The organism is Nostoc sp., assembly GCF_036917415.1.
GTDB lineage: Bacteria > Cyanobacteriota > Cyanobacteriia > Cyanobacteriales > Nostocaceae > Nostoc.
Map to the genome: position 1 here is coordinate 1 of NZ_JBALDJ010000025.1, position 115,343 is coordinate 115,343.

101 protein-coding genes, 4 pseudogenes and 1 riboswitch (1 of these 106 running past the window's edge) are annotated in these 115,343 nt (G+C 41.9%); of the genes and pseudogenes, 56 read left to right on the plus strand and 49 right to left on the minus strand.

The annotated features are described in order from the left end of the window. Together V7K41_RS03265 and V7K41_RS03270 are read right to left on the minus strand one after the other, a co-directional pair. The coding region (locus V7K41_RS03265; RefSeq protein WP_334845707.1) for an integrin alpha at positions 1–1,163 on the minus strand (1,163 nt) is incomplete at its 3' end. Positions 1,164–1,262: 99 nt separating this feature from the next. Further along, positions 1,263–1,511 carry a hypothetical protein gene (locus tag V7K41_RS03270; protein ID WP_334845708.1) on the minus strand — a complete coding sequence of 83 codons (249 nt, stop codon included), beginning with the start codon at positions 1,509–1,511 and terminating at the stop codon, positions 1,263–1,265. Between the two features lie 214 nt (positions 1,512–1,725). On the opposite strand from V7K41_RS03270, the gene V7K41_RS03275 reads away from it, so the two are divergent. Further along, positions 1,726–2,301, plus strand: coding sequence for a Uma2 family endonuclease (locus tag V7K41_RS03275; protein ID WP_334845709.1), 576 nt, complete (start codon positions 1,726–1,728; stop codon positions 2,299–2,301). A 116-nt stretch (positions 2,302–2,417) separates the two neighbouring features. Here the strand turns inward: V7K41_RS03275 and V7K41_RS03280 are convergent, their stop codons facing one another. From V7K41_RS03280 to V7K41_RS03290, 3 genes are all read right to left on the minus strand, one after another. Further along, positions 2,418–3,653: a DUF445 domain-containing protein gene (locus tag V7K41_RS03280; RefSeq protein ID WP_334845710.1), complete on the minus strand. Its 1,236-nt coding sequence runs from the start codon at positions 3,651–3,653 to the stop codon at positions 2,418–2,420. 197 nt (positions 3,654–3,850) lie between these two features. Continuing rightward, positions 3,851–4,555, minus strand: a complete 705-nt coding sequence (gene ubiE / locus V7K41_RS03285) for a bifunctional demethylmenaquinone methyltransferase/2-methoxy-6-polyprenyl-1,4-benzoquinol methylase UbiE (RefSeq protein ID WP_334845711.1) — start codon at positions 4,553–4,555, stop codon at positions 3,851–3,853. A gap of 139 nt (positions 4,556–4,694) precedes the next feature. Further along, positions 4,695–5,651 carry a response regulator gene (locus V7K41_RS03290; RefSeq protein ID WP_334845712.1) on the minus strand — a complete coding sequence of 319 codons (957 nt, stop codon included), beginning with the start codon at positions 5,649–5,651 and terminating at the stop codon, positions 4,695–4,697. 476 nt (positions 5,652–6,127) lie between these two features. On the opposite strand from V7K41_RS03290, the gene V7K41_RS03295 reads away from it, so the two are divergent. From V7K41_RS03295 to V7K41_RS03340, 10 genes are all read left to right on the plus strand, one after another. Continuing rightward, the gene (locus V7K41_RS03295) at positions 6,128–7,216 is read left to right on the plus strand and encodes a RuBisCO accumulation factor 1 (protein ID WP_334845713.1); all 1,089 of its coding nucleotides are present in this window, start codon (positions 6,128–6,130) and stop codon (positions 7,214–7,216) included. A gap of 108 nt (positions 7,217–7,324) precedes the next feature. Next, a complete protein-coding gene (locus V7K41_RS03300; RefSeq protein WP_334845714.1) occupies positions 7,325–7,525 on the plus strand; it encodes a hypothetical protein in 201 nt (66 codons plus the stop codon). Positions 7,526–7,598: 73 nt separating this feature from the next. Next, positions 7,599–10,082 carry an ATP-dependent helicase gene (locus V7K41_RS03305; RefSeq protein ID WP_334845715.1) on the plus strand — a complete coding sequence of 828 codons (2,484 nt, stop codon included), beginning with the start codon at positions 7,599–7,601 and terminating at the stop codon, positions 10,080–10,082. A 406-nt stretch (positions 10,083–10,488) separates the two neighbouring features. Then, the gene (locus V7K41_RS03310) at positions 10,489–11,214 is read left to right on the plus strand and encodes a hypothetical protein (RefSeq protein WP_334845716.1); all 726 of its coding nucleotides are present in this window, start codon (positions 10,489–10,491) and stop codon (positions 11,212–11,214) included. A gap of 303 nt (positions 11,215–11,517) precedes the next feature. Next, complete coding sequence (gene rpmI / locus V7K41_RS03315) at positions 11,518–11,715, plus strand: 50S ribosomal protein L35 (protein WP_334845717.1); 198 nt, start codon at positions 11,518–11,520, stop codon at positions 11,713–11,715. A gap of 19 nt (positions 11,716–11,734) precedes the next feature. Further along, positions 11,735–12,091, plus strand: a complete 357-nt coding sequence (rplT, locus tag V7K41_RS03320; protein ID WP_289795542.1) for a 50S ribosomal protein L20 — start codon at positions 11,735–11,737, stop codon at positions 12,089–12,091. A 12-nt stretch (positions 12,092–12,103) separates the two neighbouring features. After that, the gene (locus tag V7K41_RS03325) at positions 12,104–12,919 is read left to right on the plus strand and encodes a transporter substrate-binding domain-containing protein (protein ID WP_334845718.1); all 816 of its coding nucleotides are present in this window, start codon (positions 12,104–12,106) and stop codon (positions 12,917–12,919) included. An 83-nt stretch (positions 12,920–13,002) separates the two neighbouring features. After that, positions 13,003–13,527, plus strand: a complete 525-nt coding sequence (locus tag V7K41_RS03330; protein WP_334845957.1) for a tetratricopeptide repeat protein — start codon at positions 13,003–13,005, stop codon at positions 13,525–13,527. Between the two features lie 146 nt (positions 13,528–13,673). Then, a complete protein-coding gene (locus tag V7K41_RS03335) occupies positions 13,674–15,656 on the plus strand; it encodes a primary-amine oxidase (protein WP_334845719.1) in 1,983 nt (660 codons plus the stop codon). A 119-nt stretch (positions 15,657–15,775) separates the two neighbouring features. Beyond that, a complete protein-coding gene (locus V7K41_RS03340; RefSeq protein ID WP_334845720.1) occupies positions 15,776–16,345 on the plus strand; it encodes a peptidylprolyl isomerase in 570 nt (189 codons plus the stop codon). A gap of 72 nt (positions 16,346–16,417) precedes the next feature. Here the strand turns inward: V7K41_RS03340 and mutS are convergent, their stop codons facing one another. Further along, complete coding sequence (mutS, locus tag V7K41_RS03345; RefSeq protein WP_334845721.1) at positions 16,418–19,033, minus strand: DNA mismatch repair protein MutS; 2,616 nt, start codon at positions 19,031–19,033, stop codon at positions 16,418–16,420. A 2,135-nt stretch (positions 19,034–21,168) separates the two neighbouring features. Here mutS and V7K41_RS03350 point away from each other — a divergent pair. Continuing rightward, the gene (locus V7K41_RS03350) at positions 21,169–22,329 is read left to right on the plus strand and encodes a PAS domain-containing protein (RefSeq protein WP_334845722.1); all 1,161 of its coding nucleotides are present in this window, start codon (positions 21,169–21,171) and stop codon (positions 22,327–22,329) included. Positions 22,330–22,359: 30 nt separating this feature from the next. Here the strand turns inward: V7K41_RS03350 and V7K41_RS03355 are convergent, their stop codons facing one another. Beyond that, positions 22,360–23,049, minus strand: a complete 690-nt coding sequence (locus V7K41_RS03355; protein ID WP_334845723.1) for a CPBP family intramembrane glutamic endopeptidase — start codon at positions 23,047–23,049, stop codon at positions 22,360–22,362. A gap of 732 nt (positions 23,050–23,781) precedes the next feature. On the opposite strand from V7K41_RS03355, the gene glpK reads away from it, so the two are divergent. The 3 genes from glpK (at position 23,782) to argC (ending at position 27,168) form a co-directional block, all read left to right on the plus strand. Continuing rightward, complete coding sequence (gene glpK / locus V7K41_RS03360; RefSeq protein ID WP_334845959.1) at positions 23,782–25,296, plus strand: glycerol kinase GlpK; 1,515 nt, start codon at positions 23,782–23,784, stop codon at positions 25,294–25,296. A 103-nt stretch (positions 25,297–25,399) separates the two neighbouring features. Next, positions 25,400–26,002, plus strand: coding sequence for a hypothetical protein (locus V7K41_RS03365; protein ID WP_334845724.1), 603 nt, complete (start codon positions 25,400–25,402; stop codon positions 26,000–26,002). A gap of 170 nt (positions 26,003–26,172) precedes the next feature. Beyond that, complete coding sequence (gene argC, locus V7K41_RS03370; RefSeq protein ID WP_334845725.1) at positions 26,173–27,168, plus strand: N-acetyl-gamma-glutamyl-phosphate reductase; 996 nt, start codon at positions 26,173–26,175, stop codon at positions 27,166–27,168. 76 nt (positions 27,169–27,244) lie between these two features. Here the strand turns inward: argC and V7K41_RS03375 are convergent, their stop codons facing one another. Continuing rightward, the gene (locus V7K41_RS03375) at positions 27,245–28,234 is read right to left on the minus strand and encodes a DUF1350 family protein (RefSeq protein WP_442943125.1); all 990 of its coding nucleotides are present in this window, start codon (positions 28,232–28,234) and stop codon (positions 27,245–27,247) included. A gap of 26 nt (positions 28,235–28,260) precedes the next feature. Here V7K41_RS03375 and V7K41_RS03380 point away from each other — a divergent pair, with 26 nt between their 5' ends. Further along, positions 28,261–28,407, plus strand: a complete 147-nt coding sequence (locus V7K41_RS03380; RefSeq protein WP_334845727.1) for a hypothetical protein — start codon at positions 28,261–28,263, stop codon at positions 28,405–28,407. 13 nt (positions 28,408–28,420) lie between these two features. Here V7K41_RS03380 and V7K41_RS03385 read toward each other — a convergent pair whose 3' ends face one another. From V7K41_RS03385 to V7K41_RS03405, 5 genes are all read right to left on the minus strand, one after another. After that, a complete protein-coding gene (locus V7K41_RS03385) occupies positions 28,421–31,297 on the minus strand; it encodes an isopeptide-forming domain-containing fimbrial protein (RefSeq protein WP_334845728.1) in 2,877 nt (958 codons plus the stop codon). A 197-nt stretch (positions 31,298–31,494) separates the two neighbouring features. After that, on the minus strand, positions 31,495–35,424 hold the full coding sequence (locus V7K41_RS03390) for a TonB-dependent receptor (RefSeq protein ID WP_334845729.1): 3,930 nt from the start codon (positions 35,422–35,424) through the stop codon (positions 31,495–31,497). Then, the gene (locus V7K41_RS03395; protein WP_334845730.1) at positions 35,421–36,971 is read right to left on the minus strand and encodes a hypothetical protein; all 1,551 of its coding nucleotides are present in this window, start codon (positions 36,969–36,971) and stop codon (positions 35,421–35,423) included. Before V7K41_RS03395 ends, V7K41_RS03390 begins: the two co-directional genes overlap by 4 nt. Positions 36,972–37,121: 150 nt before the next feature. Further along, on the minus strand, positions 37,122–37,685 hold the full coding sequence (locus tag V7K41_RS03400; protein ID WP_334845731.1) for a hypothetical protein: 564 nt from the start codon (positions 37,683–37,685) through the stop codon (positions 37,122–37,124). 112 nt (positions 37,686–37,797) lie between these two features. Continuing rightward, positions 37,798–40,362: a beta strand repeat-containing protein gene (locus tag V7K41_RS03405; protein WP_334845732.1), complete on the minus strand. Its 2,565-nt coding sequence runs from the start codon at positions 40,360–40,362 to the stop codon at positions 37,798–37,800. A gap of 824 nt (positions 40,363–41,186) precedes the next feature. On the opposite strand from V7K41_RS03405, the gene thrC (V7K41_RS03410) reads away from it, so the two are divergent. Together thrC (V7K41_RS03410) and V7K41_RS03415 are read left to right on the plus strand one after the other, a co-directional pair. Then, a complete protein-coding gene (gene thrC / locus V7K41_RS03410; RefSeq protein WP_334845733.1) occupies positions 41,187–42,497 on the plus strand; it encodes a threonine synthase in 1,311 nt (436 codons plus the stop codon). Between the two features lie 88 nt (positions 42,498–42,585). Beyond that, entirely contained in the window at positions 42,586–42,861 is a 276-nt protein-coding gene (locus V7K41_RS03415; RefSeq protein ID WP_094342283.1) for a ubiquitin-like small modifier protein 1, read from the plus strand. 438 nt (positions 42,862–43,299) lie between these two features. On the opposite strand, the gene V7K41_RS03420 is transcribed toward V7K41_RS03415, so the two are convergent. Then, a complete protein-coding gene (locus V7K41_RS03420) occupies positions 43,300–44,967 on the minus strand; it encodes an iron uptake porin (protein WP_334845734.1) in 1,668 nt (555 codons plus the stop codon). A 255-nt stretch (positions 44,968–45,222) separates the two neighbouring features. On the opposite strand from V7K41_RS03420, the gene V7K41_RS03425 reads away from it, so the two are divergent. Beyond that, positions 45,223–47,598: a hypothetical protein gene (locus V7K41_RS03425; protein ID WP_334845735.1), complete on the plus strand. Its 2,376-nt coding sequence runs from the start codon at positions 45,223–45,225 to the stop codon at positions 47,596–47,598. 79 nt (positions 47,599–47,677) lie between these two features. Here V7K41_RS03425 and V7K41_RS03430 read toward each other — a convergent pair whose 3' ends face one another. Continuing rightward, positions 47,678–47,872, minus strand: coding sequence for a hypothetical protein (locus V7K41_RS03430; protein WP_292778303.1), 195 nt, complete (start codon positions 47,870–47,872; stop codon positions 47,678–47,680). Between the two features lie 1,036 nt (positions 47,873–48,908). Here V7K41_RS03430 and thrC (V7K41_RS03435) point away from each other — a divergent pair. Continuing rightward, a complete protein-coding gene (gene thrC / locus V7K41_RS03435) occupies positions 48,909–50,000 on the plus strand; it encodes a threonine synthase (protein WP_334845736.1) in 1,092 nt (363 codons plus the stop codon). A gap of 22 nt (positions 50,001–50,022) precedes the next feature. Here the strand turns inward: thrC (V7K41_RS03435) and V7K41_RS03440 are convergent, their stop codons facing one another. Then, positions 50,023–50,496 carry a hypothetical protein gene (locus V7K41_RS03440; RefSeq protein ID WP_334845737.1) on the minus strand — a complete coding sequence of 158 codons (474 nt, stop codon included), beginning with the start codon at positions 50,494–50,496 and terminating at the stop codon, positions 50,023–50,025. Positions 50,497–50,628: 132 nt separating this feature from the next. On the opposite strand from V7K41_RS03440, the gene V7K41_RS03445 reads away from it, so the two are divergent. From V7K41_RS03445 to V7K41_RS03455, 3 genes are all read left to right on the plus strand, one after another. After that, a complete protein-coding gene (locus V7K41_RS03445) occupies positions 50,629–51,528 on the plus strand; it encodes a YihY/virulence factor BrkB family protein (protein WP_334845738.1) in 900 nt (299 codons plus the stop codon). Positions 51,529–51,615: 87 nt separating this feature from the next. Then, entirely contained in the window at positions 51,616–52,122 is a 507-nt protein-coding gene (locus V7K41_RS03450; protein ID WP_334845739.1) for a DUF4112 domain-containing protein, read from the plus strand. Between the two features lie 19 nt (positions 52,123–52,141). Next, a complete protein-coding gene (locus V7K41_RS03455) occupies positions 52,142–53,074 on the plus strand; it encodes an alpha/beta fold hydrolase (RefSeq protein WP_334845740.1) in 933 nt (310 codons plus the stop codon). A gap of 743 nt (positions 53,075–53,817) precedes the next feature. On the opposite strand, the gene V7K41_RS03460 is transcribed toward V7K41_RS03455, so the two are convergent. Beyond that, positions 53,818–54,468 (minus strand): hypothetical protein, encoded by a 651-nt coding sequence (locus V7K41_RS03460; protein ID WP_334845741.1) that lies wholly within the window; start codon positions 54,466–54,468, stop codon positions 53,818–53,820. 200 nt (positions 54,469–54,668) lie between these two features. After that, entirely contained in the window at positions 54,669–55,769 is a 1,101-nt protein-coding gene (locus tag V7K41_RS03465) for a D-alanine--D-alanine ligase family protein (protein ID WP_334845742.1), read from the minus strand. Between the two features lie 239 nt (positions 55,770–56,008). On the opposite strand from V7K41_RS03465, the gene V7K41_RS03470 reads away from it, so the two are divergent. Continuing rightward, positions 56,009–57,700 carry an NAD-binding protein gene (locus tag V7K41_RS03470; RefSeq protein WP_334845743.1) on the plus strand — a complete coding sequence of 564 codons (1,692 nt, stop codon included), beginning with the start codon at positions 56,009–56,011 and terminating at the stop codon, positions 57,698–57,700. A 110-nt stretch (positions 57,701–57,810) separates the two neighbouring features. Here V7K41_RS03470 and def read toward each other — a convergent pair whose 3' ends face one another. Continuing rightward, positions 57,811–58,341: a peptide deformylase gene (def, locus tag V7K41_RS03475; RefSeq protein WP_334845744.1), complete on the minus strand. Its 531-nt coding sequence runs from the start codon at positions 58,339–58,341 to the stop codon at positions 57,811–57,813. Positions 58,342–58,496: 155 nt separating this feature from the next. Further along, positions 58,497–59,738 (minus strand): HhoA/HhoB/HtrA family serine endopeptidase, encoded by a 1,242-nt coding sequence (locus tag V7K41_RS03480; RefSeq protein WP_334845745.1) that lies wholly within the window; start codon positions 59,736–59,738, stop codon positions 58,497–58,499. Between the two features lie 285 nt (positions 59,739–60,023). Between V7K41_RS03480 and dnaA the strand changes: the two genes are divergently transcribed. The 4 genes and pseudogenes from dnaA (at position 60,024) to V7K41_RS03500 (ending at position 63,344) form a co-directional block, all read left to right on the plus strand. Beyond that, positions 60,024–61,406, plus strand: coding sequence for a chromosomal replication initiator protein DnaA (dnaA, locus tag V7K41_RS03485; protein WP_334845746.1), 1,383 nt, complete (start codon positions 60,024–60,026; stop codon positions 61,404–61,406). Between the two features lie 532 nt (positions 61,407–61,938). After that, positions 61,939–62,211, plus strand: a pseudogene (locus V7K41_RS32795) (histidine kinase); the annotation flags it as partial. A gap of 1 nt (position 62,212) precedes the next feature. Then, positions 62,213–62,434: pseudogene (locus V7K41_RS03495) on the plus strand (DsbA family protein); the annotation flags it as partial. Positions 62,435–62,474: 40 nt separating this feature from the next. Beyond that, positions 62,475–63,344, plus strand: a complete 870-nt coding sequence (locus V7K41_RS03500; protein WP_334845747.1) for an aldo/keto reductase family oxidoreductase — start codon at positions 62,475–62,477, stop codon at positions 63,342–63,344. 94 nt (positions 63,345–63,438) lie between these two features. Here V7K41_RS03500 and V7K41_RS03505 read toward each other — a convergent pair whose 3' ends face one another. After that, entirely contained in the window at positions 63,439–63,696 is a 258-nt protein-coding gene (locus V7K41_RS03505; RefSeq protein ID WP_334845748.1) for an AMIN domain-containing protein, read from the minus strand. A gap of 225 nt (positions 63,697–63,921) precedes the next feature. Here V7K41_RS03505 and dnaN point away from each other — a divergent pair, with 225 nt between their 5' ends. From dnaN to V7K41_RS03520, 3 genes are all read left to right on the plus strand, one after another. Then, positions 63,922–65,085 carry a DNA polymerase III subunit beta gene (gene dnaN / locus V7K41_RS03510; protein WP_334845749.1) on the plus strand — a complete coding sequence of 388 codons (1,164 nt, stop codon included), beginning with the start codon at positions 63,922–63,924 and terminating at the stop codon, positions 65,083–65,085. A gap of 210 nt (positions 65,086–65,295) precedes the next feature. Further along, entirely contained in the window at positions 65,296–65,958 is a 663-nt protein-coding gene (locus V7K41_RS03515) for a restriction endonuclease (RefSeq protein WP_334845750.1), read from the plus strand. Next, positions 65,955–67,397: an SAM-dependent methyltransferase gene (locus V7K41_RS03520; protein ID WP_334845961.1), complete on the plus strand. Its 1,443-nt coding sequence runs from the start codon at positions 65,955–65,957 to the stop codon at positions 67,395–67,397. The genes V7K41_RS03515 and V7K41_RS03520 overlap by 4 nt, the downstream gene beginning before the upstream one ends. A gap of 180 nt (positions 67,398–67,577) precedes the next feature. Here V7K41_RS03520 and V7K41_RS03525 read toward each other — a convergent pair whose 3' ends face one another. The 4 genes from V7K41_RS03525 to V7K41_RS03540 form a co-directional block, all read right to left on the minus strand. Next, positions 67,578–70,886: a GAF domain-containing protein gene (locus V7K41_RS03525; protein WP_334845751.1), complete on the minus strand. Its 3,309-nt coding sequence runs from the start codon at positions 70,884–70,886 to the stop codon at positions 67,578–67,580. Between the two features lie 255 nt (positions 70,887–71,141). Continuing rightward, the gene (locus tag V7K41_RS03530; RefSeq protein WP_334845752.1) at positions 71,142–72,329 is read right to left on the minus strand and encodes a TRC40/GET3/ArsA family transport-energizing ATPase; all 1,188 of its coding nucleotides are present in this window, start codon (positions 72,327–72,329) and stop codon (positions 71,142–71,144) included. Between the two features lie 104 nt (positions 72,330–72,433). Further along, a complete protein-coding gene (locus tag V7K41_RS03535; RefSeq protein ID WP_104904624.1) occupies positions 72,434–72,715 on the minus strand; it encodes a hypothetical protein in 282 nt (93 codons plus the stop codon). A gap of 136 nt (positions 72,716–72,851) precedes the next feature. Continuing rightward, positions 72,852–73,229, minus strand: a complete 378-nt coding sequence (locus V7K41_RS03540) for a hypothetical protein (RefSeq protein WP_334845753.1) — start codon at positions 73,227–73,229, stop codon at positions 72,852–72,854. Positions 73,230–73,359: 130 nt separating this feature from the next. Here V7K41_RS03540 and V7K41_RS03545 point away from each other — a divergent pair, with 130 nt between their 5' ends. After that, positions 73,360–73,548 carry a hypothetical protein gene (locus tag V7K41_RS03545; RefSeq protein ID WP_292809150.1) on the plus strand — a complete coding sequence of 63 codons (189 nt, stop codon included), beginning with the start codon at positions 73,360–73,362 and terminating at the stop codon, positions 73,546–73,548. A gap of 12 nt (positions 73,549–73,560) precedes the next feature. Here the strand turns inward: V7K41_RS03545 and V7K41_RS03550 are convergent, their stop codons facing one another. The 4 genes from V7K41_RS03550 to V7K41_RS03565 all read right to left on the minus strand — a co-directional run bounded on the left by V7K41_RS03550 (position 73,561) and on the right by V7K41_RS03565 (position 76,529). Then, a complete protein-coding gene (locus V7K41_RS03550; protein ID WP_334845754.1) occupies positions 73,561–74,280 on the minus strand; it encodes a Uma2 family endonuclease in 720 nt (239 codons plus the stop codon). Positions 74,281–74,679: 399 nt separating this feature from the next. Continuing rightward, entirely contained in the window at positions 74,680–75,057 is a 378-nt protein-coding gene (locus V7K41_RS03555) for a DUF2358 domain-containing protein (RefSeq protein WP_334845755.1), read from the minus strand. A gap of 53 nt (positions 75,058–75,110) precedes the next feature. After that, positions 75,111–75,674: a hypothetical protein gene (locus V7K41_RS03560; RefSeq protein ID WP_334845756.1), complete on the minus strand. Its 564-nt coding sequence runs from the start codon at positions 75,672–75,674 to the stop codon at positions 75,111–75,113. A gap of 156 nt (positions 75,675–75,830) precedes the next feature. Then, complete coding sequence (locus tag V7K41_RS03565) at positions 75,831–76,529, minus strand: HupE/UreJ family protein (protein ID WP_334845757.1); 699 nt, start codon at positions 76,527–76,529, stop codon at positions 75,831–75,833. Between the two features lie 232 nt (positions 76,530–76,761). Between V7K41_RS03565 and V7K41_RS03570 the strand changes: the two genes are divergently transcribed. Both V7K41_RS03570 and V7K41_RS03575 read left to right on the plus strand, forming a co-directional pair. After that, positions 76,762–76,884, plus strand: a complete 123-nt coding sequence (locus V7K41_RS03570) for a hypothetical protein (protein ID WP_334845758.1) — start codon at positions 76,762–76,764, stop codon at positions 76,882–76,884. Continuing rightward, complete coding sequence (locus V7K41_RS03575) at positions 76,877–77,194, plus strand: hypothetical protein (protein WP_334845759.1); 318 nt, start codon at positions 76,877–76,879, stop codon at positions 77,192–77,194. Before V7K41_RS03570 ends, V7K41_RS03575 begins: the two co-directional genes overlap by 8 nt. Positions 77,195–77,328: 134 nt before the next feature. Here V7K41_RS03575 and V7K41_RS03580 read toward each other — a convergent pair whose 3' ends face one another. Both V7K41_RS03580 and V7K41_RS03585 read right to left on the minus strand, forming a co-directional pair. Next, positions 77,329–78,090 carry an SGNH/GDSL hydrolase family protein gene (locus V7K41_RS03580; protein WP_334845760.1) on the minus strand — a complete coding sequence of 254 codons (762 nt, stop codon included), beginning with the start codon at positions 78,088–78,090 and terminating at the stop codon, positions 77,329–77,331. Between the two features lie 396 nt (positions 78,091–78,486). Next, positions 78,487–78,606: pseudogene (locus V7K41_RS03585) on the minus strand (IS630 family transposase); the annotation flags it as partial. Positions 78,607–78,924: 318 nt separating this feature from the next. On the opposite strand from V7K41_RS03585, the gene V7K41_RS03590 reads away from it, so the two are divergent. The 4 genes from V7K41_RS03590 (at position 78,925) to V7K41_RS03605 (ending at position 80,571) form a co-directional block, all read left to right on the plus strand. Then, complete coding sequence (locus V7K41_RS03590; RefSeq protein WP_334845761.1) at positions 78,925–79,386, plus strand: pyridoxamine 5'-phosphate oxidase family protein; 462 nt, start codon at positions 78,925–78,927, stop codon at positions 79,384–79,386. A 58-nt stretch (positions 79,387–79,444) separates the two neighbouring features. Beyond that, positions 79,445–79,654 (plus strand): hypothetical protein, encoded by a 210-nt coding sequence (locus tag V7K41_RS03595; protein ID WP_334845762.1) that lies wholly within the window; start codon positions 79,445–79,447, stop codon positions 79,652–79,654. Beyond that, positions 79,651–79,776, plus strand: a complete 126-nt coding sequence (locus tag V7K41_RS03600) for a hypothetical protein (protein WP_334845763.1) — start codon at positions 79,651–79,653, stop codon at positions 79,774–79,776. The genes V7K41_RS03595 and V7K41_RS03600 overlap by 4 nt, the downstream gene beginning before the upstream one ends. Positions 79,777–79,959: 183 nt before the next feature. Next, on the plus strand, positions 79,960–80,571 hold the full coding sequence (locus tag V7K41_RS03605; RefSeq protein ID WP_334845764.1) for a DUF411 domain-containing protein: 612 nt from the start codon (positions 79,960–79,962) through the stop codon (positions 80,569–80,571). Positions 80,572–80,611: 40 nt separating this feature from the next. Here the strand turns inward: V7K41_RS03605 and V7K41_RS03610 are convergent, their stop codons facing one another. Next, entirely contained in the window at positions 80,612–81,556 is a 945-nt protein-coding gene (locus V7K41_RS03610; RefSeq protein WP_334845765.1) for a tetratricopeptide repeat protein, read from the minus strand. Between the two features lie 231 nt (positions 81,557–81,787). Further along, a complete protein-coding gene (locus V7K41_RS03615) occupies positions 81,788–82,180 on the minus strand; it encodes a hypothetical protein (RefSeq protein WP_334845766.1) in 393 nt (130 codons plus the stop codon). A gap of 503 nt (positions 82,181–82,683) precedes the next feature. Here V7K41_RS03615 and V7K41_RS03620 point away from each other — a divergent pair. Both V7K41_RS03620 and V7K41_RS03625 read left to right on the plus strand, forming a co-directional pair. Then, positions 82,684–83,100, plus strand: a complete 417-nt coding sequence (locus V7K41_RS03620) for a KTSC domain-containing protein (protein ID WP_334845767.1) — start codon at positions 82,684–82,686, stop codon at positions 83,098–83,100. 84 nt (positions 83,101–83,184) lie between these two features. Further along, entirely contained in the window at positions 83,185–83,670 is a 486-nt protein-coding gene (locus V7K41_RS03625) for a molybdenum cofactor biosynthesis protein MoaE (RefSeq protein ID WP_334845768.1), read from the plus strand. 213 nt (positions 83,671–83,883) lie between these two features. Here V7K41_RS03625 and V7K41_RS03630 read toward each other — a convergent pair whose 3' ends face one another. Together V7K41_RS03630 and V7K41_RS03635 are read right to left on the minus strand one after the other, a co-directional pair. Further along, entirely contained in the window at positions 83,884–84,270 is a 387-nt protein-coding gene (locus V7K41_RS03630) for a VOC family protein (RefSeq protein WP_334845769.1), read from the minus strand. A gap of 438 nt (positions 84,271–84,708) precedes the next feature. Continuing rightward, positions 84,709–85,122 (minus strand): GNAT family acetyltransferase, encoded by a 414-nt coding sequence (locus V7K41_RS03635; protein ID WP_334845770.1) that lies wholly within the window; start codon positions 85,120–85,122, stop codon positions 84,709–84,711. A 13-nt stretch (positions 85,123–85,135) separates the two neighbouring features. On the opposite strand from V7K41_RS03635, the pseudogene V7K41_RS03640 reads away from it, so the two are divergent. The 7 genes and pseudogenes from V7K41_RS03640 to arsC form a co-directional block, all read left to right on the plus strand. Further along, positions 85,136–85,912 (plus strand): annotated as a pseudogene (locus V7K41_RS03640) (LLM class flavin-dependent oxidoreductase); the annotation flags it as partial. 269 nt (positions 85,913–86,181) lie between these two features. After that, positions 86,182–86,265: riboswitch (adenosylcobalamin-variant (AdoCbl-variant) riboswitch) on the plus strand. Between the two features lies 1 nt (position 86,266). After that, complete coding sequence (locus tag V7K41_RS03645) at positions 86,267–87,871, plus strand: NirA family protein (protein ID WP_334845771.1); 1,605 nt, start codon at positions 86,267–86,269, stop codon at positions 87,869–87,871. A gap of 193 nt (positions 87,872–88,064) precedes the next feature. Continuing rightward, entirely contained in the window at positions 88,065–88,691 is a 627-nt protein-coding gene (locus V7K41_RS03650; RefSeq protein ID WP_334845772.1) for a precorrin-8X methylmutase, read from the plus strand. 2 nt (positions 88,692–88,693) lie between these two features. Continuing rightward, positions 88,694–89,398 (plus strand): precorrin-2 C(20)-methyltransferase, encoded by a 705-nt coding sequence (locus tag V7K41_RS03655; RefSeq protein WP_334822650.1) that lies wholly within the window; start codon positions 88,694–88,696, stop codon positions 89,396–89,398. Positions 89,399–89,478: 80 nt separating this feature from the next. Continuing rightward, positions 89,479–89,805 carry an ArsR/SmtB family transcription factor gene (locus tag V7K41_RS03660; RefSeq protein ID WP_334845773.1) on the plus strand — a complete coding sequence of 109 codons (327 nt, stop codon included), beginning with the start codon at positions 89,479–89,481 and terminating at the stop codon, positions 89,803–89,805. 196 nt (positions 89,806–90,001) lie between these two features. After that, complete coding sequence (gene arsB / locus V7K41_RS03665; protein WP_334845774.1) at positions 90,002–91,066, plus strand: ACR3 family arsenite efflux transporter; 1,065 nt, start codon at positions 90,002–90,004, stop codon at positions 91,064–91,066. A gap of 31 nt (positions 91,067–91,097) precedes the next feature. Continuing rightward, entirely contained in the window at positions 91,098–91,499 is a 402-nt protein-coding gene (gene arsC / locus V7K41_RS03670; protein WP_334845775.1) for an arsenate reductase, glutathione/glutaredoxin type, read from the plus strand. A gap of 52 nt (positions 91,500–91,551) precedes the next feature. On the opposite strand, the gene V7K41_RS03675 is transcribed toward arsC, so the two are convergent. The 6 genes from V7K41_RS03675 to V7K41_RS03700 all read right to left on the minus strand — a co-directional run bounded on the left by V7K41_RS03675 (position 91,552) and on the right by V7K41_RS03700 (position 98,400). Beyond that, entirely contained in the window at positions 91,552–92,238 is a 687-nt protein-coding gene (locus tag V7K41_RS03675) for a PHP domain-containing protein (protein ID WP_334845776.1), read from the minus strand. Between the two features lie 439 nt (positions 92,239–92,677). Then, complete coding sequence (locus V7K41_RS03680; RefSeq protein WP_334845777.1) at positions 92,678–93,814, minus strand: AIR synthase related protein; 1,137 nt, start codon at positions 93,812–93,814, stop codon at positions 92,678–92,680. A gap of 69 nt (positions 93,815–93,883) precedes the next feature. Further along, positions 93,884–94,090: a hypothetical protein gene (locus V7K41_RS03685; RefSeq protein ID WP_099099470.1), complete on the minus strand. Its 207-nt coding sequence runs from the start codon at positions 94,088–94,090 to the stop codon at positions 93,884–93,886. A gap of 261 nt (positions 94,091–94,351) precedes the next feature. After that, positions 94,352–94,954: a superoxide dismutase gene (locus tag V7K41_RS03690; RefSeq protein ID WP_334845778.1), complete on the minus strand. Its 603-nt coding sequence runs from the start codon at positions 94,952–94,954 to the stop codon at positions 94,352–94,354. Positions 94,955–95,460: 506 nt separating this feature from the next. After that, the gene (locus V7K41_RS03695; protein WP_334845779.1) at positions 95,461–97,068 is read right to left on the minus strand and encodes a bifunctional pantoate--beta-alanine ligase/(d)CMP kinase; all 1,608 of its coding nucleotides are present in this window, start codon (positions 97,066–97,068) and stop codon (positions 95,461–95,463) included. A 228-nt stretch (positions 97,069–97,296) separates the two neighbouring features. After that, positions 97,297–98,400, minus strand: coding sequence for a septal ring lytic transglycosylase RlpA family protein (locus tag V7K41_RS03700; RefSeq protein WP_334845780.1), 1,104 nt, complete (start codon positions 98,398–98,400; stop codon positions 97,297–97,299). Between the two features lie 890 nt (positions 98,401–99,290). Here V7K41_RS03700 and glsA point away from each other — a divergent pair. Next, on the plus strand, positions 99,291–100,262 hold the full coding sequence (glsA, locus tag V7K41_RS03705; RefSeq protein ID WP_334845963.1) for a glutaminase A: 972 nt from the start codon (positions 99,291–99,293) through the stop codon (positions 100,260–100,262). A 119-nt stretch (positions 100,263–100,381) separates the two neighbouring features. Here glsA and V7K41_RS03710 read toward each other — a convergent pair whose 3' ends face one another. After that, entirely contained in the window at positions 100,382–101,197 is an 816-nt protein-coding gene (locus tag V7K41_RS03710; protein ID WP_334845781.1) for a DUF1838 domain-containing protein, read from the minus strand. Positions 101,198–101,433: 236 nt separating this feature from the next. Further along, positions 101,434–102,618, minus strand: coding sequence for an AbrB family transcriptional regulator (locus tag V7K41_RS03715; protein ID WP_334845782.1), 1,185 nt, complete (start codon positions 102,616–102,618; stop codon positions 101,434–101,436). Between the two features lie 42 nt (positions 102,619–102,660). Here V7K41_RS03715 and V7K41_RS03720 point away from each other — a divergent pair, with 42 nt between their 5' ends. The 3 genes from V7K41_RS03720 (at position 102,661) to V7K41_RS03730 (ending at position 103,480) form a co-directional block, all read left to right on the plus strand. Next, entirely contained in the window at positions 102,661–102,783 is a 123-nt protein-coding gene (locus tag V7K41_RS03720) for a hypothetical protein (protein ID WP_334845783.1), read from the plus strand. Positions 102,784–102,852: 69 nt separating this feature from the next. Next, positions 102,853–103,116: a DUF5678 domain-containing protein gene (locus V7K41_RS03725; RefSeq protein WP_334845784.1), complete on the plus strand. Its 264-nt coding sequence runs from the start codon at positions 102,853–102,855 to the stop codon at positions 103,114–103,116. 58 nt (positions 103,117–103,174) lie between these two features. Continuing rightward, entirely contained in the window at positions 103,175–103,480 is a 306-nt protein-coding gene (locus tag V7K41_RS03730; protein ID WP_334845785.1) for a retropepsin-like aspartic protease, read from the plus strand. Positions 103,481–103,513: 33 nt separating this feature from the next. Here V7K41_RS03730 and V7K41_RS03735 read toward each other — a convergent pair whose 3' ends face one another. The 5 genes from V7K41_RS03735 to V7K41_RS03755 all read right to left on the minus strand — a co-directional run bounded on the left by V7K41_RS03735 (position 103,514) and on the right by V7K41_RS03755 (position 107,776). Beyond that, positions 103,514–104,110 (minus strand): hypothetical protein, encoded by a 597-nt coding sequence (locus tag V7K41_RS03735; RefSeq protein ID WP_334845786.1) that lies wholly within the window; start codon positions 104,108–104,110, stop codon positions 103,514–103,516. A gap of 193 nt (positions 104,111–104,303) precedes the next feature. After that, positions 104,304–104,654, minus strand: a complete 351-nt coding sequence (locus tag V7K41_RS03740) for a DUF1257 domain-containing protein (RefSeq protein WP_094350625.1) — start codon at positions 104,652–104,654, stop codon at positions 104,304–104,306. Between the two features lie 141 nt (positions 104,655–104,795). Further along, the gene (gene ycf46, locus V7K41_RS03745; protein ID WP_322729046.1) at positions 104,796–106,307 is read right to left on the minus strand and encodes a stress-responsive protein Ycf46; all 1,512 of its coding nucleotides are present in this window, start codon (positions 106,305–106,307) and stop codon (positions 104,796–104,798) included. Between the two features lie 78 nt (positions 106,308–106,385). Beyond that, complete coding sequence (locus tag V7K41_RS03750; RefSeq protein ID WP_334845787.1) at positions 106,386–106,739, minus strand: hypothetical protein; 354 nt, start codon at positions 106,737–106,739, stop codon at positions 106,386–106,388. A 248-nt stretch (positions 106,740–106,987) separates the two neighbouring features. Further along, the gene (locus tag V7K41_RS03755; RefSeq protein ID WP_334845788.1) at positions 106,988–107,776 is read right to left on the minus strand and encodes an FHA domain-containing protein; all 789 of its coding nucleotides are present in this window, start codon (positions 107,774–107,776) and stop codon (positions 106,988–106,990) included. Between the two features lie 174 nt (positions 107,777–107,950). Here V7K41_RS03755 and V7K41_RS03760 point away from each other — a divergent pair, with 174 nt between their 5' ends. The 4 genes from V7K41_RS03760 (at position 107,951) to V7K41_RS03775 (ending at position 114,074) form a co-directional block, all read left to right on the plus strand. Further along, positions 107,951–108,469 (plus strand): hypothetical protein, encoded by a 519-nt coding sequence (locus V7K41_RS03760; protein WP_334845789.1) that lies wholly within the window; start codon positions 107,951–107,953, stop codon positions 108,467–108,469. Between the two features lie 173 nt (positions 108,470–108,642). Further along, positions 108,643–109,797: an NAD-dependent epimerase/dehydratase family protein gene (locus V7K41_RS03765; protein ID WP_334845965.1), complete on the plus strand. Its 1,155-nt coding sequence runs from the start codon at positions 108,643–108,645 to the stop codon at positions 109,795–109,797. A gap of 233 nt (positions 109,798–110,030) precedes the next feature. Then, positions 110,031–111,161, plus strand: coding sequence for a glycosyltransferase family 4 protein (locus V7K41_RS03770; RefSeq protein WP_334845790.1), 1,131 nt, complete (start codon positions 110,031–110,033; stop codon positions 111,159–111,161). Between the two features lie 312 nt (positions 111,162–111,473). Continuing rightward, a complete protein-coding gene (locus V7K41_RS03775) occupies positions 111,474–114,074 on the plus strand; it encodes a GAF domain-containing protein (protein WP_334845791.1) in 2,601 nt (866 codons plus the stop codon). 61 nt (positions 114,075–114,135) lie between these two features. On the opposite strand, the gene V7K41_RS03780 is transcribed toward V7K41_RS03775, so the two are convergent. Continuing rightward, a complete protein-coding gene (locus V7K41_RS03780; RefSeq protein WP_104906616.1) occupies positions 114,136–114,411 on the minus strand; it encodes a DUF7219 family protein in 276 nt (91 codons plus the stop codon). Between the two features lie 633 nt (positions 114,412–115,044). Between V7K41_RS03780 and purC the strand changes: the two genes are divergently transcribed. Next, on the plus strand, positions 115,045–115,343 hold the start of the coding sequence (gene purC / locus V7K41_RS03785) for a phosphoribosylaminoimidazolesuccinocarboxamide synthase (protein WP_334845792.1). It continues 442 nt past the right edge of the window; only the first 299 of its 741 coding nucleotides appear in the window; the start codon lies at positions 115,045–115,047; its stop codon lies beyond the right edge, outside the window.

Consider the following 115,343-nt stretch of genomic DNA (forward strand, 5'->3'; position numbering starts at 1 on the left):
GAGTAGCCTGAACGGTCATCTGGATTGATGCCGTTGATGGCAAAGCCATTTGTACCGTTGAGGCTGGAGAGGTTAAATTGGTCACCAAAACTTTTCTTGCTGCCAAACACCACGTAGCTTTGCCCTGAGGAGTCGCCGTTGGGGTCGGCATATTCTGCCCCGATAATCAGGTCGTCAAGACCGTCACCGTTGATGTCTCCGGCACTGCCAACAGAGTAGCCTGAACGGTCATCTGGATTGATGCCGTTGATGGCAAAGCCATTTGTACCGTTGAGGCTGGAGAGGTTAAATTGGTCACCAAAACTTTTTTTGCTGCCAAACACCACGTAGCTCTGCCCTGAGGGGTCACCGTCGCCATTGGGGTTGGCACTATCTGCCCCGATAATCAGGTCGTCAATACCATCGCCGTTGATGTCTCCGGCACTGCTAACAGAGATGCCTAAGGAGTCATCTGGATTGATGCCGTTGATGGCAAAGCCCGACGTGCCGTTGAGGGTGGAGAGGTCGAATTGGGCACCAAAACTTTTCTTGCTGCCAAACACCACGTAGCTTTGCCCTGATCTGATGTCGTTGGGGTCGGCAAAGGGTGCCCCGATAATCAGGTCGTCAATGCCGTCGCCGTTGATGTCTCCCGCACTGCTAACAGAGTTGCCTAAGGAGTCATATATATTGATGCCATTGATGGTGAAACCATTAGTGCCGTTGACAGTGGAGAGGTCGAATTGGGTAGCAAAACTTTTCTTGCTGCCAAACACCACGTAGCTTTGCCCTGAGGTGATGCCGTTGGGGGAGGCACTACCTGCCCCGATAATCAGGTCGTCTAAACCGTCGCCGTTGATGTCTCCGGCACTGCTAACAGAGTTGCTTGATAAATCATCTGGATTGATGCCGTTGATGGCAAAGCCCGACGTGCCGTTGAGGGTGGAGAGGTAGAATTGGGCACCAAAACTTTCCTTGCTGCCAAACACCACGTAGCTTTGCCCTGAGGAGTCGCCGTTGGGGTCGGCACCGTCTGCCCCGATAATCAGGTCGTCTAGACCGTCGCCGTTGATGTCTCCGGCACTGCTAACAGAGTTGCCTGAACGGTCATCTGGATTGATGCCGTTGATGGCAAAGCCATTTGTGCCGTTAAGGTTAGATAAGTTGAAAACTGAATTTACCATGAGTGCGTCCTTTTATTTCTACAACTAAAAATTGAAACAATTGAAAAAGTCACAATGACTGTTGAGTGTGAACGGTCTAGACGATGAAATATACAATTTTTATGTGTAACAGCTAATGAACGGGGGTTGCCACAATGGTACAAATCCGAACTCGAAGTTTGCTGTTCTCTTCTCGAAGTTTAATGTTCCGAACTCGAAGTTTGATGTTTTGAACTCGTAATTTGGTGTTCTCAACTTGAAGTTTGCAGCTTCATAGGCGATCGCTTTTTTGACTAGTAGTTTCAAAGCTTCCTCTGGTGGGAACTGATCCAGATTTAGCTGCCTCAACCCTTCGTCTATCTCCACCACCGGACGTTGTAGAACAACTTGATACAGTCCACTCTGCTAGCAGAAGCTGAGAGAAAAAACATCAACTCTCATTTGCTGTTATCTGTCTAATAACAGTGAAACAAATTTCTACATAATTGGAAATAGCTTTCTAATAAGCATGGCAATTATTAGATGGTTAACCTGGTATGTCAACCCAATGCTACGCTACAGTTAGCAAGCTTGAAAGGCTATTATGACTGCCCTGATTCTGAACCTCAGCCCCGCCATTGAACTAACAGATGAGCAGTTCTTCCAACTGTGTCAAAATAATCGAGATTTGCGACTTGAGCGCACGGCAGAGGGAGAATTAATTATCATGCCACCAACTGGATGGGAAAGCGGAAATCGAAATAGTAGACTTACACAGCGCTTAGGTAATTGGGCTGACGTTGATGGCACAGGTTTGGCTTTTGATTCTTCAACGGGTTTTAAATTCCCCAATGGTGCAAACCGTTCTCCCGATGCATCTTGGGTGAGCCGAGAGCGCTTAGAAGCCCTGAATTCAGACCCCGACAAATTTCTACCGATCGCTCCAGATTTTGCGGTAGAATTACGCTCTGCTTCAGACAGCTTAAAGACTGTGCAACAAAAAATGCAGGAGTATATTGACAACGGTGTGCGTTTAGGATGGCTGATTGATCCGCAAAACCAACAGGTAGAAATTTACCGCCCAAGGCAGGATGTTGAGGTTTTGCAATCGCCTACTAACTTATCAGGAGAGGATGTATTACCTGGGTTTGTGCTGGATTTAGCACAGATTTTGAGTTAGCGATCGCTTTTTACTCACATCTCTTCTCAAAACGCGATCGCTCAATTCCTCTCATTTCATAGTTTCAGGAAATTGCAACTATAATTTGATCAAATTTTACAAATAAAAACAAAAAATTAATATTGACTTAATATTAAAAACACTGTCTGGAATAACCCCACAACAAAACCTAAAACACCGCCTAAAGTCACAATCGCCTGTAATTCATTCTTTACAATTCCCTCAATGGCAGCTTCTAAATCAGCTGGTGAAGTTGATTTTACACGGTCAACTATCACTTCATCTATCGACAAAATTGGAATAGCCTGTGCCACAATTGCTTCTAAATCTTTTTCCAAATACTTTTCTAAAATTAGAGCCAACTCTTGACTCATGACTTCTAAAGAAGTACTGACAACGGGTGAAGTACTAAGACGATTCAGCAGCACTACAGCAATATTTTGCCAATCAACAGAATCAGTTAATCCTTGTAAAAAATCGCTGCCACTGTTTTGCAAGTAATGGCGGACACTTTCGCGGGTGGTCTTTCGGAGTTGACGCACCGTCCCCATTGGCAAGTTTTGTAATGATAAATTTTGCAGTAATTTCCGAATGCGATCGCGCATCTGCAAATCTTGAGTCAATTCCTGCAAGCGAGTATTAGCAGCCTCTTTTTCATCCAAACAAAAAGTTCGTAGCCGTGTAAGAGTATTACGTAAGCCAAACAAATTTGCTACTACCCAATAAGTCCCACTGGTTTTTTCGCGGAAGCCTTCATCGATAATTTGAATTGTGCGATCGGTCAAAAAATCAACTATCGTTTGGCGGAGAATATCCGGCGGTAAAACGACTTGCAACAACCAATCAGCAAGCCGCGTAGCTTGTTCTTCACTCAGTTGAAATTCCAGCAATATCTGATCAAAAATTTGATTGATCTGCACTTCCAAAAAATCTTCACGCCGCGCTAAAACCTTAAGCAATCGTGGCAAGGATTCTCCTAGTAAATCCCGCAAAATTCCCGCTACAATTTTGGCACTTTTCTCGTTTTTATCTGTTTTTATTTGTTCAATTGCCAACCGCAACAACCAGAGAATTGCTGATTGTACGCGTTCTGTTTGCAACAAACGCCGCGCCAGATTTTGCAATTCTTGTGGTGTCAATAGTGACCCCATGATTGTATTAGAAATGTTCTTAGCCAGACGTTCTTGATTGCGGGGGATCAATCCAGGGGTGAAGGGTACTCTTCGTCCAGCGATATAAATTGCTCGGTAAGGACGGAACAACATTTTGATGGCTATATCATTTGTGAAATAGCCAATAATTCCACCCAGCACCGGGGGAGACACATAAAGCCAAAGATGAGACCAGTCCAAGGGAAGAATTAAAAAAGTTAGGAGTAGAGACGCGATTAATCGCGTCTGTACAAGAGTTAGGAGTAGAGACGCGATTAATCACGTCTGTACGAGAGTTAGGAGTTAAGAAACGCGATTAATCGCGTCTGTACAAGAGTTAGGAGTTAGGAATGATAAATTTTAAATGAGAATTTATCACTACTCATAATTCATAACTTTTAACTAATAACTCCTAACTTACTAAGCACTAGCACTCCCATCATACCGTTCGCAATGGGGTAGTGTGTGGCAACTGCAAAACCAACTTGATGAGCTAACTCTATTTGCTCTTTACCGATGGGAAAGCGATCTAAGCTAGGACTGATGTAAGCATATTCTTCTTTTAAGCCTAAATAATTGGCAACTGGTACCACAAAACCGTCCAGATACAACTGTTGAAAGGCACGTAGTTGAGGATTACTCGGTCGATGAAAGTCTAAAATTGCGGCTTTAGCTCCCGGTTTCAAAACCCGGTATAACTCTTGCAGACTGCGGGGAATATCTTTAACATTTCTTAAACCATAGCCCATTGTTGCGGCATCAAATTGGTTGTCGTCAAAGGGTAAATTGAGGACATCAGCTTCTACCCAGCTGATAGCAGGTTGGGGGTACTGCCAATGTGAGCGTTCTTTAGCGTTTTCTAGCAGGTTTGGGGAAAAATCTACACCGTACACCTGTCCTGTTGCTCCGATACGCCGTGCCAAACGTAAAGCTAAATCACCGCTACCACAACACAAATCTAATGCAGTATCTCCTGGTTTAGCTGCACTCCATTTTACTGCCATTTCCTTCCAGATTCGATGCTGTCCCAGACTCAACCAATCGTTCAACTGGTCATAAACTGGAGCAATACGGTTAAAAATGGACTGAATTTCGTTAGTCATTGGTCAATAAGTCATTAGTCATTGGTGAGCCAGTGCGGTCTTGGGGGTTTCCCCCATGAGCAACTGGCGAACCCGAAGGGTCATTAGTCATTTGTCATTTGCCAAGGATAAAGGACAAATGACAAAGGACAAATGACAACTACACAGTGGTTTGATGGCGACTACTACTAGTAAGAGCGATCGCCACCAGTTGTGCTGATAAATTAATTAGCACCAATTCATCTTCTCGTAAAGTGCAAGGTTGTTTCCACTGTAGCGACAATACACCCAAAAGTTGATGGCGGTAGCTAATTGGGATCACTAAATGTGCTTGCACACCCGTATTTTGGTAGTGGCTTGTATCAAGTAATTTAGTGTCTTTAAGTACATTTAAGGAAACTTGCATTTGTCCTGTGGCGATCGCTTCCCTGGTTAATGGGTCTTGAGATAGCCAATTTTCTATTTTACCTGTATCGCTATAAGTTCCTTGAGTTGCAACCAGAATATTTCCATCTGTAAGTTGTAAAATACAGCCGTCTGCCCCAAAAGTTTCACTCACAGCCCTAGCAATGGGAGCAAGAGTTTCTTCTAAGCTAGAAGCGGCTTGAGTTACCTGTACCAAAACACTCAGCAGCGCCATTTGAGCATGAGCACGGCGTAATTCTTCTGTACGTTGCTTGAGCAAATCGTAGGTTTCTGCTGCTCTTTGCACCACAGCTTTCAGTTCCCCTGGGTCCCAAGGCTTGGTAATATATTTGTAAACTTGTCCGGCATTAATTGCTTCTACCAAGTCTTCTATATCAGTAAATCCAGTGAGAATTATTCTCACTGTATCGGGAAACTGAGGTACAGTCTTGCTGAGAAACTCAGTCCCTTTCATTTCTGGCATCCGTTGATCGGAGATAATTACCGCTACCTCACCTTCTGCTGCCAAAACTTGTAGAGCGTTCACCCCACTATCAGCTTTCAGAACATTAAAGTCGCGTCGAAATGTGCGATAAAGTAAATCGAGATTATCTGGCTCATCGTCAACTACCAGGATTTTCAGCTTTTTTGGTCGTTCGAGAGTCATAACTTGAGATTGGACTTTATCAATTTCGAGATTGGGTTTATCCATAAGATTTTCCTTTAAATATTCACTCTCTTGTTATATTCCATACCAAGCTTAGTTGAGAATAGCCGAAAATCGCCAAGGGTTTATACGGAGTGATTTTGCATATTTTAAAACGCTAATAGTGAGTGCTACAGAGGAAATTTGTCTGCCCAAATATCTGAATTAAAAAATGTTGCGCTTTGAAGGAGGCAGGAGGCAGGAGGCAGGAGGCTCAGTTGGAACAATTGGAAGAGGATTCAGACCCCTCCCTTTTTTTTGCGCCGTATAAACGGTGAGGTCTTAAACCCCTGCTCCCAAGGCGTCGCGGACTCGCTAACGCTGCGCTATCTGCCTCCTGCCTTCCTTGATAAAAACCAACTAAATTAGCGAAACTATGGCAGTTTTGATCGTGGATGAGGTGTAGGTCTGAGTATAGATTAGAATAATACTTGCTCATGAGGTGTTAACTAGCCTCTCAAGTTGAAGCTCGCACTCCGATTATGACCGATCTACCACCCAACACTCAGAATCCCGAAGACAATGCTAACAATGATGTAGCACAAGAGTTACTCCGAAAGCTGAGGCAAAAACAAGGCAACTGGGTGGAATGGGGAGCCGCGATCGCCTCGTTGCTAAAAACTGGTTATAACCCCCAAGAAATTTTTGAGGCGACTGGATTTGAGCCGATTCAACAAAACCAGGTGGTTGTTGGTTCTCAAGTTTACAATTCTTTGGAAAAGTTTGGAGTATCGCAAGAAACGCGATCGCACTATGCCACACGTGGCAGCGATGTTTTATACGAGCTACGTTTACTTACTCAAGAAGAACGCGCCGCCGCCGCCGAACTGATCTTTGTCCACAAACTTGATGCCGATGAGGTGAAGGAAGTGGCAAAAGCAATTAAAGAATTCTCCTATTTCCGCACTTTCCCAGAAGGGTTTTCTGCTCATCCTGGGGATGCTGTTGCTCATCAAGTTTGGAAACTGGCACGCCAAAATGCAGATTTACAACAGCGATCGCGCCTAATCGCCAAAGGTTTGCGTTTTGCTCACACACCAGGTGCAAGGCAAAAAATCGAACAGCTGCTGACTGATTTTACTACCGTTCCCCAGCGTCCAGCACCAATTTTACCCTTTCACCGTCTGGAATTTGAGGAACAGTTACCGCGTATTTTACCTGTGGTAGGCGAGTTGCCATTATCGCGGCAAGACTTGCAAGCTGTGCCCATACTGACAGAAATGGAACCATTTCGGATGATCAAGTTTTCTGGAGAGCAAGCTTGGGTGCCCTTACCAGGCTGGCAAGTGCTATTGGCGGCAGAAGATCCAGTCGTGATCTTAGCAAATAGCGATCGCTTCCCCATCCAAACCCAAAGCCAAACGGGGCCAGTCTTAGTAGTAATAGATCGTGCCCAGCGAGAATGGGATGCTTCTAGCTACTTTGTCGTTGAAAATGGTGGTGAATTAGATTTTCAGTGGTTTGAAACTGAGCCAGAAATTCCTCTACTAGGACAAATTATTATCATCGTGCGTCCTAAGAAAATTCTGGATGAAGAATTAACTAAGGATTCATGGCAGATTGACGAATAAATTCAATTTTAGACGAGCTAACTGCGTAACACTCCCACACCTTCTGGTTTGGGAGTGTTGAAGATTAAACTAACTGGAGCACAAATCTCAACTAGGACTCATATTTGATTGCGTGAAAAAAACTCAGTACACCTTTATTCCTTCTTCCCAGTCCCCAGTCCCCAGTCCCCAGTCCCCAGTCCCCAGTCTCTACGAGTAATTCAGGAATCAAATCGGATTGCTATATATATACACGCATTTGATGCAGATAGTTTACTAGAACAGTTAAAACAAGAACGGTGGAGTATTTTGTTGGTAATTTGGGATTAAGAATCACTGAAGATTGTTCATATCTGCGGTTTGGGAATTAAGTTTAATATCTATTTAAAATATATAATTTGATATGTCCGATTCTAAATTTACTACTCCTGTTGCTCAAGAATTACTTGACTCAGAATTGTCTGAGCGATCGCTAATTCCTTCTTTGCAGAAGAAGATTCTCGCAATCCGCAACAGTCTACGCCCTGGACAGCAACAAATGGCTGATTGGCAATCTGGCCCTTTGGCTATTTCAGCCGTTCCTGGTGCAGGCAAATCTACTGGGATGGCGGCGGCGGCGGCGATCGCAATTGCACGTCAATATGAGCGTTCATCCTCCCGCCGTCAGCTGGTAGTCGTTACTTTTACTCGCTCTGCTGCTGCCAATATTAAAGCGAAGATTCGCAAATTCTTACGAGATGATTTATCTTTACCTCAGACGGGCTTTTTTGTCTATACACTACATGGTCTAGCGTTGAACATCGCCAACCGCCATTCTGATTTGTCGGGTTTGCAATTAGAAAATGTCATATTAATTACACCAACTCAAAGTCACCGCTTTATCAGAACGGCTGTAGAACAATGGATTATAAATAATCCAGATGTATATTTGCGGTTATTGGAAGGTCATCAATTTGACGGAGAAGAGACAGAAAGGTTGCGTCGTCAATCGGTGCTGCGAACAGAAGTATTACCGGAATTGGCTAATACGGTAATTCATGAAGCAAAAAGTTCTGGGATATCGCCAGAAAAATTGCGGGAGTGGAGTAAACAAACCACAGACGAATATGCAATTTTGAGTGTAGCGGCGGGATTGTACGAGCAATATCAAAACTTGATGCGATCGCGTGATTTCATTGACTACGACGATATGATTTTAGCTGCGCTGCGCGTTTTAGAAAACGACAGTGCCCGTCACATCGAGCAAAACCAAATCTTTGCCGTCTTTGAAGACGAAGCCCAAGATTCTAGCCCTCTTCAGACGCAGCTATTAGAAATTTTGGCGAGTAATCGAGAATATCAGCAACAGAATTCTTCACTCCTAACTACTAACTCTCCACTCCTAACTCCCAACTCAGCACGGGCTAAACGCCCCGCTACCGCTAACAGCACTCAGCACTCAGCACTCAATTTAGTCCGAGTTGGCGACCCTAACCAGGCAATTAACTCTACCTTTACTCCAGCCGATCCGATTTATTTCCGGCAATTTTGCGAAGAGTGCGATCGCATCGAACGATTGGCAACGATGGATCGAGCTGGTCGCAGTACTAGAATTATTATTGAAGCTGCTAACTTTGCCCTCAAATGGATCAATAATCAGTGGTTAGCAACAACCAAAACCAACAACAAACAACAGATTCCTGACAACCGACAAGTACCATTTTGTTTGCAGACAATTCGTCCTGTGGAAGTTGGCGATCCGCAAGCTAATGCCAACCCCGCACCCGTAGGACAAGGATTAGAACTTTATACACCGCGTGACATTCATCACACTGTTGAATTGTTATCTCAAAGAGTAATTGAGTTATTTGGTGAAGACCCAACAAAAAATAGTGCAGCGATTTTAGTCCGAGAAAATCGCCAAGGACGATGGTTAGCAGAGGCTCTGACACTTATGTGTAAAGAGCATAAAATTATACTTTACGATGTCGGAGAACGCGATCGCCGTTCCCATGTCCCCCAAGAAATTTTGGCATTATTGCAATTTTGCGATCGCCCCCACTCCCCCGATTACCTCAAAGCTGCCCTAGAAGCATTAGTACAGCGCCAATTAATTCCTACCCAAGACCTCAACGCCCTTGCTAGTCTGCCAGAAGAGTTTTTGTATCCTGGCCCCCTAGCAGAACTCCAGCCAGAAACAATACAAAAAGCTGCCCGCTTGTGTCGCAGCTTACTCCGCGCTCGTCTAGAACTGCCTTTATACCAGCTAATTTCCTTTCTCGCCTTAACCTTAAATTACGACCAGGCAGAATTGGCAACTGCTGACAAACTCGCAGAACGGGTAAACCAGCAGATAGCTGGCAATAGTTCGATGGCGGGAATGCTGTCAGCTTTAAGTGAAATCGTTAGTTCCGAACGGTTTGAACCAGTGGAAACCGAAGATTCGGAAGAACGTTACACCCGTCGCGGTCAACTGACGATTATCACTATGCACAAAGCTAAAGGGCTAGATTGGGATTATGTATTTCTCCCTTTTCTCCACGAAAACTTGATTCCTGGCAGATTTTGGGTTCCTCCCCAAAGCCAATTTTTAGGCGATTTTACCTTATCAGAAGTAGCCCGCGCCCAAATTCGCGCTACTCTCCACGAAGAATCTATCATACCGGATGTTAGTCAGGCATGGGAGGTGGCAAAAAATTTGAAAATATCTGAAGAGTATCGTTTACTCTATGTTGCTATGACACGAGCAAAGCTTCTGTTATGGATGTCTGCGGCGCAGAAAGCCCCCTTTACTTGGAGTAAACCGGACAATTTACAAGAACAAGCGCCTTGTCCGGTTTTTCCAGCATTAAAACGCCAATTTCCTGAATGTGTTGTGAATTTAGCGGCAATAAGCAAACAAGTATAAGGGATGGGGCATTGGGCAAAACAGTTCCGTTAGCAGATAGCTAAGTAGGTCGGCATAAATAATTATCGTTGGGATAAGGCAGGGGGCAGGGGGCAGGGGGCAGGGGGCAGGGAGCAGGGAGAAAAAGGGTTTAAGCTTTATTTATTTTTCTTCACACAGTTTGGTTTTATTGTGCCAACTTACTTAACAGCACTCAGCATTACTACTTCCCTACTCCTGATAAAGAAACTGAATTGAGAGTGCAACGTCAAACAAATTATGATTGCAATTGCGATATTAAGTAGGTCGGCAGAATAAAATCAAACTATGTTAAAAAAATGAACGCGGCTAAAACCCTCTTGCCTTATCCCAACGACAAATATTCATGCCCACCTACTTATCCGTTCAATTTTTAACAATCAATTATATGAAAAAATCAATCATCCAAGCATCTGCCGTAATTAAAAGCACCTTCCAGTCACCCAGAGGAATTTTCTTGACGCTGGTGTTGACAAGCTTGCTATCCTATGGATTCGGACTTATTGAAAACAATTCTGCTGGGGCTATACCTTACCCAGACGGCACTCAATTATCCAAATCACAAATAAACGAGTTACCGAAAGCGATCGCTAATAAAATTTTAGGAGATGCATCCTTCCGTTCCGGTCTACGTAAACGGGAATTAGAGATTACCCAAGTCACATCGAAAACCTTTGGTAATCCTTGTGAGTTTAAATTTGGAGAAGTTTGTACCAGGGAATACAACCCCATTGAAGGCTGGGAAGTAGTTGTCAAAGTCCGCCAAGATTCGTGGACTTACCATGTAGATAAATCTAGAAAGCAAATCCTTTTAGATCCCAAAGTGATTACTTTACAAACATTGCCCAAGGCGATCGCAGATGCAATTTTGAGCGATGCCTCAAGCCGTTCTGGGGTAGAAATTGCTGATTTAAAAATTACTAAAACTACACCAAAAACCTTTGGTAATCTCTGTCAATTCAACTTTGGCGAAGTCTGCACCCAGCAGTATGACCCCGTGGAAGGTTGGGAAGTGATTGTCAAGGTTAAAGAGCAATCTTGGACTTACCATGTGAATAAATCCACTTCGCAAATAATTTTAGATCCCAAAGTCAACACTACTGAAAAAAGTTAAATAAATCAATGGCTTTGGCTTTTTCCCATCTCCTCATTCCGTGCTTTGACCATCAAAGCACGGATATACAGCAGTTTGCAACAAGCGTGAGGTACAAAACCGAGGACTCAAAAATTAAATTATTCTTCTCCCTCCAGCATAGCTGCCTCCTGCCTCCTGCCTCAAAACTAGTGACTTTGTACTTCATCAGGTGAAATTAATTTAATCTACAGTGATCGCGGTTGCTTAAATCCTTTATTTAATTGCAGTTATAGCAATTTTAATAGTATATAATAATGGATCGTGTCGAATCAAAGCTAGACCATGCCTAAACTAAAGACTCGTAAAGCAGCGGCAAAACGATTCCGTGCCACCGGTAGCGGTAAAATCGTCCGTCGTAAAGCGTTCAAAAGCCACCTTTTAGAACACAAATCTTCTGACAAAAAACGTGGTATGCGCAAGAGTGGTCTTGTACACGAACGCGATGAACTTAATGTGCGCTTGATGCTCCCATATTTGTAAGTATTTTAGGAAATAAGTTATGACTCGGGTAAAACGCGGTAATGTAGCTCGCAAACGCCGCAATAAAATTCTCAAACTAGCTAAAGGTTTTCGCGGTTCCCATTCAACTCTGTTTAGAACTGCCAACCAACAAGTGATGAAGGCGCTACGGAGTGCCTACCGCGATCGCAAAAAGAAAAAGCGTGATTTTCGTCGCCTCTGGATTACTCGCATCAACGCTGCTTCCAGGCAACACGGCTTGAGTTACAGCCAGTTGATCGGTAACTTGAAAAAAGCTGATATCCAACTAAATCGCAAGATGTTGGCGCAATTGGCAGTCCTCGATCCAGCTAGTTTCGGCAAAGTTGCTGAATTGGCACTTCAAGCTAAAGGATAAAGGTGGTAAGGGATGTATAACAGATGTAACAAATGGCAAGTAATTACTCGGTTACATCTGGTATTATCCGCCACTATATTTTGGATTTTTTGCTTTTCTCTAGTGGGGACGGGATTAACTGCATCTGCTACCGAAATGTCAGAAATTCAGCAGCGGGGCTATTTAAATGTTGCCGTGAAAGATAACCTGCGTCCTTTAGGATTTAAAGATGACAACGGGAATTTGCAAGGTTTAGAAATTGACTTGGCCAAGCGTTTGGCAGTTGACTTGGTTGGTAAAGCCGAAGCTGTAAAATTTCAACCTGTAGCGAATCGCGATCGCCTGTCTGTAGTCTTAGACAAGAAAGTTGATTTTGCGATCGCTAGAGTCACAGCAACCGAGTCACGCGCCCGCATAGTTAGTTTCAGCGTTCCCTACTATTTAGATGGCACTGTATTAGTTACAAAAGATGCATCTGTGCAGCAATTGAGCGATCTGTCAAAACAAAAAATTGCCGTACTCAATAACTCCAGTACCGTAGCTAAAGTGCGGTACTATCTGCCAAACGCCGAGTTAGTAGGAGTGAATTCCTATCAAGAAGCGCGAGAGAGAATAGAAAATAATGCCGCCGTAGCCTTTGCCGCAGATGCTAGTGTTCTAAGCGGCTGGGTACAACAATATCCTCAATATCGGCTACTGCCAATTAAGTTATCAACTGAACCTTTGGCTGTAGTAATGCCCAAGGGATTGCAGTACGATGAGTTAAGACGAAATGTGAATCAAGCGATCGCTCGTTATTTAGAAAAAGGTTGGCTCCAGCAACGCTCTCAATATTGGGGTTTACCGTAAATTGGTCATTAGTCATTAACGAATAACCAAGGACAAATGACAAATGACAAATGACAAACTTTATAATATTTGTATTTGCAGCAATGGATAACAGTCTAGCCGTTGTTTATCTCTCAATTTTGGTGGTTCTACTCACACTTGCAGCCGTAGGTGTTTTTCGCCAGATTTTCAAAACTCGCAAGGTTGAAGGCTCTTTTGCAAAGTTGCGAAAGAAGTTAGAGAAAGAAAAGGGTACGACTCAAGAATATTATGAGTTAGCCAGTATTTATTCAGAAAAAAAAATGTATTCTCAAGCGATCGCGCTATTTCAAAAAGCTCTCAAAGCTGCCCAAGAAGAGGAAGAAGAAGATATCGCCCCTATTTACAACGGGCTGGGCTATATTTATTTTACCCAAGAGCAATATGACTTAGCAATTCGTCAGTACAAAGAAGCTCTTAAGTCTAAACCAGACTACGTAACAGGATTGAATAATCTCGGTCATGCCTACGAGAAGAAAAAATTAACTACTCAGGCGTTACAAAGTTACGAAGAAGCACTCAAATTTGCTCCAAATAACTCTATTGCTAAACGTCGTGCTGAATCTTTACGCCGTTTGGTTTCGGCATAAATCGGCGATAGGGGATTGGGAAAGATTTCCCAGTCCCCACTCCCCAACTATTAATAAATTAATTTAGCTTTAGCCTCTTAATTTATCGGTTTTCAATCTTAGGGTTGGAAATAGATAACTATAAGTCTTTTGTAAAAATGTAAAAGATGATTAAGCGGCTAAAGCATTTTTTATGGCTAGCTATTGCCATCATTGTTGTCATTTCTTTCTCACTTGGATTAATAGGAAGATTGACGGCTCAACAGCCTTCGATTTCACATCCTCTCATTTCGCTAACCGAGGTAGAAATTAGCACAGCTGTTTCGATTATCAAAAGAGAAAAAACTTTGAGCGAAATGGCAGCTTTTCCACTTATTGCTTTACAAGAAGCAGATAAAGAAGAAGTTAGAAATTTTACACCTGGTAAAGTCTTTGGGCGAAAAGTTTTTTTGGTAATCTATGAGCGATCGCAAAACAAAACCTTTGAAGGAATTGTTGACCTGAGAAGCAAAACCTTAAGTTCTTGGAAAGAAATAACGTCTGTTCAACCTGCGATTGTCAATTCAGAATATGAACTAGCAACTCAGGTGGTTAAAGCCGATCCTCAATGGCAAAAAGCAATGCAAAGGCGGGGAATTACTGATTTTGAGCAAGTCAAAATTAGTTGGTGGGCACCAGAAATTCTTAGTCAACAGGAAGAAGCAACAGGTAATCGTCTTTGTCGCGGCTTATCTTACTACAAAGGCAAAAGCTGGAACTATTACGGTAGTCCGATTGAAGGAGTCTTAGCAACAGTCAATTTGAATACGGGTAAAATTGCTAGTTTTGTTGATAAAGGAAACGTACCTTTCTCCAAAGAAAACTGGAATTATGATGTCAAGTCATTGGGCAAATTACTGTCACCACTTAAAGCATTGAAAATCCTGCAACCTAATGGTAGAAGTTTCCAGATTAAAGACAATGAAATTAACTGGCAAGGTTGGAAGTTTCGTTATTCAATGCATCCTCGTAATGGATTAATGCTCTACCAAGTGACGCACAATGACGGGGAAAAGATTCGACCAGTTTTATACCGCGCTAGTCTCTCAGAAATGGTAGTACCTTATGGGAATCCTGAACCTACTTGGTCATTCAGAAATGCCTTTGATGTTGGGGAATACAACTTAGGTCTACTAGCAAATACGATGGAATTAGGTAAAGAAATTCCCGAAAATGGCTTGTTACTAAATGCTGTATTTGCTAATGAGCGGGGAGAACCTTATCAAATACCAGGGGTTATCGGCATCTACGAACGCGATAATGGAATGCTGTGGAAACACTATGAGTATAATACTCAGCGTAATGATGTCCGTCGCAGTCGAGAATTAGTGATGAAGATGACGGTAGCCATTGACAACTATGATTACAGCATCAATTGGATCTTTCACCAGGATGGGACTTTGGAAGTCCAAAATGAATTAACGGGTATCGTACTGGCGCAAGGAACGGCTGCCCAAAAGCAATCTGATGATGATTCTTATGGTCGGCTAATTGCTAAGAATATCTTTGGAGTAAATCACCAGCATTTTTTCAATTATCGCCTAGATTTTGATGTTGATGGTCAGGCAAATTCTGTGATGGAAATGAATGTGAAAGCTTTGCCGATGGATGAGAAAAATCCTTTAGGAAATGCGATCGCAGTTGCAGAAACTCCGCTAGCCAAAGAAACGGCTGCTATGCGCGATTTGGACATGAAAAGCAGTCGAGAATGGATGATTGTTAGTGCAGACAAAAAGAATGTTTTAGGGGCTGCACCTGGATATATGCTGATGCCTGAAGGAAATTCCATATTTTTCCCTGTGGAAGGCTCAAAAATCCGTCAACGGGCAGAATTTGCAACTCATCACCTTTGGGTAACAAAATATAAACCTACTGAACTTTATGCTGGAGGCGATTATCCGAACCAGACGAAACCCGGACAGGGTTTACCAAAATATATCTCAGACAATGAGTCTTTGCTGGGTGAAGATATCGTATTGTGGTACACAATGGGCGTAACTCATATTCCGCGATCGGAAGATTGGCCTGTGATGCCTGTTCACCGAATTGGCTTTAAGCTAGTCCCTAGAGGATTCTTTAGCCGTAATCCAGCGATAAATTTGCCAGAGTAAAATATTTGTTGGCTTAAGTTTCCTTCCTTCAGGTTTTTTGTCATGTCTAAAGGCGGTAACTTGAATGCTGATAAACTTATATAGGTCAAATACTGGCAATTTTCAAAATAGGATACCTCATGAATTTTCCAGAAATTAATATTCCCGGTGATGGAACACTGCACGCTCGTTTAATTACTTCCTTGGGTGAAATTGTAGTTCGTTTGGAAGAAGAACGAACCCCCAACACTGTCAAAAATTTTGTCGGTCTAGCAACCGGAACAATCGACTGGAAAGACCCTAAAACTGGTCAATCTGGTAAGGGAACTCCAGCTTACGATGGGGTTCGCTTTCACCGGGTCATCCCTGATTTTATGATTCAGTGTGGCGATCCTCTGAGTCGTTACCTAGATACAGCCAACCGATGGGGTACTGGTGGCCCAGGATATCAATTTGAGGATGAGTTTCATCCTGAATTGAGACACACTCGTGCAGGTATCCTGTCGATGGCTAATGCCGGACGCGGTACCAATGGTTCGCAATGGTTCATTACAGAAGCACCAACACCTCACCTTGACAACAATCACAGTGTTTTTGGTGAAGTTGTCGAAGGTTTAGATATAGTCAGCAAGATTGCTAATGTGTCTACAACTAGAGATCGTCCGAATCAAGAAGTAGTGTTAGAAAAAGTAGAAATTTTTCGGCAGTAATTAACACCTCGGTTTGTAGTAAGCACTTTAGTGTTGAAAAAATAAGGACTAAAATTCTTACTACAAACTTGCTTATCCATCGAGATTTTGCAATCCCATCGCAATCTTACTGTGTTTTTCAATTTGCCCCATGACTTGTTTTGCGCGTTGAATAACTACGGCTGGTAAACCTGCTAATCTTCCCGCTTCAATTCCATAAGACTTATCAGCACCTCCTGGTTGGACTTGGTGCAAAAAGATAATTTGGTCGGGTAATTCTTTCACTGTCACTTGATAATTAGCCACACTCGGTATAATGCTAGCCAGTTCATTTAATTCATGGTAATGCGTAGCAAAAATTGTCCGCGACCGAATATCCACTGCTATATATTCTGCTACCGCCCAAGCTATGGAAAGACCATCAAATGTCGCTGTCCCGCGACCAATTTCATCTAATAGTACCAACGACCTAGATGTGGCATGGTTGAGAATATTTGCCGTTTCATTCATCTCCACCATGAAAGTAGATTGACCAGTTGCTAAATCATCTACTGCACCAACACGGGTGAAAATGCGATCGCATATTCCCAATCTGGCAAATCTCGCTGGTACAAAACTACCAATCTGCGCCATTAACTGAATTAATCCCACCTGACGCAAATAACAACTTTTACCACTGGCGTTTGGCCCGGTAAGAATAATCAAATCGGGACTGTCATTTGTCCTTTGTCCTTGATCTTCTGCTAATGACAAATGACTAATGACTAATGACTCTTGACCCAATTGCGTTGAATTCGGTACAAAGAATCCCGCAGGTAAAGACTGTTCCACCACCGGATGACGACCATCAACAATGTTTATCTCCCTTCCTGGCAACATTTCGGGACGACAGTAACCTTGATGCACCGCCAACTCAGCCAAACCACACAACACATCCGCCGCCGCTACTGCACGAGATAAATTGCGAATTACTTCCGCCTCTTGTGCTACCTCTTCTCGCAATGCTGTAAAAATCTCATATTCCAACTGATTTAAATCATCTCGCGCTGTGAGAATTCTAGCTTCTCGTTCCTTTAAATCAGGGGTGATGTAACGTTCCTCATTGGTCAGAGTTTGCTTGCGGATGTAATTAGCGGGTACTTGGTCGGCTTTGGTGCGGGAAATACTGATGTAATAACCAAAGGTTTTGTTAAATCCTACCTTCAATGTCGAAATTCCTGTCTTAGCTCTCTCATCAACTTCCAAGTTGGCAATCCATTGCTGGTCTGCTTCTACAGTCGCCTTCCTTTCATCCAATAGGGGATTTACACTAGGGCGAATTAATCCGCCTTCCTTGATTTGGATGGGTGGTGACTCTACAAGATGTGCGTGTAACTTTTGTGCCAATTCTTCCAACACACTGGGGACTTTCTGCAAAGCTTTCAAAAAAGGAGAACGCGTCTCAACTACTAAGTTGGATAATTCCGGTAAACGTGAGAGGGAATCTGCCAAAGCTACTAAATCTCTAGCATTAGCTGTACCAGAACCCGCCCTTCCTGTGAGGCGTTCTAGATCGTAAATTTGCCTTAACAACTGCCGCAAATCTTGACGCAGGGGCGTATTTTCCATTAATTCTTGGATGGTATCAAGACGTGCCCGAATGCCTTTAATATCAAGTAGGGGTTGCAATAACCACCGCCGCAGAGCACGCCCACCCATCGCTGTACTAGTTTTATCTAACGCCCAAAGTAGGGAACCGTGAAAAGTACCATCTCGAACGGTTTGGGTAATTTCCAAGTTACGGCGGGTTTGATTGTCAACAATTAGGTAGTCGGTGACAGTGTAGCTGCGGAGTCTCTGGAGGGTGACAGGGTTTTCTTTTTGAGTATCTTCCAGGTATTCCAGAAGACCGCCAGCCGCACGAACGGCGAGGGGAAGACAATCGCAACCGAGTCCTTCGAGCGATCGCACCTTAAATTTCTGCAATAATCTCGGTCTAGCTTCTCCTTGAGAAAAGGGAAGTTGCGATCGCAAACTATAACAAAATGATGGTGGCAAACACTCCGGTAGATGTGGTGAAGTTTCTCCTGGACGCAGCAAACTGCCCAAATCGGGCGCATTTGTCGGAACTAACACCTCTGAAGGTTGCAAGCGCATTAATTCTTGTGTCAAATGTTCTAAATCGCTACCTTGAGTGGTGAGAAATTCCCCTGTAGAGATATCTGCATAGGCTAAACCCCAATGATTTGCAGCAATTACTACTGCTGCAAGGTAATTATTGCGACTGGATTTGAGCATTCCTTCTTCCAGCAAAGTGCCGGGTGTAAGAATGCGCGTTACTTCTCGTCGCACCAATCTCCCAGTAGCTTCAGAAGCATCTTCCACTTGATCGCAAATTACCACTGCGTAGCCTTTTTCTACTAGCATCGTCGCGTAGCGTTCCCAAGCGTGATGCGGAACACCAGACATCGCCACCCGTCCCTGTTCCCCAGCTTGCTTACTAGTGAGAACTAATTCTAATTCTTGCGCTAGTTTTACAGCATCTTGGAAATAGCATTCAAAGAAATCTCCTACCCGATACAGCAATACCGCGTGAGGATATTTATCCTTCGTCTCGACATAATGCAAGTACATTTGACTTAGCTTACTGCGATCCACCTGTTGATGGTCAGAAATAAAAGTACTTGCATCGGGCTTGGTAGATGGAGTTTCGGAGTGAGAGGCAGTCATAGATGCTATCGAGTTATGCACGGAAATTCCCCAAGATCCGATGATAACGTGATGTGAAAGTTGAATGGCGATCGCTCAAGGATATTTTACCTTTGCAGCAGATTGCAAGTTAATGAAGTCCAAAAACACTCCTCCCTAACCCTCTCCTTAGAAAGCAGGCTGTTTCATTCCATTTCAAACAGGATTTGTCAAGATGGTTAGCGAGAAAATTGTAAGTAAGGGTGGCGATGAAATGAATATTTAATCACTGAGATATCAGTAAAATAGTTCATTTTCTCGGCACGCTGGTAACAAAATAACCAATTTTTAATTGCTATAACCCTTGATTTTTAAAGCTCTTTGGGGAATGAAACAGCCCTGCCCTTAGAAAGGGGAGGGAACAACATTTTTTCTGTTTCCCCCCTTTCTAAGGGGGGATTAAGGGGGGTAAGTAAGTCGGCACAATAAAACCAAACTATGTGAAGAAAGATTAACTAGGCTAAAACTCTCTTCCCTCCTGCCTCCTGCCCTCTGCCTTCTGCCTTATCTCAACGATAAATTTTCCCACCCACCTACTTAATTCGACTTTTGTGTACACCGTAGCTTATAAAGGGGAGGGAATTAGATGTTTTAGTTTCCTCTTGATAATGTTATTTTGGCGATCGCATTTGTTGATTTGGCGATCGCATTTATAGATTTGGCGTTCGCATTTGCTAATTTAGCGATCGCATTTGCTGATTGCACTTATTCTCAAACAACAAATCGATATAAAAAATTGGCATTCGTTAAGCTAATAAACTGAACTAAGTAAAAAGGAGTGACGAGATTTTATCGTATTGACACCTCACCCGTCACTCCTTATAACTTGCGCGTTGATTAGCTGTTACGCATTGTTAAATTACACCAGCTTACTACTTCATTTATCCTCTAACTAAAGAGAGAGGCGGATAATTATTAAGTTAATATGTGATTTTCTATACAAATATTTTTAACTTATTAATATTTATCTTTGCGATTCTAGATATAGTAGTTCGACTATTGCTTGTTCTCAGTCGTTTTACTCTTACCCGTGCCGGGAGTATCCCAAATGTGCAAGTTTATTTTTATACGGTATTTGGACTTAAGCTGAGAATGAAATAACGAACCGCATAGACGTGGAGCGGCTGACCGCAGGCTAGGACGCATTCGGGCAGTAAGTATATCGGGCAAAGGAAAGAGGTTTGTACCAGTCCTGTGTCTTTTGGCTTGCATTGGGATGCTCCCGATTTCTAATACCATTTCTTTGTAAGGCTGCACCAAATTTTCTTTCTTCCTTTGTGTCCTTTGCGCCTTTGCGGTTCGTTCCTTATATAATTTGGCGCATTATTATACAGAATTAGTATAAGCTATTGGTGTTAGCAATAATACTTTTAAAACATCCTCTTAAAGAAGTTAGGAATTTTGTTATGATTTTTATTAATAGGCAACGTATTCAGAATCACAAATAAACTTAACTTAGATTTTATGTCTTTAGTAGTAGTTGCTTGATTCTTGTGATGGAAGTTGGGGAAACTATTATCAGTTATTCTTAGTAATAATGGAAACAATTATCATTAGCACTAAATCATTCATTGGAGGAATGACAAAGCAGGTTCAACAGTAATAGTTAGAAATTAAGGCTGAGATGTAGAGTTTTCCAACTGTGGTATCTGCTCTTTGCTAGTCATCATTTTGACTGGCTTATCAGTTTAGTCAAAAATTAGCACAATCGCTAAATGGCAGATTTGGCACTCGTATTTAGCTGAGTTTACAGAATTTTCCCACCAAAGGTAGAAGTAATACTTAGCAAAACACCGTAGAATCTATTGTAAAAAAATATCTGAGAAGCAAAAGTTATAACGAACACTTTGTAATTTGCTAGATTAAATTTACTTTGAGCATCTAGGTTGAATGCGACACGTGTCATTTAAAAGCTGGCCCATCTGTAGCGAGTGTTAAGATATAAATTATCAAAAACCTAAAATAAATGTAATTTTATAAGTTCAATTGCATAAAAATTGCAGTTTACAACCAGTTAAATTTATCACTCAATAAAATTAGGAATGCTGCAATTTTTTCAAAGATTTACCTAGTAGATTTTTTGCTCAACTTCTGCAAGCAAGTAGCGGTTATTTAAGGTGAACATAGAAAAATTTATCCAACGCACAGAAATATTGCACAAGCGTTTAGCAGATTTATACCAAACTGCTAGTATACTACCTTGGATTTCCCCCGATCTGTTGCCGGAAGCTTTTAAAGAACTCTATAACACCTCAAAGATAGTACAGTTAGCGGCAGAGGAACTTTATCAGCAAAATGAGGAACTAGTAAAAACACGGAATTGGCTAGAAGCAGAACGCCACCACTACCAAGATTTATTCGAGTTGGCGCCAGACGGCTATTTAGTGACTAATACAGAAGGAATCATCCAAGAAGCTAACCTCACCGCAGCTAAGTTGTTGAATGTTTCAAAGCATTTTTTAGTGGGCAAACCAATAGTTAACTTTGTCCTTCTAGAAGAACGTCAGCAAGTTCGTTACGAATTGATACAGCTATCGCAATCAGACAGAGTTAGAGAGTTATTGGTACGTTTGCAGCAACGTTATGGCGAGTCCTTTGATGCAGCTTTGACAGTGGCAGTTGTCCGCAATCACCAAGGTAAGGCAATCTCTCTGCGCTGGATACTGCGTAATATTACTGGGCGTCAGCACTTAGTAGTTAAGGACGACAGTGACATCTTCAACGATCGCCCCCTACATAAATATACTAAAGGAGAAACTATTGCCCTCAACCCATTAGTAATTTGGTATGTTTCTCAGGGTTTTGTCAAACTCAGTACCTACTGTGAAACGGGTGAAGAAGTGCTGATAGGATTGGCAACAGCAGGAATGGTTTTTGGTTCTAGTTTGACATCTTTAAACATTTACCAAGCAACAGCCCTCGCTGATGTTGAGTTAGTATCAATTTACACGGTAGAGGTAGCAGCTTCTCCAACACTTAGCCATACACTTTTACCAAAAATTAATCAGCGGTTACAGCAAACAGAATCTTTTTTAGTCATTTGTGGAAGACGGCGAGTACAAGATCGCTTGCACCATCTATTACAACTTTTGAAACGAGAAGTGGGTGAAACTGTACCAGAGGGAACTCGCCTAAGTGTTCGCTTTACTCACGAAGATATTGCTAGCGCCTGCTGTACCACTAGGGTAACAATTACAAGATTGATGGGTAAATTACAAGAAGAAGGTACGATCGGTTTCGACTTAAAAAAACACATTATCTTGAGAGATGTTGATTAATTAGTTCGCTATAGATTGATGACATTTTTGTTAAGCAAAGATAAGTTGCCAGCCAATCAGGAAAATTGCTATATCTGCAAAAGCATGGCTGATGTATCCAGGCCAGATTGAGCAATAATTCAAGTAGCACCATGACCAAACTGCCCCTGCTATAAACACTCCCAATGAGCATAATGTTGTTGCACGCCAGTCGAAGTAAGCTGCCAAACCAACAACGTGATGAATCGTAAAAAACAGTGCAGATAGTACTACAGCTAAAGGATTTGATACCAAAATTTCACATTTACGATAGACAAACCAACGCCAGACAAATTCCTCAAGCAAAGAGTTAATAAATATCCAATATCCTGAACCTACTAAGTAGATCGCAAAACTGTTCAATCCAACTTGCGTTGCTCGATCGCGAACATATTCAACATCTATCCATTTTGCGCCCAGCAGCCAATAAACAATCAAGATGATGCCTAGCATTAATAGCCCTAATCCAACTCCAGCTAATAAATCGCGTCTTTTAGGATATTCAACTTTTAAATCCTCTTTATCGATAAATAACAACCAGATAATGGGTAGTACCAATAACCAGATTTTAAATAATAAAGCTACTAAATGTCCTTGGAAGCCAGGGAGTATATACAGCTGAGTTGTAATACCAATGCTCGGAACTGGCACAAGTAACAACAGAGCTAGTAGTGCATTTTGATTTTGGTTAGATTTTAACATGGGAACGTTTTGTTGTATTTCGATGGTTTTAACTTTTAAACTACATCTATTTTGAAATCCATAGTTTTGATGTCAAGTTAGGGTGATTACTTGTAATAAAATCTATCAATGTAGGTTGTGTTGTAGCTTGCTTCTCCGTAGGTATATGGTAGTCAAACCCAACATTAACAAGGATAAAATGTTGGGTTTTGTTCCTCAACCCAACCTACAGATATTACAAGGGTTTAACTTAACATGATATTAAACGTAGTGGAAGCATCTCGATCCCATCTAGAAGTATCAGACATTTTGCCCACAATACTCCAAGTTTCAAAATTGATGAGGTTTACTATTACTTTTTATATTCAAACTATAAAACTTGAGTGTCATAATCAGACTTGAATAAAGTGACACTTTGTCCGTTGTCACATAAATGTCACATGAATTTAATACTAGAATTTGGATGAATTTGTGTGTAATATTTCCTCGAACGCAGCATTTTTATAATAATTTACTGTGCCGATTTACTTACACATAATTAAAATGCACAGCCTGTTGCAATGCTGTGAAGGATATGGGATTTGAAGCGGACATTAATACCCATCGTGCTAAGTATAGCTTTTCGTCAAATCCTAGTCTGATACAAACAAGGAATTCAAAATGTACACAAAATAATGTATATGTGATTGAGGGCGTATTGCTAAAATCGCAATACCTATGGCGGGCTACGCCTACGCAGCATTCAAAGCAGCTATGCACACATTTGGCACAAAAATTCTATCATTGGGCTACATCTTAGCACTGGATTTAGGTACGACAGGCAACCGCGCCTTTGTATTTAACGCAGACGGCAAGATTGTTGGACAGGCATATAAAGAATTAACTCAGTATTATCCTCAGTCAGGATGGTTAGAACATGACCCTCAACAAATCTGGCAGGATACTTGTTGGGTGATGAAAACTGCAATTGAGAATGCCCAGATTGCACCATCAGCGATCGCAGCTTTGGGACTAACTGTACAGCGCGAAACCTGTTTGATTTGGGACAAAACTACAGGTAAACCACTCCATAGAGCGATCGTCTGGCAAGATCGCCGCACTGCTCCTCTTTGCCATCAATTACAAGAGCAAGGCTACGCTGAAGAAATTTACGATCGCACCGGATTAATCATTGATGCCTATTTTTCTGCTACTAAACTCAGATGGCTATTAGACAATTTTACAGATGTTGACCTGAATAATGTCTTAGCAGGTACTATTGATACCTGGGTGCTGTGGAACCTCACAGGTGGAAAAGTTCATGCTACTGACCACAGCAATGCTAGCCGTACAATGTTGATGAATCTCAAAACCTGTGAGTGGGATGAGAATTTACTGGATCTATTTCAGATTCCGGCTGATATTTTGCCCCAGATTCAGCCGAGTTTAGGAGTATTTGGAGTCACTGATGCTACTTTGTTGGGCGCTGAAATTCCCATTACTGCCATCTTGGGGGATCAGCAAGCTGCTCTATTTGGTCATGGCTGCGATCGCCCCGGCTTGATAAAATGTACTTACGGTACTGGTAGCTTTTTAGTTGCTCATACAGGCGATCAAATTGTGCGGTCGCACCATCAACTTATTTCCACTGTTGCATGGACACAAGCAAATTCCGGGGATACTTTAGATGTCGGCTATGCCTTAGAAGGCAGTATGTTTACTAGTGGGGCTTGTATCCAATGGTTGCGCGATCGCCTGAAGCTGATAAAAACTGCTGCTGAAACTGAAGCGATGGCCAATCAGGTAAAAGATAATGGCGGAGTCTATTTTGTGCCTGCATTTAGTGGACTGGGCGCCCCCTACTGGGATATGAGCGCCAGGGGAGCTTTTTTCGGCATTACCGCCAGTGTACAACCAGAGCATCTAGTTCGCGCTGTCTTGGAAGCGATCGCTTATCAAGTTCTGGAGGTGGTGCAGGCGATAAATGCATCTACCAGTACTCCAGTTGGGCGATTAACTGTAGATGGTGGTGCTTGCGAGAATAATTTTTTGATGCAGTTTCAAGCTGATGTGTTAGGTATTCCAGTTGAACGAAAGGTAATGCGCGATACGACCGTTCAGGGTGCAGCATTTGCGGCAGGTTTAGCTGTAGGATTTTGGGAGAGCTATGAAGCACTGGTGGAACAACGGCAAATTGAGCGTGTGTTTGAGCCGAAGAGTGATTTCCCCTTGTCCAACTTTGGTACTTGGCAAAAGGCAGTGAAACGTACTTTGGCTTGGGAGGAGTAGTCGATCCAAAAACGAGTTAAAGGAAAATTCATATCCTCAAAGGGGAAAGTCTATGGAACAAACACTATTACAGTCAAGCAAATTGATGGAGTATTGATTTATCATGCCCTACAGTCAATTCAATATTGACCGAGTGAAACAAGATTTTCATCTAAATACTGTCGAAGGAGTCCGCTTCTTCCCAGACTTGATTGAACCCATTACTCCAAGTTTCAGACTGCAAGGTATTTTAGAGGATTTACCGTGGGCGATTGCAGTAGATACAGAAAAAGCTCGTTCAGAGGCGATAATTAATCCTATATTGCTGGAAGTGCGACGCATCTTCAATTCCACAATTAGTGTATTTTCAGGAGAAGAGTTTAACGTTGATGCGAGTATTGGACTCAACGGTGTATGTGACTTTCTACTTTGCCGTTCGCCTGAACAATTAACGGTGGAAGCACCTGCAATTGTCATTGTTGAAGCAAAAAAATCAGATTTAAAATCTGGATTAGGACAATGCATTGCAGAAATGGTAGCTGCACAGCGATTCAATCAAGCCAGAGAACAAACCTTAACAGCAGTTTACGGTACTGTAAGCAGTGGAACCCTATGGCGATTTCTGAAACTAGAGGGGCAAACAGTCACAATTGATTTAATGGATTATTCTCTTCCTCCTATCGAACTAATTCTGAGCTTTTTGGTGTGGATGGTGAAAGCAGGTTAATTTCATTCCAAAATTGATCGTTAAAATAACTTAGGACTTACGCAAAAACCCTCTCAAACTCTCATTTCTCTGTTTCCTCTGCGTCCTCTGTGGTTCGTTTTCCGTTACCTATGCGTAAGTCCTATAACTCTTACTTTGTCAAAATATCACTCCCATATAATAAAAAGCGCATGACTACTAAACCGAAGATTTTCATTGATGGGGAATCAGGAACCACAGGCTTACAAATTTACTCACGCCTGAACCAACGTGATGATATCGAGTTAGTTAGCATTGAAGCATCTAAGCGTAAAGATGCAACTGAGCGAACCAAACTAATCAATGCAGTTGATGTTATCATTCTCTGCCTGCCTGATGATGCAGCCCGCGAAGCTGTTAGCTTAGTCAGTAATACTAGGGTTAAGATCCTTGATGCTAGTACTGCCCATCGCACAGCTAAAGACTGGGTATATGGCTTCCCTGAACTAAATCCAGGACAGCGAGAGAAAATCGCCAGCGCCCAGTTTGTCAGCAATCCGGGCTGTTATCCCACAGGATTTTTAGCTTGTATCCGTCCGTTGATTGCCAAAGGACTGTTGAATAGTAACTTTCCGATCACCGTTAATGCAGTGTCAGGTTACTCTGGTGGTGGCAAGAATCTCATTAAACAATATGATACCTTCCACGAACAGCAAGCCGGCGGAGAGTCGCTCTACCCTTATGGTATCTACGGTTTGCAGTTTGGGCATAAGCATGTCAAGGAAATGCATCAGTATTCGGGGTTAGCATCACCGCCGCTGTTCGTACCAGCAGTGGGAGATTTTGAGCAGGGGATGCTAGTACAGATACCTTTGCCACTTGGGACTTTGGATAATCCACCATCAGGTAAGATTATTCATCAAGCGATCGCTGATTACTACCAAAGTGAAAAGTTCGTGCAGGTTGCTCCATTCCAAGATTCTACTCTGCTGAGAGACGGAACATTTCTGGATGCGATGTCTACGACGGGCTACGCCTACGCACTGAACGATACTAATATTGTTCAGGTTTTTGTATTTGCCAATGATACTACCAAAGAAGTCTTGCTAGTTGCTCGTCTTGACAACTTGGGTAAGGGCGCATCAGGAGCCGCAGTCCAAAACCTAAACATCATGCTCGGTTTTCCAGAAGAGTTGGGATTGTCATGAAAGAGAGACGCAATTAATCGCGTCTCTGGGGGTGGGGAGAAGTTGCAGCAAATTTTCCTCTCTGCCCCAATGCCCATTATCTTGATTTTTCTTTCAGTTCCTCAAGCAATTGAATTACATTATGCTCAAATGCTTTGTTTCGTTCTTGAACTGATTCAATTAACGGTTTATCAAAAAAATTAATGACATACTTACTGAACTGAATACCTAAAGGTATTAAATGTCCACCTGCTAAAGTTTTCCGAAAATCTTTAGGTGGCTTTTGCAGAATATTAGTAAACCATTCACAGGTTGATTTAGCAATATTGTCTGATTTGAAACAGACTAAACCCATGATATTAAATAGCCCACTATCCTTGATTAAATGCTGGGTTTCTTCAACAGTTGGTTTCACGCCCCAACCAAGATTATCGATGAGATCCGCTAAAAATTGAGGACGAATTGCGCTCCCTGTGTCAGCAATAGCAGGTGCTAATAGGATAGAAACTTGCCCTTTAATGAAGACACTGTTAATGTTGATATTCTTATGCACATAAGTATAAATTAATTTTTTAATTTCATCCCTTTTTCGCGTTAGTTCATCAAAGAGAATGTTAATATCTGCAATAACACTTTCTATCTGTGACTCATCGGAAGTTTTAGATAGTAGGTTCCGAATAGACTGCTCTCTATCTTGAGGCTCTGGAGGTAGAGCAGTAAATCCTTCTAATAAGGAGATGTATTTACAGCCAAGGCTATGTCCAATCCAAGAAAAGTTTTTATCATCTAGATAGGCTTCATAGTCGTATCCCTTAACAGTTGCCATCCTCACAAGCTCTGGCAGAATTTCATACTGCTCTCTCATGAGAAAACCAGCTTCTACATAATGGTTAAAAGTAAAATTAAACGGCAAAAGAATAATTGTATATCCCTGCTCAAATAGAGATTGAAGCAGATAACGATAAAAAAGCATGGGGCCAAATGTACCAAAGAAAGCCCCGGCAATAAATTGAATTACCCCTTTAGGCTTTGGATGTAGAGCAACCCAACTGTGAGAAACTGGTTTAAATCTCAGTTTTAGATTCATATTTACCATGACTTATTTGTAGGTATATGCTGAATCTCCAAACTGAAGTTGCTGCTTTTCGGATTATTCAAAGAGATATTTTTACCAAACTGCGATGCTTCGCTGAACAAGCTGCGATCGCCTCGTTACCGAACAGCTGGAACTCTCCTAATGGCGTTAATTCCACTAGTTAGCGTGTGCTTAAAGCTATTTTACCTTAGCGCGGAAACGGACAAAACCATAAGAATTAGCTGGTGCGCCCGATCCAGTGGCTGCGGGTAGATTGGGAAAACTTGGGACTGTAATATTGACCACTACTGCTCCATTGGTGTTAGTACCGCAGTATGATGGTGTGGCTGAGTCGTTAGCTGTATAAAAACGCCCGCGATCGCTATCTCCTACATTAGTGAGATAAAGCGTAGGTGTAGTAGAACCAATAGCTAGGGCAATTCCTTGATCCGCTCCTGGTAAGCCACCATCACTAGGAGTCATACTATTAAAAGCAGTAGGAATAAAACTAACATTAGTCGGAACTAAGTCACAGAATTTTACATTAGTTGCATTACCAAGACCATTGGAAAGAAAATATATAGTGTATTCCAATTCATCTCCCGGTTTGACAGTGCCAGCATTAATTAATCCTCGCAAGTAACCAACAGGCCATTTAGGATCGCTATCATTAGTAGCATAAGGTTCTGGTACATAGTTACTGGCATTAGTAGCAACGTCACTGCGACCATCCACAATATCAGTTAAATCTTGGTTATTGAGACGGGTAATGCGTTTAATTAACAGCAATTTAGGATTAGAATTAATAATATTTAATACTGTAAATAAAGTGGGGTCATCATCTGCCGTACTGGCAGGATTATTGCCAATATTTACACCATTGTCAGCAATTTGCAAGAACGAATTACCGAGAGTAGGTGGATTATTAGTAGCACCAGCAGAGTCTGCATCTGTGAACACTGTACCAACAGTTCCTGTAGGATTGTCAGGTGTGTTAAAAGTAGCATTGGCTTGGTTACTAATTGGATTACCGCCATTGGCATTATTAATTGTGGCAGTAATTTTAATGGTAATCGTATCACCTACACGGAGAATTCCAGAATTTGTTACAGCAACAACACTAGCACCGTTGTAACTGGGATTGAGTGTAATGTTATTCCCTGAAGTTGCAGCAGTAATTGCTGCACTTACAAAAGTTAACTGGGAAGGTAATGAGTCGTTAATGACAAAGTTAATTGCATTGCTATTACCTGGATTTAGGTTGGAATAAGTGATAGTATATTCGATGCGATCGCCTACAGTCACTGTTCCACTACTATCATTGTCTGCAAGAAAGCGAACAGATTTGATTCCTGTAACATTTGCTTGAGTGTTAGTAGTAATTACTAAGGGAGTATTGATTGCTTGACTTGGGAAATATGTCCAAGTATCTATTCCCTTATAGTCACCATAATTACTACTAAATTCATGCTCTCCTGACACACTATTGATCCCTCTAGCAGCATTACGCGGGCTAGTAGCTCCCGTACCATCTAAGTTAATCGCTGTACCATTAGCACTAGTATAGTTACTGTCATTGTAATAAATGGTAGTCGAGTTAATCTGCTGTCCATTTTGATCTACAAGGTTAGGAAAAGCAGCAGGAGGGTTTTCCATTGTGATTTTAAACCCCAACGGATTATTTTCGGCATCCAACATCGGAAAGTGATATTCACCCGACCGTGTTGTGATTATGGCATTGTATGGTAAGTTTCCTGGTCGAGGTAGGAGATTTGTCCCACTTGCATCCTTTCCATTCCAAAGCACCACATTTGAGCCGAGAGATAGCACATTTTGTAGTACTCTATCGTTACTAGGGTCATAAATGCCATCAGTGTTGGTGTCAATAATTATTTGATAGCTACCAGATGAACTGGCATTGAAGCTAAAATTTCCTCCCACACCTACAGAAGTTTGGTTGCCACTACCTCCATTACCCCCAGTAAATTTGAACGAAGTCGGTACTATCGGAATATTCGCTGCAATCGGAATACTCAAAGCATTGAGAGTTGCCGTGTCGGGTCGATTGAAGAAAACTAGGTGGGTAATGTCTGTTGATGTATCAGTAACATTCGGACTTTGAACTTTTACATTGCCATAAAAGTTGAGTGTACTGTTTGCGTCTGCTGGGGAATTGATAGAGTGATAAAGTGTAGAACCGTTACTATCAATATATCCCCGGCTATTAGCAAAAAAGATGAAGCCAAAAGGATCGACTCCATTCATGTCAGTTTCGTAACGATACCCATCTTTGGTTTGAATATAAAGCTTAGAGTTGAGTGCTACCGGAGTACCACCACTGGCATTTGCCCCCATATTCATAGCGATATAGTTGGTAAATACCCGCCCTTTTTTGGTAACACCATTACTATCTCGAACTGTGATATCCCAAGCAGCTACCCCTGAAAGTTGAGTACCATTTGTAGGAAATGCCGCCGTTATAGTTCTTGGGGGCGGATTGCCTGTAGTACCACTTTTATCAGGAGAATGAAATTCAACTTCGTAAATACCTGTTTCTGTAGCGATAAAATAACAAGGGGTATAGCCATTGGTATTAGGTAAAGGGCCGGCCGTTTCTTTGGCAACAGTGTTAATCCAACCAAAACCAGAATTTAGAACATCACAAGAGCCATTTTGACTACCAAAGGGACTGCGGTAAACAATATCTTGTGGGTCTGAAAAGCTAGTATTCACACTAGAGCCAAGATTAACTGTTTCTCCTTGTTGAACATAAACTTTAAGTGTGGTTTTCCGAATAATACCTGCCGCTGTTAAATCTGACCATTCCAGGTAGGGTCTATATCCACCATCAGAAACTAACTCTTTGCTGCCTTCAGCCAAGCTAGGTTGGATACTATTGCCGAAAATACATAAAAAAAAGCCCAAGCTACTGAGCCATAGTTTTTGGCGGCTAATTGTTAATGGCTTTTTCATAGTTTTTTTTACTGAGTTGTCCACAGTCAGAGAAAATCTCTCATTCTCATCAATATTTACTGTGGCGATCGCTCTTAATTTTTTAAATAAAGATTTCATCATTTAATCCCAAGAAAAATACATAACACATAAGTAATAATATTGAGTTTATAAATATATAAGTACCAGAATGAAAATTGAAACGTTTTTGCACTAGATTCAAAGCGGATAACAATCGTTACGACAATAGTATTCCCACGAGGAAAGGTTAAATTCGTACATAGAGGTTACAATGAACGTCTCTACATCAAATAACCGTTTTATGTTTCACGCTTTCGCATCCCCCTCATTGCAGCTTTGAGTTTACCTACCAAAGTTTTCATCGCTGATTCCTGTGGCTGGCGTGCTACAGGTTTTTGTTGTCCAAAGCCGTCAAACAATTCATTGAGCTTAACCGTAAAACCCAAATACGCCCCACCTGCGGAACGTGTTCCTGAAAAATCTCGGTCATCAACTTTACCAAACACATAACCAGCCGAAACGCGCAGGTTAGGCGTGAGGTAGTAGCCTGTTTCAACAACAAAGCCTGTCTCATTGTAGCTAGACTGACTAATTACACGAGCTTCACCCACCAAATCCCAGCTATATCCTAAACGATAGGTAGCGCGTACTTGGGCCAGATTTACTGTGCTAGTACCGGCTAAATCACTAGCTATGTAAGAGGTACTATTACGCAACGCATACTTCCCGTAGAATTCCCATTGCCAGTTAGGAGCGTAAATCGCTTCTAAAGCAAAGGTATGGTCTTGAGAACCCGTACCACTTCCTAACAGGATGGTGTCAGGGATGGTTGATGGATTTTGGCGATATTCATAACGTAATAAAGCATTAAATTTATCGTTATTGGGATCGCGGTAGGCTAAACCCAGCTTCAGGTTAGCAGTATCTCCCAATCCTGAAAGCTTTTGATTGGAAGAACCAGCTTGTTGATAACGTACCAAAGCGGTGAGAGCCGGAGAAATTTTACCCGCAGCACCTGCGGTAATTACTGTATTATTACCACCAGAAGAGGAACGATGTTCGTAACGGACGCTAGCTTGAAACTGCGGATTATCACTGTATTCTAGACCCACACTGTAGCTATCACCCCCATCAAATCCGATCGCAGATGCAGCTTGACCAAAGGCGTAGGGTTGAGCATATTGTTGACCCGCCAAAGTGCGTCCGAAGAAGTTGCCAAATACGTGTTCGTAAGCAACGTTCAGCCGCAATCCAGAAGCAATAGTCCAACGGTTATTTATACCAATTGCTCCTTGGGTGGTCATTTCGTTAGCACCACCCAAAATTGAGTAACGACCAGTCAAGGTAGTATCCGATCCGAGTTTGTGTTCACCGTTGACACTCAAGCTAGTAATGGAATTACCCGAATATTGACCGCTAGTGTAAAACTGTTGGGCCAGACTAACGCTGACACCAGGAATTACTGCCCAATTCAACCCGAAAATGCTACGGTCTGGGTAAATAGCATCTTTTTGGGAAGATAAGCTGAGTTCATTTTGGGCTTGAAAAGTCAAGTTTTTAGCTAGAGGAACTGAAAAACGCGATCGCAGTTGATCGGAATTACTACTTAGGGTACTGTCGGGGATGCGGTCTTCCAGTTGACGATGAATCAAATCTAAATCAATAGTGGCGCTACCCAGACGTTGTTGAATCCCAGCAGAAATCGTCGTCAGTGAATTATCTACCTTGCTACCAGGTATCGCCTCATAACGCGGTGCAAACAGTTCTTCAAAGGTATCTAGGGGTTGGGGAGCAATCCCAAAATTGTCTTCGTGGTCGTATTGCGCTCTGACGTTGGTAGTCGAAGTGAGTTTAGCTGTAACCTGCGCTCCATAACGGGTTTGTCCTGGGACGAAGCTGATAGTGGCATTATTAGCAAAACCCGTATCAGCAAAGCGATAATAGGCACGACCTTGAATCCCATTAGCAATCTTTCCTTCAGCTTCTAAACGGTAGGCATCACCTCTGATTTTTCCCACCACATCAGAATCATTCGTGGAATGGGCATATTCTGCGATTAACTTACCATTGTCACCTAAAGCAATCAGGGCATCTGCACCATAGAGTTGAAAGTCGCGCACCCCATGATTTTCTTGAACGTAAGTTGCTCCTATCCAACTTTCGGAGTTCAATTTGCGGGAAAGATTATATTGAAAACGACCAGCATAGATGCTTCCGTCAGAGTCTTCGCTGTCATATTGATAGCTAACAACAATCCGACGTACCAACACTTGTCCGGTTTGATCGATATCGGTGCGAAGAATCGGTTCGCGGAATAATAAAGTACCGCGATCGTAGTCGATTTCGTAGTCTGGGCCTCGGTTAAGCTGTTTGCGTTTTAATACAGTCCCAGGACGATTGAGTTCTTCTAACTCGATAAAGACATTTTCACTACCGGCTTGTAATAATCTGCGAGAGAGGAAGTAATAACCACTAGTACCATCAGGAGCAATAGTATCCCGTTGAAACCCCTCTAAGTGGTCGCCATAGAAACCTGTAATTTGTAGGTTTCCTAAATTGTAGTTAGCTTTAAAACCGTGGAGTTGACGGGTGATAGAAGTAAATTGCTGCGATCGCCGTGCAAATTCTTCTGTGTTATAGTCACCCCACATAGCATAATCAGGATCGGAGCCAGGGGTACGAGCTGAACGCTCAAAACGCAAAAATACACTGTCAATGGAAGGAGCGACTACATCAACTTTCGAGCTATCGCCGTAGACAGGATAGTTTTGCTCGCTGAATTGGTAAGTTCTAAACAGGCGATTATCGCAGTTGCAATCTTCATTGAGGCTACGAGAACTGTTGTATGCGCCTGTAAACAACCATTCTCCGATCGCACCAGTGGCAAATATCGCTGAATGGAAATCTAATTGAGTTCCGTTGTTTTTGTCAGGAGGGAGGAAATCACGGAAACTGCCGTAATAATTTGTACCTCTAGCGCCCAAACGTAAATCTATTACCCCTGTCACTAAACTCGGACGCAGTGCTGTTTCAAATTGGAGTTGAGTGAAGGCTTCTAAATCATTTGCGATCGCGCGAATTGTCACAGTTTCCGCTTTCAGTTGCGATCGTAACGTCGCTGTAAATTGTCCCCCTTTCGCCTCCACTTGAAATCCGGGTTCATCGGGTTTGAAGTCTTTCCCAATCAACTCCCCAGCAGAGGGTATCAGGGTGACAACAGCATCACGATTCGAGCGATTGCCATTTGCATCGATGAGTTGACCCCTGATTGTAGCCGTAGAACGTCCATCTGCTGGGATACGAGACTCGACTGTTTCTAAAGTTAATTGCTGCGGCGCTCCTCGAACTGCAACTTGCACTGTTACGGGGGGTTCTGTTCCTCCAATAATTTGTGCAGAGATGGTGTTTGCACCTTCTTTTAACGAGACACCATACCATGTCTGCGTTACTAAGTTGGTGGTAGCATCAGTTTCCGTCCGTCCCACTAAAGAAGGGTCTACCAACGCCCCATTTACCCGCAATTCCACTTGACTACCAGCAGGAAACTGCACAATCAGCGTGCTAGCTTGTACATCTACAACACTATCAGCCGTCGGAGTCAGGATTTTGATTGTTGTAGAGATAGGGACAGTGGGGGACACAGGAAGATTTTTATTCACTTCTTGTTCCCGCATCTCCGTGTTCCCTTGTCCTGCAATTTTGTGTAAGCCTCTAGGCAAATCTACAGAAGTTGCTGGCTGAAATGGTTGTATTTCCGTTGGAGAAGCATGAAACAGTGTTTCAGTATTTTTGCGTCCATCATTCTTGTCCTCTATTCCTGCTATTTTGCCTAAGTCTCTGGGCAAATCAGCAGAAGTTTCTGGTTGAAATGGTTGTATTTCTGTTTCACTTAGCTTGACATTTGGAATTGAAGTATCAAGAGCCGATGTTGAAGAAGTTGAGGCAAATTCGAGAGATGGAGAATGCTGCTCGGAACTTCCCAAAAGATGGGTAGAATTCAAAGCCTCTCCCCTTTTAGGGGAGAGGCTTGGAGAGAGGTTTTCCAAATCCCGTGAAAAGTCAGAATCTTTAACACTCTTTTCTGGTTGCGAAGGTGAATCAGGGAAAAGGAGTTTTTCACTAGTGATTTCTGCTTTGACAATTGTCGGGTACAAAACAAGGCAGAGAGCTACTGGCATCGCCCCCATCATTTTCAGGTTAAATGTAGTTACATGCAGTCTGGTTTTCATTTCTTGACTGGCTCCTGAAATGTGGGGGTGACAGCGAAGTTCATGCGTACTAAGCCACCAGGCTCTAAATGCACCAACCGAGATTGGCTATTTCGTTCGCGGAATTTTTCGTTACGAGCTAGGGTGTAACCGGGTACACTAATAAGGTCTAGTACACCTGTGTGGTATCCAGGTAAGGCATTAGCTAAGGAAAACAAACCATTCGGATCTGTAGTGATGCGGTTTCCGTCCTCCAGGAAAATCACCGCATTGGGTACTCCAGGCTCACCAGTCTGTTGTTCCCCGTCAAAGTTTTTATCAACAAACACGCGACCGATAATCGTGCCACAGTCAGAAACGATTCCTGGACGAATTTTCAATTGGTGGGTTGCAGGACCATCCTTAGTACTAAAACGGTTATCAGCTCGTTGAGCATTAACGATCGCAGTGTTACGACCAGTACCACGCAATGCATCGGCTGTTAATTGAGCAGCGTAGGCAATATTCAAAACTTTCTCTGTGGGAACTGTGACGTCTGTGCGGAATGTCACTGTGTTACCATTGCGTTCTGAGGCGATCGTGACTGGTTGACCATCTAGCTCTCCCCGTACAGATTTCGGCAAAAACTGAAATCCTAAAGGTAGGTCGTCGGTGACAAATATATTACTCAAACCAGCATCAGCGAGATTTTTTACCGACAGGCGATAGATTACCGTATCTCCAGGTTCAGCAGTAGCGCGATCGCCTGTTTTGATAATCTGCAACTGATTGGCTTGGCACAAATTTGTGGTGAATTCAAAGGCTAATAAATTCAGTCCAACAACTTCTGCGTTAGGAACTAAAACAACTGTTTGCTCTACCCTGGTTTCACCTGTGGTACTAATTGGTTGACCATCCAGAGAACTAGCGACATATCGCACGACATTATTACCTTGTGTGCCAGTGCTACCAAGGATTTCAATCTTGATGCGCCGTTGTTTGTAGATAGAATTTGGTGGTGGATTAACTACAAAAATGTAAGTTCTACCTGGATCGGTTTGACCCTTCTTCGGATCGAGTAGGAAATTGTAGACACCCGCAGGGTTATTCGTAACGAAGTAGGGGTTACTATTCTCGGTATTTGGCGATTTACCGCCAGGAACGTTGTTATTAGAAATATCTGGCAATTCTGTTCTAGTCAAAGAAACCAAGCTGCCCAATTCTGTGCCTGTTGGATCGCTAGAGTTCGGTTCGTATACCCCAACTGAAAAACCTGTATAGTCAGATAAAATAGTGCCAGCACAACCTAAAATTCGCCCTAATGGATCAACTAATCGGCTAAAAGTAAGATTAAGCTGACTAGAACTTCCTTGATATTGATAATTACTGGCAGAATCTGTATAAGTATAAGTAGCTTGATTTATTAATGGCAAAGATGCAGCCAGATTATTAGTCTGCTGCGCGATCGCTGGTATAGAAATAGTAGTATGCAAAAAACTTCCCAGAAGAACAGTAGCTGTTAACCGTCGCCACCAGCTACTGCTAGAAGTAATTTGCTTTTGGTTTTGAGGACGGCTCACCGAACACATCTCCTCTGAAATGTCAAGTTTGTTGTTGATAAAAGCACTTATTTATTTGTGGAAATCCAGTTAAGCCAAAACCCTTTAAAAATCTCGTTTCCAGCTTCCATTTGGAAATACTTTGCGGCTCTTTTTCGAGTCAGTATCTCCGCCTCCGAATCAGCGTACTTGCGTTTGATAAGTCGCTTTGACTGTTGTCTTCGCTGCAAGTGAGGGAATCTGCAAACGGATATGGGTGTAAGCAGTGGCTGGGGCTGGTTTTGTTTCCACTTTGCCACCAGGAAGAGTAACTTTAATAGTGGGATTTTCGACAAAGCTACGCCCGCCATCAATGCTGTAAATAACTTTGGCATTTTTGGCAACATTGGTAGAATTCAGCACGTAGACCATTCCTTTGGGAATAGGCTGATTAAAAGTCAAATTCTTCACTGGGCGATCGCTCTTATTTTCGCCACTCAAGGTATATCGCAACACATCTCCTGGTCGCACCACAACTTGACCTTTCAAAGGTTCCCATTTCTGGCTTTGCTTACCCTGCTGATCCTGCGCCACCACTTGCTTTTCTGCTTCCAAGCGCAATTGTATTTGCCCTTGAGTTTTGATATTCTGAGCAACAGCACTTCCTGAATGCCAAATATTAGCTACTCCCGGAATTTGACTGAGAAATGGAACTGTAGCAACGAGAGCGATCGCTCCTAAACCTGCAAGAGAAACACGCTTCATATAAATAATTTCCAGAATCTTGATTGTTGACTTATCTTTCCCTGCTTGTACTCAAAAATAGTCATTCCCCTCTTTGCAACCAAAGAGGGGGTTGAAGGTGAGGTGAAACGAATTAGTTCACCTTGCGTTGGAAGGTAAATGTTCTCTTCACACCAGGCGCAACCTGTCCAGTAACACTATCCACATACTTAGTAATATCAGTGTTTACCGTAGTTCCAGTTTGGTCAATGCTAGACGTGTTAGTTGGGTTATTACCGCTGTAGAATTGGATGGTTGCAACCCCGGAATCCTTAGCTGAACCTACGATATTACTGGTATCAATTTGACCATTTTTATCGTTGTCTAGCGCCCAATTGTTGGAACCGGCAGGAGTATCATCAGCAGTTGTACCATCTTCAACAATTACAACTTTGTCAGCATTCAAAATCACGTTTCCGGTTCCAGATTGAGCATCAGAAATATTTGTGTACTGAATTTGGTACTCAATAATGTTTCCTGGTGCAGGCTTCTTCGGATCGATACTGAATGTGCCATCATTCCCTTGAATTACAGGCCCAGTTCCTTGTAAGACTCGCGACACTTTCAGCAGTTTCAGGAAGCCAGTGTACACGCGATCGATAGTGATGTTTTCACTATCAGATATATTATCTGCATTCGTATCAATAGAGGCTTTGATATAAACTGGGTAGCCAAATTCTTGATCGCCTGGATAGTCTGGGATGGTATCGGTTGACAGGGATGTGTTGCTTGGCAAATCAACTTCCACACCATAATTGACAATTGCACCAGCAGCAACGTTGGGGATAGTAATCGGTGTACTGGCGGTTGCAAAGGTTCCTGTTCCTTGATTGTAGGTATAGACAGCAGACTGACCACCATAAGTAACGGTTACTTTAGTCCCATCCGGTAAATCTTTGAGATTGGCTGGTTGAGTTGGCGTTAGTGTGATACTGCCTGGGTTAGTGCCGTTGTTTTTAATTGTGTTAGTGAATCCAACGGCTGCTGGGTCAATTTTCGTACCGGGTGCTGTGCCAGCGGGAATTAAAGAAGATTTGTTAGTGAAGTCATCCTTGGTTTGACCTGATGGCCCAACAGCATCTGGTGCATTCTGCGGCCCGTTGAGTATCGCTGAATTAACAGGTGTTTCCAACTTGAAAATGTTTGCTTCACCACCTGCTGTACCATCACCAGTGTTGTTATTACCCGTGTCAATCCCAGTTTCTGGAGAGGTTGGAGTATTAATATAGCCATCATCAACGCTGTTGGCCGGTAGAGTATCGGGAAGACCATCACCATTAGTATCTGTACCCACAGGAGGTGTCATACTGCCTGGGGAACCGTCGTAGTTGCTGGGATTTTGGTCGCCAGATTCGTCGTAAACTGGGAAGTTACTACTAGGCGTTTGACCAAATAATTGAGCGATATTAGCGACGGTTAAAGGTGAAGTTGCAGTTGATTCAACGGCTAGCTGAATCGAGAAGCCATTTACTGTTGTACCAGGAGCAATGGAAGTAATAGTCGCTGGATTATTGATAAAACCAACTCGTGTTACACCTGCGAGTGTATCAGCACCTTTTAAGGGAAAAGTTTTCCAATTGGCTGTATTGGCATCAGTTGTAATTAAATCAGTGGTATAAACTGCTTGCCAACCAGGAGGCGCAGTTGGTGCTACTGCCAAATCTGTACCCGCAGGAATCGCATCAGAAACCAAGATACGGGTGCTAGCAACGCTATCAACATTGATGCTTGTACCTGTCAAGGCTGCTGGTGTAATTCCCTGCCCTGTGGGATCATTGGACTCAACTCGCAAACTCAAATCGTAGGTCAGCTTGTCATCTGTAATTGCAGTCGTGCCAGCATTGTTATAGCCACTGCGAATCTTGAGAATGGTGGCTAAAGTGTAACTCTTCACCGTTAAACCAACCTTAATTTGCTCGGTGGCGCTAGCTTCCCGTGTACCATTAACTGGTACGCCAGATACCTCACCAACAACACTATTATCAGGGTTATCTACGGTATAAACGTCACCACCGTCTGGAGTTCGCGCTTGATTTTGAGCATTACCAGGAGTATTACCAAGGGTAACGGTAATTATGTCATTGGTTTGAGCGCCAGCCTGTACGGTAACTGGCACACGCACCAATACCGTACCACCAGGCGAAACCGAGGGCGTGAATACCTCAGTGCTAGTGATATTTTGCCAGGTTTGACCGCCGTCAATGCTGTATTGCAGGTTATTAGGTGTACCATTATTTGGTAATGTTCCAGAAACTGTACCCGGCCCAGTTGTTGTAGCTAAGTTAGGAATTCGGAATTGGGTGGGGTCGTTACCTACGTTCGTCAGGGTGTAGGTGTAGATTAGTAAGTCGCCAACCTGAACTGTTGTATTAGTAGCGCTAGTGGTGTTATCCGTTACACCTGACGCTGTAACGGTGATCCCAGCAACCTCTGCTACAGTGACAACAACAGTGTTAGAAGTAGCGTTGATTGTTGTCCCTGGACTGTTAGGATCTTCGTAGGTCGCTGTCGCCGTGTTGCTGATAGATGTACCCGCAGTAGTTCCGTCAGCTAATACAGGTGCAACAAATTGAAAAAGGCTACCAGTTAATAATACTGTTGCTACTAGAGATTGGTAAGACTTACGCTGCTTATTTACAGATTGATTTCGATTTACCATAGAAGTACTTTGTTTGCTGAACTTGTATCTCGGATTTTGAGACAGGATAAAGTTCGGCAATTCCCTTTCAGGAATTACCGATTATAGCTACCCAAAACTTCAACATTTCGGGAATGCCCATTTAAGGAGTTAAATTATTGACACTCCTTAAAAACTGTATTGAGACAATAACCAGAAATAACTTGTCTACTTTTTTTACGCTTACCCTTGAGAATCAAAGCTGGCAATCGCAAATATGTGTAATTTATTACTGTATTTCTGTGGCTTAGAGATGTAAATAGTAATGTAGCTTTTAAAGCAAAAAAAGTCTTGCGTATAAATAAGTAACTTATCTAGCCGTGAATGAGTGCATCGAAGCTGAAAAATTAACTTTATTTTGGTAATACACATAGCATTTTTAGTGGTTTAATCAGATACTAAAAACACTAAAACTTATATATATAAATGCTTTTGAGTTTTTTCGTCAGAAATATATACTGCTCTGTAGAGTCATTTAGATAAAAAAATTGAAAGTTAACTAAGCGATCTAAATCGCTTAAATAAGATATTAATTTCAATCAATGCAATTTTATCATAATATAATGCAATATAATCATGTATTTTACCGTATTAATGCTGAGTAGATGAAGCTATTTTATTTTTTTATAACATTAAGTATGTCTGTGTAAATACTCAAAATAGAGATTACTAGTATTAAAGTTTTACAAGAATCATTCCTCTCAACACCAACCATACCCGATATTTTTAGTCGGGTATGTTTGACTGGTATTTTTGCTCGTGTTAGTATCAGGCGACAGTGACAGACAAACAGGGAAAGCTAGTTTATGACTCAGGCAATCAAAACCCAAACCCAAACCCAAAGCAGCACTGCCTACTTTCAAGCCTTGAAGTGTAAGGAATGTGGTGCAGAATATGAACTCAAAGCCAGTAATGTTTGTGAGTCATGCTTTGGCCCGTTAGAAGTTAAATATGACTACAACGCCCTACGTCTGACTGTCACTCGTGAAACAATTCAAGCTGGGCCCAATTCAATTTGGCGCTACCGTCCCTTTTTGCCTGTCGCAACTGACAATGTAATAGATGTGGGAACTGGTATGACTCCGTTGGTTCGTTCCCACCGTCTTGCTCGTCGTCTGGGTCTAAATAAGCTTTATATAAAAAATGATGCCGTGAATATGCCCACCCTGAGCTTTAAGGATCGGGTGGTGTCAGTCGCTTTATCCAGGGCGCGGGAGTTGGGTTTCACTACTGTTTCTTGCGCTAGCACTGGTAATTTGGCAAATTCTACAGCTGCGATCGCAGCTCATGCCGGTTTAGACTGCTGTGTGTTCATCCCCGCAGATTTAGAAGCCGGTAAAATTATCGGTAGCTTGATCTACAGTCCCACGCTCATGGCCGTCAAGGGCAACTACGATCAAGTCAATCGTCTCTGTTCGGAAGTTGCTAATACACACGGTTGGGGTTTTGTCAACATTAATCTGCGTCCTTACTATTCTGAAGGTTCTAAGACGCTAGGTTTTGAAGTTGCGGAACAATTAGGCTGGGAACTACCCGATCATGTGGTTGCTCCTTTGGCATCTGGTTCGCTCTTTACAAAAATTTATAAAGGGTTCCAAGAATTTGTCGAAGTTGGTTTAGTAGAAAATAAGAGCGTCCGTTTCAGCGGCGCTCAAGCTGAAGGTTGTTCACCCATCGCCCAAGCCTTCAAAGAAGGACGCGACTTTATTAAGCCAGTTAAACCGAATACAATTGCGAAATCGCTAGCGATCGGCAACCCAGCAGACGGCATTTATGCTGTGGAGCTAGCTCAGAAGACTGGTGGTAACATTGAATCAGTCAATGATGCCGAAATTATTGATGGTATTAAGCTGCTAGCAGAAACCGAAGGTATTTTCACAGAAACGGCTGGTGGTACAACCGTGGCCGTGCTGAAAAAACTGGTAGAAGCTGGCAAAATTGATCCAGATGAAACTACCGTGATTTACATCACTGGCAATGGTTTGAAAACCCAAGAAGCAATCCAAGGCTACGTTGGTGAACCCTTGACTATTGATGCTAAATTGGATAGTTTTGAACGTGCCTTGGAGCGATCGCGTACTCTGGATCGCTTGGAATGGCAACAAGTCCTCGTTTAGTTAAAAGTTATGAGTTATGAGTTTTTTATTCATGACTCCTAACTCTTAAATTGTATTTCTCACTTTTAACTCTTCACTTTGTACTTCTATGGCTGTAACAGTTTTAGTTCCTACAACTCTTCAGAATTTGACTAATAATCAAGCTAGTCTAGAATCCAACGGTAGCACCATTGCTGAACTGTTGGACTCCTTAGAACAAAGCTTTCCTGGTATTAAATCCCGGTTGTGCGATGAAGAAGGCAAGCTACGTCGATTTGTAAATTTTTACGTCGATAGTGAAGATATCCGCTATTTAGATGGTATTAACACAGCCTTGAAAGATGGTGATGAAGTAAGTATTGTTCCTGCTGTTGCTGGTGGTTAATCCTGAAAAAATCTACCTAGATTTAGCAAATGAATACATTTAGCTTGCCGCGAATGGCAGGCTTATTTTTATTGGTTTCAAATTCAGTATATCGAAAACTTTTGTAAATAGAACTTTCTCAAGATGTTTTTCGGCACAGCCAGAAGAATCTTGAGAACAGTTGAGTTTTTGAAAATTAAGAAGGTTATTCGAGTTGTATAGAGTTTTTTCATGCAATCAAATAAGAGTCATATCGACTTTTTGAGTAGCTATTAGTTTGTGTTAATAGTAAAAGAATAAGTTTTAATAATAGCCGACGAACTGTCCCACTTATCGAGACTCTTTAGGCGATCGCTTAATTTAATAATTGAGATGGGAGCAATACAAAAAAGTGAAATCGGGTTTAATTTTCAGTTCCTGGGGGAAGCCGCAGAAGCTTCTTATTATTTGAAACTACAACTAAAAACTAAAAGTACTCCGCAGAATACCAATAGTAACTGAGTCATTATCTGGTGTGTTACCAGGTTGTATAAGATGAATTATCCCTGGTGTAATACTGATATTATCTGTTAGCTGGAAACGATAAAATGCCTCAATTTGAGTGGTCGTACCTGGTTGTCCACCTGCACGCCCTAAACCTGTATTGATAAAATCAGGGACATTATTCCCTACAGGTAAGCTGCTACTAGTTATTTTAGGAGGTTGACCGACATAAATTCCTCCTAGATTTCCTTTCTTCAATAAATCAGGGAAATTCAGAAACACCATATAATTTGTCGTTTCTACACTTCCTGATTGTCCAGGAATATAAGATTTAGTATAACCACCCCACACACCTGCGCTAAAGCGGGGAGAAATTTGCCAAGTCAGAGTCGCACCCACGGCGTTAGTTTGTAGTGGTGCTGATTTTCCGGTATTGGTATTAACTGTAGTTAAGCATTCATCACCAACAAAGGTTAGCAAACAACCATCTGAAGCGTAATTATTAACATAATACAAACTTAAATCTAGAGTATCGGTTGGTGTCAGCAGTAATTGCACACCTGTAGTGGTGGTTCCATCAAATAAACCGCTACCTTTACCGGGATTTCCAGGTTGATAACTAGTATAAATTGCCTGCAAACTAGCGCGTTTAGCAAATTGCCAATCAATCGCTATACCACCGTGACCATATCCCATATTTAAAATTGGGTTTCTTTGAGCAAAATAAGATAATGGTCCTGTTGCAGCACTTTCTACCCGATTGGGGCCTCGGAAAGCAGCTGGCATACTTACGCCTTCTGTTCCTACCATTACTGCTAATTTATCTGTCACCAGCCAATGAAAATTCAGGTCACTTACAATCAAGCTATCTGTAGGAAATTCATAGCCAAGTAAAACATCATTCCGAGAAACACTATTGGTAAATCTAGGTGTAGTTTTTCCGTTACCATCTAAAAGACCTGTAAATAAATAACTACGGGGAGTGATTTGGCTAGTTAAATACAGCTGCGCCAGGGATATAAGATTAATATTTGTCCCAGCATCATCTGTATCCTTTTGTCCATCTCTAGGATTGACATCACCACGATTGTTAGTTCGTCCTTGAATGCCAACTATCAGTAGTCCACTGAGTTTGGTTGTTGTTGAGAATTGGTTGGCTTCGATTTCGGCAGTTTTGGCTTCTAAACTATCGACACGACCCCGCAAAGTTGCTAATTCAGGGGCAAATTCTGACTGTAATTTTTGTAATATTGCTAAATCTTCGCGGGTGACTAAATCGCTGGTGGCTGTAGTGATTAATTCGTTGACTCTATCTAAACAAGCATTCACACCCGCAGCAAATTCATATCGAGTTAAGGCGCGATTACCGCGATAGTTGCTATCTGGATAGCCGGCTATACAACCATAGCGTTCCACCAAAGACTGCAAGGCTTGAAATGCCCAATCGTTGGGTTGTACGTCCTTGAGTTGAGATACCGATGTAACTTGCGCCATCGGTTCTTCTGGGGAAAGGGAGGGGGATGCTCCCATAATATTATCGCCCTTAACTTCTATCTGCTGAGTAGTTTCTGTATTGATGTATTCTTCTGCTAATGCTTTTTGTGCAACTCCATTTACTCCCGCAATTAGTAACCATGCGAGCATCCAGGTTTTGCGATGACTGCAGCTAATAAGTCTACCTTTCAATTTTTTACACTCTGCTCACATACTTAAGTGAAGAGTGTATTCGCGATCATCTAGGGTTCACATGGGGACATTTACGGATTTTGTCCCAAATTAGACTTAATGCTTCTAGGCAACTTTTGAAAGGGCGAGTATAACAAGGTATTGGGGAATGGGGACTGGGGACTAGGAAAGAGTTTCTCAATCCCTAATCCTCAATTCTTTAATCCCGAATCTATGGCAAATCGTTCACGCAAGCCGAAGCCAAAAGCCTCTAAACTAAATCAACCTCGTGCTGGTGCGATGAAACGCGTCGCTAAAAAACCCCAGAAAAAGCTAAAACGAGGGAGTTGGTTGTCGTCAATACTAGCGATGCCTACGGCGGCAAGCTACGCAATTCTGTTAAGTAGTGCTAGTCTAATTATGGCTTTTGCCTGGATTAGTGTTCTCTTCATTTTCAATCCAGACGAGGTAAGCTGGCTAAATAAAATTTTACCTGCATGGGCACAAATCCCCCTTGGTAAACACGAACGTCCCCAAACTCTCAAACAAATTCAACTCGATTTGAGTAAAAAAAACCAAATATTTGGGGAAACTCTGCCTTTAGATCGGGATGTGAAAACCTCATTTTTACTACCAGTTTTTCAACAACGTGCTAACTGTCAATCTGATTGTGAAGAAGTGGTGGAACTCAGGGTTTACGAGCGCTCAGAAGAGTTAGAGTTTAAATCTCAGTCAGAAAGTTACTATTATCTAGCGACTCAATTATCTGTAACTGGGCCAGATGAATCCTTTGTGATTTCTTCTTTGCTTGATGGAACTTCAGAACCCCAGGATATCAGTATTCCCCTACCTTTAACTGAAGTGCAACGCTTTGAAGGTAAGACACCATCCTCAGGGGTTTGGTTTGATTTGCGGGGTAAACGCCAACAAGGAGCTGGTACGATCCGCTACGGTTACGTCGTATACTACAATCCAGAACGCACGAATCTACTACAAATGTTGTTTTGGACTAGTCCTAATGGACAATTGCCCAAATGGCAGCAGGTAACTGGTGACGCTACAAAAGAGTTAGTTGTCGACCAAACAGTAGGTTTAGAACCGCACTTACAGGTTTACCAAGTCAAACCTTTGAAGTTGTTCCTCAAACCAATTCAATTGGAGGCGATTACCCTCAAATCATCAACCCTCAAGGATTCTGCATACCAAAGTGCCCTATCAATTGCCCGTAGCGGATTGTGGACACCAGCTTTTGAATGGTTGAAATTCATCAAGAAACAGCGCAAAGGAACTTTACCAGAAGTGGCGCAAGCGCAAATGGATTTGATTCGCTTGCATTCCCAACTTACTAAAACTCAAGCCCAGAAAATTTGGGCCAGTCCTAGTCAAGAAGTGCTGGCAGATTTGATTGATGGTCGCTGGGAGAAAGCTTTACAGGTGTTTGAAGCGTCGCCAGATAATGCCCAAGAAATTGCTACTCTACTCAAAGCTGATGAAAAACGGTTGTGGAATCGCACAGTGGCGGCGTTGCAGGTGAACCCAAATAGACGAGAGGTGCAAGCTTGGTTCGCGTTGATTTTAGCAGTTCAGCGGGGAGAAGAACACGCTAATTCTTGGTTAAAGGCGCAACCAAAAATTACAAAAGATAATCTTGCCTATATTCAAGGTTTGTTGGCAAGACTCAATGGTAAGGGGACATTGCAAATATCCTCTACTCACTCTAGTCAGATTGTTGGTACGGTGCAACTAATCACTCAAGTTACCAACACCGAATGGCTGCAACCAAATTCCCCAGCAGATTTGAAACTTACAGATAACCAAGTTTGGTATCAGGTGGAGGTAAGTGCATTTAATAACGGGAAACGCTGGCTAAATTTTCCCTTTGAGAATTTCAACCTACCGAAAACTGACGCCGCCAAATTTTTCTGGAAAACTTTGGGAATCACTTCTGACCCGGAAATCCAAATTGTAGTCTGGTTGCCTAACGGAGAGCAAAAAATTACTATAGCCGCTATCAAAGCGGTGCAACTACAAGGTAAAGTTTTGCGCCTATTAGCTGCTGGCCCAAAAATTCCAGATAATCAAAACGATGTTCTCCAGCCCAAACCTTTAGCCTTGACCAATGCAGCACTGGAATGGGTGCAACCATCTCCCATTACTCTACGAGAACTGCATCAACAAAATCCCCAAGGGGTGAAGGTAATGCTATCGAGTCTGTGGCAATCTTTACAACAATCCGGCGAAGTTCCGGGTGGTGCTATTCCTAGCTTTGAACAGATGCAGGAAAAATTAGGTGATTGGCCCGTTCAAGTGATTGATTTAACAAATAACGCTCAACCAGAAATAATACTGACTATCTCACCGGAAGCAATAGCATCCTTGAATCAGTCGACACCTGAAATTCAGAGAAAAAACACACAACAAGGTCGTGACCGGACTATAATTTTCTCTGATAGAAATAAAATCATTTACACTGATTTTACAGGAAATTACTTACAAAGACTCTCTGCGATCGCCAAGCTTTCAGGGGTGCAATCCTTAGCTTTACTGGTAGAAAATGCTCATAACTACAGTTTGAGGCGCTGGTCAGAGAAAAATCAGCGCTTTGAATAGCACACCCCTGACTCAAATTTCCCCTTTACTCAAATTTAAATTAGAGAGGGGAAAAGCGATCGCTATCGACAAGACTGACTTATTCTTCTTTTTGATTGGTTTCGGCTAGACGTTGGTGCTTCAGGTTTTCCAATTGCTGCAACAAAGAGTCTACCTCTGCTTGTAAATGCATCAATTTAGCTTGCTGATCGTCTTGATAATAAGACTTGGTTAACTTACTGACCCAGGCTGTCTGAGACTCGCGATCGGAAACGTTAGATAAATAAGTAGGCATCGCTAATTAAATCCACAATTTAACTCACACCATTAGAAATATTATAATAATGCTCTTTTAAGCTTTATTACATTATTGTATATTTTCAATCAATTACTCTAATGGATTTGGGGTTCAATCATAAAAGACGGTGATTATAATGGCTGTGTTCCAAAAAAAACACTGGCCCAAGTGTGTAAAGCTTACTTCTACAGGACCGTACTTAGGAATAATTAATTTATAGTCTGTCAATTATGGTTGTACAAACAATTATCGCCGTTTTTGGGGAATTTACGCAAGAAATTATATGTAGACTATATCAAGAATTATGCTAAATCATGAAAAAACGTAGGGCGAAGCGCTTCCACTTGGCACAGCCTCTCTTAATAAGGGAAGTAGAAGGCTACTATCAAAAAGAGACAGCCTCTTGCGTATTTTCCTAGATTAATTGAAGCGAATCGGGTAGGAGAATACATAGATATACTTGACTAAACGAATGCACTAAAAGCAGCTTTAACCACGGATAAATCAGAGTTTCACAGAGTTATAACATAAGTCTCATATAGCAATCAAGTTTGATTCCTGAATTTACTTGCGTGGACAGGGAACAGGGAATAGGGAATAGGATAGATAAGTACTGAGTCTTATAGGACTTACGCAAAAACCCTCTCAAACTCTCATTTCTCCGTGACCTCTGCGTCCTCTGTGGTTCGTTTTCTGTTTTTCTGTTACCTGTGCGTAAGTCCTATCTTATTCAAAATCAAATAGGAGTCCTATAGATTTGCAGATGATTTACCTCGTCAGTATCCTCTAAGCTAATTTGTTGAACCGAAGGTCGCCGTGGCAGTTTATGATAAATTAACCTTCTAAATGAAAATAGCAAGTGAAACGCCTGCATTACAAAAAATAATATTCTTAATAAGATTCTTTGGGATTAGGGAACTCTCAACAGGCAACTGGTAACGAAAAATCTACTTTCTTCCTCTTCCCCATTTTGCGCTTCCCTATCCCACCCTTTCTAAATATCCAATCCTTACATTCAGAAATTTTAAATCCTGTGACTTTGAGCCTGTCTGTTGCTACATCTCATCGCCAACCCTGGCCCGGATTGATAGAAGCCTATCGCGAATACTTGCCTGTCAGCGAAAAAACACCGATTGTCACTCTGTTGGAGGGCAACACACCTCTAATACCAGTGCCAGCGATCGCAGAACGCATTGGCAGACAAGTACGGGTTTTTGTAAAATATGACGGTCTGAATCCCACCGGCAGCTTCAAAGACCGGGGGATGACTATGGCAATTTCCAAGGCTAAGGAAGCAGGGGCAAAAGCAGTAATTTGTGCTAGCACGGGCAATACCTCAGCCTCAGCCGCCGCTTATGCCAGACGCGGGGGCATGAATGCCTTTGTACTGATTCCCGACGGTTATGTAGCGCTGGGCAAGTTAGCTCAAGCATTACTGTACGGCGCAGAAGTATTGGCAATTAAAGGTAATTTTGACCAAGCCCTAGAAATTGTCCGCGAGATGGCCGAAAGCTATCCAATCACTTTGGTGAATTCGGTCAATCCCTACCGCCTAGAAGGGCAAAAAACAGCAGCCTTTGAAATTGTCGATGCATTGGGTGATGCACCAGACTGGTTGTGTATTCCCGTGGGAAATGCCGGAAATATCACAGCATATTGGATGGGATTTTGTCAATACCATCAAGCCAGAAAGTGCGATCGCTTACCCCGGATGATGGGATTCCAAGCCGCAGGAGCAGCCCCCTTAGTCCACGGTCAGCCAGTGGCGCATCCCGAAACCCTAGCAACAGCAATTCGCATTGGCAACCCTGCAAGTTGGGAATTAGCGATCGCGGCACAAACCGCCAGCCAGGGAAATTTCCACGCCGTTACCGATGCCGAAATTCTTGACGCTTACCGACTTTTGGCAGCATCAGAAGGTATCTTCTGCGAACCTGCTAGCGCTGCTTCTGTCGCTGGGTTATTGCAGGTGAAAGACCAAATTCCCACAGGAGCGACAGTAGTTTGTGTCCTCACAGGCAATGGTCTAAAAGACCCAGATACAGCCATTAAACACAATCACAGTCAATTTCAACAGGGTATCGCGGCGGAACTGGGCGCAGTAGCCAAGGCAATGGGATTTTAGGACATAGGGCATTGGGCATTGGTTATTTCTCCCTTATGCTCCCCTGCTCCCCTGCCCCTGCTCGTTCGCGTGTCAAGCTATCAATAGCATCACCCAAGGCAGTAGTCAGGCTATTGCGAGTTTGGGCGTGATTGTCCTGCTCAGTTTTCAAAGCTTGCAAGAGGCGATCGCGTTCTTTAATCGCGGTGATGAGTTTAGCTTGCAAGTCTTCCACAGATTTTAGCTGTTCTATTTCTTGTTGAATCGCTACTGGTGTCCCAGCAGCCAGTGTCTGTATTTCAAAACCTTGAAGTTTATGCAGTTCTGCCTTGAGAGAGGCGATGGTCTGTTGGGAGAGTTGGGTATCTGTGCGGCGTTGTTCTGCTTCTGTGTTGTAAAGCTGACGCCATTTTTGGGCACTTTCCCAAGCCGTATCGCGATCGTGTTGTAGCTGTGCCATCTGCTCTTTGATTACCTGGATTTCTGTCAACCACTGTTGTGTTAAATCTTGATTCATAGATTAATAGTCATTAGTTAGGAACTCTGCCCCACTCCCCACTCGGTATTATTGCGGTAGAAAGATAGATGCGATCGCTACGCAAAATTTAGCACAGTAGTTAATAAACCCAACTAGTTTTAACTCTAAATTATGCCAAAGCCTCGTTTTTTTCGCTTCTTTCGCCACCTCAATTGGCGCACGATTAAAAAAACTTTTTCCAGGACAATCGAAAGGCGACTTTTAGGACTCGCCTCAGAAATCGCCTTCAATGCCATGCTATCGCTGTTTCCAGCAATTCTTGCTCTGATTACAGCTATTGGCTTATTGGCGGAATCTTTACAAAACACCTTTAGACAACTGGCGGTGCAACTAAGTCAAGTCCTACCTGAAGAAGCCCTGGATCTGATTCGTGATTTTGCTACCACAGAAATTACTAACTCCAAAAACAGTGGTTTATTTTCTCTAAGCTTTGTATTAGCAATTTGGACTGCTTCTGGGGCGGTGAGTACTGCGATGACAGCCCTCGATCAAATTCATCAAATTCCTTCAGAAAACATCCGCCCCTTTTGGAAAGCCAAGCTCGTCTCTTTGGGATTAACAGTTGGTACTATGTTGCTTTTAATATTGGCTTCTTTCTCAGTATTTACCAGCGATTGGCTATTGGGAATGGTAGCACGCGAAAATAGTTCTTTAATCTTTTTGTTGCATCTTTGGCTGCTGTTACGCTGGCCTTTAACTTTAAGTATTGTCGCTGTCGCCTTTGGCTTTGTCTATCGCTATGGTCCAAGCAAGTGGAACTCAGGCACGCCAATGATGCCTGGAGCAATTTTAGCAGCTGTTTTTTGGGCAATTTTGTCTGCCCTATTTCGGCTGTATGTGGCGAATTTTGGGAATTATAATAAAGTATATGGTGCTGTAGGAGCTGTAATAGTTTTAATGCTCTGGCTGTCAATGAGTGCTGCTGTTCTGTTAATCGGCGATCAGTTGAACGTGACTATCGGCGAAGATATGCGCTTAAAAGCCCAGCCGCAATCGAAAGAGAAATATTAATTCGTAAATCCTTGAGAAAATAATTGCAAAAGCTCAGTAGGGGAGTAAAATATCTAACGATTCAATACAAAATTAGCGATCGCCTCTATGTCTGATTCTCCTCCTCGATTTTCGATGATTGAACCTGATGCCAAAGCACCCACATTGAAGCGCCTGCGTCAGTTAAGTCGGCTGTTGGATAATGTTATTACCATTCCTGGCACGCAGATTGGTTTTGGTCTAGATCCAATTTTAGGACTCATACCGATTGGTGGTGATTTTTTGGGAATAATGTTTTCTAGCTACATCATTCTAGAAGCAGCACGGCTAGGCGTATCTAGAGCCACTCTAGGTAAAATGGTTTTGAACGTAATCATTGATGGCTTGGTAGGCGCTGTCCCCGTTTTGGGAGACTTTTTTGATTTTGCCTGGAGAGCTAACACTAATAATATCAAGCTCTTGGAAGAATACTTAAAGTTTCCCAGCGAGCAAAAGAGTGCAGACAGGTGGTTTATCTTTGCTGTTTTGGCCGGATTGTTGCTAATCTCTATTGTCTTAGTAGCATTACCCGTGATCCTAATTAGAATCCTGTGGAGCGCCTTTACAGGCGGTTAAATTGTTTATTGATAAAAGAATGAAAGATTGGTGGCAAGCTACTTTTCCTAAAGGGCGGCAAAATCTAGTTATTACTGATGCTAAAGGCTATCCTGTACAAATTGCTTATGGCGAAAAAGGTAGAGGTAAACCGTTAATTTTATTACATGGCATGGGGAGTTGGAGCTACAATTGGCGCCACAGCGTCGCATCATTATCTAAATATTACCGAGTAATTTGTTTTGATGCCAAAGGTTTTGGTTTTTCCGAAAAACCATTGTCTCGTAAAGAACACAACGGTCATCAAGTTATTGAGTTTCAAAGAATTATTCAGGCATTATGTGATGAACCCGCAGTGATTGTAGCCGAATCTCTAGGGGGATTAGTTGCCCTTGCTCTTGCTCAAGAAAATCCGCAGTTAATCGGACGGCTTATAGTAGTAAACGTACCTGTTTTTGCCGAACAGCTACCCCATTGGTCTATGTGGTTGCTTGCCCAAACGCCCCTAGAAGTAATACAAACAATTGACTCCTTACGTCTGACATATCTGTTTGCACCTCTATTTAGAGAAGTTATGGCAATAGAAAGACGTGGGGTATTATTCGATCCCTCAATCTTGACACAGGAAGATATCTATTGGATAACTTACCCGTTTACTGAATTACCTGGTACGATCGCAAAAGTTGCTGAAGAGTTACAAATAGCCGCGCGAGAAATTGAGAATTTGCAAGCAAATAAGCCAAATATGCTCACTAAAATTCAAAATAATCTGAGTGCAATTAAGTGTCCTACACTAGTTTTGTGGGGTGAGCAAGATAGTTGGTTTCCTGCTAGTCATGGTAAAAAATTACATCAACATATCCGCAATTCCAAATTACAGATTTTACCTAACTGCTGTCATGATGCCTCAACTGGGGCTTCTGAGGTGTTGAATAAAACGATTCTTAAGTTTTTACAAGAGACTAACTTCTAAAGACAATTCGTATTTTGATGGTAACATCTCTAATATACCAAAACACTTCACAATGACGTGCGAGTGTTTCAACAATAATTACGAATTACGAATTAGATAAAAAGAGAGTGGGAGGAAGCATATCAGTCAGCTTTCAAACTCCCACTCTACCATTTGCTGCTGAAGCGAACAGGAATGTATACAGACGTTACCCGCTATTTGGGGGCTAATGCGTAGTTCAACAACACCTACACGCATTTAATATTCCTGTTGCAGCAAATGCCAAACCTGATTATTGAATTTATTTACTGAGATAAATACTCTGCAAATAATTGTTAGAGATAGCTTTTTGTTTTTGTAAATCACTGAGTAAATAGTATTTTACAAAAGGAATTTGCTTAGGTGGTAGTCCCTGATAATCAAACCCTTGAAGTCGTTTATCTTCATACAATGTAACTTGATTAATCAAAAGCTGGTTGCCATTTTGGCAAGTTTTTAAATTTCCTATTTGCTCGTATCTAACTTTTTAAAAGCAGTTAAACCGCTATATATAGCAAGCGAACTAAAGGTTAGGACATAATGACAAGCGTGGATGTTAGGAATAGTAATGTTTTACCTCCTGCCTCCTGCCTTCTGCCTCCTGCTATAGCAAAGAAATTATTCGTACATAACAAGATTCCCGACTTCTTAGAGAAAGTCGGGAATCTAAGCCAAGCTAATTGGCAAAAAATGTTAATTTAACAGGATTTTACTTTACAGTAGTATTAATACTGACGTAAAATAGCAGACAATGAACTATTTTTACGAAGATCCATCAAGTCTGCTAAAGGTTCTGTGCGCGTATCCAGGTGGTGCTTGTGTTCTGCTGGTAGAACAGTTACTAGATGCTTTGTTTTAGGTTGCATCTGCATAAGAGGCATTAGTTGTGGCTGTGGCACAAAAATTGGCTGACTCTTGGGAAGATGTGGTTCCAATTTTTGGTAATTCTTCTGTGCCAAGCGTACCTGATGGCGATTAACCTGTTTTTGAACTTTTTGTGGTTGCTTTGTGCGGTTAAGCACTCGGAAAATCAGCAAAGAACCACCACCACAGCTGAGAACGATCGCAGCTACCATCCATAAAGGTGTAGGATTGCTGTTCTCAGAGGGCGGACTGATTGGTTCTTCAACTATAACTGGGATTTTTTCTGGTTCTTCTTGTGGCACAGGCCCAGCATTACCTAAACTATATAAGGCAAAGGCACCACCTCCCATAAACATGGCTAAACACCCGGTTAACAATAGCCAAGGATGATGTGCAACCAGATATATCAGAACATTCGAGCTGTTTTTTAGTCTCGATTTTTTATTTGTCAGCTCTGGAGTAGCCCTTTTTAATTGGGTTCGCTCGCGCTGTACACTCTGACTTTTTTCCATGATTACTTTCAGATTTGTACCCCTCTAGTCAATAAATTGTACTTGAGGAGTCAAGCATCAGGTATCCGTAACAAAATTTAGATTTAAGTAACTTTTTTGTAAAACGGATGCTACAAAATCTGGCTAAATTTTGCCAAAGTTCTGTATTTATGATGACTTTTTGCCGTAATAATCTGAAATCAGTTCGCTTATTTCTTCTCTCAGCTAGGAGAATGCCTTTCAAGAGCAAGTTGAATTAACCGATCGACTAATTCTGGAAAGGGAACTCCACTATGGGCCCAGAGTTGGGGATACATACTTGTTGCAGTAAAGCCTGGTAAGGTATTGATTTCGTTAATCAAAACTTCTTGTGTTGCTTCCACGTAGAAAAAATCTACCCTTGCCAACCCCGCAGCGTCAACAGCAGCAAAAGCTTGCAAAGCCATATCCTGGATTTGACGAGCGATCGCATCTGGAAGCTGTGCGGGTATCAGTAAATCTGCCCGACCCTCAGTATATTTCGTTTCATAATCATAAAAATCGCTGTCATAAGTAATCTCTCCAATGACAGAGGCTTGGGGTCGATCGTTACCTAAAACGGCACACTCGACTTCTCTAGCGACAACACCAGCTTCTACAACTAGTCGGCGGTCATAACTGGCAGCATTATCTAAAGCGGCTTCTAATTCTGGGCGCGATCGCACTTTGGCAATACCCACTGATGAACCCAAATTAGCAGGCTTGACAAAAGCAGGATAACCTAATGCTGCCTCAATTTCATCACACAGTTTCGGAAATACGCACGGATTAGACCAAACCTGCGCTCTAGTTACCGCTTTGTATTTTACCTGTGCTAGTCCCGCTTGCTCAAAAGCCATTTTCATGGCAATTTTATCCATTCCCATTGCCGAACCTAACACCCCAGAACCGACAAAGGGGACTTGCATCAAGGTGAGTAACCCTTGAATTGTTCCATCTTCACCGTTGGGGCCGTGGAGAATGGGAAACCAAACATCCACTTGGGCAACTTGAGAGGGAGATTGCCAATTGCTCAGGTTTTGGGCTTGAGGGTTGGATGTGAGATTTCCCTCAGAAGTTGATTTTTCCGATTCCAACAGCGGACTGCCGGTTGCTAAAACCTTTTGGGGTACTTCTCCCGCCAGCCAGCGACCATCTTTTTGGATGTAAAAAGGCAGTATTTCGTACTTACTAGCATTTTCCTCTGCACTCAAGGCTTTAGCGATCGCCCGTGCTGAGTTGATCGAAACTTCATGTTCTCCCGAACGACCGCCAAACAGTAACCCCACCCGCAGCTTAGTCATTTTCGGCTCCTCCACACTTCTCAAGCAGATAGCGTATCACAACCTACAAAAATTGCCATATTTTTCTATATTATTTTTTTGCCCCCTGCCCCCTGCCCCCCCTGCCCCCTGCCCCCTGCCCCCTGCCTCCAATTGAAACAATCGTGTTGTCAGCTACAGTTATATTCCAGGAAAGTGGGCAACAATATTGGATAACTAACTAGAAATGCAGCCGTACCTGTAAAAGATGCTGCCGTTTCATGAAACCCAGAATTATTGTTTGTGGCTTAGGACTTACCGGATATAAAACCTTTCGGTTGCTGAGACAGCAGGGAGCCTTCGTTGTTGGTATTCATCACCAATCTATCCCTGGCGAAACAGCAGGAGATGTGATTGTTGGCGATTTACAAGCAGCTTCTACCCTAACAGCAGCCGGAATTCAACAGGCACACACTTTAGTAATCACTGGATCTAAAGATGCTCTGAATTTGTCTATTATGATGCAAGCGCGGGTGCTGAATCCCCAGATTCGGATTATCAACCGTTTTTATAATACAAATTTAGGGGAGCGCCTAGATCAAAGTTTGCCAGACCACTTGAGTATGAGTGTTGTCGGATTAGCAGCACCCGTATTCACGTTTGCAGCGCTGGGAAACCGAGCGATCGGACAAATCAAATTATTTCAGCAAACTTGGCCAATTCACGAAGAATACATTGATGAAAACCACTTCTGGAAGGGCCGACAACTGAGTGAATTGTGGGAAGAACGATCGCGGATGCTGATTTATTACTTGCCAGTAAAAGGTGAGATGGATTTGGTGTCAGCTGTGATATCTGGACAAAAGATACAAGTAGGCGATCGCTTAATTGTTGGCACTCAACCCCGTATCCGTCCTCCTCGGAGATCGTTGATTAAAAAACTGCTGAAAGTCTTGACTAATCTTAGGCTATTTCAGCAACACGGGCGATCGGTACTGCTGGGTGCTCTTGCACTATTGGCGGTTATTATGATTGCTACATTCACCTATATGTCGGCTGAGTTGAGTTTGTCTCCTGTCGATGCTCTATATTTTTCTGTAGGCATGATTACTGGAGCGGGTGGTAATGACAAAGTAGTAGAAAATGCTCCTAAAAGTATTAAGTTATTTACCGTTGTGATGATGCTGGTTGGAGCAGTAGTGATTGGTATTTGGTATGCAATGCTTACCGATTTTGTCTTAGGAAGCCGCTTTAAGCAATTTTGGGATGCAGCCCGAATTCCCCAGCGATATCACTACATTGTCTGTGGCTTAAGTGGTATTGGGGTGAGAATTGTCCAGCAACTCCATGCTAACGGACATGAAGTTGTAGTAGTTGAACCCGACTCCAACAACAAATATGTCAACACCGCCCGCGAACTTGGTATTCCTGTCATTCAGGGCGATGCCAGCTTCCGCACAATACTCAAAGCCAGCAATATAGAGTCTGCCGCTGCTGTGCTTGCTGTTACTAACAATGATGCTACTAATCTGGAAATTGCCCTTAAAGCCAAAGGCTTAACACCCAGCATTCCGGTGATTGTTCATTATGCCGATCCTGATTTTGCTGGCATAGCACAACAGCTATTTGGCTTTGAGGCCGTACTGAGTCCCGCTGAACTGGCAGCCCCAGCTTTTGCTGCTGCTGCACTAGGAGGACGCATCCTCGGCAATGGCATCACAGCAGATAGTCTTTGGGTAGCTTTTGCGACTGTAATTACAGCTTCACACGTCTTTTGCGGTCAGTGGGTGAAAAATGTAGCAATGTCTACTGATTGCGTACCTTTATACGTAGAAGTAAATAACCAAACCCTTCATGGCTGGGATTTATTAGAAACCAACCTCAGTGAAGGTGATGTTTTATATATGACTATGCCAGCGACACAGCTATATCAATTGTGGCGGGGCGAGCAAGTTTGTGAATCACACGCTTAAATTTGTCATTTGTCATTTGTCATTTGTCATTTGTCATTTGTCATTTGTCATTTGTCATTCGTCATTTGTCATTTGTCATTAATACACTACTCTCCACTCCCCACTGCCATTTATTTGTTAACTATTCGTTGTTGATATTCTTGCTCAGTAATCATATCGAGAGTATTCTCTAGGCGATCGACAAATACAATACCGTCGAGATGGTCATATTCGTGTTGAAAAATCCGAGCGATAAAATCGGTTAATTCTTGCTTTTGTAAATTGCCTTGAGAGTCAGTGTATTCCACTTCAATAGCTTGATATCGAGGAACTAACCCTCTAATTCCTGGAACACTTAAACAACCTTCCCAATCTTTGACAACTTCAGTTGAATGAGCAATGATTTTGGGATTAATCATGGCAGTAGGTTCCATTTCCGGGGCATTGGGATACCTGGCATTAGGACGGGAAGCCACAATAAACAAACGATAAGATTGTGCTACTTGAGGCGCAGCGATTCCCACACCGTTAGCCTTAGCAACAGTGGCGATTAAGCCTTCAATTAATTTTTGGATTTGCTCATCTTGAATATTTTCAACCCAAGCAGCTTTTTGGCGCAATGTTGGATTGCCTAATTGAATAATTGGCGTTAATTCACTCATGATAAAACTCCTTTAAATAATGGGGCATTAACCAAACAGGGCATGGGGCATTGGGGGAGTGGAGTATGTCAGTTATTTTCAAATGACCAATGACAAATGACAAATGACAAATGACAAATGACCAATGACAAATGACCAATGACAAATGACAAACATCATCCTTCACGTCTAACGGGCAAAGGAGCCGGTTGAACTCCTACTTGGACAATTTGCCCATTGCGTTCCACTTCTATTGGTAATTTAGTCCCAATTTTGCTCTTTTCTACTAGCTTTTGTACTTCTTCAATTTTAGTAACAGGCTGGCTGTTAATGCTTTTAATCACATCACCAACTCGTAAACCAGCTACAGATGCAGGCGATCGCGGCACAATCTCAACCAACAAAACGCCGTCATTTGCTGTAAGATTTAAGCGATCGCCTGCGACATTTTTGATTCTTTCTTTATTTTCTGGTGTCAATGTCACCATCTGAACACCCAAATAAGGATGATCCACCTTGCCTTTAGCAATTAATTCTTGAGCAATCCTTTGCACCGTATTAATGGGTATCGCAAATCCCAAACCTTGAGCGCCTCGGATAATCGCTGTATTCATCGCAATCACTTGACCGCGAGCATTGAGCAATGGGCCACCAGAATTACCAGGGTTAATCGCAGCATCCGTTTGGATGTAATCAACCCGCTTGTCACTAGCACCGATATCGCTACTAGAACGCCCTGTAGCACTGATAATTCCAGAAGTGACGGTATTATTCAAGCCTAATGGATTACCAATGGCAATTACAGCCTCTCCTGGTTGTAAGGCATCGGAGTTACCCACAGATAGAGTTGGCAGATTGTTGGCATTAATTTTGATCGTTGCTACATCTGTTACTGGGTCTTCACCCAAAACTTTCCCATCAAAAGTCCGGCCATCTTTGAGTATAACAGTCACTCTATCAGCACCATCTACCACATGGGCATTGGTAACAATTTGACCAGAAGAATTAATAATAAATCCAGAGCCACTACCGCGTTCTACGCGTTGTCTAGGTTGTGGGGTTCCCTCTCCAAAAAACCGCCGGAAAAATGGATCGTTAAATTCGTCTGGTACACGAGAAGTGATTGTTCGGGAAGAATCAATGCGAACTACCGCAGGTCCCACCTGTTGCACTACTTTCACCACAAAATTAGGATCTCCAGACGAAGAAAAAATCTGCGGGGGGACAATTACCGGATTAGGTTCTGTTGTTTTTTGGGCTTGAGTATCGCCTTGCTGAGTATCAAAGGTCTTAGCAGGTACAAGAGAGCAGCTCCCCAGGAACATCACTGCTACCCCGTATGAGAGCATCCACAACCTCTGGGGTAAGCCCCTGGTTTCAATCTTTTTGGGTGCTGAGTGATGGTTTGTTATCTTCATCTGTCGTTGCTTCTCCGTGTCAATGAGAGTGCTGAGTGCTGAGTGCTGAGTTAAAAGACCGCTCATAATAAGGGACGAGGCATATACTGAGTACTAAAGCTCTGATAAATTTTTGCTTTACTCAGCACTCAGCACTCGGTTTGGTCAGTGGGTGTTAGGATCTTGCCTACTGGGTATGTCCCAAAATGATTACAACTTAAAAGCTTATTTTAGGTCTAGCGTGTCTCAATGCTAAATTAGTGCTTTCTCTTCTATTGTGACGATTAACAGCAAAGGTGGTGGATAATGGAAATTCCCATAGAAAGTCTGTGGAGTCAGGTACTAGAGCGCCTAAAGCTTGAACTATCCCGACCTACCTTTGAAACTTGGATCAAAACTGCTAGTGCAGAGCGATTAGAAAATAATTGCTTGGTTATCCGCACTCCTAACCCATTTGCTCGTAATTGGTTACAGAAGTATTACATCAATACCATTGCTCATGTAGTACAAGATATTCTCGGTCATCCTGTGGGAATTTACATTACGGTTGCTCAAGGTGATGAAGTTTCTCATTTTAGTGAACGAGAGGTTGCTTGGGAATCACCAAATTCCAGCAGTATTTCTGAAGCTGTTGCTAATCACAATCATAAAACTACTGACTTAAACTCTAAATATGTCTTTTCGCGGTTTGTAGTTGGTGCCAACAATCGCATGGCTCACGCTGCTTCTTTGGCAGTTGCAGAATCTCCAGGCAAAGAGTTTAATCCTTTATTTTTATGCGGTGGTGTAGGCTTGGGTAAAACTCATCTTATGCAAGCTATTGGTCATTATCGCTATGCAATTTTTCCTAATTGTAAAATATTTTATGTTTCTACGGAGCAGTTTACGAATGATTTAATTACAGCCATTCGTAAGGATAGTATGCAAAGTTTTCGAGAGCATTACCGAGCTGCTGATGTTTTATTAGTGGATGATATTCAGTTTCTGGAAGGGAAGGAATATACCCAAGAAGAATTTTTTTATACTTTTAATACTTTACATGAAGCTGGTAAACAAGTTGTCATTGCTTCCGACCGTCCGCCTAACCAAATTCCTAGCTTGCAAGAACGTCTTTGTTCTCGTTTTTCTATGGGCTTAATTGCCGATATCCAAAAACCAGATTTAGAAACGAGAATGGCAATTTTGCAGAAAAAGGCTGAGGATGAAAATATTAATCTTCCCCGCGATGTGATTGAGTATATTGCTTCTAACTATACTTCTAATATTCGAGAATTAGAAGGAGCTTTAATTCGGGCGGTGGCTTATATTTCTATTTGGGGCTTACCGATGACGGTAGAAAATATTACACCAGTTTTAGAACCGCCTAACGAAAAAATGGCAGCTACCCCAGAAGCAATTTTAAAGGTTGTAGCGGATAATTTTGATGTTTCAATAGACGACCTCAAAAGTAACTCGCGACGACGAGAAATTAGCTGGGCGCGTCAATTAGGAATGTATCTCATGCGCCAACACACGGCCTTGAGTTTGCCAAGAATTGGCGAGGAGTTTGGTGGTAAAGACCATACAACGGTAATCTATAGTTGCGATAAAATTACCCAACTTCAAGAGAGCGATCGCACCTTAGTACAAACTCTACGCCAACTGAGCGATCGCATCAATATGAACAGCCGTTCTCAAAAACCATCCTGAAGATCTCTTTTAAGTTTTCCACAACCAGCAGTGCGATCGTTAGCGTTGATGGTTGAATAATTAGTTGAAAATATTAAGTAACGTCTAATAATTGATTAAATTTAACTTAAATAGTGGAAATAATCTTACTTTTTGTGGATAAATCTCTGAAAAACTTAATATTTTGCAGATAAAACTTAATTAAGTATAATTACTTTGTGGAAAAGTACATAAGTTTTTCCACAAGTTTTCCACAGGTAGTTAACTTAGGAATTTTCAAGAAATAAACGATCAAAAAAAACGTAGATGTGCAGAGGCTTGCCGTAGGCTACCACTCCAGACGCAAAGAACACAGAGAGGAAAAATAGAGAGGAGCATAAGCGCAGTCTTGGCGGGGTGAGGTTCAATGGGTATTAAGGGTAAGTTAGCAAAATTGAAAGTGGATTGCGCTGACTATTCAAAGGATGCAGAGATTGTGAGTAATTGGCTATGAGATTAGGTTTATTACCCTATCCAAGTGCTAAGAAACTCTACTTAGTTTTCCATAGTAGTAGATATTGGCGATCGCAAACGAGCAGAAGCAGCCTCAATTTTAGAGGAACGTAACCGCATGGCGCGCGAAATTCGTGATACGCTAGCACAAGCCTTTACAGGTATTCTGGTTCACATGGGAGCCATTTCTCGATTAGCAACAACCAACCCAGAAGCAGTACAAACACATAGTAATACCGTGCAATATCTGGCTCGCAGTGGGCTAACGGAGGCTCGCCGATCTGTTGCCGCACTGCGTCCCCAATTACTAGAAGAGGGCAACCTGTGGACTGCGCGGCTATCTTGTCGAGTATGCCGATGTTTTAGGACTCGATATTTCCCAGCTTTTACAAGATATATCCAAACGAGTGCATATCGATCGCATCAATCAAGACATCGAAAGTGGATACCAAAGTGGAGTAACGGCTGCCCCAGCTTTGTTTATTAATGGAATTCGTTATCGCGATCGCTGGAACATAGAGCAGTTGAAGGCGGCCATTACCACTACAAGTCATTGATTTTTTCAAAAACCGATTAACATTTAGGAGGAACAAAAACATGATTGCTCAAGTAAACCTTGGCGGTAGTTTCACGCTCCCAGGCACTTCTGTGACTCTGAAGCGTCTAGGGTACGGCGCGATGCAGCTTGCTGGATCGGGTGTTTGGGGACCGCCGCGCGACGTGGATGCTGCCGTTGCCGTTCTGCGCGAAGCGATCGCACTCGGAATCAATCACATCGACACCAGCGACTTCTACGGTCCGCACATCACCAACCAAATCATTCGGCAGGCGCTTCACCCCTACCCCGAATATCTGACGATTGTCACCAAGGTGGGCGCGGTGCGCGGCGCGGACGCATCGTGGAATCCAGCGCAGAGTCCGACCGAGCTTCGCCAAGCGGTGCACGACAACCTGAGCAACCTCGGACTCGATGCGCTCGATGTCGTCAACCTGCGCCGGTGGGGGGACGGGCCGAGCGAGGGGTCGATCGCAGAGCAATTCACCGCGCTCGCCGAGATGCAGGGGCAGGGGCTGATCCGGCACCTGGGACTTAGCAATGTGACGGCGGCGCAGGTCGAGGAAGCGCGCGCGATCGCGCCGGTGGTCTGTGTGCAGAACCAGTATAACCTCGCCCACCGCGAGGACGACGCGCTAGTCGGCGATCTGGCGGGGAAGGGCATCGCCTACGTGCCGTTCTTTCCGCTCGGCGGCTTCAACCCGCTTCAGTCCTCGACACTGGACACGGTGGCGGCGTCGGTCGGAGCTACCAAGATGCAGGTTGCGCTGGCGTGGCTGTTGCAGCGCTCTTCCAACATTTTGCTGATTCCGGGAACCTCATCGGTTAAGCATCTGCACGAGAATCTCAAAGCCGCAGATTTGCAACTTCCACCGCAAACGATTGCCGACCTGGACGCGATCGCTGAATAGTTAATAGTCTATAGCAATCCTATTTTGCCTGAGCCTATTTTATTAACCCAGATTTTTGCCAAGCTTACTGCTTTAGGACGTATTCATAAGGTTTCTACAGGCGTTGAACCCTCGTAAATTGGCAGAGGTATTGATTAGCATCCACATTACTAACAATCACCTCAGCAATTCCTGTGGCTGGTTTTTCTTGTCGGAATGCATCGCCAGTAGCTAAACGTAACTGAGCATTAAGGATATTTGCTATGTAAGAGTTACCTTCAGTTTTTGGGGTGACTTGCAACTGTTCACTTTTCGCATTTGTCTCTAAAATCACCTCTACACCCTTATCAGTAGCATTAACTTTAACATTCATAATTTGTACCACTTGACTTGCAGGGAGAAGTGTGATTGTTGATGGTGACTGTACTAGCAAATCCGCGCTAGTCTGCTTAACCTTAAAGTTACTCAATCGCAGAATTCTTTTTGTTGGTTCAAAAGTACTAGGCGATGAATGTTGAAGTAATGGTTGCTTGTCGCTAGCGATCGCATACTGAACAATAAGGGTGTTAGGATATCTTTCACCAGCTGAATCTGACTTATGAAATTAGTTTGCTCCCAAAGCGATCTCAGTACAAACCTCTCATTCGTTAGCCGTGCAGTACCTTCACGACCAACTCATCCAGTACTTGCCAATGTACTGTTACAAGCGGATGCTGAAACTAACCAAGTAAGCTTAACAGCCTTCGATCTCAGCTTAGGAATCCGCACCAGCTTTAACGCAGAGGTATGGCAAAGTGGTGCGATCGCACTTCCTGCTAAATTACTTGTAGACATCACCTCTCGTCTTCCAGAAGGCGAAATCACTCTCGATGATGAATCAACCTTGACAGGTGCAACATCTGGTGGGGAAGGTTTAATTGTCACACTCACACCTAAGAGTGGACATTACCAATTCCAAGCAATGGGGCCGGAAGAATTTCCCGAACTCCCTGTAATTGAAAATACAGAAGTAATTCATCTCACCACCACCGCATTAATTGAGGGATTACGCGGTTCATTATTTGCTACCAGTGGTGATGAAACCAAGCAAGTACTCACCGGTGTGCATTTAACAGTTAAACAAGATACCCTAGAATTTGCAGCTACCGATGGACATCGCCTAGCAGTAGTAGAAACTAGCAACGAACGTCCTCTAGGCGGAACTAGTCAACTAGAAGTGACAGTACCAGCTAGAGCATTACGCGAACTCCAACGAATGCTAGCTCATAGCGCCTCATCAGATGAACCCGTAGCTTTATATTTCGATCAAGGTCAAGTTGTGTTTGCATGGCAAAATCAACGCTTGACTAGTCGCACATTAGAAGGGCAATATCCTGCTTATCGACAATTAATTCCGCGCCAATTTGAGCGACAAGTAACAATTGAACGGCGACAATTTGTTAGCACTTTGGAGCGGATTGCTGTGTTAGCCGATCAAAAAAATAATATTGTCAAGCTCAGTATTGATAGCGAAGCTCAAGAAATTACCTTATCTTGTGAAGCTCAAGATGTAGGCAGTGGTAGAGAGTCAATGCCAGCACAAATTTCTGGGGAAAATATTGAAATTGCTTTTAACATTAAATATTTGATGGAAGGCTTAAAAGAATTACCATCTACCGAAATTCAAATGCATTTAAATCAAAGCCTAACTCCAGTAATTTTTACACCATTGGGTGGTTTGAAAATGACCTATTTAGCTATGCCTGTGCAACTTAGAAGTTAGAGGTGATATCATGTCCGCATAATTAGTTATGATTCCCACAGTCATTGCACCCCACACGCCAATCGCTCATGGGGGAAACCCCCAAGACCGCGTTGGCTCCCCTTAATCCCCTCCCCGCAAGCGGGGAGGCAGGGCTGATTCATTCCACAAGAGTGAGAAGTTTGTCAATAATATAAAATATGGTGTTTAATCCTGTGTTTTCCTTTACCTATGCCGATTTTGACAGCAGAAATCCTCTGTTTAGAAGCTGAAATATTTTCATTAGCCGAGTCTCAGCATCCAGAACCTCTGCTGTATGGTGTTACTGATGGAAAAGCTGTCGGAACTTACCTGGAACAGAAATTTCGACTTTACTTAAAAGCTAAGTACGATTTCATACAAGGCAACTCTGCGAGTGGTATTGATTTTCCGGGGTTGCTTATAGATATGAAGGTAACAAGTGTTAGACAACCACAATCATCATGCCCATTCAAATCTGCACGCCAAAAAATTTTTGGGCTTGGCTATTCGTTGCTTATCTTTGTCTACGATAAGGCAGATAATAGTATAAACCGCACGGCTACTCTGAATATTTTGCATACGATTTACGTAAGTGCTGAAAGAACCGCAGATTTCCAGATGACACGTGGAATTTCTAGTATTTTAGAGAACGAAGGTAATAAAGATGACCTAATTGCTTTTATGCTCGACCGCAATTTGCCTGTTGACGAACTTGAAGCAAGTAACATCGCGAATGAAATATTGAGAAATCCACCTTTACAGGGATTTTTAACGATTTCCAATGCTTTACAATGGCGACTTCAGTATGGGAGAGTGATAGAACGTACTGGTCAAGAAAAAGGTATAATTACCGTTTATAGAGCTAATCCCTGATGCGTACTGTTCAGAAACTTAAAGTAGAATACGGCGATTTTCAAACGCCGATAGAATTAGCCGATCAGGTATGTAAAAAGCTAGTAGAGCTTGGTGTTAAGCCACATATTATAATTGAGCCTACTTGTGGAATAGGAAATTTTGTTGAAGCTGCTTCATCTTGTTTTGACTCAGCAAAAAAAATTTTAGGAATTGAATTAAACCTTGATTACTTTAGACAGATTCTAGAAGAAGAAAAGTTTTTACATGACCAAAGGATTGAAATTAAATGTGAGGATTTTTTTCAAGTAGATTGGTTATCACTAATAGGTGAATCAAATGAAGAAATATTAGTGCTTGGTAATTTACCTTGGGTAACAAACTCACAACAGGGTAGTATTGGGGGCGTAAATTTGCCTAAAAAGAGCAATTTTCAAAATCATACTGGTTTAGATGCAATTACGGGAAAAAGTAATTTTGATATATCAGAATGGATGCTCATACAGTTTGTACAATACTTACAGAAGCATAACAGTTATCTAGCGGTGCTTTGTAAAACTTCGGTTTCTAGAAAAATTTTAAATTATATCTATTCGGAAAAGCTAAATCTTGCTTACTGTGCAGTTTATAAGATAGATTCTAAGAAATATTTTGATGCTGCTGTTGAAGCTTGCTTATTTTTCTGTAAATTTGATTCCAACTCCCAAAAATATTATTGTGATGTATTTGATAGTCTTGAAAGCTCAGTTTGCTCTCGTATAGGCTATTTAAATAATATTCTTGTTAGGGATTTGATTACATTTAAAAAAGTACAAAGCTTATACAATAAGCAATCAAAAACAAAATGGCGTTCTGGTATTAAGCATGATTGCGCTAGCGTCATGGAATTTCGCAAAAATAATGACTATTTTATAAACGGGCTAGGAGAATCTTATGAACTCGAAGAAACTTATATTTTCCCTTTAGTTAAAGGTTCTTCTGTTGCCCAAAATAAAACAAAAGCTACTGATCGATATATTTTAGTTACTCAAAGTTTTGTTGGCGAGTCTACTGAATTTATAAAAGATTTAGCACCTAAAACATGGGCATATTTAGAAAAGCATGAAAGTCTTTTAAATAATAGGAAAAGTAAGATTTATCAAAATAGCCCCAGATTCTCTATTTTTGGTGTTGGCTCATATACTTTTGCACCTTGGAAAATAGCAATCTGTGGACTTTATAAAAAATTAAGTTTTAGATTAATTGGTCAAATAAATGAAAAGCCTCCTATTTTTGATGATACTGTTTACTTTCTCAGCTTTTTTGATGAGAAAAGTGCATACGAATCATATAAGCTTTTAACTTCTTCATTAGCAAAAGATTTTTATTTATCTCTAATATTTTGGGACGAAAAACGTCCAATTAAGTCTACTATTTTAAATAGCTTAAACTTGGCAGCTTTAGCAAAGTTAGTATTATAATGTGCTGTTTAGCAATACAATTATTGCTTGTCATAAAAATCCAATTACTGTAGGATGAAATATCATTTAACCCTGATTTAGATCCCCAACTTCTTCAAAAATTTGGAGATCGGTAATACGCTTCAGTTAAAGGTAAAAGTCTTTGCCAATGACAAATGACAAATGACCAATGACCAATGACTAATGACTAATTTGTCTAATCGGAATTTCAATCCAAAATTCTGTACCTAACCCCGGCTGAGAATCACATCTAAACACACCACCATGTTTATCTACGACAATCTGGTAACTAATTGACAACCCCAAGCCAGTGCCTTTTCCCACTGGCTTAGTTGTGAAAAAGGGATCGCAGATTCTTGCTCTGAGAGCTTCGGGTATTCCTGGCCCATTGTCTGCAATGCGAATGACTACACTCTTGATATTGTCTTCAAGTTCTCCAAAAGCAGTATGGATAGTAATTTGACTGCTATGAGGTTTTGATTGAGATTCCGTATAATCTTCTAAAGCATCGATCGCATTGCTTAAAACATTCATAAATACCTGATTTAGTGGGCCAGCATAGCAGTCTACTAAAGGAAGGTTAGTATATTCTTTGACTACTTTAATTGCCGGACTTTCTGGTTTTGCTTTCAAACGATGCTGCAAAATTAGCAAGGTGCTATCAATGCCCTCATGAATATCAACTGGTTTTTTTTCTGCTTCGTCAAGGCGAGAGAAGTTCCGTAAACCCAAGACAATCTGACGGATGCGATCGACCCCAATTTTCATGGAAGATAGAGTTTTGGGCAAATCTTCTATGATAAATTCTAAGTCGATCTCGAAGGCGCGATCGCTAATCTCAGGACTAGGGTTGGGAGTATTTTGGAAATAGAGGTCTAGGATACTGAGTAAATCTTGGGTGTAATCATTGACATGATTGATGTTGCCATAAATGAAGTTCACGGGGTTATTAATTTCGTGAGCAACACCAGCTACTAGTTGACCTAATGAGGACATTTTCTCAGTTTGGATCAGTTGGGTTTGAGTTTGCTTTAAATCATGCAAAGCTTGAGCTAGCTTTTGGGTCTGCTCTTTGGTTTGATTATGTAATTGAGCTTGTTGGAGTGCAACCCCAAGCTGATTGGCAATTTGAGTAATAAACTTAATTTCTGAGGCTTCCCAATGGCGGGGTGCAGAATTCTGGTAAGCTGCTAGCAAGCCCCATAGCTGTTGCCCGATAAATATAGGTGCGATCGCATAAGCTCTTGCTTGAATTTGCTCTAAAGCCGTAACATGGCATTGAGAGTGGCCAACTTTATAGATGTCATCGACTACAAAGGTTTCATTGTGACGATATCGCCCACCTTGAGTTTCCTGTAAATAGCTATCTTGCCAAACTGTATTAGTATCAGAACTTACTAGCTTTAACCAGTTATCATCCACAAACTCGGCGATATATTCACCACTCCAATCAGCCTCGAAGCGGTAGACTGCAACTCGATCTGCTTGTAATGATTTACAAATTTCTTGGGTGGTTGTCTGAAAAATCGCATCTAGATCGAGAGATTCTCTAACTTTCGCCACAACTTCAAACAATACCCGTTGTTGTTCTGTTGCTTGTTGCAAATCTAATGTCTGTTGTTGTGTCTGAGAGAGTAAATCAGCTTGCTGGAGTGCTACGCCCATTTGGGCGGCAATCTGACTGAGAAAGTTAACTTCAGAAGTTTTCCATTGCCGGGGGCCAGTGTGTTGATAAGTTGCTAGTAAACCCCAAAGTTTTTGCCCAACAAAAATCGGAGCAAGCACAAAAGCATGAATTTGAAACTGCTCTAAATTGTCGATATGACACTGAGCAAACCCCATATTGTAGATGTCATCGACCGCAAATGTTTCATTGTGGCGATAACGTCCTCCTTGTGTGTCTTGTAAGTAAGTGTCATTCCAAATTGTATTAATACCTAGTTCGGACTCATTCGACCAATATGGACTAGCAGCCTCGAAATCTCCGACAAATTCACCACCCCAATTAGAATCGAAACGATAAACAGAAACGCGATCGGCTTTGATTAATTGACAAACTTCTTTAGTAGTGGTTTGAAAAATCGTATTTGTATCCAGAGATTCCCGAATTTCGGCAATAACTTTAAACACAGCCTGTTCTTGTTCAGCTGTCCGTTGTAACTCAATTGTGCGTCTTTTAACTTGTTTTTCTAAATTTTCATTGAAGACTTGTACTTGTTGGTATAATTCATACTGCTGAATTGCAGAAGCAAAGTGTTTACTCAGGTTTCTAGCCAGTTCAATTTCTTCAACCGTCCATTTTTGAGCTTGTGCTTTTTTAGATTCGCGCCAAACCTCAAAGGATTGTCGGGGGTACACTTGCCTTTGATCGCTGTCATACTGCCCCGCCCACAGGGTTTCTGTATCTACTTCATTGCGGAAAATACTTAAGTAACCCAGCAACTGCTGACGATACTGGAGTGGGATCATCAACATGCTGCGAATTTTAGTTGGTTGAAAAGCAACTTGCAAAGTTCGCAAGTCAGAAATTTTATATATATCTAAAATTGCCCAAACATCGTAGTTACCTGACTTGTAGTGTTCCTGCCAGACACTATACTGCTCTATGAGTGGATATATGGTTTGTTCTGGCATTACAGGTTGCTGTCCACAGATATAAAGCTTGATACAAGTATTTCCTGGTATTAAGCATTCTGTTAAGCTGGTCACGTTGCCATTGTGAAAATCAAAACCTGCATTTCTGATGCAAAGCCTACCACCAACACCATCAAAGGCAGCAACAGCCGCTTCTAGTGCTGGTTGTAAGACAATCGTCGGCAGTGAATGCAGTAGGGTAGAAATGCGATTAACGATCGCTTCTCGTTCGGCTGTTGTGCGGACTTGAGTGAGGAGGATACTTTGAGCGATCGCTATTGATAGCTGCTCGACTACCATTTGTATTGCTTCTAGTTCATATTCTGAAATTAAACGCGCTTCAGAATTATGAGACACCAGCAGCCCCCAAAGTTGATCTTGATAGAGAATAGGCGCTACTACAGAAGATTTTACCCCCATTGCCGTTAGATATTCAATATGACAGGGGTCTACAGGACGGTAACGGATCTCCTCTGATATAGTTTCTCCATTATCCAAATCACGCAGGTGAATTTGACCAATTTCTTTAGTATCAACGTTTACAACAGAACGCACGCGTGATTTGATAAATAGTTCACGGGCGGTGGGTGGAATATCATCAGCAGGGAAATTCAGTCCTAGTAGTGATGGCAAATGATTTTCATAAATTGACTCAGCAATCACTTGACCACTATCATCAGGATGAAATTTGTAAATCATCACTCGATCGGTTTTTAATAGCGATCGCACCTCTGCCGTTGTCACTGTGATAATTTCTTCCAACTCTAAGCTTCGTCGGATACGGTTTGTAATGCGGCGTAGTAAACTTTCTTCATCGCAATATAAAGGCAAATTTTGTTCAGGATTAGAGGTCATTGTTATAGCAAAATAAATTAATAATTTGAAAATTGACATAATTAAATCTAAAGACATTGTGAAATTTATTTCATCATTTTGTCTTCAGTAAAACTACGGTCAAATCACTAGTAAAAATATTTATTTGCCTTTTATCAAAGTTCACCAAAAAATCATAAAAAAAGACGCTAAAAAAGTTGCGTCTGTACTAGGTACAAGAGAAAATTCTTGCTTTTTAGTTTTAACTTTTTGTTGACAGAGTAACGTTCAACAAAATTAAACTCTTGTGTTGTCAGCAAAGCGGATTTTTAGATAGTCATTTTCCATCTTTGCTCCACCTGGTTGTAGTGCTGCTAAGGCTTGTGGCAAAACTAAGTTACGACGATGGTTGCCAATAGTAATGTTTAATTCGTCTCCAGTTTTACTGAGTTGAACTTGGTCTTTAGGGATACCAGGTAAGTAAAGTTCTAAGCTGTATTGGTTTTCTTCTTGCACTACTCTAAGAGTTGTTTCTTTGTAATAAACCTGAGTCGGATCTTCATCTTTATAAAGAGTTTCTTTCAGGCGTTCTAATGAAGCTAATCCGCACATTTCCTCAGAAAAAAGGGGAACTTCTTTCACAGGCAAAGGGTGAAAATCATCATGAATTTCCCGGCGATATTGCTCCTGACTTTCCTTCCAACGTTGGAAAAAAGGATCTTGGACTTCGCTTGGGATAATGCGATTAGCCACTACTAAATCTGTTGCAACGTTATACAAACTTAGATAAGCATGGGCGCGAAGAGACTCTTTAATCACCATTTTTTCGGGATTAGTTACCAGACGCACTGAGGTTTGAGTATTATCTGTTAATACTTTTTCCAGAGATTCAATTTGTTCATAAAACTCATAAGGTGCATCCATTACCTCTTTATCAGGTAGCGAAAAACCAGCAATTGGTCTAAAAAAAGGTTCAACCAGAGGTCGAAGTGCCACCGAGATGTTTTGAAATGGTTTGTAAAAACGGCGCATATACCAGCCACCGACTTCAGGTAAACTCAACAAGCGGAGTGCTGTGCCAGTGGGAGCTGAGTCGATAATTAAGACATCAAACTCACCTTCATCGTAATGACGCTTCATCCTTACCAAGCCAAAAATCTCATCCATGCCTGGTAAAATTGCCAATTCTTCCGCCTGTACGCCGTCTAAACCTCTTGCCTGTAAAACTTGGGTAATATAACGTTTCACAGCACCCCAGTTTCCCTCCAGTTCTTGCAGCGCATCTAGTTCTGCACCCCACAGATTTGGGCGAATTTTTCGGGGTGTATGTCCCATTTCCATGTCAAAACTGTCTGCTAGGGAATGGGCGGGATCTGTACTTAAAACCAATGTCTGATAGCCGAGTTCTGCACAACGGAGTCCAGTTGCAGCAGCGACGGAAGTTTTGCCCACACCGCCTTTACCAGTCATCAAAATTACACGCATAGATGCTTCTGTCCTGCCTGAGGATTTTTGACATTTATTTACATTATCGACTGTTTAAGGAAAATAAATGTTGTTTCAACACGTCTAGGCATTATTATGAGTATTTACCCTAACTCATCCGTTGGGTTTTGCTGCAATAGCCGATCGAGTTTAGTTTCCAGTGCTGAGAGTTTTTTGAGAATTGTGGGGCGATCGCCATCAAGAGAAATTAGTAAATTGGTTATTCTCTCTTGTATGTTTGTTAATTGTGCTACTGCATTCTGGATTTGAAGCATTCCTTCTCGGAGTTCTTGGCGTTCCTGACGTGCTTCCGCCATTTCATCTAACATAGCTTGGACTGTTTTAGCATTACTCTCAAGTAGATGTTTGAGTTCTTTATCAGTCATTGCGATCGCGCTTTCGAGTTGAGTTTATTATTCACTCTAAAGTATTGGGGGATTTTGTTTCAATCCCCCGTAGAGCAGCACAACTGTGCTACCCTGCACTATGGTTTAATTACCTAAAAATTGCGATCGGGGCTGTTTACTGGCTCAACATGGCAAAAGCTTGCTCAACAAGCATCTTAGCCTTGTGCAAGTTCAACAGTTTTTCCTGTTCAAATCTATCTGGGTAAGCCATTTTCCTACCTTCGAGCGTTAGCCGAATCAGCGCTATTTGCTCATCTGTAGGTGAACTCATCTCATCTATCGCTGCGCCAATATACTGAAAAGTCGTGAAAGTGGGAGGCTTTAACCCTCTTCCCTCTTGCATCTGATGTAGTGCTAATTGCGGGAATGCCATCAGAGAAGTGATGTAAGAAACTTTGTATCCTGGGTTTCCTGTCGGCTTGATACCGTAGCGTCGGCATAAGTCGCGTAACTCTCGGATGGTTTTGATTTCAAGTTCGGAACGCGTGAACATAAAATAGAAGTGTCCATTTTTGATAGTGGATATTGGTAGGTGTCAACTTTTCCAGGGTGAACACCTACCTTAAATACAATCTATTGTTATGCGCGCATATCGTTCAAGATATATTTACGTTTCTATATAAATGCCTAATCCTAAAGGAACACCAGAAAATTTAAACCCGATTGAATCAAACAGAGAAGAAAAGTTAATAGCAAATCTCAGCTTCCGTGTTACCGAATCTATGAAGGAAGAGGTAAAAGCTAAAGACGATCCTCCAGAATTTTGCCGTCGTGCTATCCAAAAAGCACTAGATGAAGAGAAAGAGAAGTAGTGCTTATTTTTCCTACTCTAACTCTTCTGGATCAACCCCCAATTCCTTCAATCTAGCCTTCAGTTCTTCCACCTGCTGGTGTGCTATTTCAGTTTCTCGTTCTGCTGCTTGTGCCCTTTCTTCTGGAGTCGCTACCAACTGATTATCTACGTTAAAAAACCGTAATTTGGATTCATAGATTCCCAAAAATAATTCTAACTGCTGACTCCACAGCCACCCTTGAGCATTTGGTTCCAAAGCTTGATATTTACCACCCACTAAACGAAATCCTTTAAACTCCAAAGTATTGGGGTGAAACCAAAAATATTCCGGCGTGCGAAAAGTCTCTTGGTAAAGTTCAAACTTCAGACCTTTATCAACCTTGGCAGTACTGTTAGAAAGTAATTCAATAATCACATTGGGATACTTTCCTTGTTCTGCCCATAATACCCAACTTTTGCGGGGGCGATTTTCACAATCCTTGACGACAAAAAAATCTGGCCCTCTAAAGTCTCGCGTAGTAATCTGTTCTGGGCTAAAATAAATTGTTAAATTTCCAGTAGCATAAAAATCATTACGCTGACGCCACCACCATTTCAGACACGCCAACAGTAGTTCAATTTGCTCGCGGTGTAGATCGCTTTCCAAAGGAGGCTCATCACTCCATAAATCACTAGGGGGAATGATAATATCTTCTGCTTCTGTATGTATAGTTAATTCACCAGGGATCTTAGGATTTTTGGCAGCCTTCATAAGGATTAATGGCTTTCGTTGTTACATCTAGTGTAATAGCAAGACTTCAGTCCTGATTTTGTTCGCATAGCATCTCGTTAGAGAGGACTAAAGTCCTGACTACAAAGTATGGCTATTTTGACCGAAGAAGGCAGAGGGCAGTTCTTGCTGGAGGCAGGAGGAAAGAATTTATTTTCCCTCTACAAGCGAGGGTTTCAGAGCAAGTAAATTTATTTATGAAAAAAGGTAAAAAAATGTATTTCAGCGAGTAGGCGCCAAAAAATACAGCGCTCAATTGTTAAATCCCCTAAATTTATTTATGGGGATTCCCTCCAGCAAGAACTGCCTTCTCTTCGAGACGCTACGCGAACGTCCTCCTGCCTCCTTAAGGTCATCATCTTATTTTAATCATCGACTTTTTCAAGAGGAAAAATGCTGTTTCACCACATCTAAGCGCGAACAGTTCCAATAATCGATATGGGAGACAATCAAACCATCAGAGTTAAGACCTAATTCACTCCAACCAGGAATAGAGATCCGTGGCTTCCAGGGCAGAGGAGTATTCCAACTGAGTGTCCACTCAGTTTTTATTGTGTCTCCTAAACGTTGAATATTATGTAAGTCCATCTTGGGATCTAAAAAGCAAATTTGGATAAAATTAATCATTGCTTTGTAACGTTTAACACCACGAAATTTATTCAGTGGGTCTTGAAAATAAACGTTTGGAGTGTAAATGCTGTAAGTTTGATTTACTGGGAATCTTTGATAGTCTTCTTTGAGGATTTCAATGATATCCATGATAGATAAATATATCTGTAAATTGGTTTAATATGAAAACTGAAAAATGGAAATTAACCCTGATTCCATAAACGTTCTAACTGACGCCGCCAAGCAGTTAGGACTTCTTCTCGCCCTTGTGAAGTTTGATTTATTTCGCCCATCATTCCTTCGGCGTAAAAGCGTTCTAAGCTTTGCATAGTAGCTTGCAGAGATTGTCCTTGCTGTTTTGCTGCCTGAATAATTTGCCGGATGCGGCTTTCAATTAGTCGATTAAAGACATTATCTAATCTAGCCTGATGGAGAGATAAAAGTCGGTTGATTGCATTGGACAAATCTGCATTCACTAAAGTTCCACTGTGATATTGAAATACCCCCCAAATTACCCTTTCATGCAAAGCGTAACGTACTTCTTGAGTGTCATCAAAGTTGGCTTCTAGGAACTGTTCTAAAAATGGTTGGGCTTCTTGGATGGGCAGAATAGGCAGTAAAACTCGCAGCCAAGTATTATCTTCGGAAAGCAGCACCAACAGCCGAAAAGTAGGAGTGTCTACTTGCCACGATCCAGGAGCGATCGTAGCAATAGCCGATGTGTCAAATAATTCTGTGAGCGTAGCCGCAATTTCTTCAGGTGTCATAACTTTTTATTTAGATATAGCCTCTAGATTAGCGCAGAGGTGCATCAACTGATTCACTAGAACGCTTGCTTGTCCAGTCTGAAAACGCAGTGGGGGCGTACAGCTAGGTATACGCCCCCACGAATGAATGTATTCCACTGAATTGAAATATGTGATTTAAATAAGCGAATTGCTCAAAAACACGATACCGATCGCACATAAAGCGAAGCCAGCAAGGCTGATTTTCCAAGGTAAAATTCGGTTTATTTCTCCCATACCCATCGCAACACCAATTTCTCTAGCGCTCATGGCAATGGCAAACAGAGTTAAGGTAATACCTAGTATATAGGCAACTACTGGTATCATTCCTGCGGCAACAATAGATTCAGCATTACCGTAACCCTGAAATAAACCAGCACTGATGCCCAGCAGAGCAAGCACCAAAAAGTTTAGTTGATTTGGCATCATCAGCATAGTACCAAAAACAATGGTAGAAATGGCGATGGCTGCGCCAACGCTTTCAGCGAACGCTATTTCTGTGCCTGGTAAATTTAGCTGGAATAAATGAATTACAATGCCCAAAACTGTTGCGAAGACAAAACATCCAGCGATCGCAGCGCCACGAACAAAGACAGATGAGAGTAAGCCAATAGCAACAATACCAACTAAACAATCCAAGCTAATGACTGGATCTGCTAATCCCCAGAGAAAGCCTTCCCAGGAGTTAGTGATGGTATGGTTAAGTGGTGTTCCACTCAATGAACTGAGTAAGCTAATTAAAATGAGAGCTGCGATCGCTCCAATATGACGATCCATGAACTTTGAGGTATTAAGTTCCCCCCAAGCACGGGATTCTGATAATTTAGTCTTGAACATCGCTATATACCAAATTAGTTTTTAGGTAATTTATACTACCCACCTACCCCAAAAAACTAACGTGGTAATTACGCTAGATCGTACTAGCGTCATAAAGTTATGTAAAGCCGCAGTGGTAGAAAAAGTTCTCTCATCAGCAAGTAGGATCGGGCTATTGATATTGAGATTCAAGATGCGATCGCTAATCAATCATCGTTTTAACGACTGCTGACAATACAACTCAACTATAAAAATGAATCTAAAGTACGGTGAATTCGATATTTTGGAGCAAGAATTAGAAAGCCTTCCACCGATGCATCGAGTGGCGTTTGCAGTATGGAGGGAAAATCCCCGATTCAGAAAAGCAGTTGCTTGAATTACCTGGAATTGGTAAATATACAGCTCGTGCTATTTGTTCTCAAGCCTTCACTCAACCGCTAGCTGTACTCGATACTAACGTAGCTTGCATCCTCGAACGCTTCTTTGGCTTGCAAGGCGAAAGAGTGAAATCGCGTTGTAAAATTCTTTGGAGTGCAGCAGAAATAATTGCTCCTAATAAGGAAGTTGGCAAATGGAATCTAACCTTGCTAGACTTTGGAGCGATGGTTTGTAGGGCAAAAAATCCTCTTTGTAATAATTGCCCTCTCTCAACAAAGTGCAATTATGTCCAAACGCAACGTAATTAAAATAAAAAATATTTTTATAAAACTGCTTCCATAATTTGAAGAATTAACAATTACTTTATTTGCGATCGCATTATCTTAAAGCAGTATATATGTGTAGCACTGTTTTTACTTTTTACTTTTTACTTTTCGTTAATTTATTCTGACTCCTGAATACTTACTTCTGAATTATTTCTGACGATATGCTTAACTAAATCTTGAATCATTTGGGCATCTGTTTCACTTAAACTTTCCAACTCAATTTTGTTATTTTCTTGTGGGGTACTAGAATCGCTACTATATATACGACGACTCAAGCCTATGGGACTATTCTCATAAAATGTTGTATAGAATACACACGCTGCAACATACGATCCAATCGGACTAGGGTGGCTTTGATCGCAGCTGTAAAGGTTTAACTTCACATTCGCTTCTTGAACTTTTTGCCAAGCAATTCCCACAGGTGCAACTTTAGCATTGAGTTCTTTAGCAATGCTCATATAAGCATCAGTCAATATCTGTTGCGTTTCTGGTTGATTTTGCTTTGCCCAAGTCAAGTAAAACACTGTTTGGGAATTAACTCGTTTAATTTTAGCATCAAACAGACTAGCATACTTGTACATTTCCTTGGAATTGGTAATTGGTAAAGTACTTTGCTCTTGCAGTACTACGTAATCCCAGCGTTTCGCTTTCAAAAGCCTGAGTGCTTTACCACGTTTCCAGTGGTTTTTGAGTGTAGCTCCACCAACCACAACCATTTCAGTTTCCAGCGTTTTAGGTTCTTTCGCTGAAGCAGCCAACTGTTGCGTCAACCAAGGAAGATCGTTGAAATAGGTATAGCTGTTGCCAATAAATAAAACTCTGATTGCCTGCTGTTCGCCTACTGGGAAGGAATTTACCTGAATCTGCTTTCCTAACATCTTAAACAAGACAATTATCAGAAAGAGGAATAAACATATATATACAATGTTGGTGTTGCTCATCATCTCTTAAACCTTTGCAGTATAACTTAATTCTTGGATGGGATTTTTTTGGAAATAGTTCTGACTCTTGATGAGTATATGAAAGTTTTTCCAACAAATTGCAAATTTTACCCAACCTAAAACTTTTCTTAACTGAACTGTATTAATAAGAATCCCCAGAATGCTTGAATACTTTCTCAGTAAATAAGTCGGCGAAAATAAATAAAACTACAAAATTTAAGCTACAACCTCTTTAAAAACTCGTTTCTAGACTCTGGCTAGAAATGTTTCTGATTGCGCTACTGCCGTCAGTCAGGGAGGTAGCAACCCCAAAATAGGCATTCCCAGTCCAAGATCGGCAGAGTGAGTTAGCAAATATCGTAGATAGTCTATGGTATTTTCTGAGTTTCCCGCGTCATCAGGTTTAATAATTAATTTTCGTTCCAAATAATCAACGACCCTGTAGTATGTCTGCTAAATTATGACTTTATCACCCTAAAGTTATAGAGATAATTTGAATTTAGTGCAAAATTTATAAAATTTATGTCTAAAGGAATAAGCACAAAATTAACCTGACTATGCCTAAAAATTTTGTATGCATAGAACAGTCATTCTCAACTAATATCTCTATAGATATAACTAAAAAAGCTAATTTTAGGATAATTCCATCTGTAGGCTCACGCAATTTAAACAAAAAACGTTAATACTGAAAAAATAACTTTATTAGCATTAAATCGTAGTTGTAATCAAAAATTACAATCCAGACAAAAAATAGAGAAAAAAGTACAAACAATGGCAACCTCTACAGACCGCGAGCAACAGATTCAAAAACTGCGCGAACTAATCAAAGATATCGATTATAGTATGTTCACCACAGTCGATGACGATGGCAGTTTGCATAGTTACCCTATGTCAAAAAGTGGTGAGATTAACTCTGATAGCATACTCTGGTTCTTTACTTATACTGGTTCCCATAAGGTGACTGAAATTGAACACCATGAGCAGGTAAATATTAGTTTTTCGTCACCCGAACAGCAGCGATATGTTTCTATATCAGGTACAGCACAACTTGTGAAAGACCGCAACAAGATGCGAGAGCTATGGAAGCCGGAGCTTCAAACTTGGTTTCCTAAAGGACTAGACGAACCCGATATTGCTCTGCTAAAGGTGAATATTAACCAGGTTGATTATTGGGATAGTGTATCGAGTTTCAAGCCACAAACAATTAGTTTTTTGACCTCATCACGCCTTTAAGTAATTCGTAATTTGTAGTTAACAATTCAATTACGAATTCTTTTAAGACGTGTAATTGTTGGAAAAAATTAGCACCCAAGAAGCCATTTGCTATGCCATAAGTTTACCGATCGCAACATTTATCAGCGGTATTGATTCTCTGGAAATACTGCGTCAGAATTTAGCGATCGCTCGTGGCTTTCAACCGATGCAGGCAAACCAAATGCAGGCATTGCGCGATCGCTACGCCCAATACGCTGCCGATGAGCGTTTTGAACTCTTTAGATGACGATTGAAGAGCCGGCTGAATACGGTGAAATTTTGGATCGGGCACTTGCGACACCAGGGCCAGTAATTGTAGAGGCGAAAGCGATCGCTCCATTTTTTTTCACGAAAAAAGTACATTTTTAGAGATATGAGTGAAAATGAATGTAGAGACGTAGCACTGCTACGTCTCTACAAAGATTCTGGATAACGCATATTTAATTTTATTCATATCTCTTTGTATGTAAAATCGTAGTGTTTTTAAACGCTGAGGGACGCAACGTAAGCGTAGAGTGTTTTGGAAGCAATGTTGTATTTAGGAAGTATCAGATGTTGCACAAACAATTGATTTATTGCTGGCAAAAATGGTTACTTCCCATCTTGATGCCTGCTACTGTGCAAATAGTGGTTTTAACATTAGGGGTGTTGAGCATCTTGGGAAGCACTGCTCCGATGAGTCATGCTCAAACTGTTTTCCCCACTTCTATTGCAAGTAAACTTCAACTGTTAAGTACCACTAGGCACATCCAGGAGCAACAAACACCATCAAAATCAACAGTGCTAAATGCCACTGTGTATCGCAGTCCCGATTGTAACTGTTGTGGCGGGTGGATTGCTCACTTAAAGGCACAGGGTTTTAAAATCACAGATTTTTCTACGCCTGACATCGAAACAGTCAAACAAAAGTACAACGTGCCGGATAATTTGTCATCTTGCCACACAGCAATTGTTAATGGATATGTCATCGAAGGACACGTCCCAGCAGACGACATCAAACGTCTGGTTCAAGAAAAGCCAAATGTTGTTGGTTTATCTGTTCCTCAAATGCCTGTAGGCACACCTGGGATGGAGATGGGGAATCGAAAAGACCCGTTTTCTGTACTTTCTTTCGATCGCAATAACTCAGTTGCAGTATTCAATAAGTATGGTGGTGAATCCTGAGTGAATTAAAAGGGTCTTTTAACTCGCAACTCAGCACTCTTCATTTAGAACCATTTTTGAGCGACTGCGACAAATGACTTAACCATTTCCTAAACCAGAAGGTAGATGCGAAAGTTGCAACATTTTGAGAAAGAAACTCAATGGCATGGTTACAATCTTGCAGGCTGGCATCGAGTCCCATTGCATGATAAATTTCACGAGCATTGCAAAAGGCATTCATCGCTTCTGATTCTCGATTGATTTTTTCTAACACTAAACCCAAATTAAACCAGGCGTTTGCTTCCTCATTTCGGTCATCAAGATCCCTGCCGATCTCTAATGAACGCTGATAAAACTCAAACGCCCTTTGGTACTTTCCTAAAGCCTTATAAGCACCGCCCAATCCACTTAAGGCCATACTTTGACCATTGCGATCGCTGATGAATTTTGCCAGCCCTAACCATTGTTGGTAAAACTCAATTGCTAGTTGGTAAGATCCCAATGATTCATAAGTACTGCCCAAACTTCCCAGGCAAAGACCTTCACTAGTCCAATCGCCTGTTTTTTTGGTTATACTCAACCATTGTTGGTAAAAATCTATCGCTTGCTCGTACTTACCCAGGTATTCATAAGTATTGCCCAAACTTCCCAAACAAATGCCTTCCCCAGTGCGATCGCCTATTTTCCTGGTAATACTCAACCACTGGTGATAAAATTCAATCGCTCGCTGGTATTTGCCTAGTGATTGGTAAGCGTTACCCAATCCAGATAAAGATTTGGCTTCTTCTAAGCGATCGCCTATTTCTCTAGCTATATCTAACCACTGTTGATAAAACTCAATTGCTAGGTGGTACTCGCCTAGTGACTGGTAAGCATTGCCCAAACTTGCCAAAGAAATGACTTCCCGATTGCGATCGCCTGTTTCTCTGGCTTTTTCTAAACACCGCTCTTCAAACTCAATGGACTCAATATTATTTAGTCCCCCGGATCTTATTACTTCTGTCATTCTCTATAGAAATTTTTGATCGATAAGCTGTTGATTATACAATCTTCTGTGGCTTTAGCACAGGATAAATGCAACTTATGTCAAAATCGAGAAATTCTTCTTTAATATCAAACTTTATTATATACGCAGCATCCCGATGTATAAAAGGCTTTTATTTTTCTTTGCTAACAATCACCCGAATATACCGTGCTGAAAAACTTAGCTTTCTCAAAAGATATAAGACAAACCAAATTAATCAGCAGCAGCATAATCTGGCAATACATTGAGTTCTAAATTAACAGCACTTAGATAATTTTGATCGTTTAAAACTTGTGATGGTAACTTATCTGCATTCACAGCAGCTTTAACCAAATCTTTCGCAAGAATATTTCTATTCTTAGTTTTAAATATTAGCGCTTCTCCGCTAGGAATACCATGTTGTTGCAGACCTCCTTGATAAGCAAAAGTAACTAAATTTGAAGGCTGAAGGTAATTCGCAGAAGTCGAGTTAGTGGATAAATTGTTAGAGTTAATAGCTATTGTTTCACTGTTGTTGGTAGTAGCTGTTTGAGCGCCAGCTATTCCAGGTACAAGAGTAATAGAAGCAAAAATCAGTGCAGAATTTATCAAGGTCGCAAGTTTCATAAGTTATATTTAGGTAAAATGCAATCGGTGTTCTTTAGTAATAGAGTCCTCTTTATTATTAATCTCAACTTCCTTCAATCAGGTCATCTGATCGGTTGATCTATGACTCACCCAAAAGGGTGAGCTAATTGAATGACACAAAGAGCAATAGAGACTTGTTAAGCCTAGATACAGAAAAGATTGGTTGAAATTTTCAAGTACTGAACTGAGGCGAGTTGCACATTTATGCAATTTTTCAATTCGCTTCTTGAAGCAGAGATTGCTGCGACAGGTGACTCAAACACTCCCATTCACTCAAGCTGAATCGTAAGTATTTTGCCGGATGTCAGAGAAAAACACTTCGTGCTGCTTTGCTAAAGCGTCTCTACGCACCTAAAATTCTCGCTTGGGAGAAAAAACTTGACGGCAAAGCGCTTTTGTAGTACAGTTATACTATAAAAGCGCTTAAATGTTGCATAAAACTTTACCACTCCCGACTACGCCAATAGGAGAGTACAAAATAAATGAAGCTATCTAAGGTAGACTTGAGCAGTTTAGTAGCGATCGCTCACTCTGATGGATATTTGCAGTTGTTGCTCGACCGAGGTAACGAACTAGAGTTTTTGGAAATTCCGGCCCCGATACAAGCTTATGAAGGATTGCAAGAACTGAACGAGGCGATTGCCGAAACGACTGCATTACCCTTTGAAGAAGAACCAATTGTCATGCTACCAGTTGTCTCATCAATGGCTATGGCTGTAGGCTACGATCGCAACGAACAGATTTTGCAAGTTGAATTTCAAAGTGGAGCGGTTTATCAGTACTTAGGCGTAGACAAGGATACTTGGGAAGATTTACATTCCTCTGACTCAATTGGCAGCTTTTTCAATCAAGAGATTAAAGGTAGATATGACTGCGATCGCCTAGATAATGCAGATTAACGACTTAACTAAAACCACTAAATATAGATTAGTAACGCTTTCTTCAGAGACAATAGAAAAAGCCTATATAATATCAACGCAGTTATGACAACCACACTTACCTCTGCTGTTAAACCAAGAGCCGAAGATAGTTTTGCCATTACCTTTGCGCCGTTATCTCTGGAAGAAATCTACGCTAAATCTGACGATCCAGCCAATGGTGCTGTGGTTGTGATGAGTGGTATGGTTCGCAATCAAACCGATGGTAAACCTGTGATTGCTCTAGAGTATCAAGCTTATGAACCGATGGCGTTGCGGATATTTTATCAAATTGCTGCTGATATTCGCTTATCTATGTCTGATGTGAATCGAGTCGTGATTTATCATCGCGTTGGACGTTTGCGAGTTGGGGAAATCAGCGTTTTAGTAGCTGTGGGTTCTCCTCATCGGCGTGAGGCGTTTGAAGCTTGCCAATATGTTATTGATACGCTCAAACACAATGCCCCTATATGGAAGAAAGAGCATTGGGAAGATGGTTCTAGCACCTGGGTGAGTATTGGTGCGTGTGAAACATCAGGAGAAAATTGTTAAGATTTCCAATTTACCGACATTCTCGCCCACAATTATTAAGAGTTTTGACAAAATATTCATAGCCCCAGGTAAACTGTTATTTACTTACTTGAAGTGTGTTGAACTCATCGACACCACTCGCCATAACCTTGAAAACCGCAAAACTTCGTTGACTGGTGTCGATTGTTTCCACAGTAAAGGTTTCAGACTACAAAATCGATTGCTTATTGATAATTACTTGATAGTTGTTGACAAAACGAACTCTGCAATCTCTATACGATTCCCGCCGGGATCTCGGAGGAAAAACCGCACACATCCTGGAAGTGGTCGTCGATCGGGAATAATTTCTATCCCATGCTCTTTTAGGTGTACTTCAAAGGCGTTTAAGTTATCGACTTGGAAACAAAAATGCCGTCTAGATGCTTGGTTATTGGCGTTTTTCTCTCTACTAACGTGCAGTTCAATGTCTCCCAACTTGTACCATGCTCCTGAATCATTTTTAATGACATCAGGTCTGGCAATTTCAGTCAGTCCCAAAACTTCACTGTAGAAAAATAGTATTGCTTCCTCCACTTCAAAAGGATAGGTTACTTGAATATGATGAACTGCATTAAGCTTCATAAATTTTTCTCCTAATTTGGGTTAAATTTGGTAATGCTACAATCACCTTTTGCCGTAATACTGGCGTATTTCTAAAGTTTTTCTGTTCCAACTCACCGAAACAGTGCTGAGTGCTGAGTAACGAGTGCTGAGTAAAAAAGTAATAATTGCATTCAGCACTTTATGTTTGAAGCCACGGCTTTTAAGCCAAGGAAAAAGAAATAAATATTTATTTCGAGGAGAGTGCAACAAGAAATAATACGTCCAAGATCAATCCCCTAGATTTATCTATGGGGTTATATCAAGTCCGGTTAATCACTTATGATTATCGGCTCTGTGCAAAAATCGGAAAAGTCTCTTTCCCCCTGCTCCCTGCTCCCAGCAAGAACTGCGGTCTAAATGATAAGTCTTTGACCGGACATGATATTACTCTAAGCCGAGGCACTCCTGAACAAACATCTATGCGACAAGCTTTCCGATACTGATGCGTTCTTCTACGAGATAGCCAAATTTTCTATAAAATTCAACTACTTCTGCGTTGGAGACACGAACTTGGAGATTGATTTTGAGACATCCCATCGCGATCAATTCCTTCTCTGCGTGCTGCACTAGCTTGCTACCAATACCCTGCCGTTGATACTGAGGACTGACCGCAACTGTGTATAACCAACCACGATGCCCGTCATATCCTGCCATTATAGTGCCTAAAATTACAGAGTTAATCTCAGTAATGAAAAACAACTCAGGCTGTACAGCAAGCTTCTGACTGATTACCAATTTTGGGCTGCTGTGCGACGGTTTATTAGGAAACACCTCATCCCACAAAGTACTGACTAATTCAGCATCAGATTCTTGGTATGGTCTTATATTCATCTACATCTCTAAATCAAAAGACTTGCCTTATGAACTTACAGATGAGTTTTTGACAATTTGGCGATCGCTTATGCAAGGTGAAGAAGTAACCTATAGTGGTCGCCACTTGCAAGTTCAAGGCGCAAAACTCCAATTTCCTCCCGTACAAAAGCCTTACCCCACCTTATATTTTGGTGGTTCTTCAGATGCTGCTCTCCAAGTTGCTGCTAAACACATTGATGTGTATTTAACCTGGGGTGAACCACCAGAACAAGTTGCTCAAAAGATTGCCAAGGTACGCCAATTAGCAGCAGAACAAGGTAGAACGGTACGCTTTGGGATTCGGATGCACGTCATAGTCCGCGAAACTACGCAAAAAGCTTGGGATGCAGCTAATGAACTGATTCAGTATGTGGATGATGAAACCATAGCAGTTGCACATCAGCGGTTTGCTGAGTCGGAATCAGAAGGACAACGCCGCATGACCGAACTACACAATGGCGATCGCCAAAACCTAGAAATTAGCCCCAACTTATGGGCAGGTGTTGGCTTAGTGCGTGGCGGCGCTGGGACTGCCTTAGTTGGAGATCCAGAGACAGTTGCAGCGCGAATGTTGGAATATACCGATTTAGTAATTGATACCTTCGTTTTCTCAGGGTATCCCCATCTCGAAGAAGCCTATCGAGTCGCAGAATTATTATTTCCCAGGTTGCCGTTACAAACTCCGGCGATTGCATTACCGCAGCAGGTTGCAAGTACATTCAGTGAATTTGTTACCAAAACAGATTTACTCAAACCACAGCCTGTGTAAGCAATTCAAAATTCAAAAAAGCATGAGTCCGAAAAAACCTCAACTTAGACCGACTAACTTTTTCTAAAGCAAGTTTTGCAGCAAAAAGGCTCAAGCATTCCTGCCTGAGCCATGACTAAATTCAATTTATAGACTAGCTTCAAGAGCTATATCTTTCGATCGGTAGTGGATAAGCTCAGTTAAAATTTCTGGCTATAGTAATGTAAGATAATTATCTGGATGATGTCTGGTTGATATCTATAACCTAAACAAAGTCTAAATTACTAAAGCTGAGAGTTGGGAAACTCCGGTGAAATTCCGGGACTGTGCCGCAGCTGTGATGGGATTACCCAAGTCAGAATGCCAACTCTCAGGATGTCCTCAAGACACACTCACCGTCTACTCCCTGCGTTGCACGGGGAAGGAGTTTTAAGTTTGGTTTCTGGATTTGCCACTTGTCCTGGCTTGTTTTATGCTACTCCCGCCGCAGATGGTATATTATCTCGCGTTAGAATACCAGGTGGAATTATTAGTAGTCAGCAATGCCGTGCGCTCGCAGATATAGCAGAACAGCACGGTGGCGGCTATATAGATGTGACTAATCGAGCTAATCTACAAGTTCGTGAAATTCGCACGGGGATAAATGCTGAGGTTCTGAAGTACCTCCAAAATATGGGATTGGGTTCTGACAATACTGTTGTAGACCAAATCCGCAATATTATGACCAGTCCAACTGCTGGTATCGATCCCCAGGAATTAATCGACACTCGCCCTTTTGTCCAAGGTTGGGATGATTATATTGCAGCACATCCGGCGCTTTCGGGACTGTCGGCCAAATTTAGCGTTTGCTTTGATGGTGGTGGGATAATTCAGGTGGGCGATCGCTTGAATGATATCGCCTTTGCAGCTGTCTTAGTTAAGGATAATGTTTACTTTCGCCTCTATCTCAGTGTCGGCGAGAAGGGTCAACCGCCCAGCGATACGGGAATTTTGTTACCACCAGAGGAATGTTTGCCCGTCTTGGCAGCTTTGGCAAATGTCTATTTAGCTTATAGTCATACTACGAGTAAACGGCGGCTACGTTTGAGAGAGTTATTAAATACTTTGGGTTGCGAAAATTATCTTCAGGAAGTTCAACAGCGTCTACCTTTTTCTCTTTTATGCAGTGAAATAAGAAAAGACCTACTCCACCAGCAAGGCAAAGAAGAGAAATATCAGCATATTGGCATCCATCCCCAACGTCAGCAAGGCTTATTTTACATTGGTGTCGTCTTGCCTCTTGGCCGATTGGAGAGCAGACAGATGCGCGGTTTAGCAGATTTAGCAGCAAAATACGGCAGTGGAACTCTCAGGCTAACCCCTTGGCAAAATTTGCTCCTTACAGATATTCCTCAGCAATGGGTTGCTGATGTCCAAAGTGAAATTGCTTTATTAGGATTAGATTCCTCTGCAACCAACGTCAAGGGTGGATTAGTTGCCTGTTCTGGAAAAAAGGGTTGCGCCGCTTCTGCTACGGATACCAAAAGTCATGCGTTGACATTAGCAGAGTATCTTGAAACTCGCATTACTCTCGATTACCCAGTTAATATCCACTTTACTGGCTGCGAAAAATCTTGTGCCCAACATAGCAAGAGTGATATTACTCTGCTTGGTGTCAGCATTGAAGCTGACAATGAAACTGTAGAAGGATATCACATTTATGTTGGTGAGAGCAACCAGAAATTCGGACGCGAACTATATCAATATGTAACTTTTGCCGAACTACCTGCATTAATAGAGCGGATGCTATATGTATATAAAATTCAACGCCTAAATTCTGATGAGTCCTTTGGGGAATTTGCTAATCGATATCCACCAGCACAATTACAGCAGTTATTTAATAAATACTTAGAAAATGGAACCACAGTTAACAATTCAAAATTCAAAATTCAAAATTCAAAATTAAAGACAATTTCAGACGGGGATTTAAACCCTGACTGAAACTAGGGCTACCTGTAGAGCTAGGGGTCTTAAACCCTTTTATTTACGATAAAAACAGATGATTGATTCCTCCCTTTCTCTGACTCTGTGTTCTCTGCGCCTCTGCGGTTAATTAAATTAGGTATTCTTCTATTGAAAAAGAAGTATCTATATTAACTAACAAATCAATCCAAAATCTAAAATCCCAAATTTAATGCCCGACTATATCCGAGATGCCAACGAAATTTACCGTAATTCCTTTGCAATCATCCGGTCAGAAGCGAACTTAGATGTGTTGCCACCGGATGTAGCAAAAGTTGCTGTGCGTCTAATTCATGCCTGTGGGATGACGGATATTGTCACTGACTTGGGATATTCACCAACAGCAATACAATCCGCAAGGGCAGCATTAGCCGCAGGAGCGCCAATTCTGTGCGATTGCCGGATGGTTGCCGATGGCGTTACCAGACGGCGGTTGTCTGCAAACAATCAAGTTATCTGTACTCTCAACGATCCAGAAGTGCCAGAACTTGCCCAGAGTATGGGTACTACAAGGTCGGCAGCAGCTTTAGAATTCTGGCGATCGCACCTAGAAAGCTCAGTAATCGCAATTGGCAATGCGCCCACGGCCCTGTTCAGACTGTTAGAAATGCTCGATGCAGGAGCGCCCAAACCTGCGATTATCTTGGGCTTTCCAGTGGGGTTTGTCGGTGCAGCAGAATCAAAAGCCGCATTGGCAGCAGACAGCAGAAATGTACCATTTTTAACCTTACACGGTCGGCGCGGTGGAAGTGCGATCGCGGCAGCAGCAGTTAACGCCCTGGCAACGGAGGAAGAATGAATATGCAACCCAAAGGTCGTCTCTATGGAATTGGTGTCGGCCCAGGCGATCCCGAACTATTGACCCTCAAAGCGCTGCGGTTATTACGTGCGGCTCCTGTGGTAGCCTATCAATCAGCCACAGATAAAGAAAGTATTGCTAGAGCGATCGTCGCGCAGTATCTTCCTGGCAATCAAATCGAGGTGCTATTTCACCTCCCCCGCGCTTTAGAACCAGAAAAAGCAAAGTCTATTTATGACCAGGAAATTGAACCAATTGCCGACCATTTAGCAGCCGGTCGAGATGTGGTGGTGCTATGTGAGGGCGATCCATTTTTCTATGGTTCATTTATGTACTTGTTCACACGGTTATGCGACCAGTACGAAACAGAAGTTGTCCCCGGAGTTTCCTCGCTGATGGCTTGTCCGGTAGCTTTGGGTGTACCTTTCACCTACTACACTGATATTCTCACAGTCTTACCAGCGCCATTGCCAGCAGAAGAACTGACTACACATCTGCTGATGACCGATGCAGCGGCAATTATGAAACTAGGTCGTCACTTTACTAAAGTACGAGATATCCTACATAAACTAGGGCTAGCATCACGGGCAAGATATATTGAGCGGGCATCAACATCACAGCAACGCATCATACCCCTGGATGAAGTTGATCCAGCCGAAGTACCCTATTTCTCGATGATTGTGATTCCAACTAAGAATCGACTATAAACCTACTTTTCTTTTTGGTAAAGGTATTGTTTAACCTATGATTTAGACTTTACCATAAAGAAATACTTCAAAAAAAGTTGATGCCTCCTAATAGCACCTTCACTCCTGATACGATCGCTGCTGGCTTTCATGCCCTGTCTGACCCCCTACGGATTAAGGTATTAGAACTGCTGCGCTCTCAAGAACTATGCGTGTGTGACCTGTGTGACCACCTGGAAACCACTCAGTCTAAACTGTCTTTTCACCTCAAAACCCTGAAAGAAGCGGGTTTAGTTCGCGCTCGTCAAGAAGGGCGCTGGATTTACTACAGCCTCAATCTGCCACAGTTTGTTGCCTTAGAGCAGTATTTAGCAGAATTCCGTCGCTTTAGCCCAATATTGCCTATTCGTACCCCCTGCGAGACTTAAAAATTCATCAATTTTTTTTGTAATGTTTTGTTTCCTTCTAGTTGTCTACGGATTTACAAATCAATTTTTTTTGAAATGATTGAGATATACTCTTTATAGAACTCACCGAATTTTAGATTTTCAATTTTGGATGTTGGATTGAATAATCTGAAATTCCTGCTCGAAGCTCCTGCATTCATGTATGGGGTTAATTGTAATGAACAAAAAGACTTTAAAACGCCTCTCCTTTATTGACCGCTTCCTAACCTTGTGGATTTTTTTAGCAATGGCTTTTGGTGTTGGTCTGGGTTATTTCTTTCCTGGAGTAGAAGCCTTTATCAACCAGTTCCAGGTAGGAGCAACCAATATACCGATCGCCATCGGGTTAATTCTGATGATGTATCCCCCCTTAGCCAAGGTGCGGTATGAAGAATTAGGGGATGTATTTCGCAACGGAAAAATTCTTGGTGTTTCACTAATTCAGAATTGGATCATTGGGCCAATTTTGATGTTTGCTCTGGCAGCTATTTTCTTACATAATTACCCAGAATACATGACGGGATTGATTTTGATTGGATTAGCTCGGTGTATTGCAATGGTAGTTGTGTGGAGTGACTTGGCAAGAGGTAATACAGAATATACAGCTGGATTGGTTGCCTTTAACAGCATCTTTCAAGTCATCTTTTATAGTCCTTATGCCTGGTTTTTCATTACTGTACTGCCGCCACTATTTGGGTTACAAGGCAGTGTTGTTAATGTCAGCATTGCTGAGATTGCCAAAAGTGTGTTTATCTATCTTGGTATTCCCTTTTTAGCTGGATTTTTTACTCGTTACTTCTTAGTAAAAGTGAAAAGTAAGCAGTGGTATCACGAGGAATTTGTGCCTAAAATCAGCCCGATCACACTGATTGCTCTGTTATTTACAATCGTCGTTATGTTCAGCTTGAAAGGGAATTTGATTGTTCAGATCCCCTTAGATGTGGTGAAGATTGCAATTCCGTTAATCGTCTACTTCATCATCATGTTTTTGGTCAGCTTTTACATGGCTTGGCGCGTTAAAACAGACTATTCTAGAGCCGCAAGTGTCGCGTTTACATCGGCAGGAAATAATTTTGAACTAGCGATCGCAGTGGCGATCGCAGTGTTTGGTATTAATTCGGGTGTTGCTTTTGCTGCCGTCGTCGGGCCTCTTGTCGAAGTGCCTGTATTAATTGCTCTTGTTAATCTTGCTTTCTGGTTTGAAAAACATTATTTTTCGCCATCAGAATCGAGAACTTTATAAATTTAGCCACATTATTCGGAGGAACTGAACGATGAAACGTGTGATGTTTGTCTGCAAAAAGAATTCTGCCCGTTCCCAAATGGCGGAAGGTTTTGCCAAAACTCTTGGTAAAGGAAAGATTGAAGTGATTAGTTCTGGGTTAGAAGCAAGTCAGGTCAGACCAGAAGCGATCGCTACAATGAAAGAAATTGGTATTGATATTACCGATCAACACTCCAAACCCCTAAGTGATTTCCAAGCGCAAGACTTTGATGTAGTGATTTCTTTGTGTGGCTGTGGCGTGAATTTGCCGCCGGAGTGGGTTGTGCGGGAAGTATTTGAAGACTGGCACTTAGACGATCCAGCAGAACAACCGGAAATTTTTCCTAGAGTCCGCGATGAGATTAAAGAACGGGTAATTCAACTAATTGAGTATACAGAAAATCCAAAATAGAATAATCTCCTGGTTGAATCTGCCAGGAGAGTTGAAAAAAATGGATTCATCTTTACAAGCGTTGTAGCAGGCTCAAACCGTGGCTATCAGTACCACAGGTATTGAAAAGAAAGTATTCATCAGCTAACTTTTGCACTTGTTCTGATTCCAAAGTGCTGGGTTTCCAGGGGTTAGGGTTATTGTAAGCGTAGAAAGTTTCCACACCATCGATCCCCTTTTGCGCCGCAGCCGGAATTAAATCGAAAAGCGATCGCTTGTAACGAGCTGGATGAGCCAGAACTGCCAATCCCCCAGCTTCATGAATAGCGGCAATCACGTTACTTGCCTGATATTCTTGACCTGTAGTCGCCCTTCTTTGTAGATAGGGTTTCATACTAGGGTGTTCTGTTGCAAAAGAGTAAGCCAAAATGTGAACTTCTATATTTAAAAGGTTGGCATTGATTTCTACGCCACTCCACAGGTGAGGAGTGGTTGCATTAGGATTATTCCACTTCCAGTCTTCTAACCAAGCAAGGGCCGCTTGATAGCCGATAATACCATGATGATCGGTGATGGCTAACCCTTTTAGCCCAATAGCGATCGCCTGCTCGATCAATGCACTTGGCTGCAACCTTCCATCCGAGTGAACAGTGTGCATGTGAAAGTTGAATAGCCTTGGACAACTATGTGCATCAATGTTACGAAATACTTGCTTCAAAAGTTCTGCCGAAGCTGTAGTACGGGCCAAATTTACAACCATAACCCCCTCTGAAGAAAAATATATTTTCTTAACACACCAAAACGCCACATCTCTAGATGAGAAAGAACCAACACTAAAAATTAGTAACGGCTGCTACTTTCTCAGCTTTCTCAGCAAATTTTTCAATATGTTAAGACTACGTTAGCAAATCTTAATCTCAGTAGTCATGGGTACTTTGAACTACTTCAATTTTAAGTAGTAGTAAATATTACATCCAAGATTTCATAAATATGCCTCTAGCATTTGTGGTAAATGACTTATAAAATAAAGGTTTAATAGAGTAATTATTTCTAATTAGCCTGAAATACAAATTTTTTCGCGTATAATAAGTATCATTTGTCTCAGTAATTACAGCTTTTTCTAATCAATAATGACTTTAGCGTAGGCATCGCCTAAGTGAGTCTACACTTCGAGAAAACTAGCGATCGCTTGCCGCCCATTATACCCCTCGCGCAATTCCAAAAGAATCTCCCTTCAAGGTGACTCCCAAGGGTTCTACCACTACCTCGCGGGAAAGATACGCTTCAACTCTTCCTGCAATCACAGCCGAAAGTTGATGTTCTCTTGCAAGCAAGACAATTCTCTCTGCATCCTGCTCTGACTCTGTATAGAATGCAAATCCTGCACCGTAATTGAACACTGAAAGCATCGTCTCGGCCCCGCCCTCAAGATGACTTTCAACAAATGTAAATATCTCTGGTACTGGGAGCATCGTTTCAATGACATACCGAAGCGGCTTCACCGACCTCATCAGCTTTTGCCAGCCATGACCAGTGATATTCTCCATCGCCGTGGGACGAATTCCCTTACTAAGCACGGTCTGTACAAGGGGCGTATAAAGATACGACGCAGCATTCATTGCTTCCCAGAACTCCTGCCCACTTGGAAGTTTTGTTCTATAACCATTAGGGAGCGACTCAGCAAGCTTTCGTAGTGGGGTAAAGCCGTTCTCATGGGGCCCCGAACTTTCGACGAGAACAATGGTATTGCCGGCATCCAGACGCGAGCTATCAATGGGAGCAACACCAGCCGGCATAACCCCAAAAACCGAGCCGGCGATGTCGAGCCGCCCTGGAATCATCTTAGTTTTTAGTTGAGGAGTTTCTCCTGAAAGATAGACACACCCCACTCGTTTGCATCCCTCAACGACTCCATCCAGAAACCCATCAAGGAAAGCGGGGGTAAAAATTATTTCAGGAGTACTCGACGGCAGATAAAGACCGAGAAGTATAGTTTGCATACCTGAAGTTGCAGCATCGTTCGTCAGACACGAGACGATCTTGATACCAATATTCCACCAGAATCGTCGAAGTTCTTCTTCGGAAAGGTCGTCAGGTCGAGTATCGTCTGCTGTGCCCAGTCCTTCAGGGACAAGTGTCATAGAAAGTTCTCTAGCCCCGGCCTCCAGAAACGGAGCAAGGTTGAGGCTGAAAGCGTTAGCACTTGCTCCCAGACCTGATGCGGGCACGATGCCATAAGCGCTTGCAAAGCCAAGTGTGCGTTTTGCAGCATCGATGAAGCGTCGTTTTGCAGCATCGAGAGTATCGTAATCGACTTGATCGAGAGCTTGAGCCATCAGGTTGCGTTTTAAGTTAGAAGTTAGGAATTAGGAGTTAAAAGTTAGGAAAACTCATAACTCCTCACTTTAAAATACCTCATCTTCAATACCACGCCACCATTCACCCAATTTCATTAAGTCTTGGTAAATATCTTCTAATTCTTTGGTATAAACATCATTTGTCAGGGTGGCTCGACGCTCTTGCAATTTTTTGAGACGCAGTTGTACCAATACCCAAGGTTTAGAGATGCTATTCGTTGCTTCGATGTATTGCGCTAGTTCTTTGCTATCCATATATTTTATATTTTGATTTTCATGTCACTACTTTTATTTAGGCGATGTCTGTCCCACTACTGGAAAACAGAAAAGGGAGAAATTAAAAAAAACTTCTCCCTTTCCTATTGGGCTTTCTGCTTCAACTTTTGTAAATTAACTTATTACTTCTACTTTACATAGTCTGGCACAAGCGGCGTAGACGTATTTAGCTTTGCCATTCTCAAAAGGTAAGAAGCAGTTTACTAAGAGGCATCGCACTCAGTTCAAAACCGAAATTAGTTAAGCTTTAGCCAAGTTTTCAGCAGCAAAGTCCCAGTTGGCCAAGTTTTCTAAGAAATTCTTGATGAACGCTGGACGGGCGTTTTTATAGTCAATGTAATAGGCGTGTTCCCAAACATCTAATGTTAGGAGTGCCTTCTGACCATGAGCTAGGGGATTTTCTGCATTTGGTGTTTTGATCACCTTCAGCGTACCACCATCATCGATCAGCCAAGACCATCCGCTGCCGAATTGAGTTGCAGCCGCGTTAGAGAACTCTTCTTTGAATTTGTCGAAGCTACCAAAATCTTTGTCAATTTTGGCTGCAAGTTCACCTGTGGGTGTGCCACCACCTTGTGGTTTCAAGGAATTCCAGAAGAAAGTGTGGTTCCAAACTTGGGCAGCGTTGTTGAAGATTCCTACCTTAGAGGAGTCTTTAAAGGAAGTTTTGATCACCTCTTCCAGAGACTTATCAGCAAGTTCTGTACCTTCAGTAAGTTTGTTGAGGTTGTCTACATAAGCTTTATGATGCTTGCCATAGTGATACTCGAAAGTTTCAGCTTTCATGCCATAAGGCTCTAGAGCATCCTTTTCAAAGGGTAGTGGGGGCTGTACAAATGCCATTGTGTAAAATCCTCTCTTTACCGGTTTCCAGTTTTAAGCTATTGCAGAAGTTTGGAAAATTAATAGCTTTTATTTTTAGAGGTTTTATGTTTTTGATCTTGGAACATAAAACTTAACATCGTCATTCTACTACCAAAGTGAAGACGAAAACAAAGTACTTCGGTGATAAGTCAAATCACTAGGAATTCATGACTGTAAATAAAAATGGCTAATATTTCATAGCGAAAGGCCAATAATTAATTAGCATTTAGCAATTAAAGCTTTCATACTTCTACCTTTAGTAGGATTAATTGTAATATAATAAATCAGTCAAAAGCGAGATGAATTTAAGTATGAAATCATCTAAAATCCTTAAGACAGAGCTTGATTTTAAATAGATATAGATAGATATAGATAATAGTCAAATTATATATTTTTGTTTTTAAATACAGTTTTAAGGATGGTAAATGAATAATCACTCACTCACCACCCTTTGAAACTAAAAAACTAACAGCAAATAGCAGTAATTAACACTGAGATAAACGCTGTTGGTAATAGTTAACGATTTGTGCCGTGACTTCAGACACGTCCAAACCATCAGTTTGCACTTCGATCGCATCTGCTGCTTTTTGCAAAGGCGAAACTTTGCGTGTACTATCTTTCCAGTCACGTTCGGCAATGTCGTGTTCCAGCTGCTCTAAGCTCACTTCGGGTTGACCTTGGATGTTAAAGTCTTGCTGGCGGCGACGGGCGCGTTCACTTACAGAAGCGGTTAAGAAGATTTTTACTTCGGCATCGGGAAATACGTGAGTACCAATATCCCGACCTTCAGCAACTAAACCACCTCTTTTACCCCAACTTTGCTGTTGTTTAACCAGTGCTTGACGGACTGCGCTTTGTGCCGCGATCGCCGATACTTGAGATGTTACCTCAATGGTGCGAATTACCTGGGTAACATCAGTGCCATCAATCCAAACCCGCACGGACGATTGTAAATCCTGGGTGGGAGTAAGTTCAATTTTACACTGGTTAGTTAATTCGGCGATCGCACACTCATCGTCAATAGCAATACCCTTTTGCAGTACTAACCAAGTGACAGCACGGTACATCGCTCCTGTATCTAAATACACTAAACTCAGGTTTGCTGCCACTTGCCGCGCCACTGTGGATTTTCCAGCACCAGCTGGGCCATCAATAGCGATAATGGGTTGACGATCGCGCAATATGATATTGTCAATCAAACGTGTAGCACCAAGACGAGCTGCGATCGCCAACATTCCTTCCTCCTCAACTTTTTCTAAAGACATCAACGTAGTCGGTTCAACCAATTCAATATATTCCACTCTTACCGTGCTGACCATTGCCACTTCTTGCTGTACCACTGCTATCAACTTGTTACTATTGCGATCGCCTGCAATGAATGCAGCCTCAGCTCGTCGCAAGCCCCGATATAACACCGCTGCTTCCTCTTTTGCCGTTGCCGTCAAATATTGATTGCGAGAACTGAAGGCAAGACCCGACGCTTCCCGTACTGTTGGACAAGCAACAATTTCTACTGGCAAATTTAAGTCAGCCACTAAGCGTTTAATAATTGCTAGTTGCTGACCATCCTTTTCACCAAAGTAGGCACGGTCAGGCTGTACCAAGTTGAAAAGTTTGGTAACAATCGTAGCGACACCCTGAAAGTGACCTTGCCGAGAACGACCACACAAGCCTGTTATCATAGCAGATGGGGGGATAACTTGTGTAACCTTTGATTCTTGTACACTCTTCTGAGGAACTGCCATTTCTTCCGGAGTCGGTGCAAAAATGGCATCTACCCCAGCTTGTTCGCAAAATTGTTGGTCTTGCTCTAAAGTGCGAGGATAGCGTTGATAATCCTCGTTAGGAGCAAATTGCAGGGGATTGACGAAAATACTCACAATCACCGTAGAATTTTCGTGCCGCGCCCGTTGGATTAAGCTTAAATGACCTTGATGCAAATTTCCCATCGTTGGCACCAGACCGACTGCCGTCTGATACCAAGCAGTCATCTCATCTAATCTCAGATCCTCAGTAACTGCAATCAGCTCGTTTTCTGAGCAGTGTTTAGTTAAATAGCAGCGTAAAGCTGCGACTGTTGTCAGCAGGCGCACAAAAATACCCCTAGTTCTTATCGATCCCTCCCCCGTTAGTTTATATCCGAAATAGAGGGAAGAGTTGATTTAACTAGGGGAATTAAGTGATACGGAACTGGGATTGGAAATTGGGGATTGGGGATTGGGCATTGGGGATTAGTACTAGACAAAGGAGAGACTTCTTCAATAATTCTTGCTTCTCCCCCTAGCCCTAGTCCCCAGTCACCAGTCCCCAGTCCCTAATAATTATTTCCCCAAAACTTCAATATGTACTGGTGCAACACCACTGCCCATCATTCCCAAAATCCGAGCTGCGCCAGCAGACAGGTCAATGATTCGACCGCGAATGTATGGGCCTCGGTCATTAATCCGCACTATCACACAACGACCGTTACGGGTGTTAGTTACACGCACTTGCGTACCAAAGGGTAAGCTGCGATGGGCGGCAGTCATTCCTTCTGGATTAAATCTCTGACCGCTAGCAGTACGATTACCAGAACCGTCATAGCCGTAATAAGAAGCCATGCCTATCAAGGTAGCTTGCACTACTCCGACGGCAATCTGTTGAGGCAGCTTTGGTATTGATACTGGTTGACGCACTGGCAAATTCGCAATTTCTTTTAGGGGAGATGCATTGCCTAGTAGTCTCCGTAGGCGATTGGTTGCTTGCAATGCATCTTCCGCTAGATCGTTGGTAGTACCTGCTAATCGCGTATCTTCGTTGATTTCTACCAACTCTTCGTCATTAATTTTGATTACATAGCGATCGCCATCTTGTTGGGCAGGGACGCTTTTGTTTTGCGCTTGATTAGCAGTAGATTTTTCCCCAGCTTTCCAACTAACGGTAATCTTACTCCCGTCCACATTTTCCCGATTCAACTGGTTGATCTTAGCTGCTATTACACTAGCTATTTGAACCGGGTCATCATCAGCGGAGTTAATCTGGTTACTCGCATCTGTTAGGTTCCCAGTATTTAATACATTTGATGAATTGCTAGTAATAAGGGCGTACCCTTGTACGCCCCCAGTATTGTCAATTGCACCAACTTTTTTAGTTTCAAGATTCGTATTTGATACAGAACTTAAAAAGGTGAGAACAGGTATATTTCTGATAAAAAGGGTTGCCGCCTTACGTCCTCTAATGTTGTGAGGATGAATTTCTGTAATCACAGCATCCAAGGTTTGTTTCCCTGCTGTTGATTGGTACTCTCCCACCTTAACGACATCAGGGGCGGGTGATTTTTGGGATGCTAGCGCATTTCCCTTGATGGTTTGAGTGCAACCGACTGAGGGTACTCCCAAAACAGCCATAAACAGGGCAACAATAGTCCACAAATGTCTTTGATTCATGCGTCCGTTTTTGAAAGCGACTGTAGAACTTAAGTTTTATAACTTGCGGGATTTTTCACTAATGAAAGTGATTTCCCTATTTGAAAAACTCGAACTCATTCCGTTTTCACTTTGTTCTTTATAACTGCAACAGACTAACACGAACCTTTTGGCTTGGGGATCAGGGTTTTAGCGTAACTATTGCCCGCTTTCTCAAATTCCAATTCCAATTTGAAGGGCGAAACCTTTCTCAAAAGCGGACTTTGGCTATGTAACGCTTTTTTGTGTAAGTCAAAAATTTCTTCAAAAAATTTTATGTTTATTTCACGCCAAAGTGACGATACCCTATTCACATCGGTTGTAAAGGCTCGCAACTATTCGTGTATTCTAGATTACATGGTTTTTTGCTATTTGCTCTCAGCATATAATATAACTTTAATTAAATAGCATCGGCATAAATACCGGAAATTATTTATTTAAGGAAATATTTAGATTTAACTATGAATAAGTCGTGATAAGAGTTACATCTTAAATAATTATGCAAATTAGTTTGAGTCTAATATCTTTTTTCAAAGTTTTTTCTACTTGCATCAATCATTACTTTGATTCTCCACAACTAGACTAATATTAGTGATAAATATAACTTGATATCACAGTATTGCTGAGTATAAAAAAAAGGGCAATACTCAAGTCAATATTTTTCAGGATTAATGACTTAAAAATTAAGAAAACTTTGCGATCGCTTAGATAACAGATATTGTAAGTAATATATATTACAGCACATTTTTTTTAACCTCAGTAATTACTCAAGTATGATTTTTGAGAGCAAACTGTTTTTGACAAAATCTTTGTAGCTGTAGGGATGTACAGCTGCACCCCTTCTATATATAGTAGGTATTTTGGGAAATGCCATCAGCCTAATGACAAATCAAGGAGATTTAGAAATAGAACCATCGCCATTAAAAGCTGTTCTCAACGAGTTGCATTCCCAGTACAAGTCATTGGGGGAGGGTGCAGTCGCAAAATACATTCCTGAACTGGCAAAGGCAAACCCGGATTTGTTCAGCATTTGCATTGTGACAGTAGATGGTCAGGTTTACAAAGTTGGGGACTACGAACAACTTTTTACTATTCAGTCAATTTCTAAGGTGTTTGCTTATGGACTTGCCTTAGAAGATCATGGACTGGATTATGTTTTAACTAGAGTTGGCGTGGAACCGACGGGGGATGCATTCAACGCGATTATTTTGGATGAGCAATCGAAGCGACCTTATAATCCAATGGTAAATGCAGGGGCGATCGCCACCACTAGCTTAATCAAAGGTTCCGGCCCTACCGAACGCCTCAACCGAATGCTGGATATGTTTCGCCGATATATTGGGCACGACGTATTCGTTGACATTTCAGTTTTTACCTCAGAACGCAGTACAGGACATCGTAACCGCGCAATGGCGCATTTAATGCTCAACTTTGGCATGATTGACCGAAACATTGAAGAGGCGCTGGATCTTTATTTCCAGCAGTGTGCTGTGATGGTGAATTGTCAAGACTTAGCGGTGATGGCGGCTACGCTTGCGAACAGAGGTATTAACCCCATCACCAAAGAACAGGCGGTAGATAAGCGTTACATTAAAGATATTCTGAGTGTTATGTATACCTGCGGGATGTACAACTTTGCAGGTGAGTGGGCTTATAAAATTGGGATTCCGGCGAAAAGCGGTATTTGTGGTGGGATTATTGCGGTTGTACCCAATAAGATAGGCATTGGAGTTTTTTCACCCTTGTTGGATGTGCGTGGTAATAGTGTGCGGGGGGTAAAGGTTTGTGAAGAACTTTCCCAACGGTTAGGTTTACATCTATTTGATTGTTCAGGTCAAGAGTGAATTGCAAGGCATTGGGTAGAGGGGAGAATAAATACTGTCTCCCAACTCCCAACTCATCACGGGCTAAACCCTAGCTATCCGCTAACAGCAGGAGTTAAACGCTCTACTACCGCTAGCACTCAGAACTCTTCTGCTTGCGGTAGTGGGAAAATTTCACCAGCTAAGTAAGCTTGAAAGTGCTTTTGGAAGTACAGCCAGGAAGTCATATCTTCCCCATCTATCAATGCTTTTGGAGCTTGTTTATATAAAGGAATACGGTTATTAATTTCGTCTTGCAGCACTGGGGGGAGTTCTGTTAAACCATTGACTTTACTGCCAACAGCACTATAGATAAGTTGACCGGGGCGATCGCCCATTTTCATCCAGGGAAGCCATTGACCAATCCGATCCCAACTCAGTTTGAGTTGAGAAACTGATTTAAGTGCTGGGTTGAATAAATCTGCGGTTGGCACTGTTAATTTAAACAATTCCGCTGCCTGATAAATTGGATTTGGGCTGTATTCGGCAAATTTGCGATCGTCTACTAAGGGATTGGGGTAATAAGGAAATATATCAAAAACGAAGGTTGTACTGTCACCATCTACTTGTGCGGGGAAATTTCCCTCAAACTTTCCCTGTACAGGATTATTGGCAACGTGAATCACCGGAACTGTCTCGCCTGTCCAAGGATTTTCCCATTTGGGTAAGATTTCATCTGTTTTGGGGTTGAGGTAGTAAGTCAATTCCCTAGAAGTAAAATCCCAGCTACCTTCTGTTGTGGGAATACATCGGCTAACGCTCAATCCCAGCATCTTAAACAGGAGTTGTCTTTTTTCACCGGGGATAAAGGCGTAAATTTTACCTTTCCAAATCAGGAAAGTCGATTCGGTAGGGTCGAGAGAAGAACGAGTTTTAACCCAGTGCTGGGCTTCAAGTTCTTGGATTTGGGCAACCATCTAAAGCATCCTTCGTATTTGGATAACAAAAGGATAAGCTAACCAGCATTCAAGTTGCATCTTTAGAAGTTAAAAGGTAGGGGAGAGGTATAAGAAATATATTTTGAACTCTATTAATGAGTCTTTGATACTCGTGAATGAGTCTTTGAAATCTGTTAACGAGTCTTTGATACTCATGAAGAAGCATAAAAACTCTACTCTTTTGCTCAATCCCCAATACCCCATGCCTTTATCAATTAAACTGGTTCAGAAAGTTGCTCATCCAGACGGCGAAACAGAAACAGCCAAAGCGGTAGAGAACTATTAATCGCAATTAGTCGCACCAAATGACCAGTTGTGACAATTTCAACATTATGATTCAATGCCAGGGAAACCAGGATCATTTCTGCCGATCCTCCTGGTGCTGTGACTAACAGACAGGTTAACCAGTCCCAAGAGGTTAATTGCATCGCAAGTATAGCAGCGATCGCTCCGGCTACAAGAGTCATCCCTACAGACATTAAGGCATAGGCGACAGTCCGCTTTCTAAAGTTGGGTTTGTCTCCCCAATATTCACCAATAGTAATTCCCAGGATCATTTGACCCAATAAGTTAATTAAAGGCGGCGGACTAAAGCTAATATCACCCACAAAAGGCAGCCAATGTAGCAAAGGATTAAACCCAATCCCAATCAACAATGCACCAAAGAAATCGCCAGCAGGAATTTTAAATAATATAGCTGGATAAACTACTAATCCAGTGATTAGGAGTACTAACAAGAGTAATTCTAGTTGAGATGGATCGAAATTGAGCCAAGCAGCGTTGATTGGGAGTGTTTGCAGATAATAATTACCAGCTGATGTCCTAGCGATGAAGGGAATTAGAACAACTACAGAGGTGACACGAATCGCCTGAACTAGGGCAACCAAGCTAACATTTTTATTGTAATCGGCAGCGATCGCTGCCATAATTCCTACACCACCAGGAACTGTAGCCAGCATTGCTGTAAGCAGATTGATTTTGCTGACGCGGGAATAAATGTAACCAATACAGCTTCCACTCAGCAGCAAAAACAAGGTAAGAAAAATAAATATGGGAATACTAGAAGCAACACTCGCTAGATTAGCATGAGTATTGGAAGCGCCAACAGTTAAGCCTACAAGTGCCATTCCGACTTTTCTAGCAGTACGGTTAGGTTGGGGGGAATATTGATAAAAAATTCGACACCCTTGGAGAACTAATGTACCAGCCGCAATCCCACCAAATATCCAGGCAATCCTGCCAATTTGGAACTTTGCCAGGAGTAAACCCAGAGGTAATGCCAGAAGCATTTCCAAGGTAAGGACAATTAGTTGCTTTTTAAATAGCTGTTGTTTGGTAACAACAAGATTTTCATGAGTGTGTTTTTCCAGGCTGGGAGTACCACTTAGACTTTGGTTCATCGATACTAAGCTTTTTTTTAAGTCTAAGCTATAGGTGCGAAAGTGGATCTCCAGCGATGCGATCGCCCATTACACATTACCAGAAATAAGCAAAATGTTACAGGTGTAGGGTTTGGTTCTACTAGTGAGTTTATTTTAGATTTAAATTTAAGTCAGGTTTGTTAGCTCACCTCTTGCACCAGACAATTAAAATAGTGTTAGAGATATTCCACATCCACGGACAACATTAAATATATGAACACAACTCCCTCTAAAAGAGAAACAGATGAAATACTCAAGTGGTTAAATCGTAACCGCCAGATGTTATTAGATTTGTATAAAAATCAATATATCGCTTACAATGCAAATGGAATAATTGCTCACTGCGAAAACTTACGCGAAGTTTTAGCATTAGCTAATGCTGCAAAACAGCCTTTTTTAATTTACCTAGTTCCGCGTCGCACTGCTTCTATAGAACTAAATTTTACCAATTCGCTTCCGCACCGTCGCTCACCATAATTGTCAACCAAATTATAGGGTTATTTTAAAACACGGAGATATAGAATCTAATACAACAATGTTAGTAGATTCTGGTGCGGAATTAAGTTTAATTTCATTAAAAGTTGGTCAAGATTTAGGCTATGCTTTAGCTGATTCAGAATCAACTTTGTTGGCAGAAACGATAGGTGGCAGAGTTGAGTACGTTTTACGCAATGTCGAAATGACAATTGATGAACACAATCTGATTACTCCTGTAGCATGGTTACAAACCAATACAGGCGGAGAACAATTGCTTTTAGGGCGAGAAGTTGTATTTGATAAATTTAATATTGAATTTAGGCAGGCTGAGGAGCAAATTATTTTTACATGGCGTGAGATTTGAAGTTATAAAAAACGGGCTAACCGGAAACAACATCTATAAAACACCATTGGTTGTGTACATCACAATATGTGGAAAATTTATTGATTCAATACCGATGACCCAAAAACCATTTTCTGTCCAACCATCAAGAAATGCTGCAAACTTTAGCCCATATTCATTTTCAAAAGGAATATCAAATCGTTGCTTAATAGAAGCATGGAATAATCGATAACGCCAATTCGCGTCCATGCTGATGTCGTATCTCAGCTCACTGACAATCTCCCAGGCAATTTCTTGAAGGGGAATACCTGGTGATATCGATAATTGAGTGATCGGGAACTCCTCGTCAGCCCAAAAGCTAAAAGCTCCTAACCCACGCTGTGTCGGTTTCCACCCGCGTTTTAAAGCTAACAAAATAACTGATTTCACCAGAGAAGGACTGATTGAACGTTGCTGTACGAAACAACGCCAATTTCCAGCTTCATCATGAACGTAAGTATTATGGTATTTGAATCCGGCAATCAGTCGCTGTCCTTGAGTATTCTTTTGCTCAACGATTAGCCACATATAGCCACTATCAGGTGAAACAACCCACTTATAAGTTGTTTCATGTACAGAGATTGTCCGTGTTCCTTTTTTAGGAAGCCCCATTCATTCTTTGAGTGCTTTGTATATCTAGGCCATGCAGATTAAATAAATGCAACAGGTCTGCCAAGCTTATTATCTGTGCCAAGACTGATAAAAAATCAGGACTGAGAAATATATCTCAGTCCCGATAAAAAAGCGGGCTAACCGCTATTTATATGGTTAACCCGTGCAGCTTTGGGAACGCGCAGAGAAATTGTTATTGCAATACCAACTTCACATTGGCGTTTTGCAGACCGCGCTGTTTCACTTCAGCCAAAGTTTTGTTTACAGCATACTTTTGGTTGATTGAGTTGATCAACTCGGTTTGGTTGTGCTTCTTAGCAACGCCCCACAGGTCAGCGATTAGGTCAAAAGAACCATCGCCATTGCGAGACCAGCCGAGGTCATATTCGCCTTCCAACACGGCAACGATGTCAGAACGGACACGCTGACCGTTATAACCACGGACATCAGCTTCAGTCTTTACGCTGATACCGAGGTCGCGCAAGGAAGCCTTGAGGATTTCGGCATCGGTGATTTTGGTACGCAGGGTGCTAAAGTGAGACATTTGGGTTTCCTCCAATGAGAAGATTGAGAAAAACGACAACGGTTTGTTTTGGGCGAAGCCGCGCTTAACAGGATGCGGCTTTTCTTATAACTGCTAGCATTTTCTGCTAGCCTTTCCCCCTGGGATGGCAGAGGAAAGCTTTTAAAACTCCATTCGCTGATATTCAGCTACGGAGGATGCTGCGGGGCGTGCGCGCTGTCTGGCCCAATCTCTCAGAGCCGTTACTTGTTCTTGCATCGTTCGAGACAGCGGCAAGGTTGCCTTCAGTGCAGCAATAATATCTAGTTGGGTGAACTCCCGATCTTGGGCAAAAGCTTCATACATTGCCGCAACGATCGCTTGCTCAACTTCTGCCCCAGAAAAGCCATCAGACATCTTGGCTAATTGCTCAAGATCAAATCGAGATATGTCTTCACGGCGTTTGGTCAGATGAATATTGAAAATCTGCTGCCGTTCTTCCGGTGTTGGCAGATCGACAAAGAAAATTTCATCAAAGCGTCCTTTCCTCAAGAACTCGCCAGGTAAGCGTTCTACTCTATTGGCTGTTGCCATCACAAACACTGGTGATTTCTTATCTTGCATCCAGGTTAGGAAAGAGCCGAAGATTCTACTTGAAGTCCCCCCATCAGAATCAGAGGAACCTCCACTACCAGCAAAGGATTTATCTAATTCATCGATAAACAAAATCGCTGGGGAAATAGATTCTGCTGTTTTCAGGGCGTTCCGCAGATTTGCTTCGCTTCGTCCCACCATTGAGCCGTCGTAGACTCGCCCCATATCTAACCGCAACAGTGGTAAACCCCACAGCCGGGAAGTAGTTTTAGCAATTAATGACTTACCGCAACCGGGAACTCCTAAAATTAACATTCCCTTTGGTTGAGGCAAACCATACTCTCTTGCCCTTTCTGTAAAAGCGTTAGAGCGTTGCTTGAGCCATCTTTTTAACTCTTCTAAGCCACCTACAGCATCAATAGTTTCATCTTCTTCAATGTATTCTAAGATGCCATTGCGCCGAATGAGTTGCTTTTTCTCAGATAAAACGATGTCTACTTCATCTTCCGTTAAACGCTCTTTAGTTACCTGTGCCTTACGGTAGACTTTCTCAGCTTCATCTTTAGTTAGACCTAAAGCAGCTCTGAGAAGTTTTTCTCTGGCTTCTGTTGTCAGTCGCCGACCACGATTTTGCTCTATATGGTGAGTTAAGACTTTATTCAACTCAGCCATATCTGGCAATGTAAAGTCGAGAACAACAACTTCTTTTTCCAGTTCTATAGGTACTTGTTGCATCGGAGACATCAAAATGATGTTCTTTTGCATACCTTTGAAACTAGCGATCGCATCACGTAACGATCTGTTAGTTGCAGGCGCATCTATAAAGGGATGTAAATCTTTAAGAATAAATATACTTGGTTCTTTCTGCCGGATGATCCACTCAATCGCCGCCTCTGGAGACACGGTATTATGCTGGGTGACATTCCGGGGTTGACCATACTCAACAATCCCGTGTGTTACTGTCCAAACAAATACTCGGCGCTGGGGCTTTAACAACTGGGCGATTGTGGAAATTGCTTGCTCGGCCCGCTCTTCCTCGGAGGTAACAAGGTAGATTAAAGGGTATTGAGCTTGAATTAGGATCTTGAGCTCTTCGTTCATACTTCGACCTACTTGAGACCTTATAGAGACAGTAGAGACATTGCTTCTGGTAAAGACAACCGAATCATTAATATCTATCTAGCAAGGAACTAACTCTTCCTCACCCTTGGGATTGGTTTCATCTTCATCCATCTCATCAAGAGAAAGATGCTCTTGACCAACTAGTCCTGGTTGATTGCCTAAAGCAACCAGTTCCCCATCACGTAAGACTAGCGAGCTGTCACAAGTGGGACATGAATAAACTCTATGAGTCCGCCCATAAGAAGAATCTTCTAACTCCTCAACCAATTCTTGATTGGATAGGTAAAAACCAAGGGCACGTTCGGCAAGTTCTGACATTGGCTCGGAATCGACTGCTGAACGAATCTTCAGTCTTCTGTGCAACTCTGGCGATAAATACAAAGTGACCTTTTGCTTAGTTTGCGTTTGCATATAACTCTTTAACGGTCTTACCCGGGTATGTATATCAAGTTATCGGTTCTTTTATTTCTTGTCAAGACGGCAAAACGTTTTAACGGCAGTTTCGTTACATTTATTTACATCATCTGTCTGAAATGCTATTTATTAATTGAGCGATAGATCCCTGACTACAAACCTCTCAGAATTAATCAGGACTTACGCACTCAAAACCCAAAACCTTGATGGAAATTAGCGATCAACCAATAATTGCCTGACTTGGCTTATTTTTTAATTATTTGGAGCGTAAGCGGATTAAAGTTGAACACCTTTCCGGTTGTAAACAACTGATATCCACAGGAGATGCCAGCGAATGACACTAGCATAGAAAAAAGTGACACTGAGCCGATTACAACACCACTGGCAATAAACAGAGCAATTCCTATCCCAATCAACACCCATCCCAGTTTCCGATTATCGCGCCCACCCCAATTCAGAGCTACTACACCTCCCATACACAGCAAAATTCCAGGTGTGCTACGTAAATAAACACTGACATAAATGCTTGTACTTAAAAATGTAATCCCTGCTAGGATTAGTCCTAAGCCAATAAGCTTACTGGCAAAGATTACTTGATTTTCCTCTTCTTTACCGATGGTAGGCACTGTAATTTTTGTTGGTGCGGAGTTTGGTGTGGAATTTTTTGTGGCAGATGCAGAGTGCTGCACCCTAAACATGAAAGTTATTTTGTCTCCCTGCCCAAACGAAACTCTGTCTCCAGGATGCAATGGACAAAAAACTTGAGGTTGAAGTTTCGCACCGTTAACATACGTACCATTAGAACTGCCCAAATCGGTGATATGGTATTCATCCCCATTCACCCAAATTTGCGCGTGGATGCGAGATACCACATCCGAATCTGGTAAGCCAGAAATATCAATATCTGGTGGTTTTTGGTCGTTTGGCTTACCGATGCAAATTACAGAAACATTTGGCGGAAATTGCAAAGATGTGTTGGTTTGGAAGTGAAAAAGCTCCAAAGTTGGGTCGGCTGTCTGAGATGCACTGTACATAATTTGTGTGATAAAGCACTCTTTACAAGCTTCTCTACTGAGAGATAAAAAGAGAATAGTAAATATCCTGAAAGAATATTTAATTTTTAATGAGCGCTCTTTCAGTGCAAGGTATTGATCTGAGTTTCTGGTATTTCTATAAAATCAGTGACTTTGGCAAAATGTGTAATGTAAATGGGTACTGCTAATAAAATTTGTAGTTTGGGGCGAAGAATTTATCGGTTTGCCGCCAGCGTTAGCGGAGTCATTGCGCTGTTCATAATCCTGTGGGGTTGTACTACAAATAATTTTAACGCCGGAGCGATCGCCTGGAAAACTTATAGCAACTCCCGTTATGGCTTTGAATTTCCATATCCAAGTAACTGGACTTCTTTAGCAGCCTCAGAAAATGGTGATGGAATTGCGTTTATTTCACCACAAAATAACTCAGTGGAAATTCGGGGGTGGGCAAGTCATCAGCTACCAAACGATCGAGAGTCCCTGAAAAAGATAAAATCCAACTTTCAGACTACCCAAGGAGTATCTGGGGTACTGATTGTAGAAGTTGATCGACAAGCAGGTTCGATGACACTGACACTAACCCAAAGTCAAGTGAAATACTATTTACAGGGACGAAGTAAGAGCCAAGAATTTCAAAATTACTATCGTTTGTTTTATTACATTGCCCAGCAGTATCGAATTTCAAAGTTTTAATGGGGTATTGGGCATTGGGCATGGGGCATTGGGCATTGGGCATGATTATTTCCCTTGTCCCCCTCATCTCCCCACTTCCCACTCCCCCAAAATCCACATCTCCTCCAGAATAATGATTAAGAGGGTACAGAAACCTGATAGATTTAGCTATCAGCGAGTAAAAACTGGTGAAGATGAAAGTCCTGGTTATTGGTGGTGATGGATATTGCGGTTGGGCAACTGCTCTTTACCTTTCCAATCGAGGTTATGAAGTTGGAATTTTAGATAGTTTGGTGCGGCGGCACTGGGATAATGAACTTGGTGTCGAAACTCTCACTCCGATCGCACTAATTCAACAACGTCTCCAGCGCTGGCAAGATTTGACGGGTAAATCTATCGACTTGTTCATCGGCGATATTACGAATTACGAATTTCTCCAGAAAACATTACATCAATTTCAGCCAAATGCCCTAGTGCATTTTGGCGAACAGCGTTCGGCCCCATTTTCCATGATTGACCGCGAACACGCAGTTCTCACCCAAGTCAATAATGTAGTTGGTACGTTGAACTTACTGTACGCCATGCGGGAAGATTTCCCGGACTGTCATTTGGTGAAGCTGGGGACGATGGGGGAATACGGTACACCCAACATTGATATAGAAGAAGGGTATATCACCATTGAACACAATGGACGCAAGGATACCCTACCTTATCCCAAGCAACCCGGTTCAATGTACCATTTAAGCAAAGTCCATGATAGTCATAACATCCACTTTGCTTGCCGGATTTGGGGATTGCGGGCAACGGATTTAAATCAGGGTGTAGTTTATGGCGTCTTAACCGAAGAGACGGGGATAGACGAATTATTGATTAATCGGCTGGATTACGATGGTGTGTTTGGTACAGCACTGAACCGCTTTTGTATTCAAGCAGCGATCGGACACCCGTTAACCGTTTATGGTAAAGGTGGGCAAACTCGCGGATTTTTGGATATTCGGGATACAGTAAGATGTGTAGAATTAGCGATCGCTAACCCTGCCCAATCAGGTGAATTCCGCGTATTTAACCAATTTACCGAACAATTTAGCGTCGGCGACTTGGCATTGATGGTAAAAAAAGCTGGTAACGCTATGGGATTGAACGTAGAAATCAATCACCTAGATAATCCCAGAGTTGAAAAAGAAGAACATTACTTCAACGCTAAAAATACAAAATTGCTTGATTTAGGTTTACAGCCTCACCTGCTCTCTGATTCTCTCCTCGATTCTCTGTTAAACTTTGCTATCAAGTATCAGACGCGAGTCGATTGCAAACAAATTCTGCCTAAAGTCTCTTGGCACAGAAATTAGTGTAAACCCCAGTAAATCGTAGGTCTAAAATTGGTCGTCGTATTCTAGCACAATATGACGACTAACTAGTTATTATTTATCAGGCGTATCGTCCAGCTACTACTAAATTTGCCGTTTACTACAGTTATTTCGACTGTGAAGAGTTGATTACACCACGAGAGAGAGTTTACTCTGTGTTTGATACCGAAATGCAAGCAAAGCTGAGATTATCTGCCTGGACTGAATAGTTTTTTATGAGAATTGCCCTATTTACCGAAACCTTTTTACCCAAGGTTGACGGCATTGTAACGCGCCTGCGCCATACTGTCGATCATCTCCAGCGCAGTGGTAATCAAGTGTTAGTCATTGCCCCTGATGGAGGCATCACTGAACACAAAGGCGCTAAAGTTTACGGCGTTACTGGCTTTCCTCTACCATTGTATCCAGAATTGAAAATGGCATTACCCCGCCCAGCCATTGGTTACGCTTTAGAAGAGTTTAAGCCTGATATTATTCATGTCGTGAATCCAGCCGTTTTGGGTTTGTCTGGCATATTTTATAGCAAAATCCTCAAAATTCCCTTGGTCGCGTCTTACCATACCCATTTACCCCAATATCTCCAACATTACGGTTTGGGCATGTTGGAAAGTTTTCTTTGGGAACTGCTCAAAGGTGCTCATAATCAAGCAGCTTTAAATCTGTGTACCTCTACAGCAATGGTGGAGGAATTGACAGCACATGGTATTGAACGTGTAGATTTGTGGCAGCGCGGGGTGGATACGGAATTATTTCACCCCAATTTAGCTAGTGTAGAAATGCGATCGCGCTTATCACAAAATCATCCAGAAAGTCCATTGCTACTTTACGTTGGGCGACTTTCGGCTGAAAAAGAAATTGAGCGTATCAAACCAATCTTAGAAGCAATTCCCCAAGCGCGGTTGGCATTGGTTGGAGATGGGCCGCACCGTCAAGCATTGCAAAAACACTTTGCTGGCACAAACACTTATTTTGTTGGCTATCTTATGGGGCAAGAGTTAGGTTCTGCTTTTGCGAGTGCTGATGCCTTCATCTTTCCTTCCCGTACAGAAACACTAGGCTTAGTACTACTAGAAGCGATGGCTGCTGGCTGTCCCGTGGTAGCAGCCCGTTCTGGGGGGATTCCTGATATTGTGACAGATGGGGTAAATGGATATCTTTTTGAGCCAACAGCAGATGTTCAAGGGGCATTAGCTGCCACTGTTCGCCTGTTGGAACAAAAACAACAACGAGATATCATCCGCCAAAATGCTCGTCAGGAAGCAGAAAGTTGGGGTTGGGCAGCTGCCACCAAGCAGCTACAAGATTACTATCAAAAGGTGATATTTTCTGAACTGTTGGCAAAATAAGGGAGTGGGGAGATGAGGAGGAGCAGGGGGGCAGGGGGAGCAGGGGAAGAAGAACTATTATTGACCCATGCCCCATACCCAAAATATAAAATTTAAAATTCTCGTGACCGAAACAGACTCATGATACAGAGCAAGTAAATTTATTTATGGAGAAGAAAAAAAATGTATGTTATGTAGTGATGCACTGCACGTTTGTCTTTGGCGTTTCGTAAAGAGAAATACGGCATCCGTTGACTTGCCCCTAAATTTCTGTATGGAGATTAAAAATTATTGAATTTTGAATTTTGAATTTTGAATTCGGAGCAAAGCAACGTGACACTTCCCAACCCTGGCAGCGTCTTGGCTACATTAACTGAACTGAATCAAGTTAATCGTACTCACGCCTTACTGCGACGTGTTAAAGACCTATCTGTTAATGAATTTGTTTGCTTACTCGACTTTATAACTGCTGAGTTCCAGCAATTTCTTAGAGCTATTGAACTGATCAATAATGAAGCTCTAGAAACTATGTTGGAGAAAGTATTAGAAGCTATCACACTCAAAATTGGTCAAATTCTCCAAGCAGAACATACAGCCATTTTTTTAGTTGATTATGACAAAGGTCAACTGTGGTCAAAAGTTCCTCAAGATAATACTCAAAAATTCTTAGAAATTCGTACTCCCATTACAGTGGGTATCCCCGGTCATGTTGCTAGTACAGGTCAATATCTAAATATATCTGAAACTTATACTCATCCCCTATTTAGCCTAGAACTTGAAAAACAAATGGGCTACAAAATCCATAATATTTTATGTATGCCTGTTATCAGTAGCAAAAACCAGACTGTAGCGGTAGTGCAACTAGCTAATAAAACCGGGAATGTTCCGTTTAATCATGATGATGAAGAACGTTTTCGAGACTTTGCTGCTTCAATTGGTATTATCCTGGAAAGCTGCCAATCTTTTTATATAGCGGCTCGTAATCAAAGAGGCGCAACGGCTTTGTTGCGGGCAACTCAGACACTGGGGCAAAGTTTAGATTTAGAAGCAACTTTGCAGATAGTCATGGAACAAGCTCGAATTTTAATGCAAGCAGACCGCAGCACACTATTTTTATATCGTAAAGAGCTAAACGAACTCTGGACGAAAGTTGCAGTGGCAGCAGATGGCACAAACTTGATAGAAATTCGCATTCCCGCTAACCGTGGCATTGCTGGATATGTAGCTTCCACTGGTGAAGCCTTAAATATTTCCGATGCTTATAAAGACCCCCGTTTTGACCCGACTACAGATAAAAAAACTGGTTATATAACTCGCAATATCCTGTGTTTACCAGTATTTAATTCTGCAAATGAATTGATTGGTGTTACACAATTAATTAATAAGCAACAAAGCAGCTTTACTGCTTCTGATGAAGAGTTTATGCGGGCTTTTAATAATCAGGCAGGAATTGCTTTAGAAAATGCTCGGCTGTTTGAAAATGTACTGTTAGAAAAACAGTATCAAAAAGATATTTTACAAAGTCTGTCAGATGCCGTGATTTCTACAGATATGGCAGGACAGATTGTCACGATTAATGATGCAGCTCTAGAGTTGCTGGGTTGTCCAATCGGAGATGCTAATAGTAAAAACAACAAGCTTTTGTGGGAACAAAATTTGATTGGTCGCCTAGTTTGGGAAGTTGTGCCAATTGAAAATCTCCAAATGCGACTAGAAGATAGTCTAAAAACTGGAGCTAAACATTATGTGCCAGAGCAAAGTTTGATACTGGGACTTTACCAAATGCTAAGTGAAAATCAGGACGGGCTAAATACTCCGCTACCGTTAACAGGACTTAGGAATCAGCACTCAATTTTAGCAGTGCGCGATCGCACTAACCCCGATACTTTTATTCCCTGGAATCAACCTCTGACTCCCCAATCTGAGTTTCTCACTTCTGATCAAGTACAAACATTAGAGCGCAATATTAATCTTACTGTTAATCCCCTAACTAACCCAGAAGGCGGTGTACGCGGTGGTTTAGTGGTCTTAGAAGACATTACTCAAGAAAAACGGATGAAAACTACCATGTCGCGTTACTTGACGCCCCATGTAGCTGAACAAGTTATGGCACTGGGGGAAGATGCTTTAATGGTAGGCGAACGGAAGGAAGTAACTATTTTGTTTTCTGATATCCGAGGCTACACAACACTTACAGAAAATCTCGGCGCAGCTGAGGTGGTATTGCTGCTCAATCAGTATTTTGAAACGATGGTGGAGGCGGTTTTTAACCACGAAGGTACTCTCGATAAATTTATTGGTGATGCCTTAATGGCGGTATTTGGTGCGCCGCTACCATTGATAGAAAATCATGCTTGGAGAGCTGTGCAGTCAGCGTTAGATATGAGACGTCGCTTAGAGGAATTTAACCAGCGACGAGTTATCCAGGCACAGCCACAAATTCGTATTGGCATTGGGATTAGTTCTGGAGATGTGGTTTCGGGTAATATTGGTTCTCGTAAACGGATGGATTACACCGTCATTGGAGATGGTGTAAATTTAAGTTCGCGCTTAGAAGCGGTAACTAAGGATTACGGTTGTGATATTCTTTTAAGTGAATTTACTTACCAATTGTGCAGCGATCGCATTTGGGTGCGCCAGTTAGATAAAATTCGCGTCAAAGGGAAACATCAGGCAGTTAATATCTACGAGTTAATTGGCGATCGCACTACTCCCCTAGATGCTAAAACCCAAGAGTTTTTGTTTCACTATCATACTGGACGCACTGCTTATTTATCGCGCAACTTCTCACAAGCGATCACTTGTTTCGAGTCCGCCAAATCTATCCAACCCCAAGACCAAGCTGTTGATATCCACCTAGAGCGTGCGCGTAATTATCAACAAACGCCGCCTCCAGAGTCCTGGGATGGTGTCTGGACAATGCTTACTAAGTAGTCATTGGTCATTTGTCATTTGTCATTGGTCAATTCCCCATGCCCAATGCCCCATTCCCCATTCAACCTTGAGTCTCTCCCTGGTCATCTTGAAACGGATCTTCGCCAATTCCTAGCTCTTTTTTTGAGCGTTTCAACTGTTTCCACAAATCCTTTATTTGTTCGTAAGCTGCACCTGGAGGCACTTTTCCACCTGTTTCTAAGTTGCAAATGTAACTTACCCGTTGGGCAAATTCCTGGAGATTTGCATTAAAAACTAAGTTTTCTGGCTTCACCTGACCGTAGTAGCGACCGCGAGGGAAGAGAAAATCATCTTTGTTCACTATTTTTTTCTCCATTTATTCAATTCACCTTATGTTTAGATTTCTGAAGCTCACTATCTAACCTAATCTTTTTTTCGTCAGATTAGAGGAAATCAAATCATCCAACTCCTTTTGCAATTGGTGATGCAGGAATTGGTTGATTCAGATTTTGCGATTAGAGGATAAAGCTTGAAATACTCATGTTGTAAATATTACAAAAAAACTTTCCCCTACACTAACTAGAGAGACTATTTGATTTTACTCCCAGTTATTAATTTATCTCATCTTAATTTATGAAGTTCAAATTGTAATTAGCTTCAGTCCAAAGCTTGAAGTACAAATTATTAAAATATAGCAGTATATCTTTGTAACTTTTCCTTTAAAAATAATTAAATTCCTGATAGTAAAACTACTTAGGTAAACATATTATATATAAAAACTAATTGTCCTCTGTTAAAAGTTAGAGATTTAGTTTTAAATTTTTGGTAACTGGTTATTAAGCAGCGATCGAGAAGAGGAAATTGGGCTGGGAATTGGTTATTAATTATTTTATCCTGCCCCTGCTTCATCTTAAATAGTCGCCAATGGCTAATAGTTAATAACTAAAGATAAAATGGTGAAGCCTCAAAGGACAACTTTTGTCCATCGCCTAAAACTTTACCTGCCACTATGTCTGTTAATTCTAAGTTATACGAAGGCAAAGCAAAAATTCTTTATACAACGGACGATCCAGAAGTCTTGTTGGCTGATTTTAAGGACGATGCCACGGCGTTTAACGCCCAAAAGCGTGGCAACATCGAAGGTAAAGGAAAAATTAATTGTAGCATTTCCAGTCAGCTTTTTAAACAGTTGGAGGCTTATGGTATAAAGACTCACTTTATTGACAGCCCTGCCCCGAATCAAATGCGGGTGAGGGCTGTAAAGATTTTACCCTTAGAAGTAGTGATCAGAAATATTGCTGCTGGCAG

What these genes read in the sequence shown, in the direction of transcription:
- V7K41_RS03385 (WP_334845728.1), bottom strand. Translation starts at nt 31,297, where the DNA reads ATGATGAAATCTTTATTTAAAAAATTAAGAGCGATCGCCACAGTAAAT.
- V7K41_RS03590 (WP_334845761.1), top strand. Translation starts at nt 78,925, where the DNA reads ATGGCAACCTCTACAGACCGCGAGCAACAGATTCAAAAACTGCGCGAA.
- ubiE (WP_334845711.1), bottom strand. Translation starts at nt 4,555, where the DNA reads ATGACTAACGAAATTCAGTCCATTTTTAACCGTATTGCTCCAGTTTAT.
- V7K41_RS03305 (WP_334845715.1), top strand. Translation starts at nt 7,599, where the DNA reads ATGTCCGATTCTAAATTTACTACTCCTGTTGCTCAAGAATTACTTGAC.
- V7K41_RS03630 (WP_334845769.1), bottom strand. Translation starts at nt 84,270, where the DNA reads ATGAAGCTTAATGCAGTTCATCATATTCAAGTAACCTATCCTTTTGAA.
- V7K41_RS03690 (WP_334845778.1), bottom strand. Translation starts at nt 94,954, where the DNA reads ATGGCATTTGTACAGCCCCCACTACCCTTTGAAAAGGATGCTCTAGAG.
- rpmI (WP_334845717.1), top strand. Translation starts at nt 11,518, where the DNA reads ATGCCTAAACTAAAGACTCGTAAAGCAGCGGCAAAACGATTCCGTGCC.
- V7K41_RS03725 (WP_334845784.1), top strand. Translation starts at nt 102,853, where the DNA reads ATGAACACAACTCCCTCTAAAAGAGAAACAGATGAAATACTCAAGTGG.
- V7K41_RS03650 (WP_334845772.1), top strand. Translation starts at nt 88,065, where the DNA reads ATGCCCGACTATATCCGAGATGCCAACGAAATTTACCGTAATTCCTTT.
- V7K41_RS03390 (WP_334845729.1), bottom strand. Translation starts at nt 35,424, where the DNA reads ATGAAAACCAGACTGCATGTAACTACATTTAACCTGAAAATGATGGGG.
- ycf46 (WP_322729046.1), bottom strand. Translation starts at nt 106,307, where the DNA reads ATGAACGAAGAGCTCAAGATCCTAATTCAAGCTCAATACCCTTTAATC.
- V7K41_RS03340 (WP_334845720.1), top strand. Translation starts at nt 15,776, where the DNA reads ATGAATTTTCCAGAAATTAATATTCCCGGTGATGGAACACTGCACGCT.
- V7K41_RS03700 (WP_334845780.1), bottom strand. Translation starts at nt 98,400, where the DNA reads ATGAATCAAAGACATTTGTGGACTATTGTTGCCCTGTTTATGGCTGTT.
- V7K41_RS03430 (WP_292778303.1), bottom strand. Translation starts at nt 47,872, where the DNA reads ATGCCTACTTATTTATCTAACGTTTCCGATCGCGAGTCTCAGACAGCC.
- V7K41_RS03625 (WP_334845768.1), top strand. Translation starts at nt 83,185, where the DNA reads ATGACAACCACACTTACCTCTGCTGTTAAACCAAGAGCCGAAGATAGT.
- V7K41_RS03375 (WP_442943125.1), bottom strand. Translation starts at nt 28,234, where the DNA reads ATGAATCTAAAACTGAGATTTAAACCAGTTTCTCACAGTTGGGTTGCT.
- arsC (WP_334845775.1), top strand. Translation starts at nt 91,098, where the DNA reads ATGAAACGTGTGATGTTTGTCTGCAAAAAGAATTCTGCCCGTTCCCAA.
- V7K41_RS03570 (WP_334845758.1), top strand. Translation starts at nt 76,762, where the DNA reads ATGAATCTAAAGTACGGTGAATTCGATATTTTGGAGCAAGAATTAGAA.
- V7K41_RS03685 (WP_099099470.1), bottom strand. Translation starts at nt 94,090, where the DNA reads ATGGATAGCAAAGAACTAGCGCAATACATCGAAGCAACGAATAGCATC.
- V7K41_RS03735 (WP_334845786.1), bottom strand. Translation starts at nt 104,110, where the DNA reads ATGGGGCTTCCTAAAAAAGGAACACGGACAATCTCTGTACATGAAACA.
- V7K41_RS03715 (WP_334845782.1), bottom strand. Translation starts at nt 102,618, where the DNA reads ATGAACCAAAGTCTAAGTGGTACTCCCAGCCTGGAAAAACACACTCAT.
- V7K41_RS03535 (WP_104904624.1), bottom strand. Translation starts at nt 72,715, where the DNA reads ATGACTGATAAAGAACTCAAACATCTACTTGAGAGTAATGCTAAAACA.
- V7K41_RS03525 (WP_334845751.1), bottom strand. Translation starts at nt 70,886, where the DNA reads ATGACCTCTAATCCTGAACAAAATTTGCCTTTATATTGCGATGAAGAA.
- V7K41_RS03765 (WP_334845965.1), top strand. Translation starts at nt 108,643, where the DNA reads ATGAAAGTCCTGGTTATTGGTGGTGATGGATATTGCGGTTGGGCAACT.
- V7K41_RS03380 (WP_334845727.1), top strand. Translation starts at nt 28,261, where the DNA reads ATGCTGAATCTCCAAACTGAAGTTGCTGCTTTTCGGATTATTCAAAGA.
- V7K41_RS03470 (WP_334845743.1), top strand. Translation starts at nt 56,009, where the DNA reads ATGAAACCCAGAATTATTGTTTGTGGCTTAGGACTTACCGGATATAAA.
- V7K41_RS03755 (WP_334845788.1), bottom strand. Translation starts at nt 107,776, where the DNA reads ATGTACAGTGCATCTCAGACAGCCGACCCAACTTTGGAGCTTTTTCAC.
- V7K41_RS03400 (WP_334845731.1), bottom strand. Translation starts at nt 37,685, where the DNA reads ATGAAGCGTGTTTCTCTTGCAGGTTTAGGAGCGATCGCTCTCGTTGCT.
- V7K41_RS03600 (WP_334845763.1), top strand. Translation starts at nt 79,651, where the DNA reads ATGACGATTGAAGAGCCGGCTGAATACGGTGAAATTTTGGATCGGGCA.
- V7K41_RS03655 (WP_334822650.1), top strand. Translation starts at nt 88,694, where the DNA reads ATGCAACCCAAAGGTCGTCTCTATGGAATTGGTGTCGGCCCAGGCGAT.
- V7K41_RS03680 (WP_334845777.1), bottom strand. Translation starts at nt 93,814, where the DNA reads ATGGCTCAAGCTCTCGATCAAGTCGATTACGATACTCTCGATGCTGCA.
- V7K41_RS03540 (WP_334845753.1), bottom strand. Translation starts at nt 73,229, where the DNA reads ATGTTCACGCGTTCCGAACTTGAAATCAAAACCATCCGAGAGTTACGC.
- V7K41_RS03555 (WP_334845755.1), bottom strand. Translation starts at nt 75,057, where the DNA reads ATGGATATCATTGAAATCCTCAAAGAAGACTATCAAAGATTCCCAGTA.
- V7K41_RS03465 (WP_334845742.1), bottom strand. Translation starts at nt 55,769, where the DNA reads ATGACTAAGCTGCGGGTGGGGTTACTGTTTGGCGGTCGTTCGGGAGAA.
- V7K41_RS03295 (WP_334845713.1), top strand. Translation starts at nt 6,128, where the DNA reads ATGACCGATCTACCACCCAACACTCAGAATCCCGAAGACAATGCTAAC.
- V7K41_RS03290 (WP_334845712.1), bottom strand. Translation starts at nt 5,651, where the DNA reads ATGGATAAACCCAATCTCGAAATTGATAAAGTCCAATCTCAAGTTATG.
- V7K41_RS03770 (WP_334845790.1), top strand. Translation starts at nt 110,031, where the DNA reads ATGAGAATTGCCCTATTTACCGAAACCTTTTTACCCAAGGTTGACGGC.
- V7K41_RS03780 (WP_104906616.1), bottom strand. Translation starts at nt 114,411, where the DNA reads ATGGAGAAAAAAATAGTGAACAAAGATGATTTTCTCTTCCCTCGCGGT.
- V7K41_RS03610 (WP_334845765.1), bottom strand. Translation starts at nt 81,556, where the DNA reads ATGACAGAAGTAATAAGATCCGGGGGACTAAATAATATTGAGTCCATT.
- dnaN (WP_334845749.1), top strand. Translation starts at nt 63,922, where the DNA reads ATGAAATTAGTTTGCTCCCAAAGCGATCTCAGTACAAACCTCTCATTC.
- V7K41_RS03550 (WP_334845754.1), bottom strand. Translation starts at nt 74,280, where the DNA reads ATGAAGGCTGCCAAAAATCCTAAGATCCCTGGTGAATTAACTATACAT.
- V7K41_RS03760 (WP_334845789.1), top strand. Translation starts at nt 107,951, where the DNA reads ATGGGTACTGCTAATAAAATTTGTAGTTTGGGGCGAAGAATTTATCGG.
- V7K41_RS03635 (WP_334845770.1), bottom strand. Translation starts at nt 85,122, where the DNA reads ATGAATATAAGACCATACCAAGAATCTGATGCTGAATTAGTCAGTACT.
- V7K41_RS03615 (WP_334845766.1), bottom strand. Translation starts at nt 82,180, where the DNA reads ATGAAACTTGCGACCTTGATAAATTCTGCACTGATTTTTGCTTCTATT.
- V7K41_RS03440 (WP_334845737.1), bottom strand. Translation starts at nt 50,496, where the DNA reads ATGAATCAAGATTTAACACAACAGTGGTTGACAGAAATCCAGGTAATC.
- V7K41_RS03460 (WP_334845741.1), bottom strand. Translation starts at nt 54,468, where the DNA reads ATGGAAAAAAGTCAGAGTGTACAGCGCGAGCGAACCCAATTAAAAAGG.
- def (WP_334845744.1), bottom strand. Translation starts at nt 58,341, where the DNA reads ATGAGTGAATTAACGCCAATTATTCAATTAGGCAATCCAACATTGCGC.
- V7K41_RS03455 (WP_334845740.1), top strand. Translation starts at nt 52,142, where the DNA reads ATGAAAGATTGGTGGCAAGCTACTTTTCCTAAAGGGCGGCAAAATCTA.
- V7K41_RS03560 (WP_334845756.1), bottom strand. Translation starts at nt 75,674, where the DNA reads ATGACACCTGAAGAAATTGCGGCTACGCTCACAGAATTATTTGACACA.
- V7K41_RS03405 (WP_334845732.1), bottom strand. Translation starts at nt 40,362, where the DNA reads ATGGTAAATCGAAATCAATCTGTAAATAAGCAGCGTAAGTCTTACCAA.
- V7K41_RS03740 (WP_094350625.1), bottom strand. Translation starts at nt 104,654, where the DNA reads ATGTCTCACTTTAGCACCCTGCGTACCAAAATCACCGATGCCGAAATC.
- V7K41_RS03365 (WP_334845724.1), top strand. Translation starts at nt 25,400, where the DNA reads ATGCCCTACAGTCAATTCAATATTGACCGAGTGAAACAAGATTTTCAT.
- V7K41_RS03355 (WP_334845723.1), bottom strand. Translation starts at nt 23,049, where the DNA reads ATGTTAAAATCTAACCAAAATCAAAATGCACTACTAGCTCTGTTGTTA.
- V7K41_RS03530 (WP_334845752.1), bottom strand. Translation starts at nt 72,329, where the DNA reads ATGCGTGTAATTTTGATGACTGGTAAAGGCGGTGTGGGCAAAACTTCC.
- rplT (WP_289795542.1), top strand. Translation starts at nt 11,735, where the DNA reads ATGACTCGGGTAAAACGCGGTAATGTAGCTCGCAAACGCCGCAATAAA.
- V7K41_RS03415 (WP_094342283.1), top strand. Translation starts at nt 42,586, where the DNA reads ATGGCTGTAACAGTTTTAGTTCCTACAACTCTTCAGAATTTGACTAAT.
- V7K41_RS03620 (WP_334845767.1), top strand. Translation starts at nt 82,684, where the DNA reads ATGAAGCTATCTAAGGTAGACTTGAGCAGTTTAGTAGCGATCGCTCAC.
- V7K41_RS03750 (WP_334845787.1), bottom strand. Translation starts at nt 106,739, where the DNA reads ATGCAAACGCAAACTAAGCAAAAGGTCACTTTGTATTTATCGCCAGAG.
- mutS (WP_334845721.1), bottom strand. Translation starts at nt 19,033, where the DNA reads ATGACTGCCTCTCACTCCGAAACTCCATCTACCAAGCCCGATGCAAGT.
- V7K41_RS03545 (WP_292809150.1), top strand. Translation starts at nt 73,360, where the DNA reads ATGCCTAATCCTAAAGGAACACCAGAAAATTTAAACCCGATTGAATCA.
- V7K41_RS03605 (WP_334845764.1), top strand. Translation starts at nt 79,960, where the DNA reads ATGTTGCACAAACAATTGATTTATTGCTGGCAAAAATGGTTACTTCCC.
- V7K41_RS03395 (WP_334845730.1), bottom strand. Translation starts at nt 36,971, where the DNA reads ATGTGTTCGGTGAGCCGTCCTCAAAACCAAAAGCAAATTACTTCTAGC.
- V7K41_RS03565 (WP_334845757.1), bottom strand. Translation starts at nt 76,529, where the DNA reads ATGTTCAAGACTAAATTATCAGAATCCCGTGCTTGGGGGGAACTTAAT.
- V7K41_RS03420 (WP_334845734.1), bottom strand. Translation starts at nt 44,967, where the DNA reads ATGCTCGCATGGTTACTAATTGCGGGAGTAAATGGAGTTGCACAAAAA.
- V7K41_RS03450 (WP_334845739.1), top strand. Translation starts at nt 51,616, where the DNA reads ATGTCTGATTCTCCTCCTCGATTTTCGATGATTGAACCTGATGCCAAA.
- V7K41_RS03275 (WP_334845709.1), top strand. Translation starts at nt 1,726, where the DNA reads ATGACTGCCCTGATTCTGAACCTCAGCCCCGCCATTGAACTAACAGAT.
- V7K41_RS03500 (WP_334845747.1), top strand. Translation starts at nt 62,475, where the DNA reads ATGATTGCTCAAGTAAACCTTGGCGGTAGTTTCACGCTCCCAGGCACT.
- V7K41_RS03660 (WP_334845773.1), top strand. Translation starts at nt 89,479, where the DNA reads ATGCCTCCTAATAGCACCTTCACTCCTGATACGATCGCTGCTGGCTTT.
- V7K41_RS03710 (WP_334845781.1), bottom strand. Translation starts at nt 101,197, where the DNA reads ATGGTTGCCCAAATCCAAGAACTTGAAGCCCAGCACTGGGTTAAAACT.
- V7K41_RS03330 (WP_334845957.1), top strand. Translation starts at nt 13,003, where the DNA reads ATGGATAACAGTCTAGCCGTTGTTTATCTCTCAATTTTGGTGGTTCTA.
- V7K41_RS03580 (WP_334845760.1), bottom strand. Translation starts at nt 78,090, where the DNA reads ATGTTAGGAAAGCAGATTCAGGTAAATTCCTTCCCAGTAGGCGAACAG.
- V7K41_RS03325 (WP_334845718.1), top strand. Translation starts at nt 12,104, where the DNA reads ATGTATAACAGATGTAACAAATGGCAAGTAATTACTCGGTTACATCTG.
- glpK (WP_334845959.1), top strand. Translation starts at nt 23,782, where the DNA reads ATGCACACATTTGGCACAAAAATTCTATCATTGGGCTACATCTTAGCA.
- V7K41_RS03335 (WP_334845719.1), top strand. Translation starts at nt 13,674, where the DNA reads ATGATTAAGCGGCTAAAGCATTTTTTATGGCTAGCTATTGCCATCATT.
- V7K41_RS03505 (WP_334845748.1), bottom strand. Translation starts at nt 63,696, where the DNA reads ATGAATGTTAAAGTTAATGCTACTGATAAGGGTGTAGAGGTGATTTTA.
- argC (WP_334845725.1), top strand. Translation starts at nt 26,173, where the DNA reads ATGACTACTAAACCGAAGATTTTCATTGATGGGGAATCAGGAACCACA.
- V7K41_RS03675 (WP_334845776.1), bottom strand. Translation starts at nt 92,238, where the DNA reads ATGGTTGTAAATTTGGCCCGTACTACAGCTTCGGCAGAACTTTTGAAG.
- thrC (WP_334845733.1), top strand. Translation starts at nt 41,187, where the DNA reads ATGACTCAGGCAATCAAAACCCAAACCCAAACCCAAAGCAGCACTGCC.
- V7K41_RS03425 (WP_334845735.1), top strand. Translation starts at nt 45,223, where the DNA reads ATGGCAAATCGTTCACGCAAGCCGAAGCCAAAAGCCTCTAAACTAAAT.
- V7K41_RS03645 (WP_334845771.1), top strand. Translation starts at nt 86,267, where the DNA reads ATGTCCTCAAGACACACTCACCGTCTACTCCCTGCGTTGCACGGGGAA.
- V7K41_RS03310 (WP_334845716.1), top strand. Translation starts at nt 10,489, where the DNA reads ATGAAAAAATCAATCATCCAAGCATCTGCCGTAATTAAAAGCACCTTC.
- arsB (WP_334845774.1), top strand. Translation starts at nt 90,002, where the DNA reads ATGAACAAAAAGACTTTAAAACGCCTCTCCTTTATTGACCGCTTCCTA.
- V7K41_RS03730 (WP_334845785.1), top strand. Translation starts at nt 103,175, where the DNA reads ATGTTAGTAGATTCTGGTGCGGAATTAAGTTTAATTTCATTAAAAGTT.
- V7K41_RS03515 (WP_334845750.1), top strand. Translation starts at nt 65,296, where the DNA reads ATGCCGATTTTGACAGCAGAAATCCTCTGTTTAGAAGCTGAAATATTT.
- V7K41_RS03445 (WP_334845738.1), top strand. Translation starts at nt 50,629, where the DNA reads ATGCCAAAGCCTCGTTTTTTTCGCTTCTTTCGCCACCTCAATTGGCGC.
- dnaA (WP_334845746.1), top strand. Translation starts at nt 60,024, where the DNA reads ATGGAAATTCCCATAGAAAGTCTGTGGAGTCAGGTACTAGAGCGCCTA.
- V7K41_RS03480 (WP_334845745.1), bottom strand. Translation starts at nt 59,738, where the DNA reads ATGAAGATAACAAACCATCACTCAGCACCCAAAAAGATTGAAACCAGG.